Annotated in this window: 102 protein-coding genes, 1 other RNA gene and 1 pseudogene (2 of these 104 cut by a window edge); 49 read left to right on the top strand and 55 right to left on the bottom strand. The window is 71.8% G+C overall.

Features of this window, described 5'->3' with window-relative positions; genetic code table 11:
- Window positions 1-422 carry the 5' portion of a class I SAM-dependent methyltransferase gene (locus tag JAO84_RS10250; protein WP_370412405.1) on the bottom strand. Its footprint begins 208 nt before the window's first position, so 422 of the gene's 630 nt are visible here — the first part of the coding sequence; the start codon lies at window positions 420-422; its stop codon lies off the left edge, out of view.
- Window positions 423-506: 84 nt separating this feature from the next.
- Here JAO84_RS10250 and JAO84_RS10245 point away from each other — a divergent pair, with 84 nt between their 5' ends.
- Window positions 507-1,487 (top strand): alpha/beta hydrolase fold domain-containing protein, encoded by a 981-nt coding sequence (locus tag JAO84_RS10245; RefSeq protein WP_370412403.1) that lies wholly within the window; start codon window positions 507-509, stop codon window positions 1,485-1,487.
- Between the two features lie 15 nt (window positions 1,488-1,502).
- Here the strand turns inward: JAO84_RS10245 and JAO84_RS10240 are convergent, their stop codons facing one another.
- Together JAO84_RS10240 and JAO84_RS10235 are read right to left on the bottom strand one after the other, a co-directional pair.
- Window positions 1,503-1,916, bottom strand: a complete 414-nt coding sequence (locus tag JAO84_RS10240) for a DUF4259 domain-containing protein (RefSeq protein ID WP_370412401.1) — start codon at window positions 1,914-1,916, stop codon at window positions 1,503-1,505.
- A gap of 91 nt (window positions 1,917-2,007) precedes the next feature.
- On the bottom strand, window positions 2,008-2,934 hold the full coding sequence (locus JAO84_RS10235; RefSeq protein WP_370412399.1) for an aldo/keto reductase: 927 nt from the start codon (window positions 2,932-2,934) through the stop codon (window positions 2,008-2,010).
- Between the two features lie 153 nt (window positions 2,935-3,087).
- Between JAO84_RS10235 and JAO84_RS10230 the strand changes: the two genes are divergently transcribed.
- The 5 genes from JAO84_RS10230 (at window position 3,088) to JAO84_RS10210 (ending at window position 18,091) form a co-directional block, all read left to right on the top strand.
- Window positions 3,088-5,292 (top strand): acyl-CoA dehydrogenase, encoded by a 2,205-nt coding sequence (locus tag JAO84_RS10230; protein ID WP_370412397.1) that lies wholly within the window; start codon window positions 3,088-3,090, stop codon window positions 5,290-5,292.
- 13 nt (window positions 5,293-5,305) lie between these two features.
- Complete coding sequence (locus JAO84_RS10225; RefSeq protein WP_370412395.1) at window positions 5,306-6,496, top strand: lipid-transfer protein; 1,191 nt, start codon at window positions 5,306-5,308, stop codon at window positions 6,494-6,496.
- A gap of 471 nt (window positions 6,497-6,967) precedes the next feature.
- Window positions 6,968-10,645 carry a LamG-like jellyroll fold domain-containing protein gene (locus JAO84_RS10220; RefSeq protein ID WP_370412394.1) on the top strand — a complete coding sequence of 1,226 codons (3,678 nt, stop codon included), beginning with the start codon at window positions 6,968-6,970 and terminating at the stop codon, window positions 10,643-10,645.
- A gap of 97 nt (window positions 10,646-10,742) precedes the next feature.
- Window positions 10,743-17,693, top strand: a complete 6,951-nt coding sequence (locus tag JAO84_RS10215; RefSeq protein WP_370412392.1) for a polymorphic toxin-type HINT domain-containing protein — start codon at window positions 10,743-10,745, stop codon at window positions 17,691-17,693.
- Complete coding sequence (locus JAO84_RS10210) at window positions 17,690-18,091, top strand: hypothetical protein (RefSeq protein WP_370412390.1); 402 nt, start codon at window positions 17,690-17,692, stop codon at window positions 18,089-18,091. Before JAO84_RS10215 ends, JAO84_RS10210 begins: the two co-directional genes overlap by 4 nt.
- 315 nt (window positions 18,092-18,406) lie before the next feature.
- On the opposite strand, the gene JAO84_RS10205 is transcribed toward JAO84_RS10210, so the two are convergent.
- Window positions 18,407-19,129, bottom strand: a complete 723-nt coding sequence (locus JAO84_RS10205) for a GntR family transcriptional regulator (RefSeq protein WP_370412388.1) — start codon at window positions 19,127-19,129, stop codon at window positions 18,407-18,409.
- A 1,441-nt stretch (window positions 19,130-20,570) separates the two neighbouring features.
- Between JAO84_RS10205 and JAO84_RS10200 the strand changes: the two genes are divergently transcribed.
- The 3 genes from JAO84_RS10200 to JAO84_RS10190 all read left to right on the top strand — a co-directional run bounded on the left by JAO84_RS10200 (window position 20,571) and on the right by JAO84_RS10190 (window position 24,511).
- A complete protein-coding gene (locus JAO84_RS10200) occupies window positions 20,571-21,368 on the top strand; it encodes a polyprenol monophosphomannose synthase (protein ID WP_370412386.1) in 798 nt (265 codons plus the stop codon).
- Window positions 21,369-21,390: 22 nt separating this feature from the next.
- The gene (locus tag JAO84_RS10195) at window positions 21,391-22,971 is read left to right on the top strand and encodes a hypothetical protein (RefSeq protein ID WP_370412384.1); all 1,581 of its coding nucleotides are present in this window, start codon (window positions 21,391-21,393) and stop codon (window positions 22,969-22,971) included.
- A 94-nt stretch (window positions 22,972-23,065) separates the two neighbouring features.
- Complete coding sequence (locus JAO84_RS10190) at window positions 23,066-24,511, top strand: MFS transporter (RefSeq protein ID WP_370412382.1); 1,446 nt, start codon at window positions 23,066-23,068, stop codon at window positions 24,509-24,511.
- Window positions 24,512-24,526: 15 nt separating this feature from the next.
- Here the strand turns inward: JAO84_RS10190 and JAO84_RS10185 are convergent, their stop codons facing one another.
- Window positions 24,527-25,159, bottom strand: a complete 633-nt coding sequence (locus tag JAO84_RS10185) for a response regulator (RefSeq protein ID WP_370416708.1) — start codon at window positions 25,157-25,159, stop codon at window positions 24,527-24,529.
- A gap of 60 nt (window positions 25,160-25,219) precedes the next feature.
- Here JAO84_RS10185 and JAO84_RS10180 point away from each other — a divergent pair, with 60 nt between their 5' ends.
- Window positions 25,220-25,486 (top strand): hypothetical protein, encoded by a 267-nt coding sequence (locus tag JAO84_RS10180; RefSeq protein WP_370412380.1) that lies wholly within the window; start codon window positions 25,220-25,222, stop codon window positions 25,484-25,486.
- Between the two features lie 32 nt (window positions 25,487-25,518).
- On the opposite strand, the gene JAO84_RS10175 is transcribed toward JAO84_RS10180, so the two are convergent.
- The 5 genes from JAO84_RS10175 to JAO84_RS10155 all read right to left on the bottom strand — a co-directional run bounded on the left by JAO84_RS10175 (window position 25,519) and on the right by JAO84_RS10155 (window position 30,046).
- A complete protein-coding gene (locus JAO84_RS10175) occupies window positions 25,519-26,346 on the bottom strand; it encodes a tyrosinase family protein (RefSeq protein WP_370416707.1) in 828 nt (275 codons plus the stop codon).
- A 28-nt stretch (window positions 26,347-26,374) separates the two neighbouring features.
- Window positions 26,375-26,773 (bottom strand): tyrosinase family oxidase copper chaperone, encoded by a 399-nt coding sequence (locus tag JAO84_RS10170; protein WP_370412379.1) that lies wholly within the window; start codon window positions 26,771-26,773, stop codon window positions 26,375-26,377.
- Window positions 26,774-27,109: 336 nt separating this feature from the next.
- Window positions 27,110-28,327, bottom strand: a complete 1,218-nt coding sequence (locus JAO84_RS10165) for a sensor histidine kinase (protein ID WP_370416706.1) — start codon at window positions 28,325-28,327, stop codon at window positions 27,110-27,112.
- Window positions 28,328-28,379: 52 nt separating this feature from the next.
- Complete coding sequence (locus tag JAO84_RS10160) at window positions 28,380-29,102, bottom strand: ABC transporter permease (RefSeq protein ID WP_370412378.1); 723 nt, start codon at window positions 29,100-29,102, stop codon at window positions 28,380-28,382.
- Complete coding sequence (locus JAO84_RS10155; protein WP_370412376.1) at window positions 29,099-30,046, bottom strand: ABC transporter ATP-binding protein; 948 nt, start codon at window positions 30,044-30,046, stop codon at window positions 29,099-29,101. The genes JAO84_RS10160 and JAO84_RS10155 overlap by 4 nt, the downstream gene beginning before the upstream one ends.
- 312 nt (window positions 30,047-30,358) lie before the next feature.
- Between JAO84_RS10155 and JAO84_RS10150 the strand changes: the two genes are divergently transcribed.
- From JAO84_RS10150 to JAO84_RS10140, 3 genes are read left to right on the top strand one after another with little or no spacing between them, the layout of a single operon-like run.
- On the top strand, window positions 30,359-31,216 hold the full coding sequence (locus JAO84_RS10150; protein ID WP_370412374.1) for a MaoC/PaaZ C-terminal domain-containing protein: 858 nt from the start codon (window positions 30,359-30,361) through the stop codon (window positions 31,214-31,216).
- A 21-nt stretch (window positions 31,217-31,237) separates the two neighbouring features.
- Window positions 31,238-32,323 carry a Zn-dependent alcohol dehydrogenase gene (locus JAO84_RS10145; protein WP_370412372.1) on the top strand — a complete coding sequence of 362 codons (1,086 nt, stop codon included), beginning with the start codon at window positions 31,238-31,240 and terminating at the stop codon, window positions 32,321-32,323.
- A 30-nt stretch (window positions 32,324-32,353) separates the two neighbouring features.
- A complete protein-coding gene (locus JAO84_RS10140) occupies window positions 32,354-33,316 on the top strand; it encodes a 3-oxoacyl-ACP reductase (RefSeq protein ID WP_370412370.1) in 963 nt (320 codons plus the stop codon).
- Window positions 33,317-33,402: 86 nt separating this feature from the next.
- Here JAO84_RS10140 and JAO84_RS10135 read toward each other — a convergent pair whose 3' ends face one another.
- Complete coding sequence (locus JAO84_RS10135; protein WP_265862004.1) at window positions 33,403-33,525, bottom strand: hypothetical protein; 123 nt, start codon at window positions 33,523-33,525, stop codon at window positions 33,403-33,405.
- Window positions 33,526-33,588: 63 nt separating this feature from the next.
- Window positions 33,589-34,719 (bottom strand): hypothetical protein, encoded by a 1,131-nt coding sequence (locus JAO84_RS10130; protein ID WP_265862002.1) that lies wholly within the window; start codon window positions 34,717-34,719, stop codon window positions 33,589-33,591.
- 250 nt (window positions 34,720-34,969) lie between these two features.
- Here JAO84_RS10130 and JAO84_RS10125 point away from each other — a divergent pair, with 250 nt between their 5' ends.
- The 6 genes and pseudogenes from JAO84_RS10125 to JAO84_RS10100 all read left to right on the top strand — a co-directional run bounded on the left by JAO84_RS10125 (window position 34,970) and on the right by JAO84_RS10100 (window position 41,323).
- Window positions 34,970-36,010, top strand: a complete 1,041-nt coding sequence (locus JAO84_RS10125; protein WP_370412367.1) for an ABC transporter substrate-binding protein — start codon at window positions 34,970-34,972, stop codon at window positions 36,008-36,010.
- A 115-nt stretch (window positions 36,011-36,125) separates the two neighbouring features.
- A complete protein-coding gene (locus tag JAO84_RS10120) occupies window positions 36,126-36,944 on the top strand; it encodes a Nif3-like dinuclear metal center hexameric protein (RefSeq protein WP_370412365.1) in 819 nt (272 codons plus the stop codon).
- The gene (locus JAO84_RS10115) at window positions 36,941-37,684 is read left to right on the top strand and encodes a zinc ribbon domain-containing protein (protein WP_265862708.1); all 744 of its coding nucleotides are present in this window, start codon (window positions 36,941-36,943) and stop codon (window positions 37,682-37,684) included. Before JAO84_RS10120 ends, JAO84_RS10115 begins: the two co-directional genes overlap by 4 nt.
- A pseudogene (locus tag JAO84_RS10110) lies at window positions 37,684-39,043 on the top strand (bifunctional RNase H/acid phosphatase). The gene JAO84_RS10115 and the pseudogene JAO84_RS10110 overlap by 1 nt, the downstream one beginning before the upstream one ends.
- Before the next feature lie 67 nt (window positions 39,044-39,110).
- Entirely contained in the window at window positions 39,111-39,959 is an 849-nt protein-coding gene (locus JAO84_RS10105; RefSeq protein WP_370412363.1) for a GNAT family N-acetyltransferase, read from the top strand.
- 98 nt (window positions 39,960-40,057) lie between these two features.
- Window positions 40,058-41,323 (top strand): YhgE/Pip domain-containing protein, encoded by a 1,266-nt coding sequence (locus tag JAO84_RS10100; RefSeq protein ID WP_370412361.1) that lies wholly within the window; start codon window positions 40,058-40,060, stop codon window positions 41,321-41,323.
- Between the two features lie 18 nt (window positions 41,324-41,341).
- On the opposite strand, the gene eda is transcribed toward JAO84_RS10100, so the two are convergent.
- Window positions 41,342-41,968, bottom strand: coding sequence for a bifunctional 4-hydroxy-2-oxoglutarate aldolase/2-dehydro-3-deoxy-phosphogluconate aldolase (gene eda / locus JAO84_RS10095; RefSeq protein WP_370412359.1), 627 nt, complete (start codon window positions 41,966-41,968; stop codon window positions 41,342-41,344).
- A 112-nt stretch (window positions 41,969-42,080) separates the two neighbouring features.
- Window positions 42,081-42,848 carry a peroxide stress protein YaaA gene (gene yaaA / locus JAO84_RS10090; protein ID WP_370412357.1) on the bottom strand — a complete coding sequence of 256 codons (768 nt, stop codon included), beginning with the start codon at window positions 42,846-42,848 and terminating at the stop codon, window positions 42,081-42,083.
- A gap of 314 nt (window positions 42,849-43,162) precedes the next feature.
- Here yaaA and JAO84_RS10085 point away from each other — a divergent pair, with 314 nt between their 5' ends.
- Entirely contained in the window at window positions 43,163-44,191 is a 1,029-nt protein-coding gene (locus JAO84_RS10085; protein ID WP_370412355.1) for a polysaccharide deacetylase family protein, read from the top strand.
- A gap of 59 nt (window positions 44,192-44,250) precedes the next feature.
- On the opposite strand, the gene JAO84_RS10080 is transcribed toward JAO84_RS10085, so the two are convergent.
- From JAO84_RS10080 to JAO84_RS10065, 4 genes are read right to left on the bottom strand one after another with little or no spacing between them, the layout of a single operon-like run.
- Complete coding sequence (locus JAO84_RS10080) at window positions 44,251-46,599, bottom strand: beta-glucosidase (protein WP_370416705.1); 2,349 nt, start codon at window positions 46,597-46,599, stop codon at window positions 44,251-44,253.
- Window positions 46,600-46,607: 8 nt separating this feature from the next.
- A complete protein-coding gene (locus JAO84_RS10075; protein WP_370412353.1) occupies window positions 46,608-47,432 on the bottom strand; it encodes a carbohydrate ABC transporter permease in 825 nt (274 codons plus the stop codon).
- Window positions 47,432-48,310: a carbohydrate ABC transporter permease gene (locus JAO84_RS10070; protein ID WP_370412351.1), complete on the bottom strand. Its 879-nt coding sequence runs from the start codon at window positions 48,308-48,310 to the stop codon at window positions 47,432-47,434. Before JAO84_RS10070 ends, JAO84_RS10075 begins: the two co-directional genes overlap by 1 nt.
- Window positions 48,311-48,327: 17 nt before the next feature.
- On the bottom strand, window positions 48,328-49,584 hold the full coding sequence (locus JAO84_RS10065) for an ABC transporter substrate-binding protein (protein ID WP_370416704.1): 1,257 nt from the start codon (window positions 49,582-49,584) through the stop codon (window positions 48,328-48,330).
- Between the two features lie 259 nt (window positions 49,585-49,843).
- Here JAO84_RS10065 and JAO84_RS10060 point away from each other — a divergent pair, with 259 nt between their 5' ends.
- Complete coding sequence (locus JAO84_RS10060; RefSeq protein WP_370412349.1) at window positions 49,844-50,911, top strand: LacI family DNA-binding transcriptional regulator; 1,068 nt, start codon at window positions 49,844-49,846, stop codon at window positions 50,909-50,911.
- Between the two features lie 70 nt (window positions 50,912-50,981).
- Window positions 50,982-52,427, top strand: coding sequence for an RNB domain-containing ribonuclease (locus JAO84_RS10055; protein WP_370412347.1), 1,446 nt, complete (start codon window positions 50,982-50,984; stop codon window positions 52,425-52,427).
- Here JAO84_RS10055 and JAO84_RS10050 read toward each other — a convergent pair.
- On the bottom strand, window positions 52,372-53,286 hold the full coding sequence (locus JAO84_RS10050; protein ID WP_370412345.1) for a hypothetical protein: 915 nt from the start codon (window positions 53,284-53,286) through the stop codon (window positions 52,372-52,374). The two genes, JAO84_RS10055 and JAO84_RS10050, sit on opposite strands and share 56 nt — an antisense overlap.
- Window positions 53,283-54,020, bottom strand: coding sequence for a MerR family transcriptional regulator (locus JAO84_RS10045; protein ID WP_370412343.1), 738 nt, complete (start codon window positions 54,018-54,020; stop codon window positions 53,283-53,285). The genes JAO84_RS10050 and JAO84_RS10045 overlap by 4 nt, the downstream gene beginning before the upstream one ends.
- A 118-nt stretch (window positions 54,021-54,138) precedes the next feature.
- Here JAO84_RS10045 and JAO84_RS10040 point away from each other — a divergent pair, with 118 nt between their 5' ends.
- Both JAO84_RS10040 and rnpB read left to right on the top strand, forming a co-directional pair.
- Window positions 54,139-54,699, top strand: coding sequence for a Uma2 family endonuclease (locus JAO84_RS10040; RefSeq protein WP_370412341.1), 561 nt, complete (start codon window positions 54,139-54,141; stop codon window positions 54,697-54,699).
- Between the two features lie 30 nt (window positions 54,700-54,729).
- Window positions 54,730-55,128: RNase P RNA component class A (gene rnpB, locus JAO84_RS10035), an RNA gene on the top strand.
- A gap of 188 nt (window positions 55,129-55,316) precedes the next feature.
- Here rnpB and JAO84_RS10030 read toward each other — a convergent pair.
- From JAO84_RS10030 to JAO84_RS10000, 7 genes are all read right to left on the bottom strand, one after another.
- Window positions 55,317-56,033, bottom strand: coding sequence for a hypothetical protein (locus tag JAO84_RS10030; protein WP_370412339.1), 717 nt, complete (start codon window positions 56,031-56,033; stop codon window positions 55,317-55,319).
- 67 nt (window positions 56,034-56,100) lie between these two features.
- The gene (locus JAO84_RS10025; protein ID WP_370412337.1) at window positions 56,101-56,394 is read right to left on the bottom strand and encodes a DUF6087 family protein; all 294 of its coding nucleotides are present in this window, start codon (window positions 56,392-56,394) and stop codon (window positions 56,101-56,103) included.
- Window positions 56,395-56,411: 17 nt separating this feature from the next.
- Window positions 56,412-57,575, bottom strand: coding sequence for an ATP-grasp peptide maturase system methyltransferase (gene tgmC / locus JAO84_RS10020; RefSeq protein ID WP_370412335.1), 1,164 nt, complete (start codon window positions 57,573-57,575; stop codon window positions 56,412-56,414).
- Window positions 57,572-58,531: an ATP-grasp ribosomal peptide maturase gene (gene tgmB, locus JAO84_RS10015; RefSeq protein ID WP_265862704.1), complete on the bottom strand. Its 960-nt coding sequence runs from the start codon at window positions 58,529-58,531 to the stop codon at window positions 57,572-57,574. Before tgmB ends, tgmC begins: the two co-directional genes overlap by 4 nt.
- A gap of 5 nt (window positions 58,532-58,536) precedes the next feature.
- On the bottom strand, window positions 58,537-58,797 hold the full coding sequence (gene tgmA, locus JAO84_RS10010) for a putative ATP-grasp-modified RiPP (RefSeq protein ID WP_265861970.1): 261 nt from the start codon (window positions 58,795-58,797) through the stop codon (window positions 58,537-58,539).
- Between the two features lie 79 nt (window positions 58,798-58,876).
- Window positions 58,877-59,083 (bottom strand): hypothetical protein, encoded by a 207-nt coding sequence (locus JAO84_RS10005; RefSeq protein WP_265861968.1) that lies wholly within the window; start codon window positions 59,081-59,083, stop codon window positions 58,877-58,879.
- Window positions 59,080-59,247 carry a hypothetical protein gene (locus JAO84_RS10000; RefSeq protein WP_175439062.1) on the bottom strand — a complete coding sequence of 56 codons (168 nt, stop codon included), beginning with the start codon at window positions 59,245-59,247 and terminating at the stop codon, window positions 59,080-59,082. Before JAO84_RS10000 ends, JAO84_RS10005 begins: the two co-directional genes overlap by 4 nt.
- A 182-nt stretch (window positions 59,248-59,429) precedes the next feature.
- On the opposite strand from JAO84_RS10000, the gene JAO84_RS09995 reads away from it, so the two are divergent.
- Both JAO84_RS09995 and JAO84_RS09990 read left to right on the top strand, forming a co-directional pair.
- Window positions 59,430-60,686 (top strand): helix-turn-helix domain-containing protein, encoded by a 1,257-nt coding sequence (locus JAO84_RS09995; RefSeq protein WP_370412332.1) that lies wholly within the window; start codon window positions 59,430-59,432, stop codon window positions 60,684-60,686.
- Between the two features lie 16 nt (window positions 60,687-60,702).
- Window positions 60,703-61,056: a hypothetical protein gene (locus JAO84_RS09990; RefSeq protein WP_370416703.1), complete on the top strand. Its 354-nt coding sequence runs from the start codon at window positions 60,703-60,705 to the stop codon at window positions 61,054-61,056.
- A gap of 344 nt (window positions 61,057-61,400) precedes the next feature.
- Here JAO84_RS09990 and JAO84_RS09985 read toward each other — a convergent pair whose 3' ends face one another.
- Window positions 61,401-62,234: an excalibur calcium-binding domain-containing protein gene (locus tag JAO84_RS09985; protein ID WP_370412330.1), complete on the bottom strand. Its 834-nt coding sequence runs from the start codon at window positions 62,232-62,234 to the stop codon at window positions 61,401-61,403.
- 73 nt (window positions 62,235-62,307) lie between these two features.
- Window positions 62,308-62,661, bottom strand: coding sequence for a MazG-like family protein (locus JAO84_RS09980; RefSeq protein ID WP_370412328.1), 354 nt, complete (start codon window positions 62,659-62,661; stop codon window positions 62,308-62,310).
- A 40-nt stretch (window positions 62,662-62,701) separates the two neighbouring features.
- On the opposite strand from JAO84_RS09980, the gene JAO84_RS09975 reads away from it, so the two are divergent.
- Window positions 62,702-63,688, top strand: coding sequence for a hypothetical protein (locus tag JAO84_RS09975; protein WP_370412326.1), 987 nt, complete (start codon window positions 62,702-62,704; stop codon window positions 63,686-63,688).
- 63 nt (window positions 63,689-63,751) lie between these two features.
- Window positions 63,752-64,081 carry a nuclear transport factor 2 family protein gene (locus tag JAO84_RS09970; RefSeq protein WP_370412324.1) on the top strand — a complete coding sequence of 110 codons (330 nt, stop codon included), beginning with the start codon at window positions 63,752-63,754 and terminating at the stop codon, window positions 64,079-64,081.
- Between the two features lie 36 nt (window positions 64,082-64,117).
- On the opposite strand, the gene JAO84_RS09965 is transcribed toward JAO84_RS09970, so the two are convergent.
- Complete coding sequence (locus JAO84_RS09965) at window positions 64,118-64,882, bottom strand: SDR family oxidoreductase (protein ID WP_370416702.1); 765 nt, start codon at window positions 64,880-64,882, stop codon at window positions 64,118-64,120.
- Window positions 64,883-65,036: 154 nt separating this feature from the next.
- Here JAO84_RS09965 and JAO84_RS09960 point away from each other — a divergent pair, with 154 nt between their 5' ends.
- The 4 genes from JAO84_RS09960 (at window position 65,037) to JAO84_RS09945 (ending at window position 69,575) form a co-directional block, all read left to right on the top strand.
- The gene (locus JAO84_RS09960; RefSeq protein WP_370412322.1) at window positions 65,037-66,701 is read left to right on the top strand and encodes an alkaline phosphatase; all 1,665 of its coding nucleotides are present in this window, start codon (window positions 65,037-65,039) and stop codon (window positions 66,699-66,701) included.
- A gap of 42 nt (window positions 66,702-66,743) precedes the next feature.
- Window positions 66,744-68,030, top strand: a complete 1,287-nt coding sequence (locus JAO84_RS09955) for a Bcr/CflA family multidrug efflux MFS transporter (RefSeq protein ID WP_370412320.1) — start codon at window positions 66,744-66,746, stop codon at window positions 68,028-68,030.
- Between the two features lie 25 nt (window positions 68,031-68,055).
- Entirely contained in the window at window positions 68,056-68,526 is a 471-nt protein-coding gene (locus JAO84_RS09950; RefSeq protein ID WP_370412318.1) for a hemerythrin domain-containing protein, read from the top strand.
- A 65-nt stretch (window positions 68,527-68,591) separates the two neighbouring features.
- Window positions 68,592-69,575 carry a small ribosomal subunit Rsm22 family protein gene (locus tag JAO84_RS09945; protein WP_370412316.1) on the top strand — a complete coding sequence of 328 codons (984 nt, stop codon included), beginning with the start codon at window positions 68,592-68,594 and terminating at the stop codon, window positions 69,573-69,575.
- A 42-nt stretch (window positions 69,576-69,617) separates the two neighbouring features.
- Here JAO84_RS09945 and ddaH read toward each other — a convergent pair whose 3' ends face one another.
- Window positions 69,618-70,454: a dimethylargininase gene (gene ddaH / locus JAO84_RS09940; protein WP_370412314.1), complete on the bottom strand. Its 837-nt coding sequence runs from the start codon at window positions 70,452-70,454 to the stop codon at window positions 69,618-69,620.
- 157 nt (window positions 70,455-70,611) lie between these two features.
- Here ddaH and JAO84_RS09935 point away from each other — a divergent pair, with 157 nt between their 5' ends.
- Both JAO84_RS09935 and JAO84_RS09930 read left to right on the top strand, forming a co-directional pair.
- A complete protein-coding gene (locus JAO84_RS09935; protein WP_370412312.1) occupies window positions 70,612-71,274 on the top strand; it encodes a TetR/AcrR family transcriptional regulator in 663 nt (220 codons plus the stop codon).
- A gap of 157 nt (window positions 71,275-71,431) precedes the next feature.
- Entirely contained in the window at window positions 71,432-72,208 is a 777-nt protein-coding gene (locus JAO84_RS09930; protein WP_370412310.1) for a bifunctional DNA primase/polymerase, read from the top strand.
- 34 nt (window positions 72,209-72,242) lie between these two features.
- Here JAO84_RS09930 and JAO84_RS09925 read toward each other — a convergent pair whose 3' ends face one another.
- Genes JAO84_RS09925 through efeO form a run of 4 tightly spaced genes read right to left on the bottom strand, consistent with a single transcriptional unit; the run spans window position 72,243 to window position 76,708 of the window.
- Window positions 72,243-73,256 carry a hypothetical protein gene (locus JAO84_RS09925; RefSeq protein ID WP_370412308.1) on the bottom strand — a complete coding sequence of 338 codons (1,014 nt, stop codon included), beginning with the start codon at window positions 73,254-73,256 and terminating at the stop codon, window positions 72,243-72,245.
- A 25-nt stretch (window positions 73,257-73,281) separates the two neighbouring features.
- Window positions 73,282-74,175, bottom strand: a complete 894-nt coding sequence (efeU, locus tag JAO84_RS09920) for an iron uptake transporter permease EfeU (RefSeq protein WP_370412306.1) — start codon at window positions 74,173-74,175, stop codon at window positions 73,282-73,284.
- Between the two features lie 33 nt (window positions 74,176-74,208).
- Window positions 74,209-75,510, bottom strand: coding sequence for an iron uptake transporter deferrochelatase/peroxidase subunit (efeB, locus tag JAO84_RS09915; protein ID WP_370412304.1), 1,302 nt, complete (start codon window positions 75,508-75,510; stop codon window positions 74,209-74,211).
- A gap of 31 nt (window positions 75,511-75,541) precedes the next feature.
- Window positions 75,542-76,708: an iron uptake system protein EfeO gene (gene efeO, locus JAO84_RS09910; RefSeq protein WP_370412302.1), complete on the bottom strand. Its 1,167-nt coding sequence runs from the start codon at window positions 76,706-76,708 to the stop codon at window positions 75,542-75,544.
- A gap of 369 nt (window positions 76,709-77,077) precedes the next feature.
- Between efeO and JAO84_RS09905 the strand changes: the two genes are divergently transcribed.
- Entirely contained in the window at window positions 77,078-77,746 is a 669-nt protein-coding gene (locus JAO84_RS09905; RefSeq protein ID WP_370412300.1) for a PhzF family phenazine biosynthesis protein, read from the top strand.
- A gap of 3 nt (window positions 77,747-77,749) precedes the next feature.
- Here JAO84_RS09905 and JAO84_RS09900 read toward each other — a convergent pair whose 3' ends face one another.
- Complete coding sequence (locus tag JAO84_RS09900; RefSeq protein ID WP_370412298.1) at window positions 77,750-78,403, bottom strand: heme oxygenase (biliverdin-producing); 654 nt, start codon at window positions 78,401-78,403, stop codon at window positions 77,750-77,752.
- A 150-nt stretch (window positions 78,404-78,553) separates the two neighbouring features.
- Entirely contained in the window at window positions 78,554-79,411 is an 858-nt protein-coding gene (map, locus tag JAO84_RS09895; RefSeq protein ID WP_370412296.1) for a type I methionyl aminopeptidase, read from the bottom strand.
- Window positions 79,412-79,468: 57 nt separating this feature from the next.
- Here map and JAO84_RS09890 point away from each other — a divergent pair, with 57 nt between their 5' ends.
- On the top strand, window positions 79,469-79,759 hold the full coding sequence (locus JAO84_RS09890; RefSeq protein WP_370412294.1) for a hypothetical protein: 291 nt from the start codon (window positions 79,469-79,471) through the stop codon (window positions 79,757-79,759).
- Here JAO84_RS09890 and JAO84_RS09885 read toward each other — a convergent pair.
- Together JAO84_RS09885 and JAO84_RS09880 are read right to left on the bottom strand one after the other, a co-directional pair.
- On the bottom strand, window positions 79,756-80,538 hold the full coding sequence (locus JAO84_RS09885) for a hypothetical protein (protein WP_370412292.1): 783 nt from the start codon (window positions 80,536-80,538) through the stop codon (window positions 79,756-79,758). The genes JAO84_RS09890 and JAO84_RS09885 overlap by 4 nt on opposite strands.
- Window positions 80,535-81,101, bottom strand: a complete 567-nt coding sequence (locus JAO84_RS09880; protein ID WP_370412290.1) for an RNA polymerase sigma factor — start codon at window positions 81,099-81,101, stop codon at window positions 80,535-80,537. The genes JAO84_RS09885 and JAO84_RS09880 overlap by 4 nt, the downstream gene beginning before the upstream one ends.
- 193 nt (window positions 81,102-81,294) lie before the next feature.
- On the opposite strand from JAO84_RS09880, the gene JAO84_RS09875 reads away from it, so the two are divergent.
- Together JAO84_RS09875 and JAO84_RS09870 are read left to right on the top strand one after the other, a co-directional pair.
- Window positions 81,295-81,795, top strand: coding sequence for a plastocyanin/azurin family copper-binding protein (locus JAO84_RS09875; RefSeq protein ID WP_370412288.1), 501 nt, complete (start codon window positions 81,295-81,297; stop codon window positions 81,793-81,795).
- Between the two features lie 2 nt (window positions 81,796-81,797).
- Window positions 81,798-82,211, top strand: a complete 414-nt coding sequence (locus tag JAO84_RS09870) for a hypothetical protein (RefSeq protein WP_265861931.1) — start codon at window positions 81,798-81,800, stop codon at window positions 82,209-82,211.
- 4 nt (window positions 82,212-82,215) lie between these two features.
- On the opposite strand, the gene JAO84_RS09865 is transcribed toward JAO84_RS09870, so the two are convergent.
- On the bottom strand, window positions 82,216-82,821 hold the full coding sequence (locus tag JAO84_RS09865; protein ID WP_265861929.1) for a hypothetical protein: 606 nt from the start codon (window positions 82,819-82,821) through the stop codon (window positions 82,216-82,218).
- Window positions 82,822-82,921: 100 nt separating this feature from the next.
- Between JAO84_RS09865 and npdG the strand changes: the two genes are divergently transcribed.
- Together npdG and JAO84_RS09855 are read left to right on the top strand one after the other, a co-directional pair.
- Entirely contained in the window at window positions 82,922-83,641 is a 720-nt protein-coding gene (gene npdG / locus JAO84_RS09860; protein WP_370412285.1) for an NADPH-dependent F420 reductase, read from the top strand.
- Window positions 83,642-83,766: 125 nt separating this feature from the next.
- On the top strand, window positions 83,767-83,952 hold the full coding sequence (locus tag JAO84_RS09855) for a hypothetical protein (RefSeq protein ID WP_265861927.1): 186 nt from the start codon (window positions 83,767-83,769) through the stop codon (window positions 83,950-83,952).
- Window positions 83,953-83,959: 7 nt separating this feature from the next.
- Here the strand turns inward: JAO84_RS09855 and JAO84_RS09850 are convergent, their stop codons facing one another.
- Complete coding sequence (locus tag JAO84_RS09850) at window positions 83,960-84,757, bottom strand: site-2 protease family protein (RefSeq protein ID WP_370412283.1); 798 nt, start codon at window positions 84,755-84,757, stop codon at window positions 83,960-83,962.
- 176 nt (window positions 84,758-84,933) lie between these two features.
- Between JAO84_RS09850 and JAO84_RS09845 the strand changes: the two genes are divergently transcribed.
- Window positions 84,934-88,251, top strand: a complete 3,318-nt coding sequence (locus tag JAO84_RS09845; RefSeq protein WP_370412281.1) for a BTAD domain-containing putative transcriptional regulator — start codon at window positions 84,934-84,936, stop codon at window positions 88,249-88,251.
- Between the two features lie 33 nt (window positions 88,252-88,284).
- Here JAO84_RS09845 and JAO84_RS09840 read toward each other — a convergent pair whose 3' ends face one another.
- The 3 genes from JAO84_RS09840 to panB all read right to left on the bottom strand — a co-directional run bounded on the left by JAO84_RS09840 (window position 88,285) and on the right by panB (window position 91,146).
- A complete protein-coding gene (locus JAO84_RS09840) occupies window positions 88,285-89,148 on the bottom strand; it encodes an ABC transporter permease (RefSeq protein WP_370412279.1) in 864 nt (287 codons plus the stop codon).
- Complete coding sequence (locus tag JAO84_RS09835) at window positions 89,145-90,158, bottom strand: ATP-binding cassette domain-containing protein (RefSeq protein ID WP_370412277.1); 1,014 nt, start codon at window positions 90,156-90,158, stop codon at window positions 89,145-89,147. Before JAO84_RS09835 ends, JAO84_RS09840 begins: the two co-directional genes overlap by 4 nt.
- A gap of 124 nt (window positions 90,159-90,282) precedes the next feature.
- Window positions 90,283-91,146 carry a 3-methyl-2-oxobutanoate hydroxymethyltransferase gene (panB, locus tag JAO84_RS09830; protein WP_370412275.1) on the bottom strand — a complete coding sequence of 288 codons (864 nt, stop codon included), beginning with the start codon at window positions 91,144-91,146 and terminating at the stop codon, window positions 90,283-90,285.
- Between the two features lie 223 nt (window positions 91,147-91,369).
- Between panB and JAO84_RS09825 the strand changes: the two genes are divergently transcribed.
- From JAO84_RS09825 to JAO84_RS09815, 3 genes are all read left to right on the top strand, one after another.
- On the top strand, window positions 91,370-92,998 hold the full coding sequence (locus JAO84_RS09825) for an MFS transporter (RefSeq protein WP_370412273.1): 1,629 nt from the start codon (window positions 91,370-91,372) through the stop codon (window positions 92,996-92,998).
- Window positions 92,999-93,062: 64 nt separating this feature from the next.
- Window positions 93,063-93,779: a TetR/AcrR family transcriptional regulator gene (locus JAO84_RS09820; protein ID WP_370416701.1), complete on the top strand. Its 717-nt coding sequence runs from the start codon at window positions 93,063-93,065 to the stop codon at window positions 93,777-93,779.
- A gap of 199 nt (window positions 93,780-93,978) precedes the next feature.
- The gene (locus tag JAO84_RS09815; RefSeq protein WP_370412271.1) at window positions 93,979-95,028 is read left to right on the top strand and encodes an endonuclease/exonuclease/phosphatase family protein; all 1,050 of its coding nucleotides are present in this window, start codon (window positions 93,979-93,981) and stop codon (window positions 95,026-95,028) included.
- Between the two features lie 33 nt (window positions 95,029-95,061).
- Here the strand turns inward: JAO84_RS09815 and JAO84_RS09810 are convergent, their stop codons facing one another.
- The 6 genes from JAO84_RS09810 to JAO84_RS09785 form a co-directional block, all read right to left on the bottom strand.
- A complete protein-coding gene (locus JAO84_RS09810) occupies window positions 95,062-96,825 on the bottom strand; it encodes an NAD+ synthase (protein WP_370412266.1) in 1,764 nt (587 codons plus the stop codon).
- 65 nt (window positions 96,826-96,890) lie between these two features.
- The gene (locus tag JAO84_RS09805; protein ID WP_370412264.1) at window positions 96,891-97,745 is read right to left on the bottom strand and encodes a DUF4190 domain-containing protein; all 855 of its coding nucleotides are present in this window, start codon (window positions 97,743-97,745) and stop codon (window positions 96,891-96,893) included.
- Between the two features lie 307 nt (window positions 97,746-98,052).
- Window positions 98,053-98,481: a CBS domain-containing protein gene (locus JAO84_RS09800; RefSeq protein ID WP_265861848.1), complete on the bottom strand. Its 429-nt coding sequence runs from the start codon at window positions 98,479-98,481 to the stop codon at window positions 98,053-98,055.
- Between the two features lie 150 nt (window positions 98,482-98,631).
- Window positions 98,632-99,264, bottom strand: coding sequence for a DUF305 domain-containing protein (locus tag JAO84_RS09795; RefSeq protein WP_370412262.1), 633 nt, complete (start codon window positions 99,262-99,264; stop codon window positions 98,632-98,634).
- Window positions 99,261-99,935: a DUF3105 domain-containing protein gene (locus JAO84_RS09790; protein WP_370412260.1), complete on the bottom strand. Its 675-nt coding sequence runs from the start codon at window positions 99,933-99,935 to the stop codon at window positions 99,261-99,263. Before JAO84_RS09790 ends, JAO84_RS09795 begins: the two co-directional genes overlap by 4 nt.
- Window positions 99,936-100,058: 123 nt before the next feature.
- Entirely contained in the window at window positions 100,059-100,424 is a 366-nt protein-coding gene (locus tag JAO84_RS09785; protein ID WP_370412258.1) for a hypothetical protein, read from the bottom strand.
- A gap of 297 nt (window positions 100,425-100,721) precedes the next feature.
- Here JAO84_RS09785 and JAO84_RS09780 point away from each other — a divergent pair, with 297 nt between their 5' ends.
- Window positions 100,722-102,083, top strand: coding sequence for a glutamine synthetase family protein (locus tag JAO84_RS09780; RefSeq protein WP_265861843.1), 1,362 nt, complete (start codon window positions 100,722-100,724; stop codon window positions 102,081-102,083).
- Window positions 102,084-102,152: 69 nt separating this feature from the next.
- Here JAO84_RS09780 and JAO84_RS09775 read toward each other — a convergent pair whose 3' ends face one another.
- The gene (locus JAO84_RS09775; protein ID WP_370412256.1) at window positions 102,153-102,572 is read right to left on the bottom strand and encodes a proteinase inhibitor I36 SMPI; all 420 of its coding nucleotides are present in this window, start codon (window positions 102,570-102,572) and stop codon (window positions 102,153-102,155) included.
- Window positions 102,573-102,739: 167 nt separating this feature from the next.
- Window positions 102,740-103,738 carry a LuxR C-terminal-related transcriptional regulator gene (locus tag JAO84_RS09770; protein ID WP_370412254.1) on the bottom strand — a complete coding sequence of 333 codons (999 nt, stop codon included), beginning with the start codon at window positions 103,736-103,738 and terminating at the stop codon, window positions 102,740-102,742.
- Between the two features lie 143 nt (window positions 103,739-103,881).
- Between JAO84_RS09770 and JAO84_RS09765 the strand changes: the two genes are divergently transcribed.
- On the top strand, window positions 103,882-105,288 hold the full coding sequence (locus tag JAO84_RS09765; RefSeq protein ID WP_370412252.1) for a GNAT family N-acetyltransferase: 1,407 nt from the start codon (window positions 103,882-103,884) through the stop codon (window positions 105,286-105,288).
- On the opposite strand, the gene JAO84_RS09760 is transcribed toward JAO84_RS09765, so the two are convergent.
- On the bottom strand, window positions 105,285-105,716 hold the full coding sequence (locus tag JAO84_RS09760; protein WP_370412250.1) for a VOC family protein: 432 nt from the start codon (window positions 105,714-105,716) through the stop codon (window positions 105,285-105,287). The genes JAO84_RS09765 and JAO84_RS09760 overlap by 4 nt on opposite strands.
- Window positions 105,717-105,850: 134 nt before the next feature.
- On the opposite strand from JAO84_RS09760, the gene JAO84_RS09755 reads away from it, so the two are divergent.
- Window positions 105,851-108,838, top strand: coding sequence for a bifunctional [glutamine synthetase] adenylyltransferase/[glutamine synthetase]-adenylyl-L-tyrosine phosphorylase (locus JAO84_RS09755; RefSeq protein ID WP_370412248.1), 2,988 nt, complete (start codon window positions 105,851-105,853; stop codon window positions 108,836-108,838).
- 25 nt (window positions 108,839-108,863) lie between these two features.
- Here the strand turns inward: JAO84_RS09755 and JAO84_RS09750 are convergent, their stop codons facing one another.
- On the bottom strand, window positions 108,864-109,796 hold the full coding sequence (locus JAO84_RS09750) for a phosphatase PAP2 family protein (RefSeq protein WP_370412246.1): 933 nt from the start codon (window positions 109,794-109,796) through the stop codon (window positions 108,864-108,866).
- Window positions 109,797-109,878: 82 nt separating this feature from the next.
- Window positions 109,879-110,925 (bottom strand): LacI family DNA-binding transcriptional regulator, encoded by a 1,047-nt coding sequence (locus tag JAO84_RS09745; protein WP_370412244.1) that lies wholly within the window; start codon window positions 110,923-110,925, stop codon window positions 109,879-109,881.
- Between the two features lie 352 nt (window positions 110,926-111,277).
- Here JAO84_RS09745 and JAO84_RS09740 point away from each other — a divergent pair, with 352 nt between their 5' ends.
- Both JAO84_RS09740 and JAO84_RS09735 read left to right on the top strand, forming a co-directional pair.
- A complete protein-coding gene (locus JAO84_RS09740) occupies window positions 111,278-112,558 on the top strand; it encodes an extracellular solute-binding protein (protein WP_370412242.1) in 1,281 nt (426 codons plus the stop codon).
- Between the two features lie 54 nt (window positions 112,559-112,612).
- A protein-coding gene (locus tag JAO84_RS09735) for a carbohydrate ABC transporter permease (protein ID WP_370412240.1) crosses the window boundary here: on the top strand, window positions 112,613-112,734 show its start. Its footprint extends 901 nt past the window's final position; 122 of the gene's 1,023 nt are visible here — the first part of the coding sequence; the start codon lies at window positions 112,613-112,615; the stop codon falls past the right edge of the window.

Below are 112,734 nucleotides of genomic sequence, written 5' to 3'. Positions count from 1 at the left end.
CCGTCGATGAACACGAAGCCGAGCTGCCCGCCCCACACCGCCGCGACCTGCGGCGAACGCCCGACGACCGCGATCACATGCTCTTCGAGTCCGGCCTTGCGCAGGGTGCGCCGGAAGGTCGGCAGCGTGTCCATCACGCCCACCTCGGGGTCCACCACGGTCGGGTCGTGGTACTCCCAGCCCGGCTGCTGCTCCTCGCTGCCCCGGTGGTGGTCCACGGTGACGGCGACCGTCCCGGCCGCCCTCGCCACGTCCGCGAGCAGGATCGTCGAGCGCCCGCAGTACGTGCCGACCTCGAGCAGCGGCAGCCCGATCCCGGCCGCCTCCGTCGCCGCCGCGTACAGGGCGAGCCCTTCCTTCACCGGCATGAAGCCCTTCGCGGCCTCGAAGGCGGCGAGGATCTCGGGGGTCGGCTCGGACATGCTGGCTCCTACTGACGAGTACGGACGTACGGGCGCCCATCGTGCCCTACGGGCCGCACACGGACCAGCGGCTACGATCGCGCGATGGGCATGAGCAGGCGGGGCGGCGGGCCGCCGACGCCCTTCGATCCGGAGGTGCGCGCCGTCGTCGAGGCCCGGGGCGCGGGGCGGCGGGAGCCGATGACCGCGGCGAACCTGGCCGAGCGGCGGGCGCGGGACGCGGCGTCCCGGCCGCGGCCGACGGCCGAGGAGCTGAGGGACGGCGGACGGTTCGAAGTGGCGGAGCTGCGGACGCCCGGGGTGACCCTGGTGAGCGCGCGGCAGGCCGGGCTCGGCGGGCCGCTGCCGCTGCTGTACTACCTGCACGGCGGGGCGATGGTGATGGGCAACGCCTGGTCCGTCCTGCCGACGGTGCTGCGGGAGTGGGCCGAGCCGCTCGGCCTCGCGGTGCTGTCGGTGGAGTACCGGCTCGCGCCGGAGGCGTCGTATCCGGCGGCCGTGGAGGACGCGTACGCGGGGCTGGTGTGGGCGGCTGGGCACGCGGCGGAACTGGGCGTGGACCCCGGCCGGTTCGTCATCGGCGGCAAGAGCGCGGGCGGTGGCCTGGCGGCGGCCCTCGCGCTGCTCAACCGGGACCGGGGCGGGCCGCCCGTCCTCGGCCAGATGCTGCTGTCGCCGATGCTGGACGACCGCATGGACACGTACTCCGCCCACCAGATGTCGGGTGTCGACGTCTGGGACCTCACCTCGCACACGACGGCCTGGCAGGCTCATCTGGGCGCGCTGTACGGCGCGCCGGACACGCCCCCTTACGCGGCGCCGGCCCGCGCCACGGACCTGACGGGGCTGCCCCCGGCGTACGTCGAGGTCGGCTCGGCGGAGATGTTCCGCGACGAGGGCGTGGCCTACGCGAACGGGCTCTGGCGGGCCGGGAGCCAGGCCGAGCTGCACGTCTGGCCCGGCGCCTGCCACGGCTTCGACGGCCTCGCCCGCCACGCCGCCCTCACCCGCACCGCCCGCGCCGCCCGGACCGACTGGCTCCGCCGCCTCCTGGCCGCCGGCTAGGCGCCGGCTAGGAGGCTAGGCGGCGCCCGCCGCCGCAAGCACCGCGCGCAGCCGCAGCATCCCCGCCTTCCACTCCGCGCCGTCCGACTCCTCCCACAGTTCAAGGAGTTCGGACGGCTCGGTGAGGATCCGGTCGAGCGCCTCCACGGCCGCGGGGCGGAGCGCGGCCGGGAGCGGCGGTATCGGCTGCTTCGGGGCGTACGAGGTCGTCACCGGGTCTCCGCCCGGGCACTGGGCGGCGACCAGGGCCGCGGCGGCGACGGCCTCGACCGCCTGGTCGGCGTCCAGGTACTCGTCGCCGACGCCGGTCACCTCGTGGAACGCGGTCAGGAGCACCCCGGCCCGCTGCTCCTCCGGCGCCTCGTCCACCGTGTACGAGAAGTCCGCGGCGGTGTCGTTGTCGAAGGGTCCGATGTCCCAGGTGCCCATGGCGTGTCTGCTTTCCGAGGTCGGTCCGGACGGCCGGTGCGGCCGCTGCTCCGCATCGTGGCACCCGCCACTGACAACGCCCCCGTACTCCCTACGCCTGCTCGCCGCCGATCCGGTCCAGGAGCCGCAGTTCGTCCTCGTCGAGCCGCAGCGCGCCCGCCGCGACGTTGTCCACGAGGTGGTCCGGGTCGCCCGTGCCCGGGATGGCCAGGACGTGCGGGCCCTGGTGGAGGATCCAGGCGAGCCGGACCTGCGCCGGCGAGACGCCGTGGGCGCGGGCGACGGCGAGGACCTCGTCGTGCTCGGTGCGGGCGACGGCGCCGGACTCGCGGCCCCGGCCGGCCACGGAGAAGAACGGCACGAAGGCGATGCCGTGCGCCGCGCACGCGTCGAGCACCGCCCGCGCCCCGCTCGGCGCGCCGATGCCGAAGGGGTTCTGCACGCACACCACGGGCGCGATCGCCCGGGCCTGGTCCAGGTGTTCGAGGCGCGCGTTGGAGATGCCGAGCCGGCGGACGAGGCCCGCCTCCCGGAGTTCGGCGAGCGCGCCGAAGTGCTCGCTGACGTCCGGCTGGCTCATCACCCGCAGGTTCACCAGGTCGAGGTGGTCGCGGCCCAGCTGCCGCAGATTCTCCTCCACCTGGCCCCGCAGCTGGTCGGGCCGGGCCGAGACGGCCCACTCACCCGAGGCGTCGCGAGCCGGGCCGACCTTGGTGGCGACGACGAGGTCGTCGGGGTACGGCGCGAGGGCGGAGTTGATCAGCTCGTTGGCGGAGCGCAGCCGCGAGAAGTAGAAAGCGGCGGTGTCGATGTGGTTCACGCCGAGTTCGAGCGCCCGCCGCAGTACGGCGAGAGCCTGGCCGCGGTCGCTCGGCACGCCCTCGTGGAAGGCGGCGCTGCCGGTCAGGCGCATCGCGCCGAAGCCCATCCGGTGGACGGTGAGGCCGTCGAGCGACCAGCTGCCGGCGTCGGCCGCGGAGACCGTGCCCGTACGGGTGCCCGTGCGCGAGGACGTCATCAGTTCCTGAACTCCGTTCGAGGGGGGCGAGGAGAGAGGGGCCCGAGAAGTGGCGGGCGTCGGATCCTACGGGAGGGCGCCGCGAGCACCCTTGCCGCCCCGACTTCGTGGCTGACCTTCCGTCAGATTGAAACGTGTTCTAGTCTGCGCGGCATGGGCATCGCCATCACGCACGAACAGCGGGAGCTCGCCCGATCCGTCCGCGGCTGGCTCACCCGCGCCGTACCGCCGGAGCAGATCCGCAAGCACCTCGACCTCCCCGAACTCGCCACCACCCGCCCCGCCTTCTGGGCCGGCGCCGCCGCGCAGGGGCTGCTCGGGGCGCACCTGCCCGAGGAGTACGGCGGCGGGGGCGGCGACCTCGTGGACCTGGCCGTGGTCCTGGAGGAGGCCGCGCGGGCCGTGCTGCCCGGGCCGTACCTCCCGAGCGTCCTCGCCGCCGAACTGCTGCACCGCGCCGGCCGCGGCGAGGAGGCCGCGTCCGTCGCCGCCGGCGAGCGGACCGCCGCCGTCGCGCTCTCCGCCGGAACCCTCACCGCCGCGCCCTCGCACACCGCCGACGGCCTCGTCCTCGACGGCCTCGCCCCGCCCGTCCTCGGCGCCGCCTGCGCCGACCTGGTGCTCCTGCCCGCGCGGGCCGTGCACGGGACGGTGTGGCTCGCCGTCGACGCCGGCAACCTCGCCGTACGCCCCCAGGCCTCCGCCGACCCCACCCGGCCGACCGCCGAGGTGCGCGCCGACGGCGTCCTCGTGCCGGCCGGGCGCGTCCTCGGCCTCACCTCCGCGGCCGTCCGCGACCTCGCCGCCGTGCTCTTCGCCGCCGACGCCTGCGGCACCGCCGCCCGCGCCCTCGACACCGCCGCCGAACACGCCCGCACCCGCGTCCAGTTCGGCCACCCCATCGGCCGATTCCAGGGCGTCAAGCACCTCTGCGCCGACATGCTCGTCCGCCTCGAACAGGCCCGCGCCCTCACCTGGGACGCCGCCCGCGCCGCACGCGAGGAGCCCGGCGGACGGCCGACCGGCGCGCCCGACGCCGTACGGTCCCTGACCGCCGCCCTCGCCGCCGCGACCGCGCTCGACGCCGCGTACACCGTGGCCAAGGACTGCATCCAGATCCTCGGCGGCATCGGCTTCACCTGGGAGCACGACGCCCATCTGCTGCTGCGCCGCGCCCTCGTCGCCCGCCAGCTCCTCGGCGGCGGCGACACCCACCGGCTCGCCGCCGTCGGCCGCGCCGCCGCCGGCACCCGGCGCGAACTGCGGCTCGAACTCCCCGCCGAGGCCGAGGAGTTCCGTGCGGCCGCCCGCGCTGCCCTCGCGCCCGCCGCCGGACTCGACCCGCACGCCGCCCGCAAGGCCCTCGCCGCCACCGGCTACACCGCGCCGCACCTCCCGGAGCCGTACGGCCTCGGCGCGGGTCCGGTCCAACAGCTGGCCGTACAGCGGGAGATGGCGGCGGCCGGCATCCGGCTCAGCCCGCTGTCCATCGCCACCTGGGTGATCCCCTCCCTCCTCGCGTACGGCACCCCCGAGCAGAAGGAACGGCATCTGCCGCCCACCCTGCGCGGCGAACAGCAGTGGTGCCAGCTCTTCTCCGAACCCGAGGCCGGCTCCGACCTGGCCTCCCTCCGTACTCGCGCCGAGCGGCGGGAAGACGGCACCTGGCGGATCAACGGGCAGAAAGTGTGGACGAGTTCGGCCCACACCGCCGACTACGGCATCCTCCTCGCCCGCACCGACCCCGACGCACCCAAGCACCGCGGACTCACCTACTTCGTCGTCGACATGAAGAACACCCCCGGCATCGACGTGCGCCCGCTGAAGGAGATCACCGGGGAATCCCTCTTCAACGAGGTGTGGTTCGACGACGCCGTGCTCCCCGCCGACGCCGTCGTCGGCGCGGTGAACGACGGCTGGCGGGTCGCCCGCAACACCCTCGGCAACGAACGCGTCCACATGGCCGACCAGGTCGCCTTCGACACCGGCCTGGAGGCGCTGATCGCCGCCGCCGGCGACGACACGGCCGACACCTCCGTACGGGTCCGGGTCGGCGCCCTCGTCGCCGAGGCGCACGCCCTCGCCTGCCTCGGCCTGCGCACCACCCTGCTCCAGGTGTCCGGGCTCGAACCCGGCCCCGGCGCCAGCGTCCGCAAGCTCGTCCAGACCGTCCACCAGCAGAAGACCGCCGAACTCGCCCTCGAACTCCTCGGCCCGGCGGGCGCGGTGGCCGAGGGCGCGGGCGAGCGGGCCGTGCACGGAGTGCTGATGTCGCGCTGCCTCACGATCGCGGGCGGCACCACGCAAGTACAGCTCAATGTCGTCGCCGAGCGTCTGCTCGGCCTCCCGAAGGACTGAGGGGGAATCGGAAATGGGCAAGGCGTACATCGTCGGCGTCGGCATGACGAAGTTCGAGAAGCCGGAGACCCGCGACTGGCAGTACTGGGACATGGTGAAGGAGGCCGGCACCGCCGCCCTGGCCGACGCCGGCATCCCGTACGGCCTCGTCGAACAGGTCCCGGTCGGCTACTGCTTCCAGGCCTCGACCGCCGGACAGCGCGCCGCCTACGAGCTCGGCCTGACCGGCGTGCCCGTCTACAACGTCAACAACAACTGCGCCACCGCCTCGACCGCCCTGATGATGGCCCGGCAGTTCGTGGAGGGCGGGATCGCGGACTGCGTGCTCGCGCTCGGCTTCGAGAAGATGGCGCGCGGCGCGCTCGGCGGCGGTTCGGACGGAGGGGACTTCAAGACGTCCCCCGTCGCCCGGCACTACGGGATCATGGCCGCCGGACACGGCTTCGAGATGACCCCGCCCACCGCCCAGATCTTCGGCAACGCGGCCCGCGAACACATGGAGCGGTACGGCACGACCGAGGTCCAGCTCGCGGCCGTCGCCGCCAAGAACCACCAGCACTCCTCCCGCAACCCCAACGCCCAGTTCCAGGACGTCTACACGGTCGACGAGATCCTCGCCGCCAAGACCATCCACCGCCCGCTCACCAAACTCCAGTGCTCGCCCACCTCCGACGGCTCGGCCGCCGCCGTCGTCGTCTCCGAGCGCTTCGTCGACGCCCACGGGCTGCGCGACCGGGCCGTCGAGATCGCCGGCCAGGCGATGACGACCGACACCGACGAGTCCTTCGCCTCCGGCTCCTGCATCGACGTCGTCGGCCGCCCCATGTCGCGGGCGGCGGCCCGGCAGGTGTACGAGACCTCCGGACTCGGCATCGAGGACGTGGACGTGATCGAGCTGCACGACTGCTTCTCGATCAACGAACTCCTCACCTACGAGGCGCTCGGCATGTGCGAGGAGGGCGCCTCCGGCAAGCTCGCCGAGTCCGGCGCCACCACCTACGGCGGCCGCTGGGTCGTCAACCCCTCCGGCGGCCTCATCTCCAAGGGCCACCCCCTCGGCGCCACCGGCCTCGCCCAGGCCGCCGAACTCGTCTGGCAACTTCGCGCCGAGGCGGGCCCGCGCCAGGTGCCGGGCGCCCGGGTCGGCCTCGCGCACAACATCGGGCTGGGCGGCGCTGCGGTGGTGACGATGCTGCGGAGGTGATGAAATGCCCGAGCCCTACTGTGTGATCTCGCTCACGAATCATGCTGCCAAGGTGTGAACACGTTGAGTTGCGCAAGCGGAATGAGACAGCCCGGTACGCGAAGTCCATTTCGAGAGAAGTAGAGGTTTATTGCGTGAAAAAGTCGATGCTCATCGGAACTTCATATTCCGTTACTGATGAGACGTCGAGTCGCCGACCGTGACAGTACGCAACCGTCGGGGCGCGGGCGGGTGGGACGTGTCGATTTCGGGCATGTCTCGATTTCCCCAGCTCACAGGGCTGATGCTGTGCGGCCCGCCGTGAAGTTAACTCCTTGACTCCCCTGGAGCGATGGCATTGGGTGACTGCCCTCTGTGTTCTTGCGATAACTAGGGGTGGGGATGGTGAAGAGACGGGGGACACCTCGGCGTGCCCGCAGAGCGACTCTTGCCTTGTCGGTACTGACCTTGGCACTGGGGCTTCCTGTGCCTGTGGCGCAGGCCGCCGGTGTTCCGGCGGAGACGCCGACGGCACAGACAGAGGTCGAGGAAGGTCGCCGCGCGCTGGCCGAGGCGAAGAAGACGGGCCGGCGCGTGGAGGTGCAGGAGGGACGCTCGGAGCGGACCACCACGTACGCCAATCCGGACGGCTTCACCTTCACGCTGGAGGAATCGGCGGTTCCGGTGCGCGTGGCCAAGCCGGGCGGGGGCTGGCAGGCGCCGGACGCCACGCTCGAGCGCAGGGCGGACGGTTCGGTCGGACCCAAAGCGGCGTCGGCCGCGATGACCTTCTCCGGAGGAGGCAAGGAGAATCCGCTGGTCGCGCTCACGCGCAACGGCCGCTCCCTGGAACTGTCCTGGCCGGGCAAGCTGCCGGTCCCGGAGCTCGACGGACCGAGCGCCGTCTACCGTGAGGTCCTCCCGGACGTCGACCTGAAGGTGACGGCGACCGTCGAGAGCTTTCAGGAGGTCCTGGTAGTCAAGACGCCCAAGGCGGCGGCGAACCCGGCGCTCAAGCGGCTCACCTTCGGTCTCGAAACCGAGGGCCTTTCCGTACGCCGAGGTGCCGCCGGCAACTTCGACGCTGTGGACGGCAACGGCAACACGGTCTTCCAGGCGCCACCGGCGCAGATGTGGGACTCGGCGGGCAAGGCCGCCGAGGCACAGCACACCAAGCAGTCCCGGCAGAACGCCCTTCTCGCCGACGGCAAGAACCAGGCGGCGCCGCGGGCCGGCCAGGAGGACGCGCCGAGTACTCGGCGGGACACGTCCGAGACCGCGGCTTCCGGCACCGGTGTGGCGCCCGGACAGGGAGACAACGTCCGCCACGTCGACGTGAAGCTGATGGACGACAGCCTGTCGGTCGTACCGAACACGCGGATGCTGGCGGAAACGAACGCCGGCCACTTCCCGCTCTTCATCGACCCGACGGTGGGCTGGGGTGCCGCCACGCGCACCGCGCTGCGATCCGACGACCAGGTGGCCTCGTACGGCTGGGGCAACGGTGCGGACAACCTCGGCATGGGTATGGGCAAGTGCGGTAGCTGGGGCGGCGCCTACTGCGGCCCCGGCTATGTGCAGCGCCTGTACTTCCAGTTCACGCCCGACGTGCTCAAGGGCAAGCGGGTCCTGGACGCGACCTTCCGAGTGACCGAACCCTGGGCGTTCCAGTGCGATCCGCGCGTGGTCCAACTGGTGCGCACCGACAACTTCTCCTCGTCCACCAGGTGGCCCACGCGCCCCGTGGAACGTGACTGGCTGACCGAGGTCAACGTCTCCGCCGGGCGAGGCTCCTCATGTGACGAGTACTCGGCAACAGCGCCCATCGAATTCCGCGACGACCCGCACCAGAGCTGGCAGAACCTGACCCCGACCGTGCGGGACTTCGCAGCGGGGAAGTTCTCCCGGCTGACCTTCGAACTCCGGGCCAAGGAAGAGAGCGACCCGAGCGCCTGGAAGCGTTTCAGGAACGACGCCACCCTGGCCGTGACCTATGTCGCCTACCCGGCCAAGCCGACGAATGCCGGCCTCGTCACCGGTACCGCTCCGGTCTGCAGCACGAACCCCGATGCACCGACGATCATCTCCGACCCGAGGCCCACGCTGACCTCCACGCCGCAGACCGCGGCGGGCAGCGAGGTCGGGGCGAAGCTGCACGCCTGGTTCCGGATCGAAACGAAGGCGGCGGACGACACCTGGTCCGGCTCTGGCATCAGCAGTCCCACCGGCACCAACTTCATCGGCGACAACGTCAAGGCGACGGCCAAGTGGGGCACGTCCCTGCCTGAGGGCCCGCTGCACCGTTTCGCCTCTCTCACGCAGGTGTTCCAGGACAACAGCAGCTACTCGCAGTCGTCCGGCTACACCAACTGGTGCTACTTCAAGGTCGACACGACGGCCCCCAAGGCGCCGACGATCACGTTCAAGAGCCCCTATGTGGAGTGCGTGGACGCCGACAACTGCCCGGAGGCGGGCGCTCCTGGGGTGACCGGAAGCTTCGGCTTCGGCCCCGCGGAGAACGACACCAACAACAAGGCATACGAGTACCGGCTCACCGGAGGTACGTGGCGCACCGCGACCGGAGCCACGGCAACCGGGTACGTGACTCCGCTCAACAAGGGCACGTACACGCTGGAGGTGCGCGCAGTGGACACCCTCGGGCGTCCCGGCGAGCCCAGGACCGTGCAGTTCAAGGTTTCGGACGGCGAAGCACCCGTCGGCCGCTGGAGCTTCACCGAGGAATCCGGCCCGGCTCTCGACAGCGCTCCGAACGGCGGCGCGGCCGACGCCACCCTGACCGGCGCCGTGACGCGCGACGACCGCGGCCGCCGGGGGCTCATCACCCATGACAAGGACGGCCTGCCGCTGGACTCGCCGGTGACGGACAAGGGCCTCGCGTTCACGGGCGCCAACGGTTACGCCTCCACCGCCGGACCGGCGGTACAGACCGGTTCCTCCTACACCGTCTCCGCCTGGGTCCGGCTTGAGGACGGCAACACCAACTACACCGCGCTCTCGCAGGACCCGGTCCTGTCCGGCGGCTGGTACAGCGCCTTCTACCTCGGCTACCGGGCCGATTCGAAGACCTGGGAGCTTCGCACGTCGCCCAAGGACGCCGCGGACGGCGACATCAGCAACCAGATCGTGAAGGCGAAGCAGCCTGCGGCCATCGGCGTCTGGACTCACCTCGCGGCCGTCTACGACAACGCGGCCCAGGACAACACGGCCAAGCAGATCGAGCTGTACGTCAACGGTGAGCTCCAGGGAACGCACGTGGTTGCTCCCTCGTGGACGTCCACCGGCAGGTTTCAGATCGGCCGTGCGTGGTGGCGTGGCGCGTATTACGACCAATGGAAGGGCTCCATCGACGAGGCCGCGGCGTGGCAGCGGGCTCTGAAGGCCCCGCAGATCGCCGATGAGGCCCGGGCGACGCTGCCCGGTGGCTTCCAGGCCGCAGAGCTGGTCGCCGACTGGTCCGCTGCCGGTGCTTCCGGCAGCACGGTGCCGGACATCGCTTCGGGCTACGGCCGGACGTTGACGCTCGAGGGGGGTGCGCAGGCGACAGCCGACGGGATCGATCTCTCCGCTACCAATGGCATGGACGGCGCGGCCACGGCCTCCGGCCCGCTGGTGGACGACCAGGGGTCGTTCACGGTGTCGACCGCGGTCGCCCTGGACGGTGCCAAGATCCTTGCGAAGGGCAACGGCTACGTGGGGCAGGTGGTCGGTCAGCGAACCGCGAACGGTTCTTCTTGGGGCCTGTGGTTCAAGGTGACGGGCACGAAGGTCATTTCCCTTGACCCTGACGATCCGGAACCGGCCCCGGACAGGACCAAGACGGTGCCCGTCGGTTTCTGGCAATTCGGGCGGCTCAATGCCGATGGGACGTTCGACTCCGTGGAGTCGACCGAGGAAGCGGCTCTCGACAGCACCGTTCGGTTGACGGGTGTCTTCGACGCCCAGGACAAGACGATCTGGCTGCGCGTCGGAACCGCGGTCCAGGGCGACAAGGAGTTCACCGCTCTCGTCGGCTCCGGCGAGTTCGCCGTCGGCAAGGGCATGACCGGCGGGGCCTGGAAGCACTTCCTGCCGGCGCAGGTCTCCGACGTACGCGTCTGGGTTGGCGCCATGAAGGCCGAGGATCAGATCGAGGCACAGATCGGCTCCTGAACGAGCCCCATGAACAGAGTCGGGTGGTACCGCCTTCCGCGGTGCCACCCGACCGCTCTCCGGCGTCCTGCGGGGCCTCGGAGCATCACCCTTCACGATGTCTCAAAGGTGGGGAAGAGTATCTGTGATATTCGCGAGAGGTAGTTCGAGCAGACGGCCGGGCGGGCCCCGCCCATGGCGCCGTCGGGCGTTGGTGGTGCTACCGCTGACCGTGGCACTTTCGGTTCCGATCGGTCTGACACCGGTAGTGGCGGCCGACGGCAAGGCTGGTCTGGGCCGCCCGGATCTGCCGGGCCAGCACGTCAGCAAGGTCAAGCCCTTCTCCGGTCCGGGCGACAAGAAGGCCCGCGAGCAGGTGGCGAAGGACCAGCGGGAGAACGCGGCGCAGGCGCGGCGGGCCCGCGCTGAACAGCTGCGGGCGGTCTGGCCGAAGGCCGGCACGGCCGGCCTGGCACTGACCGCGGGCTCGGCGAAGGGGGCCAGGCCTGGTGGCCTCCCGGTCACCGTCGCTCCATCCGCGGCCAAGTCCGGCCTCAAGGCCGGCACCGACGCCACGATCACGGTCCTCGACCAGGCATCCGCCGACAGGCTCGGCATCACGGGCGTCGTTCTGACGGCCGAGGCGGAGAGCGCGGGCAAGGCTCGGATCAGCGTCGACTACGGTGCGTTCGCGTCCGCGGTGGGTGGTGGCTGGGCGGGGCGTCTCCAGCTCGTACAGCTCCCGGCCTGTGCACTCACCACCCCGCAGAAGGACGAGTGCCGGACGCGGACGCCGCTCGGCTCGTACAACGATCTCAAGGGCCGGACGGTCTCCGCCGACGTGGCGGTCGCAGCTACGGACGCGGGCCCGGCCACCCAGCTCGGTACCTCGTCGTCCGGCGCGACGGTCATGGCACTGACCACGTCCGGCAGCGGGCAGTCGGCGAAGGGCACGGGTGACTACAGCGCGACTCCGCTCGCCGCGTCCTCGGTCTGGTCCGCAGGCGGCAACTCCGGCTCCTTCACCTGGTCATACGGCTTCGCCATGCCGCCGGCCGCGGCCGGACCGGTCCCGTCGCTGAGCCTCTCCTACGACTCCGGGAGCGTCGACGGCCGGACGGCCACCACGAACAACCAGGGCACATCGGTCGGTGAGGGCTTCTCTCTGACCGAGTCCTATGTGGAACGTTCCTACGGCAGCTGCGACGACGACGGTCACGAGGACGTCTTCGACCGCTGTTGGAAGTACGACAATGCCCGTTTGGTCCTCAACGGCAGGTCGTCCCGCCTGGTGAAGACGGCCACGGCGAATGTGTGGAAACTCGAGAACGACGACGCCTCGAAGGTGGTTCGTTCCACCGGTGCCGACAACGGTGACGGCGATGGTGAGTACTGGACCGTCGTGACCGGTGACGGCACCAGGTACGTCTTCGGCCAGAACAAGCTGCCCGGAGCCACCACGCAGCGCACCAACTCCACCTGGACTGTTCCCGTCTTCGGCGACGACACCGGAGAGCCCGGTTACACCGCCGGCGCCACGTTCGCCGAGCGGTCCGTGCCCCAGGCCTGGCGGTGGAACCTCGACTACGTCGAGGACACCCGCGGCAACGCGGCCACCTACTGGTACACGAACGAAACCAACTACTACAAGAAGAACAAGGCCACGAAGGCCGACGCCGAGTACACCCGTGGCGGCTACCTCAAGGAGATCACCTACGGTCTTCGCAAGGATCTGAACGGGAGCCTGTTCACGGACAACGCCGACGCGAAGGTGACCTTCGGCTACGCCGAACGCTGCACCGCCGCGGACTGCACCTCGCTGACGAAGGCGACGGCCGAAAGCTGGCCGGACGTGCCGTTCGACTCGATCTGCGCCAAGGACTCCACCGAGTGCCTCGCTGAGTCCCCGTCGTACTTCAGCCGCAAGCGGCTCACCGAGGTGAACACGTCGTCCTGGAACGCCTCGACCAAGGCGTACGACCCCGTCGATTACTGGAAGTTCACCCAGGAGTACTTGGACGGCGGCGACATCGGTGACACGTCGGACCAGGTCCTGGCGCTGAAGTCGATCACGCGGTGGGCGAAGGCAGGAACGAATGAGATCGAGCTGAAGCCGATCTCGTTCACCTACCACATGCGTCAGAACCGTGTGGATGGCACGGACAACATCCTGCCGTTGACGCGCCCGCGTATCGCCACGGTCACGACTGAGACCGGTGCGATCACCACCGTGACGCTCTCCTCCGAGGAGTGCGTGCGCAGCCAGGTGCTCGACGCCCCCCAGGACTCCAACACGCGCAACTGCTACCCGCAGTTCTGGAACATCAACGGCGCACCGGACGCCTCGGTCGACTGGTTCCACAAGTACCGGGTCCTCGGCGTCGTCACCACCGACCCGGCGGGCCAGAACGTGCCCGTCGAGAACGAGTACGTCTACAGCGGGGCCGCCTGGCACCACAGCGACGATCCGATGACCCCGAAGGACGAGCGGACCTGGTCCGACTGGCGCGGCTACCGCGAGGTGACCGTCTACAAGGGATCGCGGAACGCCCCGGTCCGGTCCAAGACCGTCTCCCTGTACATGCAGGGCATGGACGGGGACCCGAACAAGGACGGCACCACCAAGTCCGTGTCGATCGCCCCGCTGGGTCAGCCGGCGATCGGTGTCGCCACCATCAAGGACGGCGACCAGTTCAGCGGAACCCTGCGGGAGCAGGTCACCTACGACGGCGCGACCGCGATCTCCGCCACGTCCAATGAGCCGTGGTCGACGGAGACCGCACGTCAGACGGGCGTGCCTGACGCGGCCGATCACGTGGCCCGCTTCGTCCGGACCAAGAAGACGACCTCGTACACCTACCTCACCGCCTCGTCGACTTGGCGGTCCAGGTACACGGACACAATTGCTTTCGACGAGAAGGGGCGCCCCGAGAAGGTCCTCGACTCCGGCGACTCCGCGAAGAACGGTGACGAGACCTGCACCCAGACCTGGTACGCGGACAACGACGGCGTCGGGCTGACGAGCCTCGTCTCGCGCGTACGTACGGTCGCCCTCGGTTGCACCTTCGCCGAGACCGACCTGAAGCTGAAGGCCGCCGACGGCACTCGGGGCAACGTCCTGTCGGACAACGCGATCGCGTATGACGGCATTGCCTGGTCGGACACGATGAAGCCGACCAAGGGGCCTCCCACCTGGGCCGGTCGTGCCACGTCGTACGGAACGACGCCGCCGGTGAACTGGCAGCGGGTCGCCGAGACCGAGTACGACACGCTCGGCCGGCCGACCAAGGTGACGAACGACGACGACAAATCGACGATCACGGAGTACACGCCGTCGACCGCAGGGCCGCTCACCAGGACCGCCGTCACCAACGCCCTGACGCACAAGTCCTTCGCGTACTTCGATCCGCGGCGCGGTCTCACCGTGCGTACGTATGACGCCAACCTGAAGAAGACGGAGCTGGCCTACGACGCACTGGGCCGTCTGACGGACGTGTGGCTCCCCAACCGCATCCGCGGCAGCCAGTCGCCCAACAGCACCTACGAGTACTCCCTCAGCAACACCAAGCAGTCCTGGGTCTCGACATCGACGCTGGCCGGCGACGGCCGGACGTACAACACCAGCTACGCGATCTACGACGCGCTGCTGCGCCCGCTCCAGACGCAGTCCCCGACCCCGCAGGGCGGACGCCTGCTGACCGACACCCGCTACGACAGTCGTGGTCTCGCATTTCAGGCCTACGCGGACATCTTCGACACGACGAGCACCCCGAACAGCACGTACACACGGGCCGAGTACGGCGAGGCGCCGAAGCAGACCGAGACGGTCTTCGACGGGGCCGAGCGGGCCACGTCCAGCAGCCTGTACACCCTCGGCGTGAAGAAGTGGACCACCAGTACCACCTACACGGGTGACTCCGCCGCGACCACTGCCCTCGACGGCGGGTCGGCGACCCGTACGATCGTCGACATCTTCGGCCGGACGTCGGAGACCCGCCAATACGCCGGCGTGAATCCCATGGACACGCAGTACGGCGCGACGCTGGGCACCGCGTACACCTCGGCACGGTTCGCGTACACGCCGGACGGCAAGCAGCAGAAGATCACCGGCCCCGACGGCGCCACGTGGACCTACACGTACGACCAGTTCGGTCGCCAGAAGACCGCCACGGACCCGGACAAGGGTGTCACCGAGACGGACTACGACAAGCTCGACCGCATCACGAAGACGACCGCGGGCGGGAAATCCGTCCTGAGCACGTACGACGACATCAGCCGTCCCGTCGACACCTGGGCGGGAACCGACCTCTCGTCGGCCACGCTGCTCACCCGACGCACGTACGACACCGTGCTGAAGGGGCTCCCGACCGCGTCCACGCGATTCGTGGGAGGCGAGACGGGCGACAAGTACACCAAGGAGGTCAAGGCCTACGGCGACCTGAACCAGCCCACGAGCACGGAGCTCCGGCTTCCGGCCACGGACGACCTGGTCAAGGCGGGCCAGCCGGCAACGCTGACCTTCACGACCAACTACCTCGCCGACGGCTCCGCCAGCAGCACGGCCGAGCCCGCCGTCGGCGGCCTTCCGGGCGAGACCGTGGAATACGACTACGGGTTGCTGGGACAGGTCACGTCCGTCCATGGCCTCAACAACTACCTCCTGAGGGCCGATTACACGGCTCTTGGCCAGGTCGGCCAGTTCACTCTGGGTCGAGGCGGTACGGGTGACCGCAGCGTCTACATCACCAACAGCTACGAAACCGGCACCGACCGGCTCACCCACAGCAACGTCACGGACGAGACGCACTCGTACATGCCGCAGGACCTGGCCTACGGCTACGACCAGACCGGTCATGTGACGGCCATCGCCGACTCGGCCACCCTCGGCGGGGCAGGCAAGGCGGAGACCCAGTGCTTCTCGTATGACGGCTACAGCCGGATGACGGAGGCCTGGACTCCGTCCTCCCAGAACTGCTCGGACCCGCGAGACGCCGGGGCACTGGGCGGGCCGGCACCGTACTGGACGTCGTACACCTACAACCAGGGCGGCCAGCGGCAGCAGGAGACGCAGCACACGGCGGGTGGAGACACCACGACCACGTACTGCTACGACCCCGCCAAGCAGCCCCATGCCCTGCGTTACACCACGACACGCACGGAGTGCGGTACGGCCGCAGACCCGGCGAAGGACAAGGTCTACGACTACGACACCTCCGGCAACACCACCAAGCGCCCTGGCGCCGTGGCGCAGCAGGACCTGACCTGGTCGGACGAAGGCCGTCTTGCCAAGCTCACGGAGAACGCCAAGTCCACGGACTACGTCTACGACGCCGACGGCACCCTGCTGATCCGCAACACCGAGGACGGCGAGCGGGTCCTGTACATGGGGGCCACCGAACTCCACCTGCGGTCGGACAAGACCACGTGGGCCCAGCGCACATACACGGCAGGCACCGCCGCGCTCGCGGTCCGCACCAACCAGTCGGGCACGAATCAGCTCCAGTTCCTCGCCGGCGACCACCACGGCACCCAGAGCCTCGCGGTCACCGCGGACGCCGAACAGAAGGTCACCAAGCGCTACATGACCCCGTTCGGGGCGGAGCGCGGCGGCGCGGTCGGCACCTGGCCGACGGACCGCGGCTTCCTGGACAAGACGTCCGACAAGACCACGGGTCTCACGCACGTGGATGCCCGCGAATACGACCCGCTGATCGGTCAGTTCATCAGCGTCGACCCGCTGCTCAGCCTCGATCAGCATCAGTCGCTGAACGGCTATGCCTACGCCAACAACGCCCCGGTAACCTTCAGCGACCCCACCGGGCTTGAGATCGGCTCCACGCCGGGTACCTGTTCGTACGACGTCAAGTACTGCACTCCGGACCAGATCTCGGGTAAGGACCCGAACAACGGATCGAGAGACAACAGCCCCGGCAGCTGCTATCACACCAACTCCTGCGAGGACCACGCACCCAAGAGCAGCGTCGATGACCTGGGTGACGGAGAAGCACCACTCCTTCCCGAGGAGGTGGCCAAGGAATGGCTCAACAGGGGGTACCCGAGTGAGAGCCAGCTCCGGAGTACCAATCAGGGGTACTACGATGTTCTGAGCTATGAACTGAATCTCGAGCTGTACTATCGCGAGCAGTGCACCTTTGGTGGGATGAACGACCCGTGCAGCGAGATACGGAAGTTCTACGACGGCTGGAAGCACGTCGACAGCATTGACTCGATTGATACATGCCCGATCTGTAGTAATTCCGGATTCCCCGTCGTGTTGGCCATGGCGGGAGTCCGTGGCTGCAAGTGCTTCCTGGCCGGCACCGATGTGCTGATGGCAGACGGTACGACAAAGGACATCGACAAGATCGAGGTCGGTGACGAGGTCCGAGCAACCGATCCAGAGACCGGTGAGTCCGGAATCAGAAAGGTCACGCATCGCATCGTCACTGAGGACGACAAACTCTTCAATGAGCTAGCCATCTCGACCTCAGGCGGCGAAGAGAAGCTGACGGCGACGCATGAGCACCCGTTCTGGTCGCCTTCCGAGCATCGCTGGGTCCCTGCGGGTGAGTTGTCCAAGGGCATGACCCTGCTGACCGACCGGGGCAAGACCGTCACGGTGGTCGGCAACAGGGCGTTCGCCAAGAAGGCCCGCACCTTCAACCTCACCGTTGACGACCTTCACACGTACTATGTGCTGGCGGGACGGACTCCGGTCTTGGTTCACAACGCAAACTGCTTTACGCCTCCTAGTAGCTACGTGAACCGTCATGGGGAGCTGACGAATGGCAAGTACACCGTCAGCTACCCGGCAATGCTGAAGCACCTCCCGGGTTCGTCGGGTCCGACAAAGAGTGTCTTCCTAAAGGGCGTAGATGCGGAACAGGCTACTCTAGACGCTGCCGCCTATGCTGACGCTCATAAGCTATGGGTCGGAAACAAGGCCAAGGTGTACGTCACGAATGGGCCCGTTGGGGTTGTCGGGAGGACTGGGGAGTTGACTCACTATATAAATGTCTATCGGAATGCCCGGGGCGCTATTCATGGGAGTCCCGGAGGTGCACCGTGATTGACGTCTCGGATGCGCTGGCGCGGTTGGTTGATCAGCCGCTCACCTGGCGTGAAGAGGCCGCAGTCGAGATCGCCGACCATTTGGCTCGATCGGTCGGAGGGGTTGTCGACTGGGATGAAGAAGCCGACGAGGAATGGCTGAGTGTCCTGGTCCGGGACGCTCGCGTGGCAATGGTCTCCACGACGCTGCGGCTGATCCTCGCCGAGGAACGTACTTCAGGCGATTTGGAGGTCCTCGCCAACGGTGGAACGGTGATTCTTGTTCCGTCATTCGATGCTCCAGTCATGCACTGCGATATCGCCGTGCTCGGACGGGTGTTCGGCGAGGAGGAGAAGCTTCGAGAGCTGGAGTTGGAGACCTTCTCGGCAAACGATTTGTGGTTCGCCACGGTGTGACCCCTGCCAACTGCGACCGTTCACGGGCTTCGGCTGTGACTCAGTCTGAGTCCGTGAAATATCTGCCGCGGCGGTGCAGGCGGGTAGCGATTCGCCGTACTCGGACGAAGCGTCGGATGCCCCGCAGAAGGAGCTCCCGGGGGCGGTCGGATTGGCGTATCTGGCCTACGAGTTGGAACGAGCCGCGGGGGGTGTCGAGGAGTTGGAGGAACGTGTCGAGCGCCTCGAAGGCCGCGACGCGGACTGAGGCAGACACGTGAACGACAGCGTCCCCGAAGACCGCAGGTCGGTCGTCGGGGACGCTCCGTGGATTGGTCAGGGCTGGTACTCGTAGCCGATGGTGAAGCGGGGTGGCAGGCACCACTCTCCGTACTCGATGATGCCTTCCGCGTCCGACCAGCCGTGGGCGCCGGCCAGGACGGGGGAGCCGACTGGCAGTCCGAGTGCGCTTGCCTCTCGGGCGTCGGCGGGGCGGGCGTGCATGTTGTCGTGGGCGTGGGTGATTGCGTGTCGGGTGGCTTCCAGGACTCGGGCTGTCAGCCCGCGGTTGCGGCCCGGGGCGGTGTTCAGCAGGTCTGGTACGAGGGCGGCGAACGGGGCCGGGTACCAGGTCACCGCGAACACGTTTCGGGTCTTGCCGCGGCCGGCCAGCCATTCACGCCGGACGACCTGGTCTCCTGCCTCCAGGTCGAAGACCTCTGCCACGTACAGCGGCGGGATGATCAGCTCGGCCGCTGTTACCCGGCTCGTCTCGCCCTCTGCGAGGAACGACTTCACCCGCTGGACCCTGGCCAGCCGGTCACGCGCTGACAGTGTCCAGCGTGAGTCATCGGCGACGTAGGTGCCCCGGGGTGTGGTGCGGATGAAGTTCTCGACCTGGAGGGCCTGCAGGGCTCGGGAGACGGTGGCGGCTGTGGCCTGCCATTGCCCGGCGATCTCGCGGTTCGTCGGCAGTTTGGCGCCCGGTTCGAGCTCTCCCGACAGGATGCGCTCCCGGAAATGGTCCGCGATCTTCGTGAACGTCTTGGGACTGGGCATATGGCGTGCCCCTCCGCTGAGTTGACGTGATGTCAGTGAGGGCACACCGGTGCACCGAGAACCGCAGCGGGAGTGCTTCGGCTACGCGAATACTGAACTAGAGCACCGACCTGTCGAGAGGTCGGGCATGTGACATTCGAGAGGTGGCGATGTGCAGTGACGGAACCCGGCCGGGTACTCGACCCCGCCGGTCGAACTGCCCTTGCGTCTGGAGCCGACGCCCGTCGAAGGCTGCGCTGGGTGTGCCGAGCTGGCCAACGTACGTGCCCGCGCCCGCACGGTCGGCGACTGCAACGTCTATGCGGCGCCACCCCTAGGGCCACCAGTGAGCCCCCCCTCGTCTGGCGGCATGTCGCCCACACCATCCGCCATGTCCCCGAGGGAGGTGTTACCTACGAGGCCTTCTGCGTCGCTGCCGACTGCGGAGCCGAATCCGGACCCCACGCCGAGCAGGAAGCCGCACAGGACTGGGCACTCCAGCACGCCGGACGTACCGGGCGCGACCTCTTCCGGCGTGTCTTCACCGGCCACGCCAAAGTCGCCCGAGCCGAGTAGAACCACCATCGTCAGCCCAAAAGGGACCCACAACCCGCAGACCAACGCACCAGGTCAGCAGCTCAGCCGGACGCTCGGTCACCGGCCACGGCGTACTGCCGAAGCCGGGTGCGCCCAAAGTCTCTCTACGCCAACGCGACCCGCTGAAGGCGGGTCGCGCGCGATACGGCCGCTCACCCGGCCCGCTCTCGACTCCGCCACCGCGGGCTGGCCAGTCACCAGGCCGCACAGAAGCAGCGCAGCGTCGTGCTGGAAGCGCGGAGCTGGCGGCGGACGTGCTCGCGCGCGAACGCCAGGCCGACGGCGAGGTGACACGGAGGGGAGCTGGCTGGGGCGGAGGCCCGGAGGTGAGGTCGGTCGGCTCCATGGGCTTTATCCACCTCCCCGGGCCGGGCCTGTGTCGGGCAAGGCCAGGGGGCCGCTCGTTCAAATTCCCGGCAGGATCACGACCTGCCCGAGTTGCCGGGCTAGCGGTACGGCACCCTGATCATGCCCGACCCCAACCAGGGCAGACTCTGGCCGAAGCCAATGTCCTGCCGAGCGCGGTCCGGCCCGGTGGGGGCCCGGCTCGTCCTGCCCTTCGCGCAGCCTGACAGTGGCCGGTAGGCGCATTCGCCGTGGACAGAGGATGGCCGAGGGGCTGCCGTAACGGAACGACGCGGAGGTAATGTAGTGGGGCCGGTGAGACGGACGAGTCCTTGTGGTCCAGTGGACCGCGCGGCCGGCGGGGGATGACAGAGCGACGCTTCGCGGGGGTGCGGCGCGGTACGCGGCGGAGTGCCGGTGACGCGCAGTACGTGTCTTCGTACCGTCGGTCCGCATGTGCGGTCGGCGGCAGCGCGTTCCGGCGAATTCGGTGAGGCAGGACCCAGTGAGGCAGGACCCAGTGACAGTCGAACACCAGACCACCGCGCCCGTCGTGCTGCCCGAGGCGTGGGCGACCGTTCCGCTGACCGTGGTCATGCCCACGTACAACGAGGCGGGCAACATACCGGCCGTGGCCGGGCTGCTCATGAATCTGGGCATACCCGGTCTGCGGCTCCTCGTGGTCGACGACTCGAGCCCGGACGGTACGGGCAGGATCGCTGAGGAGCTGGCGGCGGGGTACCTCGCCGACGACGGCACGCCGCGCATGTCGGTGCTGCACCGTACGTCCAAGGACGGCCTCGGCCGCGCCTACGCGGCCGGAATGAGCAAGGCCGTCGAAGACGGTGCCCGGTACGTCCTGCAGATGGACGCCGACGGCTCCCACCCGGCCGACAAGATCGCCGAGATGCTCGGCGTCGCGTTGTCGACCGACGCCGGCCTCGTCGTCGGCAGCCGCTATGTCCCCGGCGGCACCCTCTCCGACGCCTGGGGTGCCCATCGCAGGCTCCTCTCGCGCTGGGCCAACGCCTACGCCAGCACCATCCTCGGCACCCGGGTCCGTGACATCACCGGCGGCTTCAACCTGTGGAGCGCCGACGCGCTGCGTGCGATCGACCTCGCTTCTGTCGGCAGCGCGGGCTACAGCTTCCAGGTCGAGATGAAGTACGCGGCGCTGCGCCGCGGCTTCCAGGTCATGGAGGTCCCGATCCACTTCGAGGACCGTACGGTCGGCGAGTCCAAGATGAGCCTCGCGGTCCAGCTGGAGTCCATCGCCATGCCGTGGAAGCTCCGCGCGCGCTCCGTCGGCCGCGGCTGACGAGCCGAAGAGTCTCTCCTCCATGCCCAGCGCCCTCGACGCGCCCAGCGCCGTCGACTCCAGACCCGCGCCCCCGTCCTCCCGGCACCGCCGGCGACCCTCACGGCGCCGAATACCCGGCATGCTCGGTGCCGACCGTGTCACCACCGCACTGCACGGCGCGGTGCTCCTGGTGACGGCCGTCTTCGTCTTCATGATCGTCAGGCTGCCCTGGCACGGCGACATGGGAGTGCACGCCGCCACGATCGAACGCCTCCGGCACGACCTGGTCAACCCCGGCAACCCCATGGTCGACTCCCCGACGGAGAGTCCGTACTACTCGCCGTGGACGGTCTTCCTCGCGCTGTTCGCCAAGGCCACCGACCTCGACACCTTCGACGTGCTGCGGTGCGGCGCCGTCCTCGGCCTCACCGCGCTGCTCAGTGGTGTGTGGCACTTCACCCGCACCCTGACCAGGCACCGGGCCGCCCCGCCGCTGGCTGCGCTCTGCCTGTTCTTCCTCTGGGGCAGGGAGATTCTGGTGTGGAGCGGCTTCCTCGGATTCACCTCCCTCTCCCTGAACGTCTCCTACCCCAGCACGTTCGCGACCGGACTGGGCTTCCACTTCCTGGCCCTCCTCCACAAAGCGCTGATCCGGAATACGGCGAGCTGGGCCGCGTATCCCGGTCTGGGCGCGCTGTGGGCGGTGATGATGCTGAGCCACCAGTTCTCGGGTGTGGTCTTCACCTTCGGCGCCCTCGGCCTGGTCGCCTCGCTCCGCACCTGGCCGACCGGTGCGGTGTGGCTTCGGTTCGGTGTGGGTCTCGCGGTCGGCGTCGTACTGCTCGCAGCGTGGCCGTACTACTCGTTCTTCGGCCTCTTCGGAGCGGGTGGACTCGAGGAGATCCACGAGGACCTGTACAGCCGGTCGCTCCTGCGCTTCACACTGATCCCGATCGGGGTGTTCGCGCTCGCCGTGCGCCTGCGGCGACACCGCCGCGACCCGCTCGTCATCTGGTTCCTCCTGGGGCTTCTGACGGTCGGCGTCGGCGCCGCCCTCGGCAAGTGGTCCTTGGGCAGGGCGGAGCCCGCCGTGGTCATCCCGGCCCAGATAGCGGCAGCCCTCTGCGCGGTGGAAGGGGGCAGGCGTCTGTTCCGAGCAGCCTTCGGCGCACTCCTCGCGACGGCTCTGGCCGTCGGGGTCTGGGGGCAGAAGGACGCTCTCGGCTTCGTCTTCCGTGAGGACGCCCTGCCGAGCGCCGTCACCCGGGACGCGGTACAGGCCAAGACCTCGTACGCGTGGCTCACGTCGTACACCGCGTACGGCGACGTCTTCATGACCGGCGAGTGGACGGCGCAGAAGGTGCCGGGCTATGGCGGATACACGGTCATCGCGGGCTACCCGGACTTCTTCCTGCCGGATGAGAAGCAGCGCAGGACCGACACGGAGCGGTACTTCGCGCGCGACACGCCGCGCGACGAGCGGCTGGCCATCTTGCACAAGTACCACGTGACATGGGTGCTTCAGTGGCGAGACGAAGGCGGGCTGTCCGGAAAGGATCCGGCCCTGCGCTTCGTGAAGAAGGGACCGAACGCCCAATCGCTCTACCGAGTGGTGGGCTGACCGCTGCCCCAGCGGCGGACCGGGTCTTCCAGGCCCGGCGCCAGGGGCAGCGCACAGGTAATCCGCGTGTACGGGGCGGGGCGGGGGTGCGACCATGACAGGCATGCCGCGAACCGAGACCGCGTCCCCGAGCGCCTCCGCCCCTCCGATACCCGCCCCGACCCGGCTCTGGCTGGTGGTGCTCGTCGCCTGCGCCGGCGCGTTCCTCGTCGTGCTCGACGTGTCCGTGGTGAACGTGGCGCTGCCCTCGATGCGGGAGGCGCTGGGGCTGACGGCGCCGGGGCTGCAATGGGTCGTCAACGTGTACTCGATCACGTTCGCCGGCTTCATGCTGCTCGGCGGGCGGGCGGCGGATCTCTTCGGGCGCAAGCGGATGTTCGTCGTCGGCCTGTCCCTCTTCACCCTGGCCTCGGTGGCCGGCGGCCTCGCCCAGGAGGGCTGGCAGCTGCTCGCGGCCCGTGCCGTGCAGGGCCTCGGCGCGGCGGCCCTCGCCCCGGCGACGCTCACCCTGGTCACCGCGGCCGTCCCGGCCGGGCCCGCCCGCACCCGGGCGGTCGGCACCTGGACGGCGGTCGGCGCGGCCGGCGGCGCCGCGGGCGGCTTCGTCGGCGGAGCCCTCGTCGACCTGCTGTCCTGGCGCTGGGTGCTGCTCATCAACGTGCCCATCGGCGTGCTCGTCCTCGCCGGCGCCTTCCGCTGGCTCAGCGAGAGCCGGGTCGACGGCGGCCGGCGCCTCGACCTGCCGGGCGCCGTCCTCGTCACGGCGGGCCTGGCCACCCTCGCGTACGGCATCGTGCAGACCGAGGAGGCGGGCTGGACGTCCGCCGCGACCGTACTGCCGTTGCTCGCCGGGGCGCTGCTGCTCGCGGTGTTCGTGCTCGTGGAGTCGCGGGCCGCGCAGCCGCTGATGCCGCTGCGGATCTTCCGTACGCGGGCGGTGTCGGCGGCCAACGTGACGATGCTGCTGTGCGGTTCGACCTCCTTCGGCATGTGGTTCTTCATGACGCTCTACGCCCAGAACGTCCTCGGGTACGAGCCCCTGGAGGCGGGTCTCGCCCTGATCCCCAGTTCGGCCAGCGTCATCATCGGCTCCAAGCTGGCCCCGCGGCTGCTGCCCCGGCTCGGCGCCCGCCCGGTCGCCGTCCTCGGCGTGCTCGTCGCGGCGGGCGGCTTCGGCTGGCAGTCCACGATGACCGCCGACGGCCACTACCTGACGGCGATCCTGCTGCCCGGCGTCCTGATGATGTTCGGCATCGGCCTCGGCTCCACCCCGCTCGCCGTGCTCGCCACCACCCGCGTCCCCACCACCGACGCAGGCCTCGCCTCCGGCCTCATCAACACCTCCCGCACCATGGGCGGCGCCCTCGGCCTCGCCACCCTCTCCACCGTCGCCGCCTCCGTCACCTCCGGTGCGACCACCCCCGAGGCCCTGACGTCCGGTTACGCGGCGGCCTTCCGCGTCGCCGCGTGCGTGCTGGTGGCGACGGCGGTGGTGATGGCGGTGTGGCTGCCGGGGGAGAAAGAGCCGATGAAGGGCTAGGCGGCGGGCCCCGGGCTACAGCCAGCCCTGCTGACGGGCTTCCCGGACCGCCTCCATGCGGTTGCGGGTGCCCGTCTTGCCGATGGCCGAGGAGAGGTAGTTGCGGACCGTCGACTCGGAGAGGTGGAGCTTCGCCGCGATGTCGGCGATCGTCGCACCGTCCACGGACGCGCCGAGCGCGTCGCGTTCGCGGGCGGTCAGCGGGTTGGGGCCGGCGCTGAGGGCGGCGGCCGCGAGGGCCGGGTCGATGACCGTCTCGCCGCGCAGCGCCTTGCGGATCGCCTCGGCCAGCTCCTCCACCGGCCCGTCCTTGACCAGGAACCCGGCCGCGCCCGCCTCCATCGCACGGCGCAGATAGCCGGGCCGCCCGAAAGTCGTCAGAATGAGCACCCGGCAGTCCGGGACCTCGTCGCGCAGCTCCGCCGCCGCTTCGAGGCCCGACATCCCCGGCAGTTCGATGTCGAGCAGCGCCACATCGGGCCGCGCCGTCAGCGCCGTGCCCACGATCTCGTCCCCGCGCCCGACCTGCGCGACGACCTCCAGATCCGGCTCCATCCCGAGCAGCAGCGCGAGCGCGCCGCGCATCATGCCCTGGTCCTCGGCGAGGAGCACGCGTACGGACTTGGCGGGCCGGTGGTCCCGGGGCATCTCGTTCACAGGGGACAGCGTAGGCCGCATCGGTGCGCGGGGGCTCGTCGTTGGACGGGCATGAACAAGACCAGGACCCGGACCAAGACCGGGAACAGGATCGCCGCCGCCGTCGTCCTCGCGGGGGCCGTGCTCGGGACGACGGTGAGCGGCGCCGCGCAGGCCGCCGCCGCCGACGGGGCCGCAGGGCCCGCCGGTGGACTCGTCGGGATGCTGGGGATCGGCGGCGGAAGCGGCGGCGGGGGCGACCACGTGTCGAGCACCGTGAGCGGGAACAGCTCGGTCGCCGAGATCGGCGGTCGGACGATCGAGCAGAGCATCCCCTAGCAACCGGCTGGGCCGGTCGGCCCGGTCAGCGGTCAGGCCGCCGTGTCGAAGGTGTAGTGGCGGGTGTGGTCCAGCATGTCGGCCGGCGTGACGTCGTTCCACGGGCGCATCGTGTCGTGGAGGTCGACGACGTTCGCGGTGCCGGCCGCCGGGAGGTAGGGCGACGCGGGGTGGCGGGCCTGCCAGTCGGCCCACAGCTTGTCGACGAAGGCGTGGTGCAGCCAGAACACCGGGTCGTTGGGGGAGACGCCGGTCGCCATCTGGCCGCCGACCCACACATGGACGCGGTTGTGGAGGTTCACGCCGCGCCAGCCCTCCAGGTGGTTGCGGAAGCCGTCCGAGGCGCTGTTCCACGGCGCCGTGTCGTACGTCTCCATCGCGAGCACCGAGTCCACCTCGGCGCGCGTCGGCAGCGGGCGGCCGCTCGCGCCCAGGTCACGGCGGAGGTAGTCGCGCCCGTCCACCCGGACGGTGATCGGCCAGCGGTCGCCCGAGCGCGCGAACGGCCCGTCCACGACCTGCCCGTCGCGGGCCCGGCCGGTGCCGCCGAGGAAGTCGGGGGCCCAGAGGGAGGAGCGGGAGGTGCGGTCGGCCGTCCAGTCCCAGTAGGGGAGCGCGACGGTCGGGTCCACCGACCGCAGCGCCGCCTCGAACTCGAGCAGGAAGCGCCGGTGCCAGGGCAGGAACGACGGCGAGCGGTGCCCGACGCGGTCGCCGCCGTCCGTGTCGCCCATGATGAAGGCGTTGTGGGTGGTGACGAAGGCGTCGTAGCGGCCGGTGCGCTTCAGTTCGAGCAGCGCGGCGACGAAGCGGCGCTTCTCGTCGGCGGTGAGCGTGGCCTGGTTCTTGCGTATGTGCACGGTCATGATGCGAGCGACTCCGGGGCGGTCAGGCGGCGGGCAGGGTCAGCGGGACGAGCGGCGCGCCCTGCAACTCGCGCACGGCCGCGCGGGCGGCGGCTCTGGGCGTGGCGACCGGGTCGTAGTGCGTGATCACGCTGATCCAGGTGCCGTCCGCGTTCCGCATGACGTGCAGTTCCGCGCCGTCGATCGTGACGGTGTAGCCGCCCCCGTGGCCACCGTGCCCCCCGTGGTGACCGCTGTGTGCGGATGCGCTGCCCTTGATGTGGCGGCCCAGGTAGACCTCGTCGAAGTCGGCGGAGCCGGGTGCGGCGGCCTGGGCCGGGGCGGCCGCCGCTGCGGCCGGGCCGGCCAGGGCGAGGCCCGCGGCCGCGCCGGCGGCGCCCGCGGCGACGCCCAGGGCCTTGCGGCGGGTGATGCTGGACATGAAGAGAACCCCCTCGTGCGTGGTGCGCCGGGGGTTGGTCGGTTGGTCATATGCCCCCGGTGGTTCCCATCGGTACTCGGGGGCTTCGGCGGGGCGGAAATCGGCGTCGGCCGGTTGGGCCCGATACGGACAACTTCCCGCGAAAAGTGCAGACTTGAACAGAGTTGATCTTGCGGTACGAGACGGGCCCGGCGGCCGCGGAACGAAACCCTCCGCCGGGAAGGGGCACTTCACCCGGATGATCTTTCGGCGCGGGGGTGTGCGTGTGGCCCGGCCCACCTGCGGAAACTGACCGGATCCGGCGGCCGGGCACGGCGGCCGGGGCGGGTCCCGACGTCAGCGGTTCACCTCGACGTCGGGCTCCCCCGCCGGCTCCACCGGCAGCTCCGCCTCAAGCCGGAACCCGCCGCGCGGGCCCGGGCCCGAGGTCAGCGTGCCGCCCGCCGCCGCGACCCGCTCCCGGAGGCCCCGCAGTCCACTGCCCGGCGCGCCCGTACCCGTACCCGTATCCGCATCCGTACAGTCGGCGCCGCGGCCGTCGTCCGAGACCGTCAGGCGGACCCGTTCCGGGCCGCCGCCGACCTCGATCTCGCAGCGGCCGGCGCCCGAGTGCCGGACGACGTTGGTCGCCGACTCGCGCACCACCCAGCTGAGCAGCGCCTCCGTCTGCGGCTCGAGGGGCGGGCCGGACTGGCGGACCACCGGCTCGATGCCGGCCGAGGCCAGGACGTCGCGGGCGCGGTCGAGTTCGGCCGAGAGGGAGGCCTCGCGGTAGCCGGTCACCGCCTCCCGGATCTCGGTGAGCGCCTGCCGGCCCACCGTCTCGATGTCCGCGACCTGCGCGAGCGCCGCGTCCAGGTCGCGCGGCCCGAGCCGCCGGGCCGCCTCCGACTTCACGACGATGACGGACAGGGTGTGGCCGAGCAGGTCGTGCAGATCGCGCGAGAAGCGCAGCCGCTCCTTCTCGACCGCCGTGCGGGCCAGTTCCTCGCGGGTCTCGCGCAGCTCCTGCACGGTCTCGTTCAGGGCGAGGATCGTCGCCGTCACCATGATCGAGATGAACGTGCCGTACACGATCCCGAGCGAGTCCCAGCCGTCCCGCCAGAGCGTCACCGCCCCGACCGCCGCGACCAGCGGGAACACCGTAAGGCGTTGCGTCCGCCCGCGCCGCACCACCGCCCCGACCGCGAGCCCCAGGAGCGGGAAGAGGAGCAGCCACTCCCGCCCGTAACCGGCGGCGAGCCCGAACGTCAGCGCCGTGAGGGCCGCGAGCAGTCCCCAGGTCAGCGGGGTCTCCCGGCCGCCCGGGACGAAGGCCCGCATCACGACGGCGATGTAGAGGGAGTTGAAGGCGAGCAGGCCGATGCCGCCGACCCAGGGGTTGGCGGCCTCGCCCGAGATGAGGTGGGACAGCGCGCCCAGGCCCATCAGCAGCCACGGCAGCAGGCTCAGCCCGGTCGGCCGGCCACCCCGCGCGCTCTCCGCCCGTCGCCTGCGCAGGTCCCGGAAGCCGCCGCCCGTACTGCCGCTGCCCTTGCCGTTCGCGCCGCTCATCTCGTCCCCGTCCCCGTCCCCGTGCTCTTCTTCGGCCGCGCTCGGCACGGCGTCACACCATGCGTGCGGAACGACGGTACGAGACCGCCGCGTACGTGCCGAAGAGCGCCGCCCATGCCGCCAGGATCAGGATCGCCGCGAGCCCCGGCATCGTGCCCTCCGTCACCGCCACGCCCAGCTCCGAGAAGCGGTTGGTGGGCGTGAACGTGGAGATCTGCGCCAGCCAGTGCGGGAACAGGTCGATCGGGAACCACAGGCCGCCGACCACCGCGAGGCCCATGTTGCAGGCCACGTTCATGACGCCGGTCGTCTGCGCGGTGAGGCGGTAGCCGTTGCCGAGGCCGAGCAGCGTGAAGGGCAGCGAACCCGCCCACAGCACGAGCGCCGTTACCGCCCACTGCCAGGCGGCCATCCGTACGCCGTTGACGAGGCCGCCCGCGAGCAGCACCGCCGTGATGGCCGGCAGGACCACGACCGTGCCGGTCAGGGCCCGGCCGGTGACCACCTGGCGCGGGGTCATCGGGGTGATCCGCAGCTGCCGCAGCCAGCCGGCGGTCTTGTCCTCGGCGACGCCGCCGCCGATGGACAGGGCGGCGCCCAGCGCGCCGTACGCCGCCATGCCGACCATCATGCCGGTCTTGATCCCGGCGTCGTTCTGCCCGCCGAGGTTGGTGAAGAGGAGGTACATCAGGACCGGCACGCCGATCGACGAGATCGCGAAACCGGCGTCGCGCAGGGTGCGGCGGACTTCGAGGCGGACGTACGCGGTGATCATCGGGACATCTCCAGGGAGTCGGCGGTACGGGCGGGGGCGCCGGGAGCCGTACGGGTCAGGTTCAGGAAGGCCTCGTTGAGGGAGACCGGGGCGACCCGCAGGCCCCTGACCAGGTCCTGCGCGGCCAGCGCGCGAACCGTGGCGTCCGGGTCCGCGCTGCGCAGCAGCGCGCGGTCGCCGCGGATCTCGACGGAGGTGACGCCGGGCAGCGCGGTCAGACCCGCGGTGGGCCGGCCCGCCAGGTCGAAGGAGACCGTGGTGCCGCCCGCGGCCCGCTTCAGCTGCTCGGCGGTGCCGTCGGCGAGCACCCGCCCGGAGTCGACGACCACGATCCGGTCGGCGTTGGCGTCGGCCTCCTCCAGGTAGTGGGTGGAGAAGAGGACCGTGTTGCCGCGCCGGGCGTAGCCGCGCATCGAGTCCCAGAAGGCCTCGCGGGCCTCGACGTCGAGCGCCGCCGTCGGCTCGTCGAGCACGATCAGCTCGGGGTTTCCCGCCAGCGCGACCGCGAACCGCACCCGCTGGGCCTGGCCGCCGGACAGCCGGTCCACCCGGCGGCCGGCGAGGTCGGTGAGCCCGGCGAGGGCGAGGGCCTCGGTCACGGGCATCGGCCGCGGGTAGGTGCGGGCGACGAACTCGACCAGCTCGCGGACGGTGACCCGGGAGACCGGGCGGGCGTCCTGCAGCATCGCGCCGATCCGGCCGGCCTGGACGGCGCGGGCGGGCGCCTCGCCGAAGAGGCGGACCCGGCCGCTCTCGGGCTCGTCGAGGCCGAGGAGGAGGTTGATGGTGGTGGACTTGCCGGCGCCGTTGCGGCCGAGCAGCGCGACGGTCTCGCCGCGGCGGATGCCGAGGTCGATGCCGTCCACGGCGCGGACCACGCCGAAGGTCTTGGTGACCGCGGTGAATGCGACCGCCGTCTCGCCGGTCCCCGTTGTTGTCGTCATGACCACGACGTTACGGAGCGGCGCCAGGGGCCGGGCAGGCTCAGGCGTACGGACCTGGCCGTGACAAATGTCCTGGGTACCGCCGCCCGTCACGCTATCTGACATGGCGTCAGAAGGGTTCCCAACGCCCCACCCCTCGGCTATACATGGGGATCACCGTTCTAGAACGCGTTCTACCCGGCGTCCGCGAACGGCCCCGCACGGCCTCGGCGCGGTCGACGGTGCGGACGACCGCGTCGAGGTCTTCACCTGTCACCCCTGCCACGCCCCTGCAACGCACCTGCCACGCACTGCCCAAGGAGCAGCAACGCGATGCCCATTGACGCCGCCAAGGCCGTCGCCGCCGAGCCCCGCAGCGCGGAGATCGCCTGGGACCACAAGGACGTCCAGCTCTACCACCTCGGCCTGGGCGCGGGCGTCCCCGCGACCGACCCCGACGAGCTGCGCTACACCCTCGAATCCCGGCTGCACGTCCTGCCCAGCTTCGCCACCGTGGCGGGCGCCGGCATGGGCGTCGTCGGCGGCCTCTCCGCCCCCGGCATCGACATCGACCTCGCCGCCGTGCTGCACGGCGGCCAGTCCATCACCCTGCACCGGCCCCTGCCGGTCAACGGCCGGGCGGTCTCCACCTCCCGGGTCGCCGCCGTCTACGACAAGGGCAAGGCCGCCGTCCTGGTGCTGCGCTCCGAGGCCGCCGACGCCGACGGCCCGCTGTGGACCAGCGACGCCCAGATCTTCGTACGCGGCGAGGGCGGCTGGGGCGGCGACCGCGGGCCCTCCGAACGCCTGGAGGTCCCCGAGCGCGCCCCCGACGCCACCGCCGAGCGGCCCATCCGCGAGGAACAGGCCCTGCTCTACCGGCTCTCCGGCGACTGGAACCCGCTCCATGCCGACCCCGAGTTCGCCAAGCTCGCGGGCTTCGACCGGCCGATCCTGCACGGCCTCTGCTCGTACGGCATGACGCTCAAGGCGGTCGTCGACACCCTCCTCGACGGTGACGTCACGCGGGTCCGCGGCTACCGCACCCGCTTCGCCGGCGTCGTCTTCCCCGGCGAGACGCTGCGGATCCGCATGTGGCGCACGGACGAGCACACCGTCCAGCTCACGGTCACCGCCGCCGAACGCGACGACGCCCCGGTCCTCGCCGACACCGTCGTCGAACACTCCTGATCGCCTGATTGGAGCCGCACCATGCGCGCAGCCGTACTGCACGAGATCGGCCAGGACAAACTCGAAGTCCTCGACGACGTCGAGGCGGTGGGCTTCGGCCCCGGCAAGGTGCGGATCCGGGTCCGGGCCACCGGCCTGTGCCACTCCGACGTGTCCGCCATGAGCGGCGTCCTGCCCCAGCCCGCGCCCTTCGTCCCGGGGCACGAGGGCGCCGGCGAGATCCTCGACGTCGGCGACGGCGTCACCGGCCTCACCGTCGGGCAGCGGGTGCTGCTGTGCTGGCTGCCCGCCTGTGGTGTCTGTCCCGCCTGCAAGCGTGGTCAGACCCAGCTCTGTCTGGCCGGCTTCATGAACGCCGGCACCCCCAACTTCAAGCGCACCGGCGGAGGTTCCGCCGACGTCTTCGGCTTCGCCGGCACCGGCACCTTCGCCGAGGAGGTCGTGGTCGACGCCGGCTGCGCCGTCCCGATCCCGGACGACGTGCCCTTCGACATCGCCGCGCTCATCGGCTGCGGCGTGACCACCGGCCTCGGCGCCGCCATCAACACCGCGAAGGTGGAGGCCGGTTCGTCGGTCGCCGTGATCGGCTGCGGCGGCGTCGGCATCTCCGCCATCCAGGGCGCCAAGCTGCAGGGCGCCGCGCAGATCGTCGCCGTCGACCCGGTCGAGTCGCGCCGCGAGGCCGCGCTCCGCTTCGGCGCCACCGAGGCCGTCGCACCCGACGCGCTCGCCGACGCCAAGCAGCGGATCACCGGCGGCGAGGGCTTCGACTACGTCTTCGAGGTCGTCGGCAAGTCCGTCACCGCGCGCACGGCGTACGAGACCACCCGGCGCGGCGGCACGCTCTGCGTGGTCGGCGCGGGCGCCCTCGACGACTTCCTGCAGCTCAACATGTTCGAGCTGTTCTTCGACGAGAAGCGGATCCTGCCGTCGATGTACGGGGGCGGGGACGTGCTCCGCTCGTACGAACGGGCCATCGCGCTCTGGCGGGCCGGCCGCATCGACCTGGCGTCCCTGATCACCCACCGGGTGCCGCTGGCGGGCATCAACGAGGCCCTGGAGCAGATGCGGACGGGTGCGGCGCTCCGTACCTGCATCGAGATCTGAGCATCGAGAGCTGAGAGAGGACTCCGACCCATGTCACTGCCTCTTGAGGGGCTGAGCGCGATCGTCACCGGCGCCGGCCGCGGCCTCGGCCGGGCCGAGGCCCTGGAACTGGCCCGGCTCGGCGCGGCCGTGGTCGTCAACGACTACGGGCAGCCCGGGCGCGACGGTTCCGGCGAGGCCTCCGCGGCGCCCGCCGAGGAGGTCGCGGCCGAGATCCGCGCGGCGGGCGGCCGCGCCGTCGCCCACCTCGGCGACGTCGCCGACTTCGAGACCGCGCGCGGTCTGGTCGACCTGGCCGTGGCCGAGTTCGGCAAGCTGGACGTCCTGGTCAACAACGCGGGCATCCTGCGCGACCGGATGATCTTCTCGATGAGCGAGGCGGAGTGGGACTCGGTGGTCCGGGTCCACCTCAAGGGCCACTTCAACACCACCCACTTCGCCGCCGTGCACTGGCGCGGCCGGGCCAAGGCGGGCGAGAGCGGGGTCTACGGGCGGATCGTCAACACCTCCTCCGAGGCCTTCCTCGCCGGTTCGGCCGGCCAGCCCAACTACGCGGCGGCCAAGGGCGGCATCGTCGGTCTGACCACCTCCACGGCGCTCGCCCTCGCCAAGTACGGGGTCACCGCCAACGCCATCTGCCCGCGCGCCCGGACCCGGATGACCGAGGACGTGTTCGCCGCCATTCCGACAATCAAGAGGGGCGCCGAGCCGACCGCCGAGGACGAGCTCGACCCGCTGTCGCCGGAGCACGTGGCGCCGCTCGTCGGCTACCTCGCCTCCCCGGCGGCGGCCGGCGTCAACGGCCAGCTGCTCGTCGTCCACGGCGGCATGGTGGCGATCGTGGACCGGCCCAGGGTGGCCGCCAAGTTCGACACCGCCAAGGACGTCTTCACGTACGAGGAACTGGACGGGCTGCTCACCCCGCACTACGCGGCGCGCCCGGCGGGGGAGACCTTCGCCGCGGCGGAGGTGCTCGGCCTGAAGAAGGGCTGAGCCGCGCGAGGGGGGAAGACGAAGGGCCCCCGGGCGCGTCGTCCGGGGGCCCTTCACCTACTCACCGTTCGTTCACTGCACTTCGCTCACTGCGACTCGGGTTCGCGCCGGTGGCGGCCGTGCGGGGAGGACGAGGAGTCCTCCGCCGGTGCGGCCGGTCCACGGTGCTTGCCCGAGTTGCCGTGGTCCTGCGGGTCCGTGTCGCTCATGGTGGAACTCACCCCGTAAACGTCGCTCTTGCTGATGCGGCTCGGAGAGTCTAATCAGCCTGTTCAGCCCGCTTGTTTACGGTCCGTCAGCGGCGCTTCCTGGAGCGGTACGGGGCGGCACACCTTGGGCTCCGGGGCGGCCGCCGGGGCCACCGGCTCCGGCTCCGGCTCGGCCGGCTCCTCCAGGTCGGCGAGGCCGCAGGGCGCGGCGGGCGTCGCGTACGGGAGGCGGAGTACGCCGGAGGGGGTCCACAGGCCCGTACCGGCCAGCCAGCCGAAGGGCGCGGCGAGTTGGTGCATCCGGCGCGAGGAGGGCCGCCACAGGCCGACCCAGCTGCCGGCCGCCGCGTCGATCCGCAGCGCGACCCCGCAGCTCTCCGGCATCAGCACCTGCCCCGGCTGGACGGCGAACGGGGTCACCGCCGCGTCGTCGAGCCGCAGGCACTCGGGGAAGCGCACCGGCAGCAGGCTGCCGAGGACGCCCCAGCCGAGGCGCTCGTGGCCGGGGGAGGGCGCGTCGGAGCGGATGAGGAGCAGTCCGCTGTCGGGATCGGCGAGCAGCAGCCGGTCGTGGCTGTCCTCGGTGATCTGGAGCAGTGGCGTGGCCTCGCCACCGCGCTCCAGGTCGATCGCGACGGCCTTGACCGGGCCGTCGTCGAGCTGCCGGTCGAGGGCCAGTATCCGGCCGGTGCGGTCCAGCCACACCCCGCCGGAGCACCGGCCCTTGATCTCGGCGACCCGCTCGGGGCCGAAGGCCCCGCCCGCGACCAGCCACAGCGTGGTGGAGTCCGGGCCGACGCACATCGCGTAGGCGCAGATGCCGTCCGGCGAGGGCGGCAGCAGCGTCAGGGCGCCGGGGGCGGGGGCCTCGACCGAGCCGAGCAGGAGCTCGCCGGTGTCCGGTCCGGTCGGGTAGAGCAGCGAGAACGTGTGGCGAAGTCCGTCCACGGCGCGCCCGATCAGGACCCGCCCGTCCGCCAGCGGCAGCAGCAGCGCGCCGGGCTCCTCCGGTTGGGCGAGCGGCAGCGGTACGGCGTAGGGCTCGGGGCCGTCCAGGGTCCAGCGCTCCACGAACAGCGCCTCGCCCGAACCGGCGAGCCGCGCCGCGTAGGCGCCGTTCGCGGTGATCGTGAATCCCGTGGGCCACACCGCGTCACCGTCTTCGGCGGGGGCTTCGATGGCACAGGCTGTCATCGGCTCGTCACCTCCGGCTACGAAGCTAGTTTTCGCACTTCCAGCCGAACAACACGAGTCACCTCTCTTCACCCCAATGGGTGGCGGTCCGGGGATTCCGTCGAGCGGCGGGGGCGGGTTGTGCTGGCGGGGCCAGGGATAGGTAAGGTAAGGCGACCCTAAGTGGAAGCGATCCGTCCGCTGACGGGTCGCCGGCTGCCGTACTTCCGCGGCGGCGCCGTCCACCCCGTACGCGTACAGGAGACCCCGCATGTCCCTTCGCCGCCGCGGCACCGCAGCCGCCGCCCTCAGCCTCGCCGCCGCGCTCGCTCTCGCGGCCTGCGGAGGAGGTGACGGCAGCTCGGACGGTGCCAAGAAGGACGAGGGCGGCAAGAAGAAGGACGTCGCCGTCGGCGGCAAGGACTTCGGCGACGCCGCCGCGAAGACCGCCGCCCTGGGCACCGACGCCAAGCCCGGCCAGTTCCCGCGCACCCTCACCCACGCGCTCGGGAAGACGGAGATCAAGTCCGCCCCCAAGCGGGTCGTCGTCCTCGACGTCGGCGAGCTCGACAACGTCGTCTCCCTCGGCATCAAGCCGGTCGGCTTTGCTCCGTCCGAGGGGGACGATGGCATCCCCACGTATCTGAAGAAGGACGCCGGCGAGCCCAAGAACGTCGGCACCATCAACAACCTCAACCTCGAGGCCATCGCCAACCTCGAACCCGATCTGATCCTCGGCAGCCAGCTGCGCGCCGCCGACAAGTACGACGAGCTGTCGAAGATCGCGCCGACCGTGTTCTCCATCCGCCCGGGCTTCACCTGGAAGGAGAACTACCTCCTCAACGCCGCCGCGCTCGACCGGACCGCCGAGGCGAAGGCGAAGCTCGCCGCCTACGAGACCAAGGCGAAGCAGCTCGGCACGGACATCGGCCCGAACAAGCCGACCATCTCCATGGTCCGCTACCTCCCGGGCAAGATCCGCCTCTACGCGAAGGCCTCCTTCATCGGCACCATCCTTGAAGACGCCGGCCTGCCGCGCCCCGCGAACCAGCAGGTGAACGACCTCGCCGTCGAGGTCAGCCCGGAGAAGATCGACCAGGCCGACGGCGACTGGATCTTCACCGGCGTGTACGGCGACGCCAAGGCCACCAAGCGCGACACCGCCCAGGCCAACCCGCTCTGGAAGAACCTCAAGGCGGTCAAGGCCGGCCAGGCCAAGGACGTGCCGGACGAGACCTGGTACCTGGGCCTCGGCGTGACGGCGGCGAACAGCGTGCTCGACGACCTGCGCGCCGACCTGGTGAAGAAGTAGCACGGACGGACCGGGGGGCCGGGGCCGGTCGGGGTTGTCCACAGGGGCAGGGACCGGCCCCGGGTTGTCCACAGGCAAGAACGGCGGGGCACGAGGGGCAGGTAGCCTTTCCCTCGTGCCCCGTCTGTCTGAAGTCATCGCCGAGCTCGACGCCCTCTGGCCGCCAGAGCGGGCCGAGTCGTGGGACGCCGTCGGCACGGTCTGCGGCGACCCCGACGCCCAGGTCACCCGCGTCCTGTTCGCGGTCGACCCCGTCCAGGAGATCGCCGAAGAGGCGATCCGCCTCGGCGCCGACCTGATCGTCACCCACCACCCGCTCTATCTGCGCGGTACGACGACGGTGGCGGCCGGCCACTTCAAGGGCCGGGTCGTGCACACCCTGATCAAGCACGACATCGCCCTGCACGTGGCGCACACCAACGCCGACACCGCCGAGCCCGGCGTCTCCGACGCCCTCGCCGGCGCCCTCGACCTGCGGGTCACCGGCCCCCTCGTCCCCGAGACCGGTCTCGGCCGGATCTGCGAGCTGGACCAGCCCGAGACGCTGGCCGAGTTCGCCGCGCGCGCCGCCAAGCGGCTGCCTTCCACCGCGCAGGGCATCCGGGTCGCCGGCGACCCCGAGCTGCCGGTGCGCCGGGTCGCCGTCAGCGGCGGCTCCGGCGACAGCCTCTTCGGCGCCGTCCGCGCAGCCGGGGTGGACGCCTTCCTCACCGCCGACCTGCGCCACCACCCGGCCTCCGAGGCCACCCAGCACTCTCCCCTCGGGCTCGTCGACGCCGCCCACTGGGCCACCGAATGGCCCTGGTGCGAGCAGGCCGCCGCGCAGCTCGACACGATCTCCGACCGTCACGGCTGGGACCTCCGGGTCCATGTCTCGACGACGGTCACCGACCCCTGGTCCGCCCACCACACCTCTCCTGGAGCCCCCAACTGAACGCCGCGCCCGCCGACCAGATCCGACTTCTCGACGTCCAGGCGCTTGACGTGCGCCTCCAGCAGATCGCGCACAAGCGCAAGTCGCTGCCGGAGCACGCCGAGATCGAGTCGCTGAACAAGGACCTCACCCAGCTGCGCGACCTGCTCGTCGCCGCGCAGACCGAGGAGAGCGACTGCGCCCGCGAGCAGACCAAGGCGGAGCAGGACGTCGACCAGGTGCGCCAGCGCGCCGCCCGCGACCAGCAGCGCCTCGACTCCGGCGCCGTGTCCTCCCCGAAGGACCTGGAGAACCTCCAGCGCGAGATCACCTCGCTCGCCAAGCGCCAGGGCGACCTGGAGGAGATCGTCCTCGAGGTCATGGAGCGCCGCGAGTCCGCCCAGGAGCGGGTCGCCGAGCTGACCGGCCGGGTCGCCGCAGTCCAGGCCAAGGTCGACGACGCCACCGCCCGCCGCGACACCGCCCAGGCCGGGCTCGACGACGAGGCCGCCTCCGTCACCAAGGAGCGCGAGCTCGTCGCCGGTACGGTCCCGGCCGACCTCCTGAAGCTGTACGAGAAGCTGCGCGAGCAGCAGGGCGGCGTCGGCGCGGCCCGGCTCTACCAGCGCAAGTGCGAGGGCTGCCACATCGAGCTCAACATCACCGAGCTCAACGAGGTGCGGGCCGCCGCCGCGGACGCGGTCGTGCGCTGCGAGAACTGCCGCCGGATCCTGGTCCGTACGTCGGAGTCCGGCCTGTAATGCGCGAGCTCGTGGTCGAGGCCGACGGCGGCTCCCGGGGCAACCCGGGCCCCGCCGGCTACGGCGCGGTGGTCCTCGACCCGGCCACGGGCGAGACCCTGGCCGAGCGCGCCGAGTTCATCGGCGTCGCCACGAACAACGTGGCCGAGTACAAGGGCCTGGTGGCCGGTCTGCGGGCCGCCCTGGAGCTCTTTCCCGACGCCACGGTGCACGTCCGCATGGACTCCAAGCTGGTCGTCGAGCAGATGTCCGGCCGCTGGAAGATCAAGCACCCCGACATGAAGCCGCTCGCCGCCGAGGCCGCCCGGGTCTTCCCGGCCGGCCGCGTGCGCTACGAGTGGATCCCGCGCGAGCGCAACAAGCACGCGGACCGGCTCGCCAACGAGGCGATGGACGCCGGTCGGCGCGGCGAGCAGTGGTCCCCCTCCACCGCGGCCCTCGCCCCGACCGCCGACCTCGCCGCGGCCCCGCGCCGCCGCGGGCGACGCGACGGCCGGCGCCGCCCGTGCCCGCGCCGCCCTCGCGAGCACCCGCCCCGAGCCGGAGCCCGAACCCGAGGGCCTGTCCGCCCCCGACGAGACCCTCGCCGCCCAGGCCCGCGCGTCCCTCTCGGCCGCGGCGGAGGCCGACCGCGAGGCGGCCACGAGCGGCGACTTCGAGGCGGAGGCGGGCCGCCGGGCCGCCGCCCAGGCGCCCGCCACGCCCACCGCCCCCGGCTGGTCGGGCCCCGACATGGGGGCGCCGGCGACGTTCGTGTTGTTGCGGCACGGGGAGACGGCGTTGACGCCCGAGAAGCGGTTCTCGGGGAGTGGGGGGTCGGATCCGGAGCTGTCGGCGGCCGGGGTGCGGCAGGCGGAGGCCGTCGCGGCGGCGCTGGCCGCGCGGGGGACGATCCAGGAGATCGTCAGTTCGCCGCTGACCCGCTGCCGGCAGACCGCGCAGGCCGTGGCCGCGCGGCTGGGCCTGGACGTGCGGATCGAGCAGGGGCTGCGGGAGACCGACTTCGGCGCGTGGGAGGGGCTGACGTTCGCGGAGGTGCGCGAGCGGTACAAGGACGACCTGGACGCCTGGCTCGCCTCGCCGAAGGCCGCCCCGACCGGCGGCGGCGAGAGCTTCGCCACGGTGGCCCGCCGGGTCGCCGTGACCCGGGACCGGCTCGCCGCCGCGCACGCGGGCCGCACGGTGCTGCTCGTCACCCATGTCACCCCCATCAAGACCCTGGTACGGCTCGCCCTCGGCGCCCCGCCGGAGTCGCTGTTCCGGATGGAGCTGTCCGCCGCCTCGCTGTCGGCGGTGGCGTACTACGCGGACGGCAACGCCTCGGTGCGGCTGCTCAACGACACCTCCCACCTCCGCTAGGTCCTGTCCGTAGCGCCCGGCCGCAAAAGCGCTGGACCCGCGCCCCGGGCCGTACCAACATCGCGGCATGAGCTGGCACTTCACCACCGACCCGGCCGCCTTCCCGGACGCCGCCCGGGACTTCGTGGCCGCCGCACCGGAGCGGAACACCGGGCTGCTCACCCTGCTCGACGCCCCCGGCACCACCCGCGGCTGGTGGATGGGCCAGGGGGAGGCGGACGGGGCGGTGAGCGGGGCCTGTCTGCTCGTGGACGGACCCGGGATGCTGCTGCTCGGCGTGATGCAGGACGCTGCCGCCCGCGCGCTCGCGGCCGCGCTGCCCGAGACGGGGCACGCAGTCCGGGAGGCGCGCGGCGAGGCCGCGACGGTCGACGCGTTCGCCGCGCCCTTCGCCGCCGCCACCGGCCGGGTCGCCCGCACCTCGATGCGGCTGCGCCTGTTCCGGCTCGGCGAGCTGACCGCGCCCCGGCCCGTACCGCCCGGCGCCGCCCGGAGCGCCGTACCCGGCGACGTACCGCTGCTCCTGGAGTGGATGAGCGCGTACGCCGGGGACGTCGGGGAGGACCCCGGCGCCGACTACTCCGCGCCCGCCGAGGCGATGGTCCGGGAGGGCCGGCTCCGGTTCTGGGAGACGGACGGCCGGCCCGTCGCGATGGCGAGCTTCTCGCGGCCCGCCGCCGGCCAGGCCCGCGTCTCGCTCGTCTACACCCCGCCCGCCCACCGCGCCCGGGGCTACGCCGGAGCCGTGACCACCGAGGCCGGCCGGGCCGCCCGCGCGGCCGGCGCCGCACAGGTGCTGCTCTTCACCGACCGCGCGAACCCGACCAGCAACGCCCTCTACCAGCGCCTCGGTTACCGGCCGATCGCCGACCACACCCGGGTGGCCTTCCCCGAGGAGACCGAGAACACCGACTAGCGCCAGGGCGTCAATACGGGGTTACGGGCGGCCCGGCACCGACCATGGGCACCGGACAGATCCCCCCACCGGTCCGCCCCCAGCCCCCGTGGAGAACCATGGCCCCCGCGACCCCCCGGCCCGCCGGCGCGCTCGTCCGCAACCCCAAGCTCTGGCTCGTACCGACCGTCCTCAGCGGGCTCGTCACCATGGTCCTCGCCCTGCTCTACCTGGGCGGCATCCTGAGCCCCAACGACGACCTGCACCGGCTCCCGATCGCCGTCGTCGACGAGGACCGCGGCCCGCTCGGCAAGGAGATCACCGACTCGCTCGGCAAGGCCGCCCGCCCGGACAGCGTCGAGTGGCGGATCGTCGGGCGGGCGCGGGCCGAGGACGACCTCGCGTCCGGGAAGGTGTACGGGGCGCTGTTCGTGCCGCCCGACTTCAGCGCCGCCGCCCAGGCCCTGACGACCCGTCGGGCCACCGCCCGGCCGACCCTGACCGTGCTCACCAACCCCGGCGTCGGCAGCCTCGGCTCCTCCATGGCCGCCCAGATCAACCAGGTCGTGGCCCAGCGCGCCTCCGCGACCATCGGGCAGCGGCTCGCCGCGTCCGCCCCGGACCCGACGACGAAGGTGCTGCTCGCGGACCCGGTCGAGGTGACCACCCGGGTCGGGAACCCGATCGGCCGGCACAGCGGACTCGGCCTGACCGCCTTCTACTACACGCTGCTGCTCGTGCTCTCCGGCTTCATCGGCGGCAACCTCATCCACACCGGCGTCGACACCGCCCTCGGCTACGCGGACAGCGAGCTCGGCCCCTGGCACACCCGCCACCGGACCGTGCCGATCAGCCGCACCCAGACCCTGGTCCTGAAGATGGTGATGACGGCCGGGATCGCGCTCCTGACGACTTCGCTCCTGATGTTCTCCACGATCACGATCCTGGGCATGGACGCGCACCACCTCCCGCTGCTGTGGATCTTCTCGTACTGCGCGACCGTGGCCGTCGGCCTCGGCGTCCAGGCCATCAACGCGGCCTTCGGCGGCATCGGACAGCTGGTGTCGATGTTCGTCTTCATCGCGCTCGCGCTGCCGTCCTCGGGCGCCACCATCCCGCTCCAGGCGACCCCGTCCTTCTACCGCTTCCTCGCGATCTTCGAGCCGATGCGCCAGCTCACCGACGGCGTCCGCGCCATCCTCTACTTCGACGCGCGCGCGGACGCCGGTCTCGCCCGCGCCTGGGCGATGATCGCGATCGGTTTCGCCGGCGCGCTGCTCTTCGGCTTCGCCATGACCCACTACTACGACCGCCGGGGCCTGGCCCGCTTCACCCCGCAGCCCGAACCGCCCCGGCAGGAGGAGGCCGTCCCCGAGGCGGCGTGATCCGTCCTGCGGCCGGCCTCAGCCGGCCAGCGCCGCCGCCTCGCGGGCCAGCGACTCGACCCGCGCCCAGTCCCGGGCGGCGAGGGCGTCGGCGGGCAGCATCCACGTACCGCCGACGCAGGCGACGTTCGGCAGGGCCAGATAGGACGGCGCCGAGGCGAGCGAGACGCCGCCGGTCGGGCAGAACCGGGCCTGCGGGAGCGGCCCGGAGAGCGACCTGAGGTACGGGACGCCGCCGGCCGCCTCCGCCGGGAAGAACTTCATGTCCGTCACCCCGCGTTCGAGCAGCGCCACCACCTCCGAGGTCGTCGACACACCCGGCAGGAACGGCACGCCCGAGCCGCGCATCGCGTCGAGCAGCCCGTCGGTCCAGCCGGGGCTGACCAGGAAGCGGGCGCCCGCGCCGGCCGCGTTCGCGACCCCGGCGGCGGAGACGACCGTGCCCGCGCCGACCACCGCCTCCGGCACCTCCGCGCCGATCGCCCGGATCGCGTCGAGCGCGGCCGGGGTGCGCAGGGTCACCTCGATCAGCGGCAGACCGCCGGCCACCAGGGCGCGGGCCAGCGGCACGGCGTCGGCGGCGTCATCGATCACGACGACCGGGACGACGGGGGCGACGGGGGCAAGGTCAAGCACGCTCGTCATGCGCCCCATCCTGCCGACGGCAGGCGGTGCGTGCAACGAGCGTTGCGCATGATGCAACGGCTGTGAAGTTGTGCAAGTTGTGCCTGCTAGGAGGCCAGGATCAGGGGATCCCTCAGTGGATCTCGTCGACGAGAACGTCGAGCGCGCCCGGCTTCCCCGTCTCCTCCACCACATACCCGAGGTCCCGCAGCGCCGTCACCAGCTCCGGCACCCCCGCCGGCGCAGCGCCCGCCTCAAGCAGACTGCGGACGATCCGGCCCTTCGTCGCCTTGTTGAAGTGGCTGACCACCTTCCGGGTCGGCGCGTGCAGCACCCGCACCGTCGCCGTCCGCGCCGCCAGTTCGCCCTTCGGCTTCCACGCCGCCGCGTACGCCGCGGAGCGCAGGTCCAGGACCAGGCCGTTGCCCGCCGCCTCCGGCAGGACGTCCGCCATCGCCCCGCGCCAGTGCGTACCGAGCGCGCCGAGGCCCGGCAGCTTCACCCCCATCGAGCAGCGGTACGAGGGGATCCGGTCGGTCACCCGCACCGCGCCCCACAGCCCGGAGAAGACGAGCAGCGAGCGCCCCGCGCGCCGGCGGGCGGCCGCGTCGAGCGTGGCCAGGCCGAGGGCGTCGTACAGGACCCCGGTGTAGATCTCGCCGGCGGGCCGCGCCCCGGCCGTCCGCAGCTCGGTGTTCTTGGCGACCTCGCCGCGCAGCCCCTCGCTCAGGCCGAGCACCTCGCGCGCCTTCTCCTCGTCGGCGGCGCACAGCTCGACCAGTTCGTCGAGCACGGCCGCCCGCGCCTCCGCGAGCCCCGGCAGCGACAACCCCTCGGGCATGAGCGGCGCCCCGCGCCCCGAGGAGGCCTTGCCTTCGGAGGGCGGCAACAGGACGAGCACGGCGGTTCTCCTTCGTACGTACGGGGGTGGGGGTGCGGCCCCAGGGGCCCAGCGTACGAGGTCCCCCGTCCCTGGCTGGTCGAAAGCTTTCGCCATGCGGTGTCGATCCGGCCAGATGCCCCGCGATTTCGGGATCCGCCGTGGATCACCGGAGGTGCGAAGGGCCTGGGCAGCCCCATGAGGGGTCCGACCCTGGTGGGTCGAAAGTTTCGTATGGCATGTCGAAAGTATTGACACCAGGCGACGGGGGCCGGATATTCCTCGCTGGTCGAACGGCGCACATCCAACGGCGCACATGAGGAGGCAACATCACCATGCAGAAAACCAGGCCCGGGGGTCCCCTCACCCTCGCCCGCGCCGCCTGCGCGCTCGTGCCGGCGCTCCTGGCGGCCTTATTGCTGCCCGGCACCGCCGGCGCGGCGGACCCGGTCGTCACGACCCACCAGAATGGCGGTGCCTCATGCTCCGCCGGATACGTCGGGCTCACCTTCGACGACGGCCCGTCCGCCACCACGCGCCAACTGCTCGACGCGCTGCGGCAGAACGGCCTGCGCGCCACCATGTTCAACCAGGGGCAGTACGCCGCCGCCGACCCGGCCATGGTCAAGGCGCAGACCGACGCCGGCATGTGGGTCGCGAACCACAGCTACACCCATCCGCACATGACGACGCTGACCCAGGCGCAGATGGAGTCGGAGATCTCGCGCACCCAGCAGGCCCTCACCGCGGCCGGCGTTCCCGCGCCCAGGCTCTTCCGGCCGCCGTACGGCGAGACGAACGCGACGCTGAAGGCGGCCGAGGCCGCGTTCGGCCTGCGCGAGATCATCTGGGACGTCGACTCCCAGGACTGGAACAACGCGAGCACCGACGCGATCGTCCAGGCCGTGGGCCGGATGACCAGCGGCCAGGTCATCCTCATGCACGACTGGCCCGCCAACACCCTCGCCGCCATCCCGCGGATCGCGCAGACCCTGGCGTCCAAGAACCTCTGCGCCGGCATGATCTCGCCGACCACCGGCCGCGCCGTCGCCCCCGACGGCTCCGGAGGCGGCTCCGGCGGTGGCGGTGGTGGTACGGGCAGCTGTACGGCGTCCCTGTCGGCGGGGCAGTCGTGGAGCGACCGCTACAACCTCAACGTCTCGGTGAGCGGCGCCACCGACTGGACCGTCACGGTCAACGTGCCCTCGCCCGCCAAGGTCCTGTCGACCTGGAACATCACCGCCACCTACCCGAACGCCCAGACCCTCGTCGCCAAGCCCAACGGCAGCGGCGACAACTGGGGCATGACCATCCAGCACAACGGCAACTGGACCTGGCCCACGGTCTCGTGCAGCGCCGCCTGACCCGTAGCCCACACGCAGTGAGGCAGGCCCGCTCAGCGGTGCCGGCCTCACTGGCGTCCTCAGCGGAGCTCGAAGTCGGCGTGCAGCCGTCGCCGGTGGTCCAGCTGCCGCACCGGGCCGGTCAGGCGCACCCGCGCGGTCAGCCGTGGCTCGGTGCTCGACGCGCTCAGCCGCAGTTCCAGGTCGCCCGGCTCCACGATCCGTACGCCCGCCGCGCCGGTGAACGAGGCCAGGTCCGCCGGGACGGACACGCCGATCCGCCGCCGCTCGCCCGGCGCCAGGTCGAGGCGCACGTACCCGATGAGCCGCTGCACGGGCTGGACCACGGAGGCCACCGGATCGTGGAGATAGAGCTGGACGACCTCGGTGCCCGCGCGCCCGCCCGTATTCTGCACGGTGAGGGCGAGCCGGAAGGTGCCGTCGGTGGCGGCCGCGGCGTTCTCCACCTCCAGACCGGTCCACTCGAAGGTGGTGTAGGTCAGCCCGTGCCCGAAGCCGAACGCCGGTGTCGGGTCGATGCTGGACACCTCGCCGGCGTGGCCGAGCCGGGCCGCCAGATACGTGGACGGCTGGGCGCCCGGCCGGCGCGGCACGCTGACCGGCAGCCGGCCGCTCGGTGCGGCGCGGCCGCTGAGGACGGCGGCGAGGGCGCCCGTACCGGCCTCGCCCGGGAAGAAGGACTGCAGCACGGCGGCGGCCTCGTCGGCCGCGCGCCCGAGCGCGTACGGCCGGCCGGCGAGCAGGACCGTCACCACCGGCGTACCGCTGTCCAGGAGCGCGTCGAGCAGCGGCTGCTGTGCTCCGGGCAGGACGAGGGACTCCGCGTCGCAGCCCTCGCCGCTGGTGCCGCGCCCGAAGAGCCCGGCGCGGTCGCCGAGGGCCGCGATCACGAGGTCGGCCTCGCGCGCGAGGGCGACGGCCTCGGCGAAGCCGCCCGTCGTGCCGTCGTCGATCCCGGTCCCGGGCGCCACGTCGATCTCGGCGTCCGGGAACTCGGCCCGCAACGCCTCGTACAGCGTGGGCAGTTCGATGCCGAGCGGGCTGTCCGGGTGCTGTCCGCCGACGTGGACGGGGAAGGAGTAGCAGCCGAGGACGGCCGTGGGGATGTCGGCGTTCGGGCCGACAAGGGCGATCCGGCGGGGCGCCGCCTGCCCCGTACCCTGCCCCGGACCCGGGCCGAGCGGCAGGATGCCGTCGTTGCGGAGCAGGACGATCGCCCGCTCGGCGACCCGTCTCGCCAGCTGGCGGTTGGCGGGCGGGTCGAGGTCGACCGTGCCCCGCAGCGCGGCGGCGGGCCCGGCTCCGGTGTCGGCTCCGGTGTCGGCGTTGCGCAGCACCGGGGGCACCGGGCTCCAGTCGAGGTCGAGCAGCCCGAGTTCGGCCTTCTGCAGCAGCACCCGCCGGACCGCGCGGTCGACGAGCTCCTCGGGCACGCGGCCCGCCTCGACGGCCTCGCGGAGCGGGGCGCCGAAGGCCTGGACGGTGGGCAGCTCCACGTCGACCCCGGCGGCGAGCGCGGTGCCGGCCGCCTCCCCGTACGTACCGGCGACGCCGTGCAGGTTCTTCAGGAACGCGATGCCGAAGTAGTCGGCGACGACCGTGCCGGTGAAGCCCCAGGTGTCCCGGAGCAGCCCGGTGAGCAGCCGTTCGTCTGCGGCCGAGGGGATGCCGTCGGTGTCGGTGTAGGCGTGCATCACGGACCGGACGCCGCTCTCCCGTACCGCCATCTCGAACGGCGGCAGGATCACGTCCGCGCGCTCCCTCGCACCCATGCCGACGGGCGCGAGGTTGCGGCCCGCGCGGGAGGCCGAGTAGCCGGCGAAGTGCTTGAGGGTGGCGACGATCCCGGCGGACTCCAGGCCCTGGACGTAGGCGGTGGCGATCGTCCCGACGAGGTACGGGTCCTCGCCGATGGTCTCCTCGACCCGTCCCCAGCGCGCGTCGCGGACGACGTCGAGGACGGGGGCGAGGCCCTGGTGCACACCGACGGAGCGCAGGTCCCGGCCGATGGCCGCGGCCATCTCCCGTACCAGGGCGGGGTCGAAGGTGGCGCCCCAGGACAGCGGGACGGGATAGGCGGTGGCGCCCCAGGCGGCGAAGCCCGCGAGGCACTCCTCGTGGGCGAGGGCCGGGATGCCGAAGCGGTTCGACGCGGCGATCCGGGCCTGCGTCCGCATCAGGGACAGGGCGCCGAGGGCGGGGTCGACGGGGACGGTGCCGAAGGGGCGGGTGAGCTGGCCGAGACCGTCGGGGAGCAGTGCGTCGAGGTCGACGGTCTCCTTCATGTCGTGCTGGTACGGGGCGACTTCGGCGCCCTCGTCGGAGGCGCCGACCCACACGCCGAAGAGCTGGGCGAGCTTCTCGGGCAGGGTCATCTCGCGGATCAGCGCGTCGACCCGGGAATTCATGTCGTCGGTCACTTTCCTCCGACTCCCATCAGGCCCTGGACCAGGGCACGTCGGGCGAACAGGTACACGAACAGGACGGGAAGCATGGACAGGACGACGGCGGAGAGGAGGGCGGGGATGTCGATGCCGTGTTCGGTCTGGAAGTCGTACAGGCCCATGGTGATGACCTTGTTCTCGGTGGACTGGGTGAGGACGAGCGGGAACAGGAAGCCGTTCCAGGCCTGGAGCGAGGAGAACACGACGACGGTGGACAGACCGCCCTTGGAGAGCGGCACGACGAGGCGGAGGAAGATCCGCCAGGAGGAGGCGCCGTCGAGGGTCATCGCTTCGTAGAGCTCCGGGGAGATGTCCCGCATCACCCCGGTGAGGATGAGGGCGCAGACGGGCATGGCGAAGGCGGCCGTCGGCAGCACGATGCCGATGAGGCTGTCGTACAGGCCGGCCTCGTTGATCAGGTAGAACATCGGCACGATCACGGCCTGGGAGGGGACCGCCAGGCCGAGCAGGAAGAGCCGGAAGACCCGGCCGGCGGCCCTGCCGTCGCTGCGGACGATGGCGTACGCGAGGGGCGGCACGAGCAGCAGGACGATGCCGACGACGCAGACGGTGACGATCACCGTGTTGAGGAAGTACTGCCCGAAGCCGTCGCTGAGGTCGTTGACGTAGTTGTCGAGGGTGAGGTGCTCGGGGTCGGGGAAGGACAGGGGGCCGTTGGCGGCGTAGTCGGCGCGGGTCTGGAAGGTGGCGACCAGCATGACGTACAGCGGCAGGCCGATCACGAACAGCCAGATCAACGAGCCGAATCCGGCGAGGTAGTTGGGGCGCGCCCGCATTACACCCCCTCCATGGTGCTGCGCATCTTGTCGTAGCCGGTCAGGCGGACCATGACCAGGGAGACGAGGGTGGCGACCAGGACGAGGAGCAGCGCGATGGCGGAGGCGGCGCCGAAGTCGAAGTTCTTGAAGCCCTTTTGGTACATGTAGTAGGCGCTGTTGGTGGTGTCGGTGCCGGGGCCGCCCTGGGTGAGGATGAGCACCGTGTCGAAGGTGGTGAGTCCGCCGACGACCATGAGGATCACTGACGTCACGATGCTGTTGCGCAGCTGCGGCAGGGTGATGTGGAAGAACTGGCGGACGGTGCCCGCGCCGTCGATCTGGGCGGCCTGGTAGAGCACTTGGGGTATGGCGCGGGCGGCGCCCTGGTAGATCAGCGTGTGCAGCGGGGTGAACTGCCAGGTGCTGACGAAGACGAGGACGCCGATGGCGCCGGCCTGCATGCCGAGCAGATTGCCGTCGCCGAACAGCCACTGCGCCTGGGAGGGCACGCCGAAGTTGGGGTCGAGCACGGCGCGCCACAGGACGGAGACCGCGGTGATGGAGAGCAGGAGCGGGACGAAGTAGATCGCGGAGAGGACGGCCCGGTTGCGCTGGCGGCCGGCCGCCCAGACGCCGAGCAGGATGCTGATCGGGGTCTGGACGAGGACGCCGAGGACGGTGAGCAGCAGGCTCAGCCAGAGGCTCTGCACCATCACGGGGTCGTCGAGCAGCTTGTCCCAGTTCTCCAGGCCGGCGAACTCGGGGGAGCCGAGGCCGTTCCAGCGGGTGAAGGAGAGGACGGCGACCAGGACGAGCGGTACGAGGGCGAACAGGGCGAAGAAGACGGCGGCGGGCGCCGCCCAGGCGAAGCCCGGGCGGCCCACGTGGGTGGTCATGTGAGGTGTCCCGGGGGTCAGGCAGCGGGCAGGCTCTGCATGGCGGCGATGAAGGCGTCCGCGTCCGACTGCCCGTTGAAGAACTGCTGGACGGCCTGGTAGATCGTGGTGGCCGCGGCGGGCGGGTAGGCCTGGTCCCAGGAGAGCTGGAAGGCGGGGGCCTTCGCGACCAGGTCGTACTGGTACGTCGAGTACGCGGGGTTGGCCGAACCGGCCAGGAACGCGGGGGTGTTGGTGGTGGTCGGCAGGTTGCCGATGCCGAGCTGGCCCTTGACGAAGTCGTCGGAGTACATGAGCTTCAGGAACTCGGCGACGGCCTCGGGGTGCCGCGTCTTCTTCAGGACCGAGTAGAAGTTGTTGGTGTTGCCGGCGAGGTTGTCCGGGCTGCCCTTGCCGCCGGTGACGGTGGGGAAGGAGCCGTAGCCGAGGTCCGTCTTCACGAAGTCCGGGTGGGCGTCCTGGAGGGTGGAGTACTCCCACGAGCCCATGAGCTCGAAGGCGGCCTTGCCGGTGGCGAGGAGGGCGGGGGAGCCGCCGTCGGTGAACTTCACCGAGTCGTAGTTGGTGCCGAAGGCGCCGGCGTCGACCAGTTCCCTGATCATGCCGAGGGCCTTCTTGCTGTCGGGGCTCGCCCAGGCGTCCTTGTCCCCGTTCACGGCCTTCTGGAAGAGCTCGGGGCCGGCCACCCGGTCGTAGAGGTACTGGAACCACATCTGGGTGGGCCACTTGTCGGCGCCGCCGAGGGCGATCGGGGTGATGTTCTTGGCCTTGAGCGTCTTGACGGCGGCAAGCAGCTCGTCCCAGGTGCGCGGGGCGGTGAGGCCGGCCTCGGCCAGGACCTTCTTGTTGTGGAACAGCAGGACGGGCTGGGTGCCGCGCATGGGTATGCCGTAGGGCTTGCCGTCGACGACCGCGGTGTTGAAGACCGAGGGCAGGAACTTCGACTTCAGGCCGGGGTCCTTGGCGATGAAGTCGTCGAGCGGCATGAGCAGGCCGGCGTCGACGTAGGGCTTGATGCTGCCGCCGCCCCAGTTGAAGAACAGGTCGGGCGCCTGCTTGCCGCTGATGACGGTCTGCAGCTTGGTCTGGTAGTCGGCGCCGGGGATGGTGTCGAGGACCGCCTTGACCTTCGAGGTCTTGTTGAAGGTGTCGACGAGCTGCTTCTCCACCTTGTTGGTGGCGTCGCCGTACACCAGGACGTGGATCGTGTCCGTCTCCCCGCCGCCGGCCGCGTCCGAGGAGCCGCCGCCGCAGGCGGTCAGGGACAGGGCCATGGCGAGGGAGGCGCCGCCGATGACGGCGGTTCTCAGAAGCTGCGCGGGTCGCGGTCGCGGTCGCGGCGCGGGCCGCTGTCGCTTCGTCGGCTCCATGAGCTCTACCTTTCGAAAGTGTTTCGCTCCGGTTTCCGAAATTTCGTGTCGGCCGGGACGCTAAGGTCGGGCTGTCGAGCGGGTCAACCCTTCGGTCGCGCGTTATCAAAGCGTGACTATTCGGGGGCGGTTGGGGGCGGAGAGCGGTGCCTATGCTGCTCGGATGCGAGATGCTGAGGCCGGTGAGGCGAAAAGGCGGATCACGCTGGCGGAGGTGGCGGAGAAGGCCGGGGTGTCGCTTTCGACAGTTTCGAAGGTCCTCAACGGCCGGCAGGACGTGTCACCCGCCACCCGCGGCCGGGTGGAGCGGCTCCTGGAGGCCCACTCGTACCGGCGCACCACCCGCGCGGCCCGGGAGGCGCCGCTCATCGAGCTCGTCTTCCACGAGCTCGACAGCGTGTGGTCCATGGAGCTGATCCGGGGCGTCGAGAACCTCGCCAAGGCCCATCAGGCGAGCGTCGTCCTCACCGAGAGCGGCACCCGGCACGCGCCCGCGCCCGACTGGATCGAAGGGGTCCTGCAGCGCCGGCCGATCGGCGTGATCCTGGTCTTCTCGTCCCTCCCCGACGCCGTCAAACAGCAGCTCGGCGCCCGCTCCATCCCCTTCGTGATCATCGACCCGGCCGGCGACCCCGCCCCCGACGTGCCGTCCGTGGGCTCCGCCAACTGGTCCGGCGGCGTCGCCGCCACCCGCCACCTCGTCGACCTCGGCCACCGGCGCATCGGCATCGTCACCGGCCCCGAGGACATGCTCTGCTCGCTGGCCCGCCTCGACGGCTACCGCTCCGCCCTCAACATGGCCGGCCTCGACCACGACGCGTCCCTCGTCCGCTTCGGCGACTTCCACGTCGAGGGCGGCTACGCCCGCGCCATGGAACTCCTCCAGCTCCCCGACCGCCCCACCGCCGTCTTCGCCGGCAGCGACCTCCAGGCGCTCGGCGTCATGGAGGCCGCCCGCGTCTGCGGCCTCCGCGTCCCCGAGGACCTCTCCGTCGTCGGCTACGACGACGTCATGATCGCCCGCTGGTCCAGCCCCGCCCTCACCACCGTCCACCAGCCCCTCCGCGAAATGGGCGAAGAGGCCGTCCACATGCTTCTCCGCCTCCGCGCCGGCGAGCCCGCGGTGACCCGCCTGGAACTCGCCACCAGCCTCGTCGTCCGCAAGAGCACGGCCCCACCGTCGGCCCAGCCGGTGACGGCGACGGTGCCGCCGGGGCAGGAGGTGGGGTGAGGGGGGAGCCCCGTAGGGCCGGCCGGGTTCCCGGGGTGCCGCGCACCCGGCGGCGCCCTACGCTCGGTCCATGCCCCGCCGCCACATTCGCGTGACCGGCGCCGCGGAGGCCCCGTTGCGGGCCGCGCTGCGCGCACTTCGGACCGAGCTGGGGGTGCCGGACGGGTTTCCGGCCGAGGTGCTCGCCGAGGCGGAGGCCGCGGCCAAGGCGCCCCGGCTGCCCGGGGCGGACGCCACGGACCTGCCGATGTTCACGATCGACCCGCCGACGTCCACGGACCTCGACCAGGCCATGCACCTCGCCCGCCGGGCCGGCGGCGGCTACCGCGTGCACTACGCCATCGCCGACGTCGCCGCCTTCGTCACCCCCGGCGGCGCGCTCGACGCCGAGGCGCACCGCCGCGTCCTCACCCTCTACTTCCCCGACGGCAAGGTCCCGCTCCACCCCGCCGTGCTCTCCGAGGGCGCCGCCAGCCTCCTCCCCGACGAACCCCGCCCCGCCCTCCTCTGGCGCATCGACCTCGACGCCGACGGCCGGCGGGTCGCCACCGACGTGCGCCGGGCGCTCGTCCGCAGCCGCGCCAAACTCGACTACGCGGGCGTGCAGCGGCGGATCGACGCCGGCACCGCCGAGGAACCCCTCGCGCTGCTCCGCGAGATCGGCACCCTGCGCGAGCGCCTGGAGGGCGAACGCGGCGGCATCTCCCTCAACGTCCCCGAACAGGAGATCGTCGAGCACGACCACACCTACTCCCTCGCCTACCGCGCCCCGCTCCCCGCCGACGCCTGGAACGCGCAGATCTCCCTGCTCACCGGCATGGCCGCCGCCGACCTGATGACCGCGGCCGGCACCGGCATCCTCCGCACCCTCCCCACCGCCCCGGACGGCGCCGTCGCCCGCCTCCGCCGCTCCGCGCAGGCCCTCGGCGTCGACTGGCCGCACCACGTCTCGTACGCGGACGTGGTCCGCTCCCTCGACCCCGCCGAACCGCGCCACGCCGCCTTCCTCCAGGAGTGCACGACCCTGCTGCGCGGCGCCGGCTACACGGTCTTCACGGACGGCGACGTACCGATCCCGGCCCTGCACGCGGCCGTCGCCGACGAGTACACGCACTGCACGGCCCCGCTGCGACGCCTCGTCGACCGGTACGCGGGCGAGCTGTGCGTCGCGGCGGTGGCCGGACAGGAACCGCCGGAGTGGGTACGGGCCGCGCTCCCGGGCCTGCCCGACGCGATGGCCTCGGGCTCGCGCCGCGCCAACACGGTCGAGCGGGAGAGCGTCGACATCGTGGAGGCGGCGCTGCTCAGCGGCCGGATCGGCGAGCTCTTCGACGCGTACGTGATCGACGTGAAGGAACGGGAGCCGGCCGTCGGCACCGTACATCTGGAACGCCCCGCGGTGGTCGCGCGCATCGAGGGCGGCGGCGAGACGGGGCTGCCGCTCGGCGAATGGCTGCGGGTCAGGCTGACCCAGGCGGATCCGGGACGGGCGAAGGTGCTGTTCGCGCCTGCGTGAGAGACGGCTGCGTGAGAGGCGCCCGCGTGAGAGGCGCCCGCGTGAGAGGCGCCTGTATGAGAGGCGCCTGCATGAGAGACGCCTGCTTGAGCGAGCGGTACATCGCACGAGCGTCATCCGCGTGGAGGCGGACGACGTGTACGGGCCGGGGGGCGCCGAGCAGCCGGGGCGCGTCGACCGGCTCGTCGAGCTCCAGGGTGAGCGAGGTCTGCGACCCGACGGCCAGGTTCAGCTCGCCGTCCTTCTTCTCGTGGGTGAACAGCGACTCGTACCGGACGGCGGCGATCCGCTCCAGCGGGATCCGTACGTCGACATGGCCGGCCTGCCGGACCCGCAGCGTGTCGCCGGTGAGCAGGTGCGGCCGGGTCGCGGAGGCGGCGTGCAGACCGAGCACGAAAAGCACGGTGTAGACGTCGAGGACGAGGACGACGGCGTGGACGACGGGCCAGGCCGCGAGCAGATACGACATGCCGACGCTCTCGACCACGCAGACGAAGGCGAAGCCGTACATCAGGGCGGCCTGGTCCCGGGCGTGCGGGAACGCGGCCACGGTGTCAGGACCGCCCCGGTCCGGGCGCCGGGCGACCCACCGGCCGAGGCTCGCCATGAGCCGCAGCTCGTGCGCGATCAGCCGCAGCGCCGGCTCGGGCACGAGCACGTGCAGGGCCTCGCGGGCGGTCAGCCCGCGCCGCCGCAGCCGGAGGAAGGCGAGGCCGTTCGCGAGCAGCAGCAGGGTGAAGGCGGCTTCGGCGACGGTGAGGACGGCCGCGGGTATCCGTACCCCGGCGACGAGACAGACGGCGAGGACGAGCTCGACGGGCAGCAGCGCGTACACGAGGTACTTCCGCAGGGCTTTCATGCGCCACGCTCCGCCACGAGTCGCAGTGCCTGGCGTACGGCGGCGGCCTGGGCGGGCGCCAGGTCGCCGAAGAACGTCTCCGCGAGCCCGCCGTCGGGCACCTCCACGGCGAGCCCGTCCGGCAGGACCCGGGCGAGCGCGGCGGCGGCCTCGGCGACCCGGGGGTCGTCGGGCGCGGCGTCCGCGAGGGCGTCGAGCCGGGCGTACAGCGCGGGCGCGTGCGCGGCGGCCCCGCGCATCAGCTCCATGAACCGGTCCCGCTCCTCCTCCGGCACGACGGTGTCGAGCAGGGTGAGGATCTCCCGGTCCTTCGCCGCCATCGGCGACCCGGCGACCCCGCCGTCCCCGAGCTCCGCGAGCAGCCCGGCGAGCTGCGGCGACACGGGCCCCTCGGCCCCCAGCCGCCCCTCCCGCGCCTCCCCGAGCAACTCCGCGAGCCGCTCCCGCCGCTCCCGGATCACCCGCTCCTGCCGCCCCAGATCCGCGTCCAGCTCCTCCAACACCTCCACCAGCTCCCGCCCCTCGTCATCCGCGATCACGTCCCCGACCTCGTCGAGCCCGAGCCCCAACTCGGTCAACCGCCGAATCCGGGCCAACAGCACGGCGTCCCGCACCCCGTACTCCCGGTACCCGTTCGCCCGCCGCGCGGGCTCGGGCAACAGCCCCATCCGGTGGTAGTGCCGCACGGCCCGCGGGGTCACCCCGACGAGCGCGGCGATCTCGCCGATTCGCATGCGTCCAGTAGAAACCTTGACGCTGCGACAAGGTCAAGTGCCCGGCCCCACCCTCCCCGATCGAGGGACCCGCCCCCGTCCCGCTGCGGCCGGGGCCGCGTTGCCCGAGCCTGGTGCCATGACCGACGCGGAGATCCTGCTGGAGGAGTTTCTGGCCCTGCGCACGCCGGAGGGCCTCCGGGCACAGCTGGTCGAGGGGGAGATCGTGGTCACGCCGCCGCCCGAGGGGGACCACGAACACTGCATGAGCCGCCTGGTCCGTCAACTCGTCAAGCGATCACGGGTGGAGGTCCAGGTCTCGGGGCACAAGGGCTTGGTCCTGGGCGCGGCCCCCGGCGCCCCGAAGGACCACGTGATCCCCGACGGTACCGTCGTACCCCTGACCGGCCGGGCGTTCCGCGGCGCCCCGCCGTGGATGCCCTGCGACGGCGTGTCCCTGGTCCTCGAAGTCACCTCCCGCCGGCACCGCCCGGAGCTCGACCGGGAGGCCAAGCGCCGGTGCTACGCGAGGGGCACCATCCCCCTCTACCTCCTCGTGGACCGGGAAGAGCGCATGGTGACGCTGTTCGGGCGGCCGGAGGACGGCGAGTACCTGCGACGGGACCTCGCCCCCTTCTGCAAGCCGCTCCTTCTCCCCGAACCCTTCGGGTTCGATCTGGACACCGCCGACCTCCACTGAATCGCCAGGTAGCATGGTCGGCACGGCAGACGAGCCGGGCGGGCGGCCGCGTGGGGATCCTCGGATCCTCCCGAGGAACGTCCGGGCTCCACAGGGCAAGGTGGTGGCTAACGGCCACCCGGGGTGACCCGCGGGACAGTGCCACAGAAAACAGACCGCCGGGGACCTCGGTCCTCGGTAAGGGTGAAACGGTGGTGTAAGAGACCACCAGCGCCTGAGGTGACTCAGGCGGCTCGGTAAACCCCACCCGGAGCAAGGTCAAAAGGGGACACCTCGGTGTCCCTGCGCGAACGTTCGAGGGCTGCCCGCCCGAGTTCGCGGGTAGACCGCACGAGGCCGGCGGCAACGCCGGTCCTAGATGGATGGCCGTCGCCCCGACGACCGCGAGGTCCCGGGGTACAGAACCCGGCGTACAGCCCGACTCGTCTGCCCCTCAGGCTTCTGACCTGCGATATCGCAGGTCAGAAGCCTTTTCTCGTGGAATCGTGGGCGTCGTCTCACCCTTTCCGCACCGGTTCAAACTGACTCGCCGTTACGTAGGTAGCCATGAAGGCAGCCACGCTGATCGGCTTGGAGTGGGCGTCGGCTGAGCCAGGGAGGCCTTCCGCGCTATGTGTCTACGCCTCGGTGTCTCCCGTTGCTGTCCCGGGGTCGGTTGAATTCTGCTCGTCAAGCCAGGCTTGAATGCCGCCAGGGTCTTCCGCGGGCGCGTCGAACGGGATAATCGGAACACGGGGCAAGGTGGCCAGCAGAGCCGCCATGTCAGTGGGGAGTGCGGCCGCTGAGGGCTCAAGATCCTCGATCTTGGTCAGGAGTCGCTGAAGTTCCTCAGCCATGAAACGCAGATCCAGGTCCGCGCCGGCGACTTGGATCGTTCCCGCCTCTACGTTTATGAGGCGCATGGGAGGAGCTGGGAATGTGGGCTTGGTGTCCGCCTGCCACTCTTCGACGGTGGGACGAGGCAAACTGACGATCCACTCGTCAAGGCGCTCGTCGAAGTGCTCACTTCCGTTACGGACTTCGCGGGCCTTCAGCGGGGACGAGTCCTCCACCTCAAGAATCTTTCGGAGAAACGGACCTCGCTTCGTCCGCCACTCCAAGCCCTTGTCGGTCCCGTTCGGACCCTTCCCAGGGGCGGGCCACAGAGTCCGGGAGACCTTTCCGAGGAAGGAAAGGAAGTCCTCGAAGCAGACCCAGGCGGCTGGAGGGACCGGAGTGTTCTGCGCATAGGCGGTCAGCGCGGTCAGGGCGGTCAGGGCGTATCGAGTGTCGCGGGCCAGCCACGTCAGATACACCCGCTGGGCCCACGGGTCATCGGATATGTCGTTGCTCACGGGCGTCATTCTGCCGTCGGTGGTCTACCGGGTGAGGTATGGCATGGGTCGCTACTCCGCCGAGTTATCAGGGCGTCGGAGGCTTCCGATGTCTGCCAGTCCCGGGACCGAGCTTCGGTGACGCCTCAGGGGTGGCGGCAGCCTCGGCGTGGGGAAACAGGATGCGCCGTGCTTCCGCGAGGTTCGCCGCGAAGCCGTACGCCTCCCACAGATGGCCGTTCCACCGCTGGATCGCACGAGGCGCATCGGGGTTCAGATGCGAAGCTCTCGTGCCGTCGCTGGTCACGAGGGGTACGGCGCGAAGCTGCCCGATCTTCGCGTCGCGACGCTCGGCCCACTGGGAGAGCGGTTCGTCGTCCATGTCCGGAGCGTAGTGGGTCAGGCGATCCGGTGCTCCCAGCGGAGGGAGGGGACCTGGTCGATCCAGTACTGGTGGGACGCGGGCGTCACACGGAGCCGTACGGAGTCGATCCCCGGCGCCCCGGCGTCCTGCCAGGCGACGAGAGAACGCTCCACGTCGTCCCACAGGGCCACCGGGCCACCCTGGCGAACGGTCCAGCTCTCGCCGTCGGCGAGGAACTCAGCGAACGACTCCTTCTCCGGATCGAACAGGTACAGCATGGGCGACCCGTCACCGTCCATCGCGCGTACGAACTGAGCCCCGGGCGCGGCCAGCTGTGCCAGGAAGGCAGGCATCCATTCCTCAAGGACCAGAGGGGACATCAGAGCGGGCCGCTCACTGTCCGCGTACGCGGTCCGGGCGGAGAGATCGCCGGCCACGGGGGCCACTGCCTGGGCCCGCGCCTGCATGAAGGAGGAACGCCCGACGATCGAGCCTTCGGCGGTGCCGTCATCGCCGACGGCAAGTTTCGCGAGGCCGGTTCCCCACGGCCACGAGCCGACCGTGCCGAGGACAACGCCTCCGGGCCTCGTCTGCCTGATCCACGCGTATGGGATGCGGCGGACTGCGCAGGTGGCGATGACCCGGTCGTACGGTGCCCGGTACGGGTGGCCGAGGAGCCCGTCGCCCGTCACCGTCCACGTCGAGAAGCCGGCGGCTTCGAGAGCGGCATCGGCGCGTGCGGCCACCTGTGCGTCGACCTCGACCGTGGCGACGTTGTCCTCGCCGAGGTAGTGACACATCAGGGCTGTGGAGTAGCCGGTGCCTGTGCCGATCTCCAGGACTCGGTGGCCCGTCACGAGGTCCAGGGTCTCGATCATGCCGACGACGGTGGCCGGGTCGGTCGAGGAGGACGTGGGCACGCCCACGACGGGTTCGTCGGCCTGGTCGGCGGTGAGGTGGCCGTCGAGCTGGGTGGTGAGGGTGTCGACGCTGTATGCGATCTTCAGCCACTCGTCCGGATTCGTGTCGGTGGCGGTGACGGGCCGCCAGGTCCGCCCCTCGTTCAGGAAGACTCCCGAGCGGAGGAACCGCTCGCGGGGGACGGACTCGACGGCCTCACGCAGCCAGGGGGATTTCAGGGCCCCTTCATTCACGAGAACGGTCGCCATGCGGCGTCGCTCGGATGACGGGTCGGTCATCGGTGATCTCCTTGTGCGAGTAGGTCGGCGAAGGCAGCGGACATCGGGAGGCCGGTCTCGGTCTCCAGCCACCCCCACTGTCCGTTGGGGTTCAGTTCCAGCCACCAGTAGTCCCCTGCGCGGTCGACCGCGAGGTCGAAGCTTCCCGATACCAGATCCAGTCGGTCCAGATAGGCATGCAGTCCCTTGGCCACCCGGTCGGGAAGGTGCTCCACGGTGTAGGTCAGGGCGCTGTAGTCCTTGCGCCAGTCCAGGAGGTCGGAGTCGATGCGTACGGCGAACGTATGCCGACCTACGAGCAGCACGCGAACGTCGGCGACCTTGTCCACGCGGGCCTGGAACAGGTGGGGCGCGACCCGAACGCTGTCGTCGATCTCGTCGGGGGTGACGGGGGCGGTCCATCCCGTCACCGGCACGCCATCACGCGTGTAGGGGGTCCATCGCAGCGTCTTGAAGATCGCCTGCCTCTGAGCCTGAACGAACTCGCGAGCCTCGTCCGGGTCGTTGGTGACAAGGGTGGGAGGGATGGTGAAGCCGAGTTGCTGGGCGAGAACGAGCTGCGCGGGTTTGTAGTCGGCTGCGGCAACGCGCAGGGGGTGGTTGACCCAGAGCGGGCCGCTCAGGGCGTAGAGGGTGCCACCGAATCCGTAGCGGACCTGCGCCGCCGCGAACCGGGAGTCATCAGCGGACAGGTGGGGAAACGCGGGCCATTCCGGGCGGCGCCAGTACACCGACCGGACCTGGGTCACATCAGCGGTTCTCGACGGGGTGCGCACCTGCCCGACCACCGGGGTCGGGCAGGTGCCGAACCGAGCCGAGACCGTGAGGTTTTCGCCGATGTCGGCGGGGTTGAACCGGACCACCGGCACATCGCGCCGGTTGAGTTCGGTGATCACCATGTCGGCGGTGATGTCGTCCGCCTCGGTGGCCACCAGAACCGGCCTCTCCTCGGTCATGGTCATCAGTCCTGCGTGCTGTCCTGATCGTGACCCTGGTCGTTCTGGGAGTCCGAGTTCGTCGTCGTGGAGGTCTCGGTGCCGGAGCTGGTGCCGTGCTTGCCCATCTCGACCACCTGCCCGACGCGGTCGCGGAACACCCCGAGCTGCGTCGTGGGGTCGATGGCGACCGTGGCGTGGGGTCGGCGGACGACCGTCGGGTAGGGCGCGAGTCGGCCCGCACCCCACGGCCGCGTGGGGGAGGGGAGTGCGACAGAGGTGGTCATGAGACTCCTTGTGTTGAAGGGTGTGGTGCGGGAATCCGTCTGCGCCAGGGGGCGCGGACGGCGATCTGCGGGCCGCGGCTCAGGGGCGGGCGGCCTGGATGTTGTCGGCCGCGGTCGTCCACTCGACTCCGGACGCGGGCCGGATGTGCGCGATGCGGACCGTGCCGTGGTTGTGGAGCTCGTGTGTGACGGCGACGAGCACACCCTCCCCGCGCGAGGCGATGTCACGGACACGCGTGTCCAGGAGCGGGTGATGCTCGTAGCCGTCGGAACCGACCGGGTTCACTCCTCCGGCTCCTGCCGGGCCTCGACGCGGCGCATGAACCTCTCCCAGCCGCCGGCCGCCCGTACCCGCAGAGCCCGGCTCGGCGCACCAGGCCGGGGCTCCGGCGGTGTGTACGTACGGCCACTGGCGCCAGGGTTCCTGCGGGGCAGTCCGGAGGTCGTCACGGGGTCGCTCCTCTCAGTGGGAGCCGCCCGGAGGGTCCTTCGGCCTCCGAGCGGCGTGTGACCAGTGAACGACGATCCGTTACCTTCTCCCAGAGCGGACCTCGCGCAATACCCAGGCGTTTTCCAGGCGTTGGCACGTGGCGGGTATGAGTGCGTGAAAGGGTTCTCGTGAGGGGAGACCTATGACGTCGAGGCGTAAGCACTTTGCGGAACGGCGCGCGGCCCGGGGTTACTCTCAGGAGGAATTCGCAGAAGCGCTCTCGGTGGCCGCGTCCACCGTGGTCCGTTGGGAAAGTGGTCGCGCCACCCCGCGTCCCCACCAACGGCCGAAGATCGCAGAGCTGTTGGGAGTGACCCTCCCCGAGCTGGAAGCCCTTCTCTCCGACGAACAGCCGGCCGAGACGGCCGGGCTCTCCGCTGCTCCACCCCTCCTCCATGGTGATGATGACGACATGAAGCGCCGCGAAGTCCTGGGCCTGCTCGCCGTTACGGGTGCGCTGGTCACTCTTCCCGATCACGGTGAGGCCGCCCGAGGGCGGGCAGTATCGACGCTCTTGGAGACAGGGGACGCCCTACACCGCAGCCTCTGGCAGGTCTACGCGCTATCAGACTCCAAGCAGGTCGTCTTCCCTGCGGTGCGCGCACAGCTCGATGTGATGGCGAAGGGGCTGACCGAGACCCGTACTGCTGTGGAGCGGTCCCGATTGTGTCGGATGACGGCCGACGTCTACCAGCTCGTCGGTGAGCTGTTCTTCGACGCCAACCGGTACACCGATGCCGCGCAGTGCTACACACTGGCCGCCAACGCGGCCTACGCCGGTGGCGACCACGACCTGTGGGCCTGCGCCATGACCCGCCACGCGTACGTCGAGCTGTACGCGCGCCGCGCGCACGCTGCCCAGCCCCTGCTCGCGGCGGCTTTCCGCATCGCCCGGAGGGGCGACGACACTCTCTCCACTCGTCACTGGGTCGCGGCCGTCCAGGCGCAGGCGTACGCGGCCGTGGGCGATCTCGACGCGTGCAATCGGGCTCTTGACGAAGCAGAGAAAGTGCACGCCCTCGACGGCGCTCACTCCCACAATGGCGGCTGGCTCCGCTTCGACGGCTCCCGCATGGCAGAGGAGAGAGGGGCCTGTTACCTCCAACTGGGCCGCCCTGATCTCGCCGAGGAAGCGCTCACCGCAGCCCTTGCCCAGCCTCTGTCCCTGCGTCGCCGCGCTGCCGTCCTGAGCGACCTCGCCGAGCTCGGGGCGCACAGACGGGACATCGACCAGGTCGTGCACTACGCGGAGCAAGCACTCGGACTGGCCGACCGGTCGAATTCGGGATTCATCGGCAAGAAGCTGGACGGGCTTCGGGGGCGTCTTGCCCCACTCATGTCCGATGACCGAGTCTCGACTCTTGATCACCGAATCGCGGCGCTTCCGCGCACCGCATGACGAGAGGGACACGCGCATGAATGACGGCCGGATCTTCCGCGAGGCGTGGATCGACGGTGTGAACAAGCACTACCCCGGCGAGCCCAAGCCTGGCTACGTTACGCCGTGGGACGAGACGCCCGCGTGGGAGCGCGAAGCCGCCACCGCCGTGTACGGGCAGGTGCACGACTTCATCGAGGTCAGCGGCGGACATGCGGCCCGGCTCACCCGCGAGCAGAAGGGCCGATTCGTCGCGATCTGTTGGACCGCCCAGATGTTCAGGCACTTCGAAGACCCCAAGCCCGGGTATGTTGCCGACTGGTCCGACCTGCCGGTATGGCAGCGGGAGACGGACGCGGACATCTTCGAACGCATCGAAGGGACCGTCTGATCTCAGGAGCGACGACGTCCTCGTCCGGGCCGATCCTCAGCTCTCGCAGCCCTTGATGTCGTCCTCGCACCCGTCCCCGGCCAGGTCGTCGGGGGAGACCGTGCTGAGCCGCCACAGGACGAGACCGGCCGCGGCGCCGCCCCCGTGCCCGGGCGAGGGTCAGGGTGACGGTGAGGTGGGTGGGTGCCTGGCAGGTGAGGGCGAGGGCGTAGGGGCGGTCACCCTTGGCCCCGAAGGACTTGTGCAGGCCCTGCGCGAGGTTCGCCATGCCCTCGTCGACGCGCGAGGCGCCGTCGGACGCGGCGGCGTCCAGCGCCCGCGCGGCGCGGTGCGGGTACGGATTGTCAACTGTCGCAGGCGATGCCGTCGTTGTCCCGGTCGAGGGCCGGGCGGTAGCCGGGTTCGCCGCGGCGGATGGGGGCGGCGCCGGCGTCTCGGGCGGCGGTGCAGTTCGCGTAGTAGACGTTGTCGTCGGATCCGCCGGAGGAGCCGCCCGTCGTGGCGTCGTTGTCATACGTGGGCTCGGGCTCGGGCGTGGGCGTCGGGGTGGGCTTGGGCTTGGGCTTCGGGGCCGGGTGGAGGCGGGTGTTCTCGGACTTCGGGCAGGGGGTGGCCGGGGCGGTCAGGGACAGCCGGGCCGTGGTCGTCGTCGGGGAGTCGATGAGCTCGCCCGGGGCCGGGGACTGGAAGCAGACGGTCCAGTCGTCGGTCGTGGCCGGGAGGGTGACGTCCGTGTAGGCGCTCGCCGGTTCGACCGAGGCCAGGGCCAGCGGGGCCAGGACCGCGGAGGCCTCAGCGAAGGTACGGGCGGTGACCCGCGGCATCGCCGGGTGCGCGCTCGGCGTCGGGCTCGGCGTCGCCGAAACCGTGGGCGTGGGGGTCGGGGTGGGCGTAGGGGTCGGCGTGGCCGAAGCCGCCGCCCCCGCTGCCTTCGGCTTCGCGTCGTCCTTCGGCGGGTCGCCGAGGAACGGCGCGAGGAACCACAGGCCGGCGAGGACCGTGGCGACGATCTTCGGTCCCTGGGCCCAACGGCTCAGCCAGGCAAGCGCGATGCCGCCGGGCGGGAAGACCACGAGCGCCGTGATGACCACCGCCGGATGCTGCCACCAGCGCCGCGCGGGCGGGGGCGGGGGCGCGTACGGGTACGCGTACGGGTTCGGCGGCGGCGGTTGCGTCATGGCGGGGCTCCGTGGGTCGAGCGGAGGATCGAGCGCCGCTCAACATACACATGGAGCACACACTCTTCACCGTTTACTCATGAATTGGTGCTTCCGGTCCCAGTGCCGGTCCCGGACCCAGCGCCCGGCCCGCCACCCGTTCCACATGGCCCTCGAACACCTCCCGCGCCTCCGGGGTCAGGGTCCGCAGGGCCACCATCGCCGTGATGATGACGTCGCACAGTTCGGCCTCGACGTCCTGCCAGGTGTGGGTCGTGCCCTTGCGGGGGTTCTGGCCCGTGGCCCCGATGACCGCCTGGGCCGTCTCGCCGACCTCCTCGGAGAGTTTGAGGACGCGCAGCAGCACCTCCTCGCCGCGCGGCAGGTTCTGATGGGTCGTGAGCCAGGTGTGGAGGCGGGCGATGGCGGTCCAGGCGTCTTCGGTCATGGCGGCAGCCTGTCAGGTCCGCCCCCGGTAGGGTGCGCGGATGAGGTTCGGGGGCAAGGGGAGCGACGGGCGGTTCGCGGGCGCGGTGCGCACGTTCGAGGCGGCCGTCCGGGCCGGCTCCCAGGAGGTGCCCGCCGCCTTCGACGCCCTGCTCGCCGCCTTCCGTGACGCGCCGGACGCCGTCCTCCGCGACTGCGGTCCGCGGCTCGCCGCCCTGCTGCCCCGGCTCGGGCAGGGGCCCGACAGCACCGTCGCCGTGATGGTCGCCACCTGCGTGGAGCGCGGCGCCGAGCCCGCCGCCTGCGCGGCGCCCGTGCTCGAACGGGCCCGGCAGGGCTTCGAGACGGCCGGGACGCTCGCCGAGCGCTGGATCGCCGACGGGCGGGGCGCCCTGCCCGGGCCGGACGGAGAGGGGCTCCGCAACGCGGACTACGACACGTACGGCTACGGGCCGATCGTCGCCTGGCGTGCCCTCCCGTCCTTCGAGGCGGCGACCCTCACCCTGCTCCGGCACGCCGCCGTGCGCCGCGCCCTGGGCGCCGACCGGGACGCGCACCTCGCCGCCGTGGCCGGGTTCGGCGGCCGGTTCCGGCGGCTCGCCCACGCCTTCGCCGTCCTCGACGACGAGCCGGTCCTCGCCGTCCACCGCCCCACCGGCGCCCGGTTCGCGCTGCGCGCCTCCGGGCTCGGCGACAACTTCCAGCTGCACACTCTGCTCGCCCACGCCCTGATCGGCGGCGGGCACCTGCCCGGCCGGGCCCCGTCCCGTACCGCCGTCGCCTGCTGCCGGGACCGGGACGGGGCCGCGCCCTTCACCGAGGCTTTCACCTTCTCCGGCGCCGACGGGGCACGGGTCAGGAACCGGGACCGGCTGGCGGATGTTCCGCTCCGGGACGGCGCCCGGCTCCTCGTACTCGACGACGTGCCCCGCCCCCGCACCTGGCAGGCCCGCCGGCTGCTCCCCGGCATCACCGGCGACCTCGTCCTCGAAGGCGTACTCGAACGCGTCCTGCCGCCGGAGGGCTGAACCCCCGGCCCGGTTCCGCCGCGACGGCGCCCCGGCGTCGCCCTGCCGGTGTACCGCTGGGACATGACGATTCCCGTGGAGCAGCTCGCCGACCCCGTCGTGCGCGCCTTCGTGACCGCCCTCAACGCCAATGACAAGGACGCCTTCTTCGGCCTCCTCACCCCCGACGCGACCATGTCCGACGACGGTACGGAGCGGAACCTCCGCGTCTGGACCGAGCGGGAGGTGTTCTCCTCGAACGGGCGCATGGAGGTCGAGGACGAGACCGACGGCGGCCGCACCCTCGTCGCCACCTACACCAACGACACCTGGGGTTCGATGCGCACCGCCTGGCGCTTCACCGTCGAGGGCGACAAGGTCGCCCGCTTCGAGACCGGCCAGGCCACCCCCTGATCCACATACCGTCGGGCGGGGCCCTCAGCCCCGCCCTCAGCCCCGCCCGATGTACGGCATCGCCGTCGCCATCACCGTCGCGAACTGCACGTTCGCCTCCAGCGGCAGCCCCGCCATGTGCACCACCGTCGCCGCCACGTCCGCCGCGTCCATCACCGGCTCCACCGCCACCTCGCCGTTGGCCTGCAGGATCCCGGTCTGCATCCGCGCCGTCATCTCCGTGGCCGCGTTGCCGATGTCGAGCTGACCGCAGGCGATCCGGTACGGACGCCCGTCGAGCGACAGCGACTTCGTCAGGCCCGTCATCGCGTGCTTCGTCGCCGTGTACGCGATCGAGTGCGGGCGCGGCACGTGCGCCGAGATGGAGCCGTTGTTGATGATGCGGCCGCCCTGCGGCGACTGCTCCTTCATCGTCCGGAACGCGGCCTGCGCGCACAGGAAAGCGCCCGTCAGGTTGACGTCAACGACCGAGCGCCAGGTCTCCGGGTCCAGGTCCTCGACCGGGACGCCGCCGCCCGCGAACGTACCCGCGTTGTTGAAGAGCAGGTCGACCCGGCCGAACCGGTCGCGGGCCGCCTCGAAGAGGGCCGTCACCTGCCGGGGGTCCGTCACGTCCGTGGGCACGCACAGCGCCTCGCCGGGGGACGGGAAGGCCGCCGCCGTCTCCGCCAGCGGCTCCGCCCGGCGGCCCGCGAGCGCCACCGACCAGCCGGCCGCCGCGAGCGCCCGCGCCACGCTCCGTCCGATGCCCGAACCCGCGCCCGTCACCACCGCGACGCCCGCGCCACCTGCCGTGTTCATGGGGCTGCCTGCTGTGCTCATGAGCGCGCAGCGTACGGCAGACCGGTGCTCCGTGAACTCATTCGTCCGACACGTGGATGTTCTGTACCCGACAACGTGAGGTCGTTCCGTCCCCCTGCAATCGGAAGCACCACATCCGTCAGGGGAGGGGACCATGACCGCCGCACCCACGTATGTCGACGAACTCCGCGCCGCCGCCCGCCACTTCAGCCGGCACCTCGCCGGGCGCCCGCACCTCGGCCGGCGCCGCTTCCTCACCACGACCGGCGCCGCCGCCGCGCTCGCCTTCTCCGTGAACCTCCCGGCCACCGGCACGGCCGCGGCCGCCGAACTCGACGCCCGCCGCATCACCGAGAACCCGTTCACCCTCGGCGTGGCGTCCGGCGACCCCCTGCCGGACTCCGTCCTCCTGTGGACCCGCCTCGCCCCCCGCCCGTACGAGACCGGCGGCGGCCTGCCCACTGGCACCCGGGCCGCCGTCACCTGGGAACTCGCCCACGACGAGCGCTTCACCCGCGGCGTCCGGCGCGGCTCCGTGATCGCCCACCCCGAGTACGCCCACACCGTGCACGTCGAGGTCGGCGCCCTCGCCCCCGGCCGCCCGTACTTCTACCGCTTCCGCGCCGGCGACTGGACCAGCCCCGTCGGCCGCACCCGCACCGCACCCCCGCCCGGCGCCCACAACACCCACCTCAGCCTGGCCGCCGTCTCCTGCCAGGCCTACCCGGACGGCTACTTCACCGCCCACCGGCACCTCGCGCGGGAGGACGTCGACGTCGTCTTCCACCTCGGCGACTACATCTACGAGTACCCCGTCCCCTCCACCGCGGCCGACCGCGGCTATCCCGTCGGCACCCTCCCCGACGTCTTCAACCACGAGACCGTCACCCTGGAGGACTACCGGCTGCGCTACGCCCTCTACAAGGCGGACGCCGACCTGCAGGCCGCGCACGCCGCCCACCCCTTCGTCGTCACCTGGGACGACCACGAGACCGAGGACAACTACGCCGACGACATCCCGCAGAACGGGGTGCCGCCGGAGGAGTTCCTGATCCGCCGCGCCGCCGCCTACCGCGCGTACTGGGAGAACCAGCCGCTGCGCACCCCGCAGCGGCCCACCGGCCCCGACATGCGGCTCTACCGGCGCCTGCGGTTCGGCCGGCTCGCCCAGTTCGACGTCCTCGACACCCGCCAGTACCGCTCCGACCAGGCGTACGGCGACGGCTGGCAGCTGCCCGGCCCGCTCGTCGACGACCCGGCCCGCACCCTCACCGGCGCCACCCAGGAGCGCTGGCTGATCGACGGCTGGCGCGGCTCGCACGCACGGTGGAACGTGCTCCCGCAGCAGGTCATGTTCGCCGAGCGGCGCAATCTGACCACCCCCGCGTACAAGCTCTCCATGGACGCCTGGGACGGCTACCGGGCCTCCCGGCAGCGGGTCCTCGCCGGCGCGGCCGCGGCCGGCGTCGACAACCTGCTCGTCCTCACCGGCGACGTGCACGTCGCCTTCGCCATGGACATCAAGGCCGACCACCGCGACCCGGGCTCGCGCACCGTCGGCACCGAGATCGTCACCACGTCCATCTCCAGCGGCCGCAACGGCGCCGACAAGCCGGCCAACCACGCCACCCTCATGCAGGCCAACCCGCACATGAAGTTCTACAACGGGCGCCGCGGCTACGTGAAGGTCACGCTCGGCCTCGACAGCGCCCGCGCCGACTTTCGCACCGTCTCCGCCGTCACCACCCCGGGCGCCCCGCTCGCCACCGCCGCCTCCTTCGTCACGGAGGCCGGAAGGCCCGGTCTCACGCCCGCCTGACCCGCGTAACCTGGGACAGGTTTCAACGAAACGGAGCAGTCGATGCCGGAGAGCGGCCGGGCCCCCGCCCAGACCGAGGACCACATACCGCACGCGGTACAGCACGCGCCGGCCGCGACCGCCGCCCGGCGGGCCGGGCTGCTCGTCACCCTCGTCCTCGGCGGGCTCACCGCCCTCCCGCCGCTCTCCATGGACATGTACCTGCCGGCCCTGCCGGAGGTCACCAGGTCCCTGCACTCCCCGGCCGCCACCGTCCAGCTCACCCTGACCGCCTGCCTCGCCGGCATGGCGCTCGGCCAGCTCGTCGTCGGCCCCATGAGCGACAAATGGGGCCGGCGGCGCCCGCTGCTCGTCGGCATGATCGTGTACGTCCTCGCCACCGCCGTCTGCGCGCTCGCCCCCACCGCCGAACTCCTCATCGGCTTCCGGCTGCTCCAGGGCCTGGCCGGTGCCGCCGGCATCGTCATCGCCCGTGCCGTCGTCCGCGACCTGTACGACGGCGTCGAGATGGCCCGCTTCTTCTCCACCCTCATGCTGATCTCCGGCGTCGCCCCGATCGTCGCCCCGCTCATCGGCGGCCAGATCCTGCGGATCACCGACTGGCGCGGCGTCTTCTACGTGCTCACCGTCATCGGCCTCGCCCTCACCCTGGTCGTGTGGCGCTTCCTGCACGAGACCCTGCCGCCCGAACGGCGCCACCCGGGCGGCGTCGGCGAGGCCCTGCGCACCATGCGCGGACTGCTCGCCGACCGGGTCTTCACCGGCTACATGCTGGCCGGCGGCCTCGCCTTCGCCGTGCTCTTCGCCTACATCAGCGCGTCGCCGTTCGTGGTGCAGGAGATCTACGGCGCCTCCCCGCAGACCTTCAGCCTGCTCTTCGGGCTCAACTCGGTCGGCCTGGTCGCCGTCGGCCAGATCAACGGCAAGCTGCTCGTCGGCCGGGTCAGCCTCGACAAGGCGCTCGGCTGGGGCCTCGGCATCATCCTCGTCGCCGCGACCGCGCTGCTCGTGATGACCAGCGGCGTCTTCGGCGACCCCGGCCTGGTGCCGGTCGCCGCCGGGCTCTTCGTCCTCATGTCGGCGATGGGCCTGGCCATGCCCAACACCAACGCCCAGGCCCTCATGCGCACCCCGCACGCCGCCGGCTCCGCCTCCGCGCTGCTCGGCACCTCCTCCTTCCTCATCGGCGCCGTCGCCTCCCCGCTCGTCGGCATCGCCGGCGAGACCACCGCCGTGCCGATGGCCGTCGTCCAGGTGAGCTGCGCCGTCGCCGCGCTCGGCTGCTTCCTCCTGATGTGCCGCCCCTGGCGCGCCGCGCCGGCGAAGTGACCGCCCCGGTGTGACGATCCGGGGCATGTGCCACTACTGCGGCTGCCGCGACATCCCCCTGATCAAGGAGTTCATCGCCGAACACGAGGCCGTCACCGACCTCGCCGGGGACGCCGTACGGGCCCTCGACACCGGCGACCCGGCCCGCGCCCGCGCACTCGTCGCCGACATGGCCGGGCGGCTGCGCACGCACTGGGCGGGGGAGGAGCGCGGCCTCTTCGCGGTGATGCGGGAGAACGAGGAGTACGCGGCCTACATCGACGCCCTCGTCCGCGAACACCGCGAGCTCGCCGCCTTCCTCGCCGCCCTCGACCTCGACGACCCGGAGGACCGGGCCGCCTTCGTCCGCTCCGTCGACGAGCTGCACGCCCACATCGCGAAGGAGGAGGACGGCCTCTTCCCCGCTTCCCTCACCGAACTCACCGGCGACCAGTGGAACGCCTCGATGGCGGCATGGCGCGCGGTGCACGCGGACGGGGTCGGGGCGGTGCCGTAGGCCGCGCCCCGGTCCGCGTCGGCGAAGGAGGCCGGCGAACGAGGACGTCGAACTAGAATGTCGCGGTGAACGCCTCCGCCCCCTCCGCCGACACCCTGCGCGCCGCGCTCGGCGCCGTACTCGACGGGCTGCCGCCGCGGCAGGCCGCGCAGGCCGTCGAGCGGCTGATCGCCAACTACCGCGGGGCGACCCAGACGCACGCGCCGGTGCTGCGCGACCGGTCCGATGTCGCCGCCTACGCCGCGTACCGGATGCCCGCCACCTTCGAGGCGGTACGGGCCGCGCTGTACGCCCTCGCGGACGCCGCGCCCGACTGGACGCCCGCCACCCACACCGATGTCGGCGGCGGCACCGGCGCCGCGAGCTGGGCGGTCGCGGAGGCCTGGGAGGGCGCCGCCCGCACCACCGTGCTCGACTGGGCCGAGCCGGCCCTCGCGATCGGCAAGGAGCTGGCCGGGGGCGTGTTCGAGGCCGAGTGGCGGCGCGAGCGCATCGGCTCGGCCCTGAAGCTCGCCGAGACCGACCTGGTGACCGTCTCGTACGTCCTCAACGAGCTCACCGAGGCGGACCGCACCGCGCTCGTCACCGAGGCCGCCCGCGCCGCGCGGGCCGTGGTGATCGTCGAGGCCGGCACCCCCGACGGCTACGAGCGGATCATCGCCGCCCGCACCCTCCTCGTCGAGGCCGGCTTCACCGTCGCCGCGCCCTGCCCGCACAGCGGCGCCTGCCCGATCGTGCCGGGCAGCGACTGGTGCCACTTCGCGGCCCGGGTCAGCCGGTCCTCGCTGCACCGCAAGGTGAAGGGCGGCTCGCTGCCGTACGAGGACGAGAAGTACGCGTACGTCGCCGCCACCCGCTTCCCCGTCACCCCGGCCCCGTCCCGGGTGACCCGCAAGCCGCAGATCCGCAAGGGCCAGGTGCTCCTGGAGCTGTGCGGGCCGGACGGGCTCGGCAGGGAGACGGTCACCAAGCGGCACGGTGCGCTGTACAAGGAGGCCAGGGACGCGGACTGGGGCGACCCCTGGCCCCCGGAGACCGACGAGGACTGAGGGCGAGGACTGAGAGCGAGGACTGAGGGCGAGGACTGAGCGCTAGACCGCGGCGCGCAGCTCCTGCGTGCAGCACTTCACGCTGCCGCCGCCCTTCAGCAGCTCGCCCAGGTCCATCCCGACCGGCTCGAAGCCACGCTCCCGCAGCGGCTCGTACAGGCCCACCGCCGCCTGCGGAAGCAGCACGTGCCGGCCGTCGCTCACCGCGTTCAGACCGAGCACGGCGGCGTCCGCGGCGCCCACGAGCAGGGCGTCCGGGAACAGGCGCTTCAGGACGGCGCGGCTGCCGGGGGAGAAGGCGTCCGGGAAGTACATGAGCTCGTCCCGGGCGTCGTCGAGGACGCTCAGCGCGGTGTCCAGGTGGTAGTAGCGCGGGTCCACCAGCTCCAGGCCGATCACCGGACGCCCGAAGAACTCCTGGGCCTCGTCGTGCGAGAGCGGACTGGAGCGGAAGCCCCGGCCGGCCAGGATCCACGAGGCGGTCACGGCGAAGTCGCCCTCGCCCTCGTTGACGTGCTCCGGCACCCGGAGGTCCGCCTCCGGGCAACCGTTTCGCCGGAACCAGTCCAGGTGCGCCGCCGCCTCGCCGGACCGCTCCGGGTGGGCGAACCGCGCCCCGAGCACCCGGCCGTCCACCACGGTCGCGCCGTTCGCGGCGAAGACCATGTCGGGCAGGCCCGGGACGGGGTCGAGCAGCTCGACGGTGTGGCCGAGCGCGCGGTAGCGGTCGCGCAGGTCCTCCCACTGCGCGAGCGCCAGGCGCAGGTCGACCGGCTTCGTGGGATCCATCCAGGGGTTGATGGAGTACGTCACCTCGAAGTGCGTGGGTGGGCACATGAGGTAGCGGCGGGGCGAGGGCTCACGCGGAGTGGTGCGCAAAGAGGGCTCCTCTGCTGTACGAGGTGCTGATCGGCGAGCGCTGATCTGTGAGCCCATGGTGCGCTTCCGGGGCGTCCCGCGCAGTGGACCGTTCGGGTGGTTCGGATGAAGATCAACCGGCGAGACGATGCGTCTCGTCGACTGCTAGATTGGACGCATGTCCGATACCCAGGCCTCCGACCCCCAGGCCTCCGACGCCAAGGCCCCCGACCCGAAGGCGCCCGACGCCTCCCGGCGCAGCGAGCGCTCCCGGCGCGCCATCTACGCCGCCGCCCTCGCCCTCGTCGCCGAGCACGGCTACGCCAGGACCACCGTCGAGGGCATCGCCGCCCGCGCCGGAGTCGGCAAGCAGACCATCTACCGCTGGTGGCCCGCCAACTCCAAGGCCGCCGTCCTCCTGGAGGCCTTCCTCGACCTCGCCGAGGAGGCGGCCGGCGGCCCCGCCGGGAGTGAGATCCCCGACACCGGCGACCTCGCCGCCGACCTCAAGGCCGTGCTCCGCGCCACCGTCGACGAGCTCAACGACCCCGCCTTCGACCGGACCGCCCGCGCGCTCGCCGCCGAGGGGATCGTCGACCCGGACCTCGGCGCCGAGTTCACCGCCCGGCTCCTGGAACCCCAGCTCCGCCTGTACGCGCGCCGCATCGAGGCCGCCCAGGCGGCCGGCCTGGTCGACCCCGCCGCCGACCCCCGCATCGCCCTGGAGCTCCTCGTCGGCCCCCTTCACCACCGCTGGCTGAACCGCACCCTGCCGCTCACCCACGCCTACGCCGACTCCCTCGTCGACCTCGTGCTGCGCGGGCTGCTCGTCCGGAAATGAGACCCCGGTTCCCGACTCCGGTCACCCGGGGCGCAGGATGGTGGGACCATGGAGTGCCGACCGGGTGAACTCCGGGCGGGCGCCGGACGACCACCGGGCGAGCATGCGTGTGACCACGAGCGCGACCATGAGTGTGACCATGAGTGTGAGGGGATAGATGGGCGACGGCATCGGCCGCTACCGCGGCACGGAGAGCAGACTCGCGCAGTGGTTCCGCAGGCGCTCCAAGCCCAAGCCCTCGGCGGCCGAGCTCGAGAACGGACGCGAGAAGTCGATCCTGGCCGTCGCCGCCGCGGGAATGCCCGTCGCGCCCGCCGCCTACCCCGTCGGATACCGCTGCTCCTGCGAGCGGATCGGCTGTCCCACCCCCGCCCGGCACCCCGTCTCCTTCGCCTGGCAGACCCAGTCGACCACCGACCGCGCCCAGATCGAGCGCTGGGCCAAGGGCCACCCCGAGGCGAACTTCATCACCGCCACCGGCATGGTGCACGACGTGCTCGACGTGCCCCTCGCCGCCGGCCGGGCCGCCCTGGAGCGGCTGCTCGCCGAGGGCGCCGAGGTCGGCCCGGTGTCCGTCTCCGAGGCCGCCGAGGACCGGCCCGACGCGGGCCGTATGTACTTCTTCACCGCCACCCGCGGCACCCCCGAGGACGAGGACGAGTGGTGGCCCTGCGAGCTGGACTGCCACCCCGAGACCATGGACGAGCACCCCGGCCTGCGCTGGCACTGCCGCGGCTCCTACGTCCTCGTGCCGCCGTCCCGGCTCCCCGGTGACGAGGGCAGCCAGCCCGTCCTGTCCTGGCTGCGCGGCCCCGAGCACGCGCTGCCCGAGCCGCTGAACCTCCTGGAGGCGCTCACCGACGCCTGCGCCCGGCACGCCGCCGAGCGGGCGGAGCAGGGTGAGTCGGCCGACCACGAGATCGCCTGGCGCTGAGCCGGGGCCTGCCCGGCAGGGGCGCACCGGCGGCCTACGAGCCCTCCGCCGCCGTCACGCCCTGCAGCCGGCCCAGGACCTCGACGCCGTCCGTCTGCGTGCCCGCCGGCTTCACCAGGGCCGCCTGGCTGGACACCCAGCGCTTGGTGATCGTGTTCTTGATCTCGCCGGTCATCAGGGCCCGCACGTCCGCGCCCACCTTCGGCCGGTAGCCGGGCGCGGCGGTCTGCCGCTCGAAGTAGCGGGTGGCGAAGAAGACCAGGGCGCCGCCGTCCTCCGTCGCGAGGGCGAGCGGCGCGAAGTCGCCCCGGCTCTCGGCCTGGTCGACGTACTGGGTGGCCAGGCCCGGCCGGTTGGCGGCCTTGGTGCGTTCCGTGCGCCAGCCGGTGGTGTGGGTGCCGGGCGCGAACAGCCCCTGCTGCCCGTCCTTGAGGAAGGACACGTACCGCTCGCCGAGCCGCCCCGGTGCGACCGCGAGCTCCGTGCCGCCGGCGGCGACCGGCACCGCGTACCCCTCCTCGGTGCGGAAGGCGGGCACCTCGTCCGGGGACAGGATCGACAGGTAGGCGACCTCCCACGGCTTCGCGGCGCTGTTGCGTACGAAGACGACCAGCCAGCGGGTGTCGTTCGGGCCCTTGTCGGTGTCCCGGTTGGAGTCGGTGTCGGCGACGAACCAGCGCGGCCAGCCGGCCTTGCGCGGCACGACGAACTTCGCGTCGGTCAGTTCGAGCGGCGTGTGGTTCTTGTTGCCGCCGGGGGTGGTGATCTGCCGCGAGCGCAGTCCGGCCTGGTTGATCTCGCCGAGCGGACCGGTGACCTGGTCCGCGTCGAGGGCCGGGTCGTACGCCTTGTCGGCCTTGTTGTAGGCCGCGGTGAACTCCTGGAGGGCCTGCGCGGCCTCGGCCGGGCTCGCCGCAGGGATCAGCGCCTGCTCGCCGTGGACGGTCACACAGCCGCTCGCGGTCAGCGCGAGCACGGTCGCGGCGATCACCGCCAGGCCCGGCCGGCCCGTGCTTCCCGGTCGGCCCGGCCGGCCCACCGAGCTCATTCGGCCCGGTCGGCCCGGCAGCGCGTCAGCCGGTCGCCTCGGCCTGGTTCGCCCGGTTCGGCTCAGCCTTCTCATCGCTCTCGGTCGCCTTCTGCTTCTCCACCCGCCTGGACGGACCCGACCCTACCGGGGCCAGGAAGATCGCGAGCGTGGGGATCAGATACAGCGCCCACACCGTGATCTGAACGACCGTCGGATCCGGCTGGAAGTTGAACACGCCCTTCAGCAGCGTGCCGTACCAGCTGTCCGGCGGGATCGTCGCGGAGATGTCGAAGGCCTTGTTCTCCAGGCCGCCCAGGAAGCGGGCCTCCTGCAGGTCGTGCACGCCGTACGCGAGGACGCCGGCCGCCACCACGACCAGCATGCCGCCGGTCCAGGTGAAGAACTTCGCCAGGTTGATCTTCAGCGCGCCCCGGTAGAACAGCCAGCCGAGCAGCACCGCCGTGAGGAGGCCGAGCACCACACCGGTCAGCGGCGCGTACGTGCCGTCCGAGGAGGCCCGTACCGACGCCCACACGAACAGCGCGGTCTCCAGGCCCTCCCGGCCGACCGCGAGGAACGCGGTCGCGACCAGCGCGCCGGTGCCCATCTGCAGCGCGGCGTCCAGCCGGCCGTGCAGCTCGGCCTTCAGATGCCGGGCGGTGCGCCGCATCCAGAAGACCATCCAGGTCACAAGCACCACGGCGAGGATCGACAGCGAGCCGCCGAGCAGCTCCTGCGCCTCGAAGGTCAGCTCCTGCGAGCCGAATTCGAGCCCGGCGCCGAAGGCGAGCGCGAGTCCGACCGCGACGCCGATGCCGATCCAGATCGGCCGCAGGGCGTCCCGGCGCCCCGTCTTCACCAGATACGCGATGAGGATGCAGACGACGAGGCTCGCTTCGAGCCCCTCGCGCAGGCCGATCAGATAGTTGCCGAACACGGCGGTTCCCTTCTTGGATACGCGGCGAAGCGGTTACGCGAACAGCTCCCGGCCCCACCAGTCGTCCTTGTCCCGGACGCCGGGCGGAACCGCGAAGATCGCCGAACCCACGTGCTGGGTGTACTCGTTGAGCGCGTCGCTGCGGGACAGCGAGGTCTGCACCGGGATGAAGCCGGTGCGGACGTCCCGCTGGTAGGCGAGGAAGAAGAGACCGGCCTCAAGCCGCCCGAGGCCGTCCGTGCCGTCGGTGAAGGAGTAGCCGCGGCGCAGGATGGTCGCCCCGCCGTTGGAGTCGGGGTGCGCGAGGCGCACGTGCGAGTCCGGCTTCATGGCCTTCAGGAACGGCTCGTCGTGCTCCTTGGCCTTGCCGACCGGCGCGCCTTCCTTCTTGTCGCGGCCGAAGATGTCCTCCTGCTCGGCGAGCGGAGTGCGGTCCCAGGTCTCGATGTTCATCCGGATCCGGCGGGCCACCAGGTAGGAGCCGCCGTCGAGCCAGGCCGCCGGGCCCTGGGCGTCCTTGCCGGACACCCACACGTGCTTCTCCAGGCGGTCGGTCTCGGTGCCCGCGATGTTGCGGGTGCCGTCCTTGAAGCCGAAGAGGTTGCGCGGGGTCTGCGCGTCCGGGGTGGTCGAGGAGGTCTTGCCGAAGCCCAGCTGCGACCAGCGCACCGCGACCTTGCCGAAGCCGATCCGGGCCAGGTTGCGGATGGCGTGCACGGCGACCTGCGGGTCGTCCGCGCAGGCCTGCACGCACAGGTCGCCGCCGCTGCGGGCCGCGTCCAGGTTGTCGCCGGGGAACTTGGGCAGGTCGACCAGGGCCGCCGGCCGCTTGCCGGCGAGCCCGAAGCGCCCGTCGAAGAGCGAGGGGCCGAAGCCGATGGTGAGGGTGAGCCGGGAGGGCTTGAGGCCGAGGGCCTCGCCGGTGTCGTCCGGCGGCGCCTCCGGCAGGCCGCCGTAGGCGCCCTCGCCGACCTCGTGACCGGCCGTCATCCGCTCGGCGGCCCGGGTCCAGTCCTTCAGGAGCTGGATCAGCTCCGCGCGGTCGGTCGTCTTCACGTCGAAGGACGCGAAGTGCAGCCGGTCCTGGACGGCGGTGGCGATGCCGGCCTGGTGGGCGCCGTGGAAGGGGACGGCCGAGCCGGTGTCGGCGACCGGGGCGGTGTCGTCCTCGCGGCCCCGGGCCAGGGCGACGGCGCCGCCCGCGGCGGCTGCACCGAGCGCGAGCCCGGCGCCGCCCCAGCCGATGACCGCGCGGCGGGAGGGCGCGGAGCCCTCCGGCCGCCCGGCGACCCGAGTGTCCTCGGCGGTCGCCGTGGTGGTGGTGTCCTCGCTCATGTCCGGGGCCCCTTCTCCCTCGTGCCCTCTGCTACTTCACGACCGCGGCGGCGAGCTTGGAGAGCGGCTCGGCCAGCGCGTTGACGCCGTCCGACAGCTCCTTGCGCTCGGGCTTGCCGACCTTGTCGTACGAGGTGAAGACGTAGCTCGCCTTGTCCGTGCGGTACTTGTCGAGCAGGGTGTTCAGGGCGGCGAACTGCTTGTCGAGTTCGGCGACCAGCTTGGGGTCGTTCTTCTGCGCGACCGGCTTGAGCAGCTCGTAGGACTTCTGGGCGCCCTCGACGTTGGCCTTGAAGTCGACCAGGTCGGTGTGCGAGTAGCGCTCCTCCTCGCCGGTGACCTTGCCGGTGGCGACCTCGTCCAGGAGCTCCTTGGCGCCGTTGGCCATCGAGGTGGGGGTGATGTCGGCCTTGCCGACCCGCTTCACCCAGTCCGCGAGGTCCTTGTCGAGGAGGTCGGCGAGCTGCTTCTCGCGGTCGCCGATCTTCTTGTCCTGCCACAGCGCCTTCTCCAGGCGGTGCCAGCCGGTCCAGTCCTTCGCCGGGTCCTGGCCGGCCTCCAGGCCGTCCTCGCGGACGTCGACCTTCGGGTCGATGTCGCCGAAGGACTCGGCGACCGGCTCGGTGCGCTCCCAGCCGATGCGGGAGTCGGCGTAGGCCTTCTTGGCGGCCTCGACGTCACCGGCGCGGACCGCGTCGGTGAAGGTCTTCACCTTGGGGAGCGTCTCGTCGGCCTGCGCCTGCACGTACTGGCGGTAGGCGGCGACGGCCGCGTCCATCTCGGGGGAGCGCTTCGGGCCCGCGGCGGCGCCCTTGCCGGCGGTGGCGGTGACCTTCTGCTTGATGCCGTCGCCCTTCATGCCGGGCTTGCAGGCGATCTCGTAGTCACCGGCCTTGATCTCGGCGGTGACGGTGGCCTTGGTGCCGGGGCCGATGTTCTCGCGCTCGGTGACGATCCGGGCGTCCGGGTAGAGGACGTAGACCTCGGTGACCTTGCTGCCGCGGTTCTCCACGTTCAGCTTGAGGTGGCCGGCCGGGAAGGAGGTCTTGGAGACCTCGCAGGAGTCGTCCTTGGCGATCACCGTGACGCCGTCGGCCTCGCCGCCCTTGGCGTCGCCTTTCTGCGCGCAGCCCGTGACGGCGGCCAGGGCGGCCGCGGTCGCGGCGGCGGTGACGACGGAGAGGCGGACGGCTCGCATGAAGGCTCCACTCGGGGACGGTCGCGGGGGCGACCAGCGGGACGGATCGGCGGTACGGATCAGCGGTACGGGGTGAGGCGGACCTAACTTAACCGAGGCTTACCTCAGCAATACCCACCCGTCCAGTGATTCAGCTCTCAGGCCCGACGCACAGGACACGGTGCGGTCACAGCGGACTCATGGACGTTCCACGGCTTGGTCAAGGGACGGTCAAGCAGGGCGATTTGCCCCGATTCGGGTTACGTGTGGGTAGTACGCGGCGGCTGAGCGAGGTCGTCGGCTGGCTCCCGTACGACGAGGTGCCGAATCGCACCTGGCCGATTCCCGGCGGACCGGCGGAGTGGGACGCCTGGATGCTTCAATTCCGCCATGAACACGACTGACATCGACGTCCTGCGGGTCTTCTGCGCGGGCGACGGACGCCACGGCAACGCCCTCGGCGTCGTGCGCGACGGGCGCGCGTACCCCGATGAGGCGGCGCGGCAGGCGCTCGCGAAGGAACTCGGGTTCAGCGAGACCGTGTTCGTCGACGACCCCGAGCGGGGCGTCGTCGACATCTACACGCCCGGCGTCCGGCTGCCGTTCGCCGGGTATCCGCTCGTCGGGGCCGCCTGGCTGCTCGACCTGGAGGTGGTGTGCCCGCCGGCCGGTGAGGTGTGGGTGCGCGGGGACGGGGAGTTCACCTGGATCGAGGCCCGCGCCGAGTGGGCGCCGCCGCGCACCCTGCGGCAGTACGGCTCCGCCGCCGAGGTCGACGCGCTGACGGTGCCCGAGCCGGGGGAGTGGATCTACGCGTGGGCCTGGGAGGAGGAGGCCGCGGGGCGGATCAGGGCGCGCGGCTTCCCCGGGCGCGGCGACGGCATCGACGAGGACGAGGCGACCGGCGCCGCCGCGCTGCTGCTCACCGCCGAGCTCGGCCGGGCGCTCAACATCACCCAGGGCCGGGGCTCGCAGCTGCTCACCGCCCCGGGCCCGGACGGCATCATCGAACTCGGCGGCCGGTGCCGCCTGGAGCGGACCATTCCGCGGCAGGCGTAGGCCCTAGGCGGCGCTGAGCGGGAACTCGCCCGCCAGCTCGCGGAACACCGCGCCGTTGAAGTCGAAGGCCCGCTTGCACTCGTCGACGATCCGCTGCTTCTCCAGGTCGTCGGCGTCCACCGCGTCGAGCAGCTCCCGGTAGCCCCGCTTGAACGCGGCCGGGTTGGCGATGCCCTCGAAGACGTAGAACCGCACGCCGTCGCCCTTGCGCGCGAAGCCCCAGGTGCGCTCGGCCCGGTCGCGGATGATCTGGCCGCCCGACAGGTCGCCCAGATAGCGGGTGTAGTGGTGGGCGACATAGCCCGCGGGCCAGACCCGGGCGCACTCGGCGACCCGCGCCGCGTACGCCTCCGTGGCCGGCAGCGCTGAGACGCCGGCCCGCCAGCCCGGGCCCCGCAGATGCGCGAGGTCCTGCTCCAGGGCGGCCGTGCGGAACAGCTCCGGCTGTATGAAGGGCCCGGCGACCGGGTCGGCGCGCAGCGCCTCCGCGCCGTCCTCGAGCGCGCGGTACACGAACCACAGCTGCTCCGTGTAGCGCGCGTACGCGCCCACGGCCAGGCGTCCGCCGAGCAGGTCGCTCATGAACGTCGACGACTCCGCCTCCGTGTGCTGCGCGTGCGAAGCGGTGCGGATGAGCGTCGAGAAGGGCGTGTTCAAGGCGTGCCTCCGGGACCGTCGGGACCGTGGGGTGACCGCAGGGGTCGGGAACCACCTCGATCGTGCCGACTTAGGCTTACCTAAGTCAACTGGTTCCCGACGTCCTGTCGGTAAAAACGCTACCCCTCGAACGGGTCAGGGCAACGTGAGTCAGGGCAGCGTGAGGATGTCGGCCCCGGTCTCGGTCACCACCAGCGTGTGCTCGAACTGCGCCGTCCGCTTCCGGTCCTTGGTCACCACGGTCCAGCCGTCGTCCCACATGTCGTACTCGTGGGTGCCGAGGGTCAGCATCGGCTCGATCGTGAAGGTCATCCCCGGCTGCATCACCGTCGTGTGGTGCGGCGAGTCGTAGTGCGGAATGATCAGCCCGGAATGGAAGGACGAGTTGATGCCGTGCCCGGTGAAGTCCCGCACCACGCCGTAGCCGAAGCGCTTGGCGTACGACTCGATGACCCGCCCGATGATGTTGACCTGGCGGCCCGGCCGGACCGCCTTGATCGCGCGGTTCAGCGACTCCCGGGTGCGCTCCACGAGCAGCCGGGACTCCTCGGCGACGTCGCCGCACAGGTAGGTGGCGTTGTTGTCGCCGTGGACGCCGCCGATGAAGGCGGTCACGTCCAGGTTCACGATGTCGCCGTCCCGCAGCACCGTCGAGTCCGGGATGCCGTGGCAGATGACCTCGTTGACGGACGTGCACAGCGACTTCGGGAAGCCGCGGTAGCCGAGGGTGGACGGGTAGGCGCCGTGGTCGCACAGGAACTCGTGTGCGACCTCGTCCAACTTGTCCGTGGTCACACCGGGCGCGATGTGCTTGGCTGCCTCCTCCATCGCCTGCGCGGCGAGGCGGCCGGCGGTCCGCATCCGCTCGACGGTCTCCGCGTCCTGCACCTCGGGACCGGTGTACGGAGTGGGGGCGGGCTTTCCGACGTACTCGGGGCGGCGGATGGCTCCGGGAACGGAACGGTGGGGGGACAGCTCCCCCGGTACGAGAAGCGACTGGCCAGACATGTCAGCGAGTCTAACGACCGCGTCTGGGGCAGCATGGTGACGGAGGAAGGAGCCGAGATGGCCCTGTTCAAGAAGCGTACGGCCGGCAAGCCGGGCGAGTGGTTCTACTGCCTGGAGCACAAGAAGGTCGAAGAGGGCCCGGAATGCCCCGCCAAGAACCGCTTCGGCCCCTACGCCTCCCCCGAGGAGGCCGCCCACGCCATGGAGACGGCCCGCGAGCGGAACCTGGAATGGGACACCGACCCGCGCTGGCACGAGCGGTCGGACAAGGGCGGTGACGACGCCGGCGGCGTTGACGACGGTGACGACGACACCGACGACGAGACCGAGAACGAGAAGACCGACTAGGGCCCGGCCGGCGCGGCGTCCGCGCCCGCGCCCGTGCCCGCGTCAGCGAAGTGGGCCGTCGCCAGGACCGTGCCGTCCCCGGCCACCAGCCGGGCACCGGCCAGCGTCGCCGGGTCCACGGCGGCCGGGGCGCCCCAGTAGCCGTAACCGGCCCTCACCGGGAACGACCCCAGGGGTACGGCGGAGCCGTCGGCCCGGACCAGGAGGCACCGCACCGGGCCGTCGCCCGCGGCGGCCCGTTCGCCCAGGTCGACGGACATGTACACCCAGCCGTTCCCGCCCGTGGCGTCCACCGGGTGCGCGTAGATCCGGCCCACCGAGCTCCCGTCGCCGGCCACCAGCTCCGCCGCGAGGACCCGCGCCCCCGCCTCCACCACCCCCGTCTCCGCCGGCGCCCCCTCCACCACGGTTCCGACCGCCCATCCGCCGAACCCGAAGGCCAGGGCGGCGGCGGTGCCGGCTGCCGCCAGCCGGAAGCGGCGCATCCGGGTGCGGGGCGCCGAGCCGGCGGGTGCGGGTGCGGGTGCAGGGGTGGCGGGGGCTGCCGGGCCCATGGCCCGGACCACCCGGCTCTCGAAGCCCACCGGCGGTTCGGCGCCCGGGAGCAGGGTCAGCAGGCCGTCTCCGACCGCCGTGAGGCGCTGCACGTACGCGCGGCAGTCCGGGCAGCGGTCCAGGTGGGCCACCGCCGCCGCGCGGTCACGGGCCGGGAGGACGCCGAGCGCCAGTTCGGCGGCGTCCTCGTGGAGCCGCTCGCAGTCGGTGCCGAAGCCGTTCACCGCGTCCCCTCGCTCTCCAGGAGCGCCCGTACCTTGATCGTCCCGGCCCGGATCCGGGTCTTCGCCGTGCCCAGCGGCACTGCCTCGAAGGCGGCCACCTCCCGCGCCGTCATCCCGTAGATGCCGGCCATCACCAGCGCCCGGGCCTGTTCCCGGGGCAGCTCGGCCACCGCCCGCCGGACCTTCTCGGCCGCGTCGTCGGCGAGCGCGCGTCGCTCCGGCGTCTCCGTCACGATCCCGACCAGCGCCTCCAGGTCTTCCGGGGCCACCGGGGTGGCGCGGCGCGCCCGTACCGCGTCGATCGCCAGGTTGTGCGCGATCGCCGTCAGCCAGGTCCGCACCGAGCCGCGCCGCCCGTCGTACACCTGGGCGTGCCGCCAGGCCCGCTCGAAGGTCTGCTGGGCCACGTCCTCCGCGAGCCGCGGATCGCCGACGACGGCGACCGCGACCCCGTAGACCGGGCGCTGGAAACGGCGCACGAACGCCACCGCGATCTCCGGATCGCCGGTGGCGAGACCGGAGAGCAGTGCCTCGTCGGGAACCCGTTCCAGCGGAAGGCCCATGCGTCCCACACCTGTGGATACGTCCGACACCCGGGAAGGGATGGCCGGACTCCGACCCCGATCCCATTTTCCGCCCGGCCCGTGATCCCGGCCCCACGGTCCCGGCCCCCGGTCCCGGCGCGGGGCAATCCGGGCGCGGCCCCGCGCCGTATCCCCTGTGGGGGACCGGAGCACCGATCCGGAGGACCGAACGATGACGGAGCCAAGAGAGCGCATCCGAAACCGGACACGAAGCCGGGCACGGACCCGCACGCTGCTCGTCCTTCCGGCCGCCGCGCTGGCCGGCCTCCTCGCCGCCTGCGGCAATGACGACGGCGGCGGTTCAAGCAGCGGCACCACCACCCCGCCGCCCGCGGGCGCGACCCGGGTCACGACGGACCTGGCCGACTTCAAGATCACCCTGTCCCAGCAGAACTTCACGCCCGGCACGTACGCCTTCGTCATGACGAACACCGGGCAGCACGACCACGCCCTGGAGATCGAGGGCCCGGGCGGCGAGAACCGTTCGGACACCATCGCCCCGGGCGAGTCGACCACCCTCACGGTGACCCTGAAGGACGGCACGTACGAGATCTACTGCCCGGTCGACGGCCACAAGGACCTGGGCATGAAGACCGAGATCACGGTGGCGGGCGCCCCGGTCAACACCCCGACCACCCCCAGTAACCCCAGTACTCCCGGCAACGGTTACTGACCATGGCTACGGACCGGACCCGCCGCGTCGCCGTACTGGTGCTGCGGCTGGCCGCCGCGGGGCTCACCGCGACGATGGGCGCGATCCACCTCCACCTGTGGGCCGAGGGCTACCGGGACCTGGCCACCATCGGTGACCTGTTCCTGCTGAACGGCGTCCTCGGCTGCGTGCTCGCCCTGGCCGTCCTCCTGACCCCGTACCGCTGGCTCGGCCTGGTCGCCACCGCCACGGCACTGTTCACGGCGGGCACCCTGGGCGCGCTGTTCCTGAGCCTCACCACGGGTCTGTTCGGCTTCGAGGAGTCGGCGGACGCGGAGCTGGTGCGGCCCACGATGGCGGTCGAGACGGCCGGTGTGCTCGTCCTGACCACCCTGGCGGTCGCCGCCCTGAGCCACCGCCACCACCGACCTCGGTAGCTGCTCACCACCGCGCCGGCGGCGGCGCCGTCAGCCGGTCCGCGAGCCGCGACAGACGGTCGCGGAAGCCGAGGCGGCCGCGCGGGGCCGAGGGGAGGCAGTTCTCGCCGGTGGCGGCGCTGACCAGGTGCTGGACCGTGTCCAGGTCCACGCCGGCGTCCGCCGGGACCGCCAGGGTCTCGTGGGCGAGGCCGTGCAGCTCGGTGTCGCCGGCGTCAAGGGAGAGCACCGTCGCACCCGCGCGACGGGCGTCGTGGACCCGTTCCAGCAGGCCCTCGTCGGGCCGGGACGGCGCCACCATCAGCAGCGTCGCACCACGGCCCGCCGACTCGATCCGGCCGAGGCCGACCGCCAGATGCGCCGGGTCGCCGGGGCGGGCCCGGTGCCGGACCAGGGTCGGGGCCAGCTCGGGGCGGCCCGACCAGGCGGCCTCGTCCACCAGGTGCGCGGCCAGGTGCCACGGCTCGTACTCCGCCGTGCCGACCAGGAGCAGCCCGCCGCCGTGCGGGACGACCGAGGAGCGCAGCGAGCCGGCGAAGCGGCGGGCCGCTCCCGGCCATTCGGTCCCGGCGAGCACTTCGCGCAGCAGCGCGACACGTACGGCGTCCATGGCCCCGGATGGTGCCCCAGCCGCCCCGCCCCGCGCGGGCGTTCGCACCAGCCTCACCCGGACGGGTACCCGGGGAGCGACCGGCCAGTAATGTCGGGCCATGACTTCTCCCAGCAGCGCCACCCCCGCCCCCGCCCCCGCCCCGGCCCCGAAAGACCCCTGGGACCTGCCCGACGTGTCCGGCCTCGTCGTCGGCGTTCTCGGCGGCACCGGCGACCAGGGCCGCGGCCTCGCCTACCGGCTCGCCAAGGCCGGCCAGCAGGTGATCATCGGCTCGCGCGCCGCCGACCGCGCCGAGGCCGCGGCCGCCGAGCTCGGCCTCGGCGTCGAGGGCGCCGACAACGCCGCCTGTGCCCGGCGCAGCGACGTCGTGATCGTCGCCGTGCCGTGGGACGGGCACGCCAAGACGCTGGAGTCGCTGCGCGAGGAGCTCGCCGGAAAGCTCGTCGTGGACTGCGTGAACCCGCTCGGCTTCGACAAGAAGGGCGCCTACGCCCTCAAGCCCGAGGAGGGCTCGGCCGCCGAGCAGGCCGCCGCGCTGCTGCCGGACTCGCGGGTCACCGCCGCCTTCCACCACCTCTCGGCGGTGCTCCTCCAGGACCCGGCGATCGACGAGATCGACACGGACGTGATGGTCCTCGGCGAGGTCCGGGCCGACGTGGAGATCGTCCAGGCGCTGGCCGGCCGCATCCCCGGCATGCGCGGTGTCTTCGCGGGCCGGCTGCGCAACGCCCACCAGGTCGAGTCGCTCGTCGCCAACCTGATCTCGGTGAACCGCCGCTACAAGGCCCACGCGGGCCTGCGCGTCACCGACGTCTGAGCCGACGCCCGAGCCGACGTCCGAGCGGACGCCCGAGCGGACGCCCGAGCCGGTACCGGCGCGGATCGGGGCATGGGGGACACTGGACGGGCACGAAACGCCGTACCCGGACAGGAGCCGACCCCATGCCCCGCCTCGCCCTCTACGCCCTGGTCGTCTGCGCGCTCGCCGTCGTCGCGGCCGTGTTCTCCTTCGCCCAGGGGAACCTGATCGGCATCGTCTGGGTGCTGCTCGCCGGCCTCTCCTCGAACATGGCGTGGTTCTACCTCAAGCGCGCCCGCGCGACGGCCGAGGAGCAGGCTCAGGGCTGACCCGGGCCTAACCGACCTGACAGAACTCCGGGGTCTCCCGCCAGAACCGGAACAGCTCAAGACCGCAGTAGCGGGACGGCTCCGGCACGCCGAGCGCCTGCATGACCGTGTCGACCAGGTCGAAGAACGCCCCGTTGATCGCCGGGATGTACAGCAGTCCGATGATGATGAAGAAGCCATAGGGCGCGACCGGCTCGACCTGCCGCCGGATGTTGTACGAGAGCCAGGGCTCCAGCACCCCGTAACCGTCCAGGCCCGGCACCGGAAGCAGGTTCAGGATCGCCGCCGTGACCTGCAGGAACGCCAGGAACGCCAGCGCGTACTGGAAGGCGACCGGCACCCCGTCGAGCGCGTCGAGCCAGAACGGCGCGGTGCAGACGGCGGCGAACAGCACGTTCGCCAGCGGCCCGGCCGCCGAGATCAGGCTGTGCTTCCAGCGCCCGCGCACCCGGTCGCGGTCGATGAAGACGGCGCCGCCGGGCAGACCGATGCCGCCCAGGATGACGAAGAGCAGCGGCAGGACGATGCTCAGGACGGCGTGCGTGTACGCCATCGGGTTGAGCGTCAGATAGCCCCGGGCGCCCACGGTGATGTCGCCGCCGTGCAGGGCGGTGCGGGCGTGCGCGTACTCGTGCAGACAGAGCGAGACGATCCACGCCGAGGCCACGAAGAGGAACACGGCAAGGCCGGGGGAGGTGGCGAAGTCCGTCCACACGGCCCAGCCGGTGACGGCCATGACCGCGAGGATCGCCAGGAAGACGGGGCTGATCCGCCGCTCGTCGTGGCGATGGGTGGTCGTGGACATGTCCTGTGCTCCCCGTGGCTGGCGTGTGTACGTCCCCGGCACCGCGTCCGCGGCGCACCGTGTGCGGGAAACGTACCGGGCCCCCGCCGCGGTTCCACCCCCGGGGCCTCGGGTCCGGGGGCCCGCCCGGCCGGGCCCGGTCCTCGCTTTCCGGTCCGGACCCGGAGAATGGGGGCGTGCGTTATTGCGTCCTCGGGTCCACGCGGGCCCATACGGCAGAAGGCAGCGTCGTCGTCGGGGGCCCGCGGGTGCGGGCGCTGCTCACCGTGCTCGCGGTGCGGGCGGGGCGCGCGGTGCCGGTGGGGGTGCTGGTGGACGAGGTCTGGGGCGCCGGGGCGGAGCCGCCGGCCGACGCGGTCGCCGCGCTCCAGGCGCTGGTGGGGCGGCTGCGCAAGGCCCTTGGGCACGAGCGGGTGGAGTCCACCGACGGCGGCTACCGGCTCGCGGCCGAACCCGACGACGTGGACGCGCACCGCTTCACCCGGCTCGCCGCCGAGGGCGTACGGGAGCTGGACGCGGGCCGGCCCGGGCGGGCCGCGGCGCTGCTCGACGAGGCCCTCGCGCTGTGGAAGGGGCCGGCGCTCGCCGATCTGCCCGACCGCGCCGCGGAGGCCGCCCGCTGGGAGGCCCGCCGCCTCGACGCCCGCCGGGCCCGGTTCGCCGCCGCGCTCGCGCTCGGCGAGGCGGCCGCCGTGCTGCCGGAGCTGGCCGCGCTGTGCGCCGAACACCCGCTGGACGAGCCGCTGCAGGCGCTGCGGATCCGCGCGCTGCGCGACACAGGCCGCCCGTCGGAGGCGCTCGCCGCGTACGAGGAGGTACGGCGGGAGCTCGCCGACCGGCTCGGCGCCGACCCCTCGCCGGAACTGCGGGCCCTGCACGCGGGGCTCCTCGCCGAACCCACGCCCGGGCCCACGCCCGCGCCCACCCGGCCGTCCGCGCCCGTCACCGGCAACCTGCGGGCCCGGCTCACCAGCTTCGTCGGCCGCGAGGACGACATCTCCGCCCTCCAGAACGCCCTGGCCACCGAACGGCTCGTCACCCTGCTCGGGCCCGGCGGCGCCGGCAAGACCCGGCTCTCCCAGGAGGCCGCCGAGCGGGCCGCCGCGGGCGGCGCGTGGCCCGACGGCGTCTGGCTCGCCGAACTCGCCCCCGTCACCGACCCGGAGGCCGTCACCGAGGCCGTCCTCGGCGCGCTCGGCGCGCGCGAGACCGTCCTGTTCGGCGCGGGCGCCGAGGAACTCCGCCTCGGCGAGGACCCCCTCGACCGCCTCGTCGAGCAGTGCGCCGGCCGCCGCCTGCTGCTCCTCCTCGACAACTGCGAACACGTCGTCGCCGCCGCGGCCGAGCTCACCGCGCTCCTCCTCGCCCGCTGCCCGGGTGTCACCGTCCTCGCGACGAGCCGTGAGCCGCTGGGTGTGCCGGGGGAGGTGCTGCGGCCGTTGGGCCCGCTGCCGGAGGAGACCGCGCTGCGGCTCTTCGCCGACCGTGGCGCGGCGGCCCGCCCGGGTTTCACGGTCGACGACGACCGGGACGCCGCGGCGGAGATCGTCCGCCGCCTCGACGGCCTTCCCCTGGCCATCGAACTCGCCGCCGCCCGCCTCCGCATGCTCACGCCCCGCCAGATCGCCGACCGTCTCGACGACCGCTTCCGCCTCCTCACCTCCGGCGCCCGCACCGTCCTGCCCCGCCAGCAGACCCTCCGCGCGGTCGTCGACTGGTCCTGGGACCTCCTCACCGCCCCCGAACGCGCCGTCCTGCGCCGTCTGTCGGTCTTCACGGGCGGCTGCGACCTGGAAGCGGCGGAGGCGGTCTGCGCGGAGCGCGCGGAGGCGCCGGCCGGAGGCTCGGCCGCCACCCCCGCCGACGTCCTCGATCTCCTCGGTTCCCTCGTCGACAAGTCCCTCGTCGTCGCCACGCCCACCGACGCCGGGATGCGCTACCGCCTCCTGGAGACCGTCGCCGAGTACGCCGCCGAGCGGCTCGACGAAGCGGGCGACCGGGGCGCGGCCGAGCGGCGGCACCTGGTGCACTATCGGGAGCTCGCCCGGCTCACCGATCCGGAGCTGCGCAACGGGCGGCAGCTGGCGGCCGTCGAGCGGTTCTCCGTCGAGTACGGGAATCTGCGGACCGCGTTGCGGCGGGCCGTGGCCGCGCGGGACGAGGAGGAGGGGCTGCTCCTTGTGCACGCGTTGGTGTGGTTCTGGACGATGCGGGACCTGCGGGCCGACGCGCTGCACTGGGCGGAGGCGGTCGCGGCGCTCGGGCCGGATCCGTTCGGGCCGGAGGCAGGGCCCGCCGGGCCGTTGTCCGAGCCGGTGACGGCCGCGCCGCCGCCGCTGGGCGAGGAGCGGTTGTGGGAGGCCCGGCGCGGGGTGCGGCTCATCGAGTTGATGAACATGGACCACGAGACGGGGCGCTGGACGACCCCCGAAGGCGTCGCGCGGCTGCGGCGGATCAACGCCGTGTACCCGCCGGGGCTGCCGCAGACCTGCCGGCTGCCCGGCTCGTTCACCGTCTTCGCCGTCCTCCTCATCGCCGAACCGGGCAGCATGGGCAAGGCCCTGGACGCGCATGTGGCCGCCTGCCGCGTGTACGGCTACGAGTGGGAGCTCGCCAACGCCCTCCAGCTGCGCGCCAACATGCTGGCCAACCGCGCCGACCTGGCCGGCCGGGCGGCCGCCGACGCCGAGGAGAGCCTGGAGATCTTCGTACGGCTCGACGACGCGTGGGGCGCGGCCGAGGCGCTGTCGTCCCGGGCCGAGGCCCGTGAGCGGCAGCTCGAATTCGAGGGCGCCGCCGAGGACTTCGCGGCCGCCATCGGCTACGCGGAGCGGATCGGCGCCCAGTCGCAGATGGCGCTGCTGCGTGCCCGGTACGCCGACATGCTGATGGAGACCGGCCGCCAGGAGGAGGCGGAGAGCATCCTGCGCGCGGTCGTGGAGGGCGAGTTCGGGCGCGGGCACGAGCCGATGCTCGCGGCCCGGATCTTCCTGGCGCTGCTCCTCGGCCGCACCGGACGCACGGACGAGGCCCGGGTCCATCTGCGGCGCCTGCTCGACGAGTTCAGCTCCGAGACCTTCTCGATCTTCGAGGGCTTCACGCTCGGCAGCCTGGGCTGGGTGGACGTCCTCGACGAGCACTACGCGTCCGCCTTCGACCTGGCCCGGCAGGCGTATCTGCGGTCCCTCGGAGGTCTTTCGATGATGGTCGCGCCGCAGATGCCGGCGATCCATCTGATCGTCGCGGCCTGGGCGCTGGCCGGGATCGGCGGCCCGGGGGCCCGTACGGCGGCCGTGCTGCTCGGCGCGTACGAGGGGCTGCTGCCGCCCGGGCATCTGCCCGCGCCGATCGAGCGGAAGAACCGCGACCGGGCCACCGCGCTCACCCGGGCGGCGCTCGCCGACGACGCCGCGTTCGAGGCCGCGTACGCCGAGGGCGGCGGCCTCTCCCTGGAGGAGGCCGCCGCCCTGCTCGAACGCGCCGACGCGATCTGAGGCGCGCCGAGTCCGTTCCCCCGCGTCGGCGGGTCAGGTCTTCTTGCGGAACTTGGCGACCGCGAGCGGCGCCGTGACGACGGTGATGCCGACCGCCCAGGCGAGCGTCATCCACACCGCGTGGGCGACCGGGCCGCCGTTGATCAGGTTGCGGGCGGCGTCGGCCAGGTTGGACAGCGGGTTGTACTCGGTGAAGGTCTGCAGCCAGCCCGGCATCGTGGTCGGCGTCGCGAAGATCGACGAACCGAACTGCAGCGGCATCAGGACCAGCATCGCCATGCCCTGGACGGCCTGGGCCGTCTTCATGGTGAGGCCGAGCAGGATGAAGATCCACATCAGTGAGGCGCCGAAGACCATCGAGAGTCCGATCGCCGCGAAGAGGTGCAGGACCGAGGTGTGGACCTCCAGGCCGAGCAGGAAGCCCATGCCGAGCAGGATCGCGGTGGCGACCAGCATGCGGCCGACCTCGACGACGATCTTCGCGATGAGGACCGAGGAGCGGGCGATCGGCATGGTCCGGAACCGGTCCATGACGCCCTTCTTGAAGTCGTCGTTGATGCCGGTGCCGACGGCCATCGCGATGTTCATGCCCATCATCGCCATCAGGCCGGGCACCAGGTAGTTCACGTACACCTGCTGGTTGCCCTTGCCGGCCATGGCGCCGCCGAAGACGTACGTGAACAGCAGGATGAAGATGATCGGCATCAGGACGGCGTCGAACATCGACTCCGGGTCCTGCTTGATCTGCAGCGCGTTGCGGCGGGCCAGGGCGCCGATGTGGCGGAGGTTGGCCCGCAGGCCGATCCGGCCGTCGTCGGTGCCGGCGCCGGCGGCCCGCTTCGCGGGCGGGGTGCCGGGGGTGTCCACGGGGGACTGGGGCAGGGTCGTGGTGCTCATGCGGCGACCTCCTGGGGAATCGCGCCGGAATCGTCGGATGCGGAGGCCGTCTTCTCGCCGGTGATGGCGAGGAACACCTCGTCGAGGCTGGGCAGATGGGTGCCGATGTGGGCGATGCCGTAACCGCGGGCGCCGAACAGGCCCACGACGGCGGTCAGCTGCTCGTCGCTGAGGATCGGCACGTACAGCGCGCCCTCGTCGGGGACGACGGTCGCGCCGGCGACCCCGTCGAGACCGGTCTCGCGCAGCGCCGCCGCCATGGCGGACAGGTCGGCCGGGTCGACCGGGCGGACGGTGAGGGTGCGGCCGCCGACCCGGGCCTTGAGCTCGTCGACCCCGCCGCGGGCGATGACCCGGCCGCGGTCGATGACGGTCAGCTCGCTGGCGAGCTGCTCCGCCTCCTCCATGTACTGGGTGGTGAGCAGCACGGTGGCGCCCTCGGCGACCATCCGCTGCACCTCGTCCCACACCTCGTTGCGGGTGCGCGGGTCGAGGCCGGTGGTGGGCTCGTCCAGGTAGAGCACGGACGGCCGGCCGATCATGGAGGCGGCCAGGTCGAGCCGGCGCCGCATGCCGCCGGAGTAGGTCATCGCGGGGCGCTTGGCGGCCTCGGTGAGGGAGAAGCGCTCCAGCATCTCGTCGGCGCGGCGGCGGGCGTCCTTGCGGGAGAGGTCGAGCAGCCGCCCGATCATGTAGAGGTTCTCCCAGCCGGACAGCTTCTCGTCGACCGAGGCGTACTGGCCGGTGAGGCCGATGGTGCGGCGCAGCTGGCGGGGCTGGCGCACCACGTCGTATCCGGCGACGACGGCGGTGCCGGCGTCCGGGACGATGAGGGTGGACAGGCAGCGGACGAGGGTGGTCTTGCCGGCGCCGTTGGGGCCGAGGACGCCGAGGACGGTGCCCTCGCGGACGTCCAGGTCGATCCCGTCGACCGCCTTGGTCTCGCCGAAATGCTTCACGAGGCCCCGGACCTCGACGGCGTTGGTGTGTGATCGCGTCATGTCCACCATGGAACACGGGCCCACCGACAGCGCACCGACAGACGACCTACAGCCCCGCCGACAGGCGCCTGCGGATGTCGACAGCCCGCCGACGGGGGACGGTCGGCGGGCTGCCTTGTGGTGCCGGTGGTGGCTAGTGGAAGGTGTGCTCCTCGGCGGGGAACGCCCCGCCGGCGACGTCCTCCGCGAAGGCCTTGGCGGCGTCGCCGAGGGTCTCGCGCAGGTTGGCGTACTGCTTGGTGAAGCGCGGCACCTTGCCGCCGGTCAGACCGGCCATGTCGGTCCATACGAGGACCTGCGCGTCGGTCTCCGGGCCGGCGCCGATGCCGATGGTGGGGATGTGCAGCGAGCGGGTCACCTCGGCGGCCAGCTCGGCCGGGACCAGCTCAAGGACCAGGGCGAAGGCGCCCGCGTCCTGGGCGGCCTTGGCGTCGCGCAGCAGCTTGTGGGCGGCCTCGTCGGAGCGGCCCTGCACCCGGTAGCCCATGGTGTTGACGGACTGCGGGGTCAGGCCCAGGTGGGACATGACGGGGATGCCGGCCTGGACGAGCAGCTCGGTCTGCGGCAGCGAGCGCTCGCCGCCCTCCAGCTTGATCGCGCCGACGCCCGCGTCCTTGACCAGGCGGGTGGCGTTCCGCAGGGCCTGGACGGGCCCTTCCTGGTACGAGCCGAAGGGCAGGTCGCCGACGACGAGGGCGCGCTTGGTGCCCCGGACGACGGCGGCGGACAGCAGGGTCATCTCGTCCATCGTGACGGGCACGGTGGTGTCGTAGCCGAGATGGCAGTTGCCCATGGAGTCGCCGACGAGGATCACCGGGATCCCGGCCTCGTCGAAGACGGAGGCGGTCATGGCGTCGTAGGCGGTGAGCATGGGCCACTTCTCGCCGCGGGCCTTGGCGGCGGCGATGTCGTGGACGGTGATGCGGCGGGTGCCCTTCCCTCCGTACAGCGCCTTGCTGCTGTCGGCGGGCGGTTTCTGGGCAGCCTGAAGCGTCATGGTGAACGGCTCCTTCTGTCATCTCGAGGCGCCCTGTGGCGTCCCCGGACCACATCCATGGTGGCACTTTCCGGGCCGGACGGGGAAGCGGGGCGGGGGAGGGCGTCGGCGTGGCGCTGTTCACACCGCCGCGACGCGAGGACCCCGGGACCGCAGCGTAAAGACTCTGCCAGCTTTTTCGATACGAGACGGTCTCGTATCGAAATAGGGCTAGGCTGGGACCATGTCTCAGCCGTCCCCTGTCTCCGCTGCCTCCGCGGGAGCGCCGCACCGCGTTCCCGAGGCCGTGCACCGCCGCCGCTGGGCGATACTCGGCGTGCTCATGCTCAGCCTGCTGATCGTCGTCCTCGACAACTCGATCCTCAACGTCGCCGTCAAGACCATCGCCAGCCCCGCGCCCACCGGCATCGGCGCGACCCAGAGCGAGCTCGAGTGGGCGATCAACTCCTACACGCTCGTCTTCGCCGGCCTCCTCTTCACCTCCGGCCTGCTCGGCGACCGGCTCGGCCGCAAGCGGATCCTGCTCTTCGGCATCACCGTCTTCGGCCTCGGCTCCGCGCTCGCCGCCTTCTCCACCAGCCCCGGCGAGCTCATCGCCTACCGGGCCGTGATGGGCCTCGGCGCCGCCTTCGTCATGCCCGCCACCCTCGCCGTCCTCATGAACGTCTTCGAGCGCGACGAGCAGCCCAAGGCCATCGGCATCTGGGCCGGCAGCGTCGGCCTCGCCATCGCCATCGGCCCCATCACCGGCGGCATCCTCCTGGAGCACTTCTGGTGGGGCTCGATCTTCCTGATCAACGTGCCCGTGGTGATCCTCGCCCTGGCCCTGATGACCTGGCTCGTCCCCGAGTCCAAGGACCCCAGGCCCGGCCGCGTCGACCTGCCCGGCGTGCTGCTCTCCGTGCTCGGCCTCGTGCTGCTCGTGTACGGCATCATCCGCGGCGGCGAGCTCGCCAGCTTCACCGACGTCACCGTGCTGCTCCCGGCCCTCGCCGGCCTCGCGGTCCTCGTCGGCTTCGTCCTGTACGAGAAGCGCGCCGACCACCCGGCGCTCGACGTCTCGTACTTCCGCAAGCCCGCCTTCTCGGCCGCCGTCGCCGCCATCGCCCTGGTCTTCTTCGCCCTCATGGGCGTGACCTTCTTCTCCGCCTTCTACCTGCAGAGCGTCCGCGGCTACAGCGCCCTGCAGTCCGGCCTGCTGATCCTGCCGCTCGCCATCGCCCAGATGGTCTTCGCGCCGCGGGCCCGCCTCGTCGTGGAGCGCTTCGGCGCCAAGGCCGTCTGCACCGTCGGCATGCTCGCCGTCGCCGTCGGCCTGGCCGCCTTCGCCTTCTTCGACGCCGGCACGCCCGTCTGGGTCCTGGAGATCGTCTTCTTCCTGCAGGGCGCGGGCATGGCGCACATCATGCCGCCGGTCACCGTCGCCGTGATGCAGTCGCTGCCGCGCGAGAAGGCCGGCTCCGGCTCGGCCATCAACAACACCTTCCGGCAGGTCGGCGGCGCGCTCGGCGTGGCCGTCCTCGGCTCGGTGCTCTCCAGCACCTACCGGGGCGAGATCGAGGGGCACCTCGGCGCCGTCCCGGCCGCCCTGCGCGACACCGCCGGCGAATCCATCGAGGCCACCCTCGCCGTCGCCGAGAAGCTCGGCCCGGCCGGCCGCGGCCTGGTCACCCCGGCGTACGACGCCTTCCTCGACGCGATGCACATCACCGCGATCGGCTCGGCCGCCGTCGCCGTCCTCGGCGCCGTCGTGGTCGCCGTCTTCCTGCCCGGCCGCACCCCGGCGGGCGAGGCACCGGCGGGCACCGTCCCCGGCAGCCGCGCGGAAGCGGGAGAATCGGTTCCGAGGTAGCAGAAGCACGCGTCAGGCCGGGCAACCGGGCCCAGGAGGAAAGGCGGACACGGACGTGTCGCAGGTGTCGCAGCAGGACGGCGGGGCACCCGCCCCTGCTCCCGTGCCCGATCCCGATCCCGGTCCCGGTCCCGTTTCCGCCCCCGGACCCGTCCCCGGACCCGGCTGCCCGGGCCCGGAGGGCGGGACGGTACGGCGCGGCCGGCCCCGCAGCGAGGCCGCCGACCAGGCCATCTTCGACGCCGTGGTGGCCCTCCTGGAGAGCGGCCTGTCGCTCGCCGAGGTCTCCATCGAGAAGATCGCCCGCACCGCGGGCGTCGGCAAGGCCACCATCTACCGCCGCTGGCCCGGCAAGGACGAACTCTTCGTCGACCTGCTGCGCTCCGTCGACCCCCCGGACCCGGTGCTTCCCGGCACCTCGGTACGGGACGACCTCATCGCCTTCCTCGAAGCGGTGCGGCAGCGCGGGCTCGCCAAGCGGGCCTCCGCCCTGAACAGCGTCTTCTCGCAGATGCAGCTCTATCCCAAGCTGTGGGACGCCTACCACCAGTGCGTCATCGAACCCCGCCGCCGCATGGGCATGGACGCCATCCGGCGCGGCATGGAGCGCGGCGAGCTGCGCACCGACCTCGACCTCGAACTCGTCAACGACCTCTTCGTCGGCCCGGTGCTGCTGCGCACCGTCCTGCGGCCCGGCGCCTCCCTCGACCCCGAACTGCCGGAGCAGATCGTCGACGCCGTCCTCACCGGGCTGCGCCCGCCGGAGCCCGTGAAGCCCTGACGGAGTGTGAGCGACCGGAGTCAGACGACCCGGACGAATGTGCGCGTTCTGTCACAGCCCACCGCACCGCGCCACCTGCAGGAACCCGCCACGCGCGGGTGTCGTCCCTCGATGCGTACGACCGACCCGGAATCGCCTAGTGTCGGGACCGGGTCGCACAGCAAGGCAGCACGGCAGCAAGGCAGTGAGGACGGCAGCGATGGCGCGGGTGGACATGACGGAGACCGAGGACGGCGGAACGCCGGGCGACCAGGGCTCCGCCTCCCGGCCGGCGGCGCGGCCGGGCGGCCGGTTCGCCCGGTGGCTCGGCGGCTGGCGCGGCGACCGCGGCATCTGGCGCCGGGGCATCCTCCTCGCGCTGTGCGCCGTACTGGTCGCCCTGGTCATGGTGTTCCACGCCGACATCCCCAACCGGGTGGGCAACCTGGGCAGTCTGATCGAGACCTTCCTGCCCTGGTTCGGCCTGTCCGTGCCGCTGCTCCTTGTGTTCGCGCTGCTGCGCCGCTCCGCGACCGCGCTGATCGCGCTGCTCCTGCCGGCCGTGGTCTGGCTCAACCTCTTCGGCGGTCTCGTCGTCGACAAGTCGCAGTCGGGCGGCGACCTGACCGTCGTCTCTCACAACGTGAACGCCGACAACCCCGACCCCGAGGGCACCGCTCGCGAACTCGCCGCCTCCGGCGCCGACGTCATCGCCCTGGAGGAGCTCAAGGGCGACATGGTCCCGGCCTACGAGCAGGCCCTCGCCGCCGCGTACCCGCACCACTCGGTGCAGGGCACGGTCGGCCTGTGGAGCAAGTACCCGCTGCGCGACGCCCGTCCGGTCGACATCCGGCTCGGCTGGACCCGCGCGATGCGCGCCACCGTCGCCGCCCCGGCGGGCGAGGTCGCCGTGTACGTCGCCCATCTGCCCTCCGTACGGGTCAAGATGAACGCCGGCTTCACCGCCAACCAGCGCGACGACAGCGCCGACGCCCTCGGCGAGGCCATCGCCCACGAGCGGAACAGGCGCGTCGTGCTGCTTGGCGACCTCAACGGCACCATGAACGACCGTGCGCTCAACGGCGTGACCTCCCAGCTGCGTTCCACCCAGGGCGCGGCGGGCGACGGCTTCGGCTTCAGCTGGCCGGCCTCCTTCCCGATGGCCCGGATCGACCAGATCCTGGTGCGCGACCTCGAACCGATGGCGTCCTGGACGCTGCCGGAGACGCGCAGCGACCACCTTCCGGTGGCCGCCCGCGTCAAGCTGTAGCCGTCAGGCCGCAGTCCGCCCCTTTCCGGTCGGTCAGGAGGTCTTCTCCCGCCACCGGTTGGTGATGGGCAGCCGGCGGTCCTTGCCGAAGCCCTTCGCGGAGATCTTCGTGCCCGGCGGGTACTGGCGCCGCTTGTACTCGGCGATGTCGACCATCCGCAGGGTCCGCGCCACCAGTTCCGCGTCGAAGCCCGCCGCCACGATCTCGTCCCGGCCCCGGTCCCGGTCCACGTACAGCTCCAGGATCCGGTCCAGGACCCCGTAGTCGGGCAGCGAGTCCGTGTCGACCTGTCCCGGGCGCAGCTCCGCGCTCGGCGGCTTGGTCAGGGTGTTCTCCGGGATCGGCGGGGTCTGGCCGCGCTCCTCGGCGGCCCGGTTGCGCCAGCGGGCGAGCCGGAAGACATCGGTCTTGTAGACGTCCTTGATGGGCCCGTACGCGCCGACCGAGTCGCCGTACAGCGTCGAATAGCCCACCGCCAGCTCGGACTTGTTGCCCGGCGCCAGCACGATGTGGCCCTCCTCGTTGGAGAGCGCCATCAGCATCGTGCCGCGCAGCCGCGACTGCAGGTTCTCCTCGGCGAGGCCGGTGAGCGCCAGGGCCCCCATGTACGCGTCGAACATCGGCTCGACGGACACCGTGCGGAAGTTCAGGCCGGTGCGCCGGGCCAGTTCGGCGGCGTCGCCGCGCGAGTGGTCGGAGGAGTACTTCGAGGGCATCGACACCCCGTACACGTTGGCCGCGCCGAGCGCGTCGCAGGCGATCGCGGCGACGAGCGCCGAGTCGATGCCGCCGGACAGGCCGATCAGGACCGAACGGAAGCCGTTCTTGGCGACGTACGCGCGCAGGCCCACGACAAGGGCCGAGTAGACCTCCTCGTCGTCGTCGAGCCGGTGCGCGAAGCCGCCGGTCACCTCCGGCTCGTACGCCGGCAGCGGCTCCTCGGAGACCACCACGCGGTCGATCCGCAGCCCGTCGTCCACCACCCCGTCCGGGGCGTCGGCGAGCGGGGCGGCGGCCGGCAGGTCGAGGTCCAGGACCAGACAGCCCTCGCTGAACTGCGGGGCCCGCGCCAGGACGTCGCCGGCCGCGTCCACGACGATCGAGTCGCCGTCGAAGACCAGCTCGTCCTGTCCGCCCATCATGGCCACGTAGGCCGTGGTGCAGCCGGCCTCCTGGGCGCGTTTGCGGACCAGTTCGAGCCGGGTGTCGTCCTTGTTGCGCTCGTACGGGGAGGCGTTGACCGAGAGCAGCAGCCCGGCCCCGGCGCTGCGCGCCGCCGGCACCCGGCCCCCCTCCTGCCACAGGTCCTCGCAGATCGCGAGGGCCACGTCCACGCCGTGGACGCGCAGCACGGGCAGGGTGTCGCCCTGCACGAAGTAGCGGTACTCGTCGAAGACCCCGTAGTTCGGCAGGTGGTGCTTGGCGAAGCGCAGCACCACCTCGCCGCGGTGCAGCACCGCCGCCGCGTTCTCCGGCGAGCCGGCGGGGCGGCCGAGCCGGGGCGCGGCCCGCTCGGAGCGGTCGAGGTAGCCCACGACCACGGGCAGTTCGCCGAGCCCCTCGTCGGCGAGCCGCCGCCCGAGCGCCGCGAGGGCGGCCCGGGAGGCCTCGACGAACGAGGGGCGCAGCGCCAGGTCCTCGACGGGATACCCGGTGAGCGTCATCTCCGGGAACGCCACGAGGTGCGCCCCCTGGGCGGCGGCGTGCCGGGTCCAGTGGACGACGGCCTCGGCGTTCCCGGCGAGGTCGCCGACGGTGGAGTCGATCTGATTCAGGGCGAGGCGTAGTTGAGGCACCCGCTCAGTTTATCGTCAACTCGACGCTATGTCCTGCGGATGGCCCACCGGCCAGGTGTCGGCCGTCACTTCGTGGGGCCGGTCCAGATCTGCGACTCGTGCTCCAGGACCGTCGGCGACAGCTCGATCTGGAGCTGACCGGCCGCGGCGGGCGGCAGCGAGAAGGTGAAGTCGGCCTTGGCCTGCTTGCCCGGGAGCACCTTGCCCTCGAAGGGCTTCGAGGCGTAGCTGCCGTCGAAGACCATGTCCGCGGAGGCGCCTTCGGCGTCCTTGGCGTCCGGCAGTGCGGCGGCGAGCGCCAGCGGCTTGTCGGTGCCGTTGACGATGGTGATCGTCACCTGGAAGGCCTTGTTGCCCTTGGTGTGGCCCGCCGCGAAGCCGTCCGGCGTGTGCGCCCGCGGCTTGGAGACGGTGACCTTGATCCCGTCCTCGTACGTGAAGGTGTCACCGAACTTCAGCGCCGCGGGAGCCTTCTCGGTGGGCTCCGCCGCGGGCCCGTCGGTGCTCTCGCCGCCCGGAGCGACGGAGGAGGTCGCCGAGCCGCCCTTCGGGTACTGCGCGTCCTCGATGTCCTTGGCGGCCTCCTTGACCGCCGTGGCGAAGACGATCACCCAGACGACGGCGACGATCATCGCGAGCACGCCCAGGACGAGGCCGGTGACGGCCATGCCCTTGTTCGTCGCGAGGCCCTTGCCGGCCCGGGCGGTCCCCACGATGCCGAAGATCAGCGCGAGCAGGCCCAGGATCGCGCCCAGCCAGAAGAGGAACGGGATGATCGCGGTGACCAGTCCGACGATGCCGAGGACCAGGGCCGCGACGCCGAGTCCGTTGCTGGGCTGCGGGAACGGGGGCTGCGGCGCGCCCGGTGTCCCCGGCGGGCCCCAGGGCTGCTGGGCGGGGGAGGGGCTGGGCATGGTCATGCGGTGTCCTTCGCGAGACGGCCGTGCGGACGGCATGGGGTGCCGGCACGTCGCCCCACCCCTGGAGATCATGACCGTAAGCCAGATGTCGGTGTAAGGACCAGGGAATTGTGGAGGGGGTGAGCGGTTTGTGCGTGAAACGTGATCACGTCCGGGCCTTCGCGCCCCTGCGCGAGCACACGTCGGCCCGGCGGCTCGGCGCCCCTGGCGAGGCGGCCGAGTCGTCGGGCCGTCCGGTCACGCGGCCACGCGCCACGCGCCACGCGGCCACGCGCCACGTGGTCACGTGGTCAGGTCGATCGCTCGGTCACTTGGTCATGGACGCCGCGTACACGCTCTCGCAGAACGCCTTCAGCTGCTCGTCCGAGAGATGCTGGGCCAGATCGGCCTCGCTGATCATGCCGACCAGGCGCTTGTCCTCGACGACCGGCAGACGCCGGATCTGGTGGCTCTGCATCTCGTCCAGGACCGCGCTGACGTCCGAACCCGCCTCGATCCAGCGCGGGGTGCCCTTGGCCATCTCACCGCAGGTCATCTTCGCCGGGTCGTGGCCCATGGCCACACAGCCGACGACGATGTCGCGGTCCGTGATGATGCCGCACAGCCGCTCGTCCTTGTCGGCGATGGGCAGCGCGCCCACCTTGTGGTCGCGCATCATCTGGGCGGCGCGGTCGAGCGTCTCGTGGGCCGGGATCCACTGGGCTCCCGGGTGCATGATGTCCTTCGCCGTGGTCATGGGGTACGTACCTTTCGTAGAACGATCTCGTACGCCTCGTACCTCGTACGTACGTCCCCGAGCGCTCCCATTCTGCGGGCGTGACGCGGCCCCCGCGACCGCAGAGGGGTCACGGGGGCCGGCGTGTCGGCGGGGTGTCGGCGGAGGGGGTCAGGCCCCGGCGCCGCGCTCCTTGAGCATGTCCGCCATCAGCTTGATCTCGGACTGCTGCGCGTCGACCATGCCCTGCGCGAGATCGCGCTCGACACCCGGCACACAGCGCTCCACACAGCCCTGCGCCATGTGGATGCCACCCTTGTGGTGGTCGGTCATCAGCTTCAGATAGAGCACCTCGGCCTCGCGGCCGGACGCCTTGCGCAGCTGGTCGAGCTCGGCCCGGGTCGCCATGCCCGGCATCAGCTCGCCGTCCTCGCCGCCCAGGTCCACGCCCATGCCCATCCAGGTCATCGGCGCCACCCCGGACTGCACCTTCGGCAGGCCCCACAGGTCGAGCCAGCCGAACAGCATGCCGCGCTGGTTGGCCTGCGTGTTGGCGATGTCGTACGCGAGCCGGCGCACCGCCTCGTCCTTCGTCCGGTCCCGGACGATGAAGGACATCTCGACGGCCTGCTGGTGGTGGACCGCCATGTCCCGGGCGAAGCCCGCGTCGGCCGACTCCGCGGTCGGCGTGCGCGGGCCCTCGTCGTCCCGGTCGGCGGAGGCGACGGTGACCGCGCCGCCCGCGAACAGCAGCGCGAGGACCACGGCGGTGACGGACGCCCACTGCGTCCGGTTCAGCTTCACTGGCCCATCCCGGCGCCGCCCTGGCCGTCGGCGCCGACGCCGCCGGTGCAGGCCGCGCCCGGCTCGGGGGTCTGCGGGCCGGCCACGTACTTGGTGAAGAACGCGTCCACGCGCGGGTCGTCGGCGCCGTCCACGGTCACCTGCTTGCCCCAGGCGCTCAGCATGATCGCGCCCGACTGGTTGTCGATCGGGCTCATCAGCGAGTACGGGGTCTTCTTGACCTTGGCCTTCAGCTTCTCCAGGTCGCCCTGCGCGGCCTTCTTGTTGTACGTCACCCAGACCGCGCCGTGCTCCAGGGAGTGCACGGCGTTGGTGTCGTTGACCGGCTTGTCGTAGACGTCGCCGTTGCAGTTCTGCCAGACCGGGTTGTGGTCGCCGCCGACCGGCGGGTTCATGTCGTACTTCACCGGGGTCTGGACGTGGTTGCGGCCCAGCTTCTTCGCGTCCCAGGACTTCTCGTCCTTGATGGGCGCCTTCGCGGCCGCCTCCTGCTGCTCCTGCTTGTTGTTCTCCTTGTTGATCACCCAGCCGCCGAAACCGACGAGGCCGAGGACCACGACGGCGCTGATGCCGATCGTGAGGATGCGGTTGCGGCGCTCGCGGGCCTGCTCGGCGCGGCGCATCTCCTCTATCCGGGCGCGGCGGTCGGCAGTGGTGGAGCGGTTCGCCATGATGATGTCGTCCTTCTGGAAGTCTGGGGGGAAGTGGTTCGGGGCGTGCGTTCGGGGCGTGCGAGAGGGCACGAACGCCTGGTGCGGGGTCGGGACGCGGTCGGTCGGTCCCGGCGCCTACGTCTACGTCCGCAGGACTTGAAGGACATGCAGGTCCGGCGCCCGGGGCCGGGCGCCGGGGTGCGCCGGCCGCCCGTCGCCGAGCGCCTCGCCGGCGCGGGCCGGCCGCCCGTCCGCCTGCAGCGGCGGATCGAGCGGCGGCGCGCTGAGCACGGCGGGGGAGAGCGCCGGGAAGAGGGAGCAGTCGCCCCGCCCGTACGGGCAGGCGTACTGCTCGTCGTCCAGGGCCTTCGCACGGGCCGGGGCGGGCGTCCCGGCGGCGACCGTCTGCGCGGCCGGCCGGGGCTCCCGGTGGCCGGACCCGGACCGGTGGCCGAGGGGGTCGGAGACGCCCAGGCAGAGGAAGAGCGTGCCGAGGAGCGTCGCCACCGCACTCACCAGTGCCGTGGGACGCAGGTGCCAGGATCGGCGTACGAGCCGTGGGCCCCCCATGGGCGCCGATCGTAGTGCCAGAAGGGGGTCCGTGGGCCGAACGGGGTACCACTCGGTACCGGTCCGGGCGGCGGCCCGCGCTTTTCGGCCCTTCCCCCGTTACCTGTGTCACAGCGGAGCAGGCAGTATGGGTGTGCAACGTGCACGAAACCAAGTGGTGGGATGCTCAGGCGCCACCCGAAGTGCTCGAGGCGGTGGGAACAGGCGGCCTGATCAGCGAGGATGGGTGTGAAAATGGACAAGCAGCAGGAATTTGTGCTCCGTACGCTGGAGGAGCGCGACATCCGCTTCGTGCGTCTGTGGTTCACCGACGTGCTCGGCTTCCTGAAGTCGGTGGCGGTGGCCCCCGCCGAGCTGGAGCAGGCCTTCGACGAGGGCATCGGCTTCGACGGTTCCGCGATCGAGGGCTTCGCCCGGGTCTACGAGTCGGACATGATCGCCAAGCCCGACCCGGGCACCTTCCAGATCCTGCCGTGGCGCGCCGAGGCCCCGGGTACGGCCCGGATGTTCTGCGACATCCTCATGCCGGACGGCTCGCCGTCCTTCGCGGACCCGCGCTATGTCCTGAAGCGCGCCCTTGCCAAGACCTCGGACCTGGGCTTCACCTTCTACACCCACCCCGAGATCGAGTTCTTCCTCCTGAAGGACAAGCCGCTCGACGGCACCCGGCCCACCCCGGCCGACAACTCCGGCTACTTCGACCACACCCCGCAGAACGTCGGCATGGACTTCCGCCGCCAGGCGATCACCATGCTGGAGTCGATGGGCATCTCGGTGGAGTTCTCCCACCACGAGGGCGCCCCGGGCCAGCAGGAGATCGACCTGCGCTACGCGGACGCGCTGTCCACCGCCGACAACATCATGACCTTCCGCCTGGTCATGAAGCAGGTGGCGCTCGAACAGGGCGTGCAGGCGACGTTCATGCCGAAGCCGTTCTCCGAGTTCCCGGGCTCGGGCATGCACACCCACCTTTCCCTCTTCGAGGGCGACCGGAACGCGTTCTACGAGTCGGGCGCCGAGTACCAGCTGTCCAAGGTGGGCCGTTCCTTCATCGCCGGCCTGCTGAAGCACGCGGGCGAGATCGCGGCCGTCACCAACCAGTGGGTCAACTCCTACAAGCGCATCTGGGGCGGCTCGGGCCGCACCGCCGGCTCCGGCGGCGAGGCCCCCGCGTACATCTGCTGGGGCCACAACAACCGCTCGGCGCTGATCCGCGTCCCGATGTACAAGCCGGGCAAGATGGGCTCCTCGCGCGTCGAGGTCCGCTCCATCGACTCGGGCGCCAACCCCTACCTGACGTACGCGGTCCTGCTCGCCGCCGGTCTCAAGGGCATCGAGGAGGGCTACGAACTCCCGGCCGGCGCCGACGACGACGTCTGGGCCCTCAGCGACGCCGAGCGCCGCGCGATGGGCATCGAGCCCCTCCCGCAGAACCTCGGCGAGGCGATCACCCTGATGGAGCGCAGCGAGCTGGTCGCGGAGACGCTGGGCGAGCACGTCTTCGACTTCTTCCTCCGCAACAAGAAGCAGGAGTGGGAGGAGTACCGCTCCGAGGTCACCGCCTTCGAGCTCCGCAAGAACCTGCCGGTGCTGTAGCGCTGCGGAAACGGCGCCGACCGCCGGCGGAGGCCGGCGGTCGGTGGTCGGTGGTGCACCAGTGGTGCGTCAGGAGAGGAGCCGGAGGTTGGGGTCGGCGCCGCCGGTGCAGACGGCGCCGCGCATGCCGTACTTGTACACCGAGGTGGTGTCGCTGCTGAAGCCGCCGGAGTAGATCGGCGACTCGGGCAGGTACCGCTCGTAGAGCGGGCTGTAGAAGTAGACGCTGACGGTGACCGGCAGGTTGTTCACGTACGACTTGATGCCGTTGTAGAAGCCGGTCTCGCCGTAGTGGCCGAGCGCGATGCAGTTCGGGCCCGTCGTCTTGGACGTGACGTCGATGTCGACGTAGTTGGTGTCCTCGGACAGGCAGAGGGTGGCCGAGGGGCAGCCGCCCTCCGCCGCCGCGGGCGTCGTCGTCACCGCCGTGCCGGCGGCCGCCAGGGCGAGGGCGGACAGGGCGACGGCCGACTTGCGCTTGAGACTCATGGAAAGGCTCCGTTCTCGTCGGTGTGGTGCCGGATGTGCGGCGGCCGTGGGGACCGCCGCGGCACGAACTTGCCGATCACCCGGCGGCGGCCACCACGGCGAACGGTCTGCGGGATCCCGCACTGCGGGAACTCGCGACGGGACGAAGAGGCGCGGAAACGGACACATCAGGGCGCACGCAGGGCGCCGTTCTCGGCGAGCAGGTAGGCGAGATGGGCCCGGCTGCGGCTGCCCCAGGCGGTCGAGGCGCGGCTGATGTGGGCCGACACCGAGCGGGCGCTCATGCCGAGCCGGGCCGCGATGCTCGCGTCGGTGTGGCCCTGGACCATCAGCCGGAGCACGCCGATCTGCTTCTCGTCCGTGAGGAGGGGCGGCGTGCTCGTGGGGGTGTCCACCAGGTCGACCGGTTCGGCCGTGTCCCAGATGAGGTCGAAGACACCGGCGAGGTACGCGGTGATCGCCGGATGCTCGATCAGCAGGGCGTGGTCGGGGCGCGAGTAGCGGTGGTCGGGGATGAGGGCGACGGAACGGTCGTAGAGGATCACCCGGTCCACGAGCAGACCGGTGGTCCGGAACTGCCCGCCCGCCTGCTGCATGGCGGTCATGAACTCGGTCATCGCGGGGTGGCCGCGGACCGTGTGCTGGTAGAGCGTGCGGTGCCGCACCCCGCGGGCCAGCACGTCCGGCAGCTGACGGGCGGCCTCGGCGAGCGCCGGGGCGGACCGGGGGCCGCCCGGCTGCACGGCCTGCAGCTCCTGCCGGCAGGCGGCGTTGAGCTGCCGCAGCTTCTGGTGGATGACGTCGTTGCCGCGCAGCAGCTGCACGGGCGCCGGCGCCTGCCGGGCCTCCTGGCGGTAGACGGAGTCCGCCTGGGCCAGGGTCCGGCGCAGCGAGAGCAGTTCGCTCTCCCGCTCGCGCAGGGCCTGTTCGAGCGGCTGGACGAGACGGTGCTGGGCGACGTCGGGCGGTACGGGGACCAGCCGGCGGGCGTCGGCCGGGTGCGGGCGGAGCAGCCCGAGCCCGGTCAGACACGGTGGCGGCGGAGCCGTGAGCACCCCGTGCGAGACGGCGGTCCGGTAGCTCTCCAGGGTCTCCCCGCACAAGCCCGGGCCGTTCTCCTCGCAGTCGTCCCGGCAGTCGTCCCGGCAGTCGTTCTGGCAGCGCATCCGATCCCCCCTGGTCGGTGACATGTGCCGTGCGTCGTAGGGGAGTCTGGCGCCGGATGATCACTCCTTTCCAGGGTGGGAATTCGCAGATAATGGCGGTCGTCCGCTTGGTGGAGACGGGCGGTGGAGACGAAAGGTGCCGGATGAGGCCGTCGGCCGGTGAGCGAGGCCGTCTGAAAGAGCTGCTGCGGGCCCGCCGCGCGGCGCTCGACCCCGCGGCCCTGGGGTTTCCCGTACGCGGACCGGGACCCGGCCGCCGTGCCGCCGGGCTGACCCAGGAGCAGATGGACACGCTGCTCACCCGTACCCCGGGCACGTACAACCGCTTCGAGAACGGCCAACTCGCCCGCCCCGGCGCCGAACTCCTCACGGCGGTGGCCCGGGCCCTGTGCCTCGACGAGCGGGAGTGGGAGTTCCTGTGGCTGATCAGCCGCGGGGAGCAGCCGCCGCACGCGCTGCACGGCACCTCGGGGATGTTCATCGCCGGGCTGTGGCAGCGGGTCGTCGACCAGATCCAGGACGCGCTGGCCTTCATCAGCGACGCCGAGTGGAACCTCGTCGTGCACAACGAGGCGTTCCGCCGGTTCATGCCGCGCGGGGAATGCCCGGCCAACCTCATGCGCTGGATGCTCCTCGACCCCGAGGCGCGCACCGAGGTCCTCACGGAGTGGAGCACGCAGTGGGCGCCGGCCATGATGCCGCACGTCAAGCACAGCGTGGCGCTGCGCCCGGGGAGCGCCGGGCTGCTCCGCCTCGAGCGCGACATCCTGGACGATCCGGTGGCCGGGCCGCTGTACCGCGCGTGCGCCGCGGCGCCCATCCCGTACGTCGACGGCTCCGAGCTCCCCGCCCGGCACGCCCTCCGCGGCCCGGGCCGGCTGGTGACCTGCCTGGCCGAACCCGTCACGGCGCCCGGCGCCCGGATCAACCTCAGCTTCTTCGTACCGGACGTGCCGGACGAGCTCAGACCGCGCGCAAATCCGTTGCGCGCGGGCCCGGACCCGTCGAGACTTCCGGCCGTGACCGACGTACGCACCATCGAGACCGACCGCCTCCTGCTCCACCCGCTGACCGCCGCCGAGGCGCAGCGCATCGTGGACGCCGCCCCCGCACCCGGTGACCGCTGGGCCGAGGAGTACCCCGGCCCCGGCGACATCAGGGGCGCCGGCAACTTCCTCAAGGGGGTCGCCGAGCGCGGCGACCCGGGCGTCTACCGGGCGTACGAGATACGGCTGCGTGCGGACGGCGTCACCATCGGCGGCATCGGCTTCCACGGCCCGCCGGACGCCGATGGCGTCGTCACCGTCGGCTACGGCCTGGTCCCCACCGCCCGTGGCCGCGGCTTCGCCGCCGAGTCCCTGCGCGCCCTGATCGCCCGGGCCCGCGAGGCCGGCGCCACCGCGGTCCGCGGCGACGCCGACCTCGACAACGTCCCGTCCCACCGGGTCATGGAGGCCGCGGGCATGACGTACGAGGGAGCGGACGAGAAGCTCCGCAACTACCGCCTGGTGTTCCCGCCGGTCGCAGGCGACGAGCGCTCCGCCGGCTAGCGCTCCGAGAGCTCCGACGGGGCCTCCTGGACCCACCACCCGTTGCCGTCCGGGTCGGTGAAGGTCAGGAACGAGTTCCAGGTGTCGCCCTTGCCCGCCTCCCAGCCCGTCGCGCCCACGTGCATCACCGGCGTCGCGTGCACGCCTGCCGCGAGCAGCTGCTCGCGCGCCGCCTCGATGTCGGTGACGCAGAGCTGGAGGCCGTGCAGGGCGCCGGGGGCCATGACCCCGGTGCCGGGGAACGGGGGCATGCCCTGAAGGAGGGAGATAGAGCAGCGCGAGCCGGGCGGGGTGATCTGGATGATGCGGACGCCCGGCGACACCTCCTGGTCCAGGTCGACCGTGAAGCCGAGCTTCCCGCCGTAGAACTCCTTGGCCCGGTCCAGGTCCGCGACGGGGACGGTCACCACTTCGAGGCTCCAGTTCATGGCGCCGATTCTGCCGTCCCGACCCCGCCCCGCGCTCTCGAAGCGCCCCTTCGGCGATTCGCCGGATAGGCTCGCTCAGGGACTCTCCCAGGGGCTCGCTCAGGGACTCGATCGACCGGTGGAGGAGCGGCGGCATGACGGTGCCGGGACGCAGGAGCAGTACGTTCACCCGGCTGCTGCGGCACGGATTCACCGATCCGTCCGCCGCCGAACGGCTGCTCGGCCTGGACGAGCTGGCCTCGCTGCGCGACGACTCCGTCCTCCTCGACGCCCTCGGCGCCACCGCCGACCCCGACCTCGCCCTGCGCGGCCTGGTCCGGCTCGTCGAGGCCCAGCCGGAGGCCGAGCGCACCACCCTCACCACCACCCTGCTGTCCGCGAAGCCGTTCCGGGACCGGCTGCTCGGCGTCCTCGGCACCTCCGAGGCGCTCGCCGACCACCTGGCCCGGCACCCGCGCGACTGGCAGGCCCTCGTCACGTACGAGGCGGTGGACCTGCACCCCGGGATCGCCGAGTTCGAGCAGGGGCTCGCCGGGGCCGACGAGCCGGTCGCGCTGCGCGTCGCCTACCGCCGCTGCCTGCTCTCCATCGCCGCCCGCGACGTGTGCGGCACCACCGACGTCACCCAGACCGCCGCCGAGCTCGCCGACCTCGCCACCGCCACGCTCCGCGCCGCGCTGCGCATCGCCCGCGCCGCCGCCCCCGAGGACGCGGCCGTCTGCCGGCTCTCCGTGATCGCCATGGGCAAGTGCGGCGGCAACGAGCTCAACTACGTCTCCGACGTCGACGTGATCTTCGTCGGCGAGGCGGCGGACGGCGCCGACGAGGCCAAGGCGCTGCAGGCCGCCACCCGGCTCGCCTCCCACCTCATGCGGATCTGCTCGGAGACCACGATCGAGGGCGCCATCTGGCCGGTCGACGCCAATCTGCGCCCCGAGGGCCGCAACGGGCCCCTCGTCCGCACCCTCTCCTCCCACCTCGCCTACTACCAGCGCTGGGCCAAGACCTGGGAGTTCCAGGCCCTGCTCAAGGCCCGCCCGGTGGCCGGCGACGCCGAGCTCGGCGCCGCGTACGTCGACGCGCTCTCCCCGCTCGTCTGGCAGGCCGCCGAACGCGAGAACTTCGTCCCCGACGTGCAGAAGATGCGCCGCCGGGTGGTCGACAACATCCCCGCCGCGCAGGTCGACCGCGAGCTGAAGCTCGGCCCCGGCGGACTGCGCGACGTCGAGTTCGCCGTACAGCTCCTGCAGCTCGTGCACGGGCGCAGTGACGCCACCCTGCACAGCGGCACCACCCTCGCCGCCCTCGCCGCGCTCGCCGCCGGCGGGTACGTCGGCCGCGCCGACGCCGCCCAGCTCGACGACGCCTACCGCTTCCTGCGCGCCATGGAGCACCGCATCCAGCTGTTCCGGCTGCGCCGCACCCACCTGGTGCCCGAGGGCGCGGAGGACCTGCGGCGCCTCGGCCGCTCCCTCGGCCTGCGCACCGACCCGGTCGCCGAGCTCAACCGCGAGTGGCGGCGGCACGCGGCGGTGGTGCGCCGGCTGCACGAGAAGCTGTTCTACCGCCCGCTGCTCGACGCGGTCGCCCAGCTCGCCCCCGGCGAGATCCGGCTCAGCCCCGAGGCCGCCGGACAGCGCCTCGAAGCCCTCGGTTACGCCGACCCCGCCGCCGCCCTGCGCCACCTGGAGGCGCTGTCCTCCGGGGTCAGCCGCAAGGCCGCGATCCAGCGCACGCTTCTTCCGGTGCTGCTCGGCTGGTTCGCCGACTCGGCCGACCCCGACGCCGGCCTGCTCGGCTTCCGCAAGGTCTCCGACGCGCTCGGCAAGACCCCCTGGTACCTGCGGCTGCTCCGCGACGAGGGCGCCGCCGCCGAGAACCTCGCCCGCGTCCTGTCCGCCGGCCGGCTCGCCCCCGACCTGCTGCTCCGCGCCCCCGAGGCGGTCGCGATCCTCGGCGACCCCGAGGGCCTGAAGCCGCGCGGCCGCGAACACCTGGAGCAGGAGATCCTGGCCGCGGTGGGCCGCGCCGACGGCGCCGAGCAGGCGGTGGCCGCCGCCCGCGGCGTACGGCGCCGGGAGCTGTTCCGTACCGCGGCGGCCGACCTCATCCGCTCGTACGGCACCGAGGACAGCCCCCGCGAACCCGACCCCGGCGCCCTGGTCGACCGGGTCGGGCAGGCCGTCACCGACCTCAACGCCGCCACCCTCGCCGGCGCGCTGCGCGCCGCCGTGCGTGCCGAGTGGGGCGACACCCTCCCGACCCGCTTCGCGGTGATCGGCATGGGCCGCTTCGGCGGCCACGAGCTGAGCTACGGCTCCGACGCGGACGTGCTCTTCGTGCACGAGCCGCGCGAGGGCGTGGACGAGCAGGAGGCCGCCCGGGCCGCCACCCGGGTCGTCACCGAGATGCGCCGGCTGCTCCAGCTGCCCACCGCCGACCCGCCGCTCCTCATCGACGCCGACCTGCGCCCGGAGGGCAAGAGCGGCCCCATGGTCCGCACCCTGAAGTCCTACGAGGCCTACTACCGCCGCTGGTCCCTGGTCTGGGAGAGCCAGGCCCTGCTGCGCGCCGAGCCGATGGCGGGCGACCCGGAGCTCGGCGCCCGCTTCATCGAGCTGATCGACCCCCTGCGCTATCCCATGGAGGGCCTCGGCGAGGAGGCGGTCCGCGAGATCCGCCGCCTCAAGGCCCGCATGGAGACCGAACGCCTGCCGCGCGGCGCCGACCCCACCCTGCACGCCAAACTGGGCCGCGGCGGCCTCAGCGACGTCGAGTGGACGGTCCAGCTCCTCCAGATGCGCCACGGCTGGGCCGAACCGGGCCTGCGCACCACCCGCACCCGCGCCGCCCTGGCCGCCGCCCACGCCGCCGGCCTGATCCCCACCGAGGAGGCCCAGACCCTCGACGAGGCCTGGGTCCTCGCCACCCGCGTCCGCAACGCCGTGATGCTGGTCCGCGGCCGCCCCGGCGACACCTTCCCCTCCGAACCCCGCGAACTCGCCGCCGTCGGCCGCTACCTCGGCTACACCCCGGGCCACGTCGGCGAACTGGTCGACGACTACCGCCGCATCACACGGCGTGCGCGGGCGGTGATGGAGGAGCTGTTCTACGGGGCGTAGCGCCCGGCGCTCAGCGGCTCAGCGCTCAGCGCCCGGAGCGGGATCCGGAACCGGAGCCGACCTTCTCGTCCTCGTCGGCGTCCGCCGCTTCCTCCGCCCCCGTGCGCGGACCGCCCCGCGTGACCCCCTGCGGCGTCGACGCGGCCGGCTCCACCAGCTTGGGCAGCTTGTGCGGGCGGGCGCCGAACCAGACGTACGAGACGGCGAAGCCGAAGGTCAGGCAGATGATGCCGCCGACCGCGTCCATCCAGAAGTGGTTGGCGGTGGCTACGATGACGACCAGGGTGGCCATCGGGTAGAGCAGGCCCAGGATGCGGGCCCAGGGGGCCTTCGCCAGGAGGAAGATCGTCAGCCCGCACCACAGCGACCAGCCGATGTGCATCGACGGCATCGCCGCGTACTGGTTCGACATGTGCTTGAGGTTGCCCGAGGCCATCGAGCCCCAGGTGTGGTGGACCAGGACGGTGTCGACGAAGTTCTGGCCGTTCATCAGGCGCGGCGGGGCCAGCGGGTACAGGTAGTAGCCGACCAGGGCCACACCGGTGGTCGCGAACAGGACCGTGCGGAACGCCGCGTAACGGCCCGGGTGCCAGCGGTACAGCCACACCAGCACACCGATGGTGACCACGAAGTGCAGGGTGGCGTAGTAGTAGTTCATCGACACGATCAGCCATGTCACCGAGTTCACGGCGTGGTTGACGGTGTGCTCGAAGGCCAGGCCGAGGGTGTGCTCGGCCTGCCAGATCCAGTCGGCGTTCTTGAGCGCCTGGGCCTTCTGCTCCGGTACCGCGTTGCGGATGAGCGAGTACAGCCAGTAGCTGACGGCGATGAGCAGGACCTCGAACCAGATCCGCGGGCGCCGCGGCGTCCGCGCGCGCAGGCGCGCCCAGCCGCCGGCCACGATGGGTGCCGACGGGTTCGTCCGGCGTTCCAAACTCTTCACGGTCGTTTCACCCATAGGAGAGAAGTCTGCCAGATGCCGTCCCCTCGACCGATCATCCCTCCGACGGGTATCGGGCGCACCTGCTCCGCCTCAGGGACTAGGGGGAGCCCGGGGCGCCGGCGGGAGCGGCCGGGGGCGCCGAGGCCGTCGAGCCGCGGACCACCAGCTCCGGCATGAAGACGAACTCGCTGTGCGGGGCCGGAGTGCCGCCGACCTCCTCCAGGAGGGCCCGGACCGCCGCCTGGCCCATCGCCTGCACGGGCTGGCGGATGGTGGTCAGCGGCGGGTCGGTGAACGCTATGAGCGGGGAGTCGTCGAAGCCGACCACCGACACGTCCTTCGGCACCTGCAGGCCCCGCTCCCGGGCGGCCCGGATCGCGCCGAGCGCCATCATGTCGCTGGCGCAGACGATCGCGGTGCAGCCCCGGGCGATGAGCGCGGCGGTGGCGGCCTGGCCGCCCTCCAGGGTGTAGAGGGAGTGCTGGATCAGCTGCTCGGTCTCCTCGGGGTCGAGGCCGAAGCGCTCGCGCATGCCCTTGCGGAAGCCCTCGATCTTGCGGAGCACCGGCACGAAGCGCTTGGGGCCGACGGCCAGGCCGATCCGGGTGTGCCCGAGCGCGGCCAGGTGCGTCACGGCGAGCACCATCGCGGCCCGGTCGTCGGGGGAGACGAAGGGGGCCTGGATCTTGGGGGAGAAGCCGTTGATGAGGACGTACGGGACGCCCTTGCCGCGCAGCTGGTCGTAGCGCGTGGTGTCGGCCGTCGTGTCGGCGTGCAGGCCGGAGACGAAGATGATGCCGGCGACGCCGCGCTCCACCAGCATGTCGGTGAGCTCGTCCTCCGTGGACCCGCCGGGGGTCTGGGTGGCGAGCACCGGGGTGTATCCCTGCCGGGTGAGGGCCTGCCCGATGACCTGCGCGAGCGCGGGGAAGATCGGGTTGTCCAGTTCGGGGGTGATGAGGCCGACCAGGCCCGCGCTGCGCTGGCGCAGCCGTACGGGACGCTCGTAGCCGAGCACGTCGAGTGCGGCGAGCACGGATTCACGGGTGGCCGCGGCCACACCGGGCTTGCCGTTGAGCACGCGGCTGACTGTGGCTTCACTGACCCCCGCCTGGGCTGCGATGTCGGCGAGCCGCGCGGTCATGGGAGTGGACTGTACCGGTCGGGCGTCGGATTGCCCACCGAACGCGGCTTCCGGCCGCCTTCGCGACCCTTGCGCAAGTCCTTGCAAGCCGGTGACGGCGTGCCGATGCCGTGTCCCGTACGGGGAGGGAGGGGCGGAGGGCCTCCTTCCAGGGCTGTCAAGCGGCTCGTCGGCAACCTTAGGGACACGCGGATGTAACGATCGCCGTGCCTTGCAGAAATTTCACGCAAGCTCTTTCGGCGCGTTTTCATCCCTGTTACGTTCCTGGCAACCCGGCGCGCCGCGAGGGAGCGGTCGCATGAGGAAGGTGTTCCAGCCCCTCGTCCATCCGGGACCATTTGAAGGAGTTCACATGCGGCGTGGCATAGCGGCCACCGCGCTGGTCGCGGCCCTGGGCGTGACCCTGGCGGCGTGCGGCGGGAGCGACAGCGGTTCCACCGGCGGGGACACGAAGGGCTCGGGCGAGCTCTCCGGCACCGTCACCTGGTGGGACACCTCCACGGTCGGTTCCGAGGACAAGGTCTTCAAGAAGATCGCCGAGGACTTCACCAAGAAGCACCCCAAGGTCACCGTCAAGTACGTCAACGTGCCGTTCGGCGACGCCCAGAACAAGTTCAAGAACGCCGCCCAGTCCGGCACCGGCGCTCCCGACGTGATCCGCTCCGAGGTCGCCTGGACCCCGGACTTCGCGAACCTCGGCTACCTCGCCCCGCTCGACAACACCGCCGCCCTGAAGGACCAGGACGACTTCCTCAAGCAGGCCGCCGCGTCCACCAAGTACAACGGCAAGACCTACGCCGTGCCGCAGGTCATCGACTCCATGGGCATCTTCTACAACAAGAAGATCTTCAAGGACGCCGGCGTCGAGGTCCCCAAGAACATCGACGAGCTGAAGTCCGTCGCCACCAAGATCAAGCAGAAGACCGGCAAGACCGGCCTGTACCTGCGCGGCGACGACGCCTACTGGTTCCTCTCCTTCCTGTACGGCGAGGGCGGCGACATGGTCAACGCCGACACCAAGACCGTCACCATCGACAACCCCGCCGGCGTCAAGGCCTTCAAGACCGTCAAGGACCTGGTCGACTCCAAGGCCGCGATCACCGACGCGACCAACGGCTGGGACAACATGCAGGCCGCCTTCAAGGACGGCAAGGTCGCGATGATGATCAACGGCCCGTGGGCCGTCGCCGACACCTACGCCGGCAAGGAGTTCGCCGACAAGGCGAACCTCGGCATCGCCCCGGTCCCGGCCGGCTCCGCCGCCCAGGGCGCCCCGCAGGGCGGCCACAACCTCGCCGTGTACGCCGGCTCCAAGAACATGGCCGCCTCGTACGCCTTCGTCGAGTACATGAGCTCGACCGAGGTCCAGGCCCAGGTCGCCAAGGAGCTCAGCCTGCTCCCGACCCGTACCTCCGCCTACGGCAAGACGGAGGTGGCGACCAACGAGATGATCACCTTCTTCAAGCCGGTCGTCGAGAAGGCCGTCGAGCGCCCGTGGATCCCGGAGGGCGGCAGCCTCTTCGCCCCGCTGGTCACCGAGTACACCAAGGTCCTCACCAACCAGACCACCCCGGAGCAGGGCGCGAAGACGGCGGGCGACTCCTACCGCAAGCTCCTGAAGGACTGGAAGTAACCAACCCCGTGCCGGGGACGGCATGAGGAAGCGGGAAGGAAGGCAGACCGGCTGATGGCTGTGGACACCAGCAGCCAGTCGGTGGCGAAGGCCGCGGGCGACAGCGCCCGCGGCCGGAGCCGCGGAACTGGCAAGCGGAACGGTGGATCCCGGGGCGCCGCACGGCGATCCCTCTC

The organism is Streptomyces fradiae (assembly GCF_041270065.1).
Classification (GTDB): domain Bacteria; phylum Actinomycetota; class Actinomycetes; order Streptomycetales; family Streptomycetaceae; genus Streptomyces.
Note: the sequence above shows the minus strand (reverse complement) of the source record. Positions and strands in the feature narration are given on the sequence as shown.

Coding starts and splice junctions, on each gene's coding strand:
- JAO84_RS10245 (WP_370412403.1), top strand. CDS start 507: ATGGGCATGAGCAGGCGGGGCGGCGGGCCGCCGACGCCCTTCGATCCG.
- JAO84_RS10240 (WP_370412401.1), bottom strand. CDS start 1,916: ATGGGCACCTGGGACATCGGACCCTTCGACAACGACACCGCCGCGGAC.
- JAO84_RS10235 (WP_370412399.1), bottom strand. CDS start 2,934: ATGACGTCCTCGCGCACGGGCACCCGTACGGGCACGGTCTCCGCGGCC.
- JAO84_RS10230 (WP_370412397.1), top strand. CDS start 3,088: ATGGGCATCGCCATCACGCACGAACAGCGGGAGCTCGCCCGATCCGTC.
- JAO84_RS10225 (WP_370412395.1), top strand. CDS start 5,306: ATGGGCAAGGCGTACATCGTCGGCGTCGGCATGACGAAGTTCGAGAAG.
- JAO84_RS10215 (WP_370412392.1), top strand. CDS start 10,743: ATGTCTCAAAGGTGGGGAAGAGTATCTGTGATATTCGCGAGAGGTAGT.
- JAO84_RS10205 (WP_370412388.1), bottom strand. CDS start 19,129: ATGCCCAGTCCCAAGACGTTCACGAAGATCGCGGACCATTTCCGGGAG.
- JAO84_RS10195 (WP_370412384.1), top strand. CDS start 21,391: ATGCCCAGCGCCCTCGACGCGCCCAGCGCCGTCGACTCCAGACCCGCG.
- JAO84_RS10190 (WP_370412382.1), top strand. CDS start 23,066: ATGACAGGCATGCCGCGAACCGAGACCGCGTCCCCGAGCGCCTCCGCC.
- JAO84_RS10185 (WP_370416708.1), bottom strand. CDS start 25,159: ATGCCCCGGGACCACCGGCCCGCCAAGTCCGTACGCGTGCTCCTCGCC.
- JAO84_RS10180 (WP_370412380.1), top strand. CDS start 25,220: ATGAACAAGACCAGGACCCGGACCAAGACCGGGAACAGGATCGCCGCC.
- JAO84_RS10170 (WP_370412379.1), bottom strand. CDS start 26,773: ATGTCCAGCATCACCCGCCGCAAGGCCCTGGGCGTCGCCGCGGGCGCC.
- JAO84_RS10165 (WP_370416706.1), bottom strand. CDS start 28,327: ATGAGCGGCGCGAACGGCAAGGGCAGCGGCAGTACGGGCGGCGGCTTC.
- JAO84_RS10160 (WP_370412378.1), bottom strand. CDS start 29,102: ATGATCACCGCGTACGTCCGCCTCGAAGTCCGCCGCACCCTGCGCGAC.
- JAO84_RS10155 (WP_370412376.1), bottom strand. CDS start 30,046: ATGACGACAACAACGGGGACCGGCGAGACGGCGGTCGCATTCACCGCG.
- JAO84_RS10150 (WP_370412374.1), top strand. CDS start 30,359: ATGCCCATTGACGCCGCCAAGGCCGTCGCCGCCGAGCCCCGCAGCGCG.
- JAO84_RS10145 (WP_370412372.1), top strand. CDS start 31,238: ATGCGCGCAGCCGTACTGCACGAGATCGGCCAGGACAAACTCGAAGTC.
- JAO84_RS10140 (WP_370412370.1), top strand. CDS start 32,354: ATGTCACTGCCTCTTGAGGGGCTGAGCGCGATCGTCACCGGCGCCGGC.
- JAO84_RS10135 (WP_265862004.1), bottom strand. CDS start 33,525: ATGAGCGACACGGACCCGCAGGACCACGGCAACTCGGGCAAGCACCGT.
- JAO84_RS10130 (WP_265862002.1), bottom strand. CDS start 34,719: ATGACAGCCTGTGCCATCGAAGCCCCCGCCGAAGACGGTGACGCGGTG.
- JAO84_RS10125 (WP_370412367.1), top strand. CDS start 34,970: ATGTCCCTTCGCCGCCGCGGCACCGCAGCCGCCGCCCTCAGCCTCGCC.
- JAO84_RS10105 (WP_370412363.1), top strand. CDS start 39,111: ATGAGCTGGCACTTCACCACCGACCCGGCCGCCTTCCCGGACGCCGCC.
- JAO84_RS10100 (WP_370412361.1), top strand. CDS start 40,058: ATGGCCCCCGCGACCCCCCGGCCCGCCGGCGCGCTCGTCCGCAACCCC.
- eda (WP_370412359.1), bottom strand. CDS start 41,968: ATGACGAGCGTGCTTGACCTTGCCCCCGTCGCCCCCGTCGTCCCGGTC.
- JAO84_RS10085 (WP_370412355.1), top strand. CDS start 43,163: ATGCAGAAAACCAGGCCCGGGGGTCCCCTCACCCTCGCCCGCGCCGCC.
- JAO84_RS10080 (WP_370416705.1), bottom strand. CDS start 46,599: ATGAATTCCCGGGTCGACGCGCTGATCCGCGAGATGACCCTGCCCGAG.
- JAO84_RS10075 (WP_370412353.1), bottom strand. CDS start 47,432: ATGCGGGCGCGCCCCAACTACCTCGCCGGATTCGGCTCGTTGATCTGG.
- JAO84_RS10070 (WP_370412351.1), bottom strand. CDS start 48,310: ATGACCACCCACGTGGGCCGCCCGGGCTTCGCCTGGGCGGCGCCCGCC.
- JAO84_RS10065 (WP_370416704.1), bottom strand. CDS start 49,584: ATGGCCCTGTCCCTGACCGCCTGCGGCGGCGGCTCCTCGGACGCGGCC.
- JAO84_RS10060 (WP_370412349.1), top strand. CDS start 49,844: ATGCGAGATGCTGAGGCCGGTGAGGCGAAAAGGCGGATCACGCTGGCG.
- JAO84_RS10055 (WP_370412347.1), top strand. CDS start 50,982: ATGCCCCGCCGCCACATTCGCGTGACCGGCGCCGCGGAGGCCCCGTTG.
- JAO84_RS10050 (WP_370412345.1), bottom strand. CDS start 53,286: ATGAAAGCCCTGCGGAAGTACCTCGTGTACGCGCTGCTGCCCGTCGAG.
- JAO84_RS10045 (WP_370412343.1), bottom strand. CDS start 54,020: ATGCGAATCGGCGAGATCGCCGCGCTCGTCGGGGTGACCCCGCGGGCC.
- JAO84_RS10040 (WP_370412341.1), top strand. CDS start 54,139: ATGACCGACGCGGAGATCCTGCTGGAGGAGTTTCTGGCCCTGCGCACG.
- JAO84_RS10025 (WP_370412337.1), bottom strand. CDS start 56,394: ATGGACGACGAACCGCTCTCCCAGTGGGCCGAGCGTCGCGACGCGAAG.
- tgmC (WP_370412335.1), bottom strand. CDS start 57,575: ATGACCGACCCGTCATCCGAGCGACGCCGCATGGCGACCGTTCTCGTG.
- tgmB (WP_265862704.1), bottom strand. CDS start 58,531: ATGACCGAGGAGAGGCCGGTTCTGGTGGCCACCGAGGCGGACGACATC.
- tgmA (WP_265861970.1), bottom strand. CDS start 58,797: ATGACCACCTCTGTCGCACTCCCCTCCCCCACGCGGCCGTGGGGTGCG.
- JAO84_RS09995 (WP_370412332.1), top strand. CDS start 59,430: ATGACGTCGAGGCGTAAGCACTTTGCGGAACGGCGCGCGGCCCGGGGT.
- JAO84_RS09990 (WP_370416703.1), top strand. CDS start 60,703: ATGAATGACGGCCGGATCTTCCGCGAGGCGTGGATCGACGGTGTGAAC.
- JAO84_RS09985 (WP_370412330.1), bottom strand. CDS start 62,234: ATGACGCAACCGCCGCCGCCGAACCCGTACGCGTACCCGTACGCGCCC.
- JAO84_RS09980 (WP_370412328.1), bottom strand. CDS start 62,661: ATGACCGAAGACGCCTGGACCGCCATCGCCCGCCTCCACACCTGGCTC.
- JAO84_RS09975 (WP_370412326.1), top strand. CDS start 62,702: ATGAGGTTCGGGGGCAAGGGGAGCGACGGGCGGTTCGCGGGCGCGGTG.
- JAO84_RS09970 (WP_370412324.1), top strand. CDS start 63,752: ATGACGATTCCCGTGGAGCAGCTCGCCGACCCCGTCGTGCGCGCCTTC.
- JAO84_RS09965 (WP_370416702.1), bottom strand. CDS start 64,882: ATGAACACGGCAGGTGGCGCGGGCGTCGCGGTGGTGACGGGCGCGGGT.
- JAO84_RS09960 (WP_370412322.1), top strand. CDS start 65,037: ATGACCGCCGCACCCACGTATGTCGACGAACTCCGCGCCGCCGCCCGC.
- JAO84_RS09955 (WP_370412320.1), top strand. CDS start 66,744: ATGCCGGAGAGCGGCCGGGCCCCCGCCCAGACCGAGGACCACATACCG.
- JAO84_RS09950 (WP_370412318.1), top strand. CDS start 68,056: ATGTGCCACTACTGCGGCTGCCGCGACATCCCCCTGATCAAGGAGTTC.
- JAO84_RS09935 (WP_370412312.1), top strand. CDS start 70,612: ATGTCCGATACCCAGGCCTCCGACCCCCAGGCCTCCGACGCCAAGGCC.
- JAO84_RS09930 (WP_370412310.1), top strand. CDS start 71,432: ATGGGCGACGGCATCGGCCGCTACCGCGGCACGGAGAGCAGACTCGCG.
- JAO84_RS09925 (WP_370412308.1), bottom strand. CDS start 73,256: ATGAGCTCGGTGGGCCGGCCGGGCCGACCGGGAAGCACGGGCCGGCCG.
- efeB (WP_370412304.1), bottom strand. CDS start 75,510: ATGAGCGAGGACACCACCACCACGGCGACCGCCGAGGACACTCGGGTC.
- efeO (WP_370412302.1), bottom strand. CDS start 76,708: ATGCGAGCCGTCCGCCTCTCCGTCGTCACCGCCGCCGCGACCGCGGCC.
- JAO84_RS09905 (WP_370412300.1), top strand. CDS start 77,078: ATGAACACGACTGACATCGACGTCCTGCGGGTCTTCTGCGCGGGCGAC.
- map (WP_370412296.1), bottom strand. CDS start 79,411: ATGTCTGGCCAGTCGCTTCTCGTACCGGGGGAGCTGTCCCCCCACCGT.
- JAO84_RS09890 (WP_370412294.1), top strand. CDS start 79,469: ATGGCCCTGTTCAAGAAGCGTACGGCCGGCAAGCCGGGCGAGTGGTTC.
- JAO84_RS09880 (WP_370412290.1), bottom strand. CDS start 81,101: ATGGGCCTTCCGCTGGAACGGGTTCCCGACGAGGCACTGCTCTCCGGT.
- JAO84_RS09875 (WP_370412288.1), top strand. CDS start 81,295: ATGACGGAGCCAAGAGAGCGCATCCGAAACCGGACACGAAGCCGGGCA.
- JAO84_RS09870 (WP_265861931.1), top strand. CDS start 81,798: ATGGCTACGGACCGGACCCGCCGCGTCGCCGTACTGGTGCTGCGGCTG.
- JAO84_RS09865 (WP_265861929.1), bottom strand. CDS start 82,821: ATGGACGCCGTACGTGTCGCGCTGCTGCGCGAAGTGCTCGCCGGGACC.
- npdG (WP_370412285.1), top strand. CDS start 82,922: ATGACTTCTCCCAGCAGCGCCACCCCCGCCCCCGCCCCCGCCCCGGCC.
- JAO84_RS09855 (WP_265861927.1), top strand. CDS start 83,767: ATGCCCCGCCTCGCCCTCTACGCCCTGGTCGTCTGCGCGCTCGCCGTC.
- JAO84_RS09850 (WP_370412283.1), bottom strand. CDS start 84,757: ATGTCCACGACCACCCATCGCCACGACGAGCGGCGGATCAGCCCCGTC.
- JAO84_RS09840 (WP_370412279.1), bottom strand. CDS start 89,148: ATGAGCACCACGACCCTGCCCCAGTCCCCCGTGGACACCCCCGGCACC.
- JAO84_RS09835 (WP_370412277.1), bottom strand. CDS start 90,158: ATGGTGGACATGACGCGATCACACACCAACGCCGTCGAGGTCCGGGGC.
- panB (WP_370412275.1), bottom strand. CDS start 91,146: ATGACGCTTCAGGCTGCCCAGAAACCGCCCGCCGACAGCAGCAAGGCG.
- JAO84_RS09825 (WP_370412273.1), top strand. CDS start 91,370: ATGTCTCAGCCGTCCCCTGTCTCCGCTGCCTCCGCGGGAGCGCCGCAC.
- JAO84_RS09815 (WP_370412271.1), top strand. CDS start 93,979: ATGGCGCGGGTGGACATGACGGAGACCGAGGACGGCGGAACGCCGGGC.
- JAO84_RS09805 (WP_370412264.1), bottom strand. CDS start 97,745: ATGACCATGCCCAGCCCCTCCCCCGCCCAGCAGCCCTGGGGCCCGCCG.
- JAO84_RS09800 (WP_265861848.1), bottom strand. CDS start 98,481: ATGACCACGGCGAAGGACATCATGCACCCGGGAGCCCAGTGGATCCCG.
- JAO84_RS09790 (WP_370412260.1), bottom strand. CDS start 99,935: ATGGCGAACCGCTCCACCACTGCCGACCGCCGCGCCCGGATAGAGGAG.
- JAO84_RS09780 (WP_265861843.1), top strand. CDS start 100,722: ATGGACAAGCAGCAGGAATTTGTGCTCCGTACGCTGGAGGAGCGCGAC.
- JAO84_RS09775 (WP_370412256.1), bottom strand. CDS start 102,572: ATGAGTCTCAAGCGCAAGTCGGCCGTCGCCCTGTCCGCCCTCGCCCTG.
- JAO84_RS09770 (WP_370412254.1), bottom strand. CDS start 103,738: ATGCGCTGCCAGAACGACTGCCGGGACGACTGCCGGGACGACTGCGAG.
- JAO84_RS09765 (WP_370412252.1), top strand. CDS start 103,882: ATGAGGCCGTCGGCCGGTGAGCGAGGCCGTCTGAAAGAGCTGCTGCGG.
- JAO84_RS09760 (WP_370412250.1), bottom strand. CDS start 105,716: ATGAACTGGAGCCTCGAAGTGGTGACCGTCCCCGTCGCGGACCTGGAC.
- JAO84_RS09755 (WP_370412248.1), top strand. CDS start 105,851: ATGACGGTGCCGGGACGCAGGAGCAGTACGTTCACCCGGCTGCTGCGG.
- JAO84_RS09750 (WP_370412246.1), bottom strand. CDS start 109,796: ATGGGTGAAACGACCGTGAAGAGTTTGGAACGCCGGACGAACCCGTCG.
- JAO84_RS09745 (WP_370412244.1), bottom strand. CDS start 110,925: ATGACCGCGCGGCTCGCCGACATCGCAGCCCAGGCGGGGGTCAGTGAA.
- JAO84_RS09740 (WP_370412242.1), top strand. CDS start 111,278: ATGCGGCGTGGCATAGCGGCCACCGCGCTGGTCGCGGCCCTGGGCGTG.